Annotated in this window: 78 protein-coding genes and 8 pseudogenes (2 of these 86 only partly in view); 60 read left to right on the top strand and 26 right to left on the bottom strand. The window is 63.3% G+C overall.

What is annotated here, in order from left to right:
- From tssH (OKW30_RS34090) to tssK (OKW30_RS34070), 5 genes are all read right to left on the bottom strand, one after another.
- Positions 1–2352 carry the 5' portion of a type VI secretion system ATPase TssH gene (gene tssH, locus OKW30_RS34090; RefSeq protein ID WP_429348803.1) on the bottom strand. 360 nt of this gene lie to the left of the window's left edge, so 2352 of the gene's 2712 nt are visible here — the first part of the coding sequence; its start codon is at positions 2350–2352; its stop codon lies beyond the left edge, outside the window.
- Positions 2353–2497: 145 nt separating this feature from the next.
- Complete coding sequence (locus tag OKW30_RS34085) at positions 2498–2983, bottom strand: Hcp family type VI secretion system effector (protein WP_184062887.1); 486 nt, start codon at positions 2981–2983, stop codon at positions 2498–2500.
- Between the two features lie 111 nt (positions 2984–3094).
- Positions 3095–4861: an OmpA family protein gene (locus tag OKW30_RS34080; RefSeq protein WP_429348802.1), complete on the bottom strand. Its 1767-nt coding sequence runs from the start codon at positions 4859–4861 to the stop codon at positions 3095–3097.
- Positions 4858–5577 carry a DotU family type IV/VI secretion system protein gene (locus tag OKW30_RS34075; RefSeq protein ID WP_429348801.1) on the bottom strand — a complete coding sequence of 240 codons (720 nt, stop codon included), beginning with the start codon at positions 5575–5577 and terminating at the stop codon, positions 4858–4860. Before OKW30_RS34075 ends, OKW30_RS34080 begins: the two co-directional genes overlap by 4 nt.
- Positions 5574–6926: a type VI secretion system baseplate subunit TssK gene (gene tssK / locus OKW30_RS34070; protein ID WP_429291421.1), complete on the bottom strand. Its 1353-nt coding sequence runs from the start codon at positions 6924–6926 to the stop codon at positions 5574–5576. The genes OKW30_RS34075 and tssK (OKW30_RS34070) overlap by 4 nt, the downstream gene beginning before the upstream one ends.
- Positions 6927–7488: 562 nt before the next feature.
- Between tssK (OKW30_RS34070) and tssB (OKW30_RS34065) the strand changes: the two genes are divergently transcribed.
- The 16 genes and pseudogenes from tssB (OKW30_RS34065) to tssJ all read left to right on the top strand — a co-directional run bounded on the left by tssB (OKW30_RS34065) (position 7489) and on the right by tssJ (position 29102).
- Positions 7489–8001 (top strand): type VI secretion system contractile sheath small subunit, encoded by a 513-nt coding sequence (tssB, locus tag OKW30_RS34065; protein ID WP_429348800.1) that lies wholly within the window; start codon positions 7489–7491, stop codon positions 7999–8001.
- Between the two features lie 73 nt (positions 8002–8074).
- A pseudogene (tssC, locus tag OKW30_RS34060) lies at positions 8075–9633 on the top strand (type VI secretion system contractile sheath large subunit).
- 99 nt (positions 9634–9732) lie between these two features.
- Entirely contained in the window at positions 9733–12069 is a 2337-nt protein-coding gene (locus tag OKW30_RS34055) for a type VI secretion system Vgr family protein (protein WP_429348799.1), read from the top strand.
- Between the two features lie 50 nt (positions 12070–12119).
- Positions 12120–14798: a hypothetical protein gene (locus tag OKW30_RS34050; protein WP_429348798.1), complete on the top strand. Its 2679-nt coding sequence runs from the start codon at positions 12120–12122 to the stop codon at positions 14796–14798.
- An 11-nt stretch (positions 14799–14809) separates the two neighbouring features.
- Entirely contained in the window at positions 14810–15781 is a 972-nt protein-coding gene (locus tag OKW30_RS34045) for a hypothetical protein (RefSeq protein ID WP_429348797.1), read from the top strand.
- Positions 15782–15957: 176 nt separating this feature from the next.
- Entirely contained in the window at positions 15958–16278 is a 321-nt protein-coding gene (locus OKW30_RS34040) for a hypothetical protein (protein ID WP_429348796.1), read from the top strand.
- Complete coding sequence (locus OKW30_RS34035) at positions 16279–16536, top strand: PAAR domain-containing protein (RefSeq protein WP_429348795.1); 258 nt, start codon at positions 16279–16281, stop codon at positions 16534–16536.
- Positions 16505–17782, top strand: a complete 1278-nt coding sequence (locus tag OKW30_RS34030; protein ID WP_429348794.1) for a hypothetical protein — start codon at positions 16505–16507, stop codon at positions 17780–17782. The genes OKW30_RS34035 and OKW30_RS34030 overlap by 32 nt, the downstream gene beginning before the upstream one ends.
- Positions 17779–18201: a hypothetical protein gene (locus tag OKW30_RS34025; protein ID WP_429348793.1), complete on the top strand. Its 423-nt coding sequence runs from the start codon at positions 17779–17781 to the stop codon at positions 18199–18201. The genes OKW30_RS34030 and OKW30_RS34025 overlap by 4 nt, the downstream gene beginning before the upstream one ends.
- A gap of 79 nt (positions 18202–18280) precedes the next feature.
- Positions 18281–19382 (top strand): annotated as a pseudogene (locus OKW30_RS34020) (IS5 family transposase).
- Positions 19383–19571: 189 nt separating this feature from the next.
- A protein-coding gene (locus OKW30_RS34015) for an IS3 family transposase (RefSeq protein WP_429346194.1) occupies positions 19572–20749 on the top strand; the annotation gives its coding sequence in 2 pieces (ribosomal slippage) (positions 19572–19839 and positions 19839–20749; 1179 coding nt in all).
- 12 nt (positions 20750–20761) lie between these two features.
- Entirely contained in the window at positions 20762–23992 is a 3231-nt protein-coding gene (locus OKW30_RS34010) for an ImcF-related family protein (protein ID WP_429349218.1), read from the top strand.
- Positions 23993–25579 (top strand): type VI secretion system protein TssA, encoded by a 1587-nt coding sequence (gene tssA, locus OKW30_RS34005; protein WP_429348792.1) that lies wholly within the window; start codon positions 23993–23995, stop codon positions 25577–25579.
- Positions 25580–25594: 15 nt separating this feature from the next.
- Positions 25595–27409 carry a type VI secretion system baseplate subunit TssF gene (tssF, locus tag OKW30_RS34000; RefSeq protein ID WP_184062863.1) on the top strand — a complete coding sequence of 605 codons (1815 nt, stop codon included), beginning with the start codon at positions 25595–25597 and terminating at the stop codon, positions 27407–27409.
- Entirely contained in the window at positions 27406–28557 is a 1152-nt protein-coding gene (gene tssG / locus OKW30_RS33995; RefSeq protein WP_429348791.1) for a type VI secretion system baseplate subunit TssG, read from the top strand. The genes tssF (OKW30_RS34000) and tssG (OKW30_RS33995) overlap by 4 nt, the downstream gene beginning before the upstream one ends.
- Before the next feature lie 23 nt (positions 28558–28580).
- The gene (gene tssJ / locus OKW30_RS33990; protein WP_262421317.1) at positions 28581–29102 is read left to right on the top strand and encodes a type VI secretion system lipoprotein TssJ; all 522 of its coding nucleotides are present in this window, start codon (positions 28581–28583) and stop codon (positions 29100–29102) included.
- A 13-nt stretch (positions 29103–29115) separates the two neighbouring features.
- Here tssJ and OKW30_RS33985 read toward each other — a convergent pair whose 3' ends face one another.
- The 3 genes from OKW30_RS33985 to OKW30_RS33975 form a co-directional block, all read right to left on the bottom strand.
- Positions 29116–29709, bottom strand: coding sequence for a ParB-like protein (locus OKW30_RS33985; protein ID WP_429348790.1), 594 nt, complete (start codon positions 29707–29709; stop codon positions 29116–29118).
- Between the two features lie 86 nt (positions 29710–29795).
- Complete coding sequence (mltA, locus tag OKW30_RS33980) at positions 29796–31448, bottom strand: murein transglycosylase A (RefSeq protein ID WP_429348789.1); 1653 nt, start codon at positions 31446–31448, stop codon at positions 29796–29798.
- A 37-nt stretch (positions 31449–31485) separates the two neighbouring features.
- Positions 31486–33447 carry a protein kinase domain-containing protein gene (locus OKW30_RS33975; protein ID WP_429348788.1) on the bottom strand — a complete coding sequence of 654 codons (1962 nt, stop codon included), beginning with the start codon at positions 33445–33447 and terminating at the stop codon, positions 31486–31488.
- Between the two features lie 277 nt (positions 33448–33724).
- On the opposite strand from OKW30_RS33975, the gene OKW30_RS33970 reads away from it, so the two are divergent.
- From OKW30_RS33970 to OKW30_RS33960, 3 genes are all read left to right on the top strand, one after another.
- A complete protein-coding gene (locus OKW30_RS33970) occupies positions 33725–35989 on the top strand; it encodes a CHAT domain-containing protein (RefSeq protein ID WP_429348787.1) in 2265 nt (754 codons plus the stop codon).
- Between the two features lie 20 nt (positions 35990–36009).
- Positions 36010–37683, top strand: coding sequence for a ShlB/FhaC/HecB family hemolysin secretion/activation protein (locus OKW30_RS33965; protein ID WP_429348786.1), 1674 nt, complete (start codon positions 36010–36012; stop codon positions 37681–37683).
- A gap of 66 nt (positions 37684–37749) precedes the next feature.
- Positions 37750–42309: a beta strand repeat-containing protein gene (locus OKW30_RS33960; protein WP_429348785.1), complete on the top strand. Its 4560-nt coding sequence runs from the start codon at positions 37750–37752 to the stop codon at positions 42307–42309.
- On the opposite strand, the gene OKW30_RS33955 is transcribed toward OKW30_RS33960, so the two are convergent.
- The 3 genes from OKW30_RS33955 to OKW30_RS33945 are packed head-to-tail and all read right to left on the bottom strand — an operon-like array spanning position 42306 to position 44746.
- Positions 42306–43106, bottom strand: a complete 801-nt coding sequence (locus OKW30_RS33955; protein WP_429348784.1) for a glycosyltransferase family 2 protein — start codon at positions 43104–43106, stop codon at positions 42306–42308. The two genes, OKW30_RS33960 and OKW30_RS33955, sit on opposite strands and share 4 nt — an antisense overlap.
- Positions 43107–43140: 34 nt before the next feature.
- Positions 43141–43935, bottom strand: coding sequence for a PP2C family protein-serine/threonine phosphatase (locus tag OKW30_RS33950; protein ID WP_184062847.1), 795 nt, complete (start codon positions 43933–43935; stop codon positions 43141–43143).
- Positions 43936–43969: 34 nt separating this feature from the next.
- Positions 43970–44746, bottom strand: a complete 777-nt coding sequence (locus tag OKW30_RS33945; protein ID WP_184062845.1) for a hypothetical protein — start codon at positions 44744–44746, stop codon at positions 43970–43972.
- Positions 44747–45529: 783 nt separating this feature from the next.
- Between OKW30_RS33945 and tssA (OKW30_RS33940) the strand changes: the two genes are divergently transcribed.
- The 19 genes from tssA (OKW30_RS33940) (at position 45530) to OKW30_RS33850 (ending at position 69645) form a co-directional block, all read left to right on the top strand.
- Positions 45530–46561 carry a type VI secretion system protein TssA gene (tssA, locus tag OKW30_RS33940; RefSeq protein ID WP_429348783.1) on the top strand — a complete coding sequence of 344 codons (1032 nt, stop codon included), beginning with the start codon at positions 45530–45532 and terminating at the stop codon, positions 46559–46561.
- Between the two features lie 87 nt (positions 46562–46648).
- Entirely contained in the window at positions 46649–47155 is a 507-nt protein-coding gene (gene tssB / locus OKW30_RS33935; RefSeq protein WP_018422997.1) for a type VI secretion system contractile sheath small subunit, read from the top strand.
- A 25-nt stretch (positions 47156–47180) separates the two neighbouring features.
- Complete coding sequence (gene tssC / locus OKW30_RS33930) at positions 47181–48677, top strand: type VI secretion system contractile sheath large subunit (protein ID WP_184062841.1); 1497 nt, start codon at positions 47181–47183, stop codon at positions 48675–48677.
- 45 nt (positions 48678–48722) lie between these two features.
- Positions 48723–49211, top strand: coding sequence for an Hcp family type VI secretion system effector (locus tag OKW30_RS33925; protein WP_184031795.1), 489 nt, complete (start codon positions 48723–48725; stop codon positions 49209–49211).
- Positions 49212–49306: 95 nt separating this feature from the next.
- Positions 49307–50143 (top strand): type VI secretion system accessory protein TagJ, encoded by an 837-nt coding sequence (locus tag OKW30_RS33920; protein ID WP_184062840.1) that lies wholly within the window; start codon positions 49307–49309, stop codon positions 50141–50143.
- The gene (gene tssE / locus OKW30_RS33915) at positions 50136–50648 is read left to right on the top strand and encodes a type VI secretion system baseplate subunit TssE (RefSeq protein ID WP_018422993.1); all 513 of its coding nucleotides are present in this window, start codon (positions 50136–50138) and stop codon (positions 50646–50648) included. Before OKW30_RS33920 ends, tssE begins: the two co-directional genes overlap by 8 nt.
- A 4-nt stretch (positions 50649–50652) precedes the next feature.
- Positions 50653–52548 (top strand): type VI secretion system baseplate subunit TssF, encoded by a 1896-nt coding sequence (gene tssF / locus OKW30_RS33910; protein ID WP_429348782.1) that lies wholly within the window; start codon positions 50653–50655, stop codon positions 52546–52548.
- Positions 52533–53612, top strand: coding sequence for a type VI secretion system baseplate subunit TssG (tssG, locus tag OKW30_RS33905; RefSeq protein ID WP_429348781.1), 1080 nt, complete (start codon positions 52533–52535; stop codon positions 53610–53612). The genes tssF (OKW30_RS33910) and tssG (OKW30_RS33905) overlap by 16 nt, the downstream gene beginning before the upstream one ends.
- A gap of 4 nt (positions 53613–53616) precedes the next feature.
- A complete protein-coding gene (tssH, locus tag OKW30_RS33900) occupies positions 53617–56403 on the top strand; it encodes a type VI secretion system ATPase TssH (RefSeq protein ID WP_429348780.1) in 2787 nt (928 codons plus the stop codon).
- 23 nt (positions 56404–56426) lie between these two features.
- The gene (locus tag OKW30_RS33895; RefSeq protein WP_018422989.1) at positions 56427–56816 is read left to right on the top strand and encodes a DUF4280 domain-containing protein; all 390 of its coding nucleotides are present in this window, start codon (positions 56427–56429) and stop codon (positions 56814–56816) included.
- 1 nt (position 56817) lies between these two features.
- Positions 56818–58809, top strand: coding sequence for a type VI secretion system Vgr family protein (locus tag OKW30_RS33890; RefSeq protein ID WP_429348779.1), 1992 nt, complete (start codon positions 56818–56820; stop codon positions 58807–58809).
- Positions 58810–58840: 31 nt separating this feature from the next.
- A complete protein-coding gene (gene tagH / locus OKW30_RS33885; protein WP_429348778.1) occupies positions 58841–60586 on the top strand; it encodes a type VI secretion system-associated FHA domain protein TagH in 1746 nt (581 codons plus the stop codon).
- Between the two features lie 20 nt (positions 60587–60606).
- Positions 60607–61941: a type VI secretion system baseplate subunit TssK gene (gene tssK, locus OKW30_RS33880; RefSeq protein WP_429348777.1), complete on the top strand. Its 1335-nt coding sequence runs from the start codon at positions 60607–60609 to the stop codon at positions 61939–61941.
- 23 nt (positions 61942–61964) lie between these two features.
- Complete coding sequence (locus tag OKW30_RS33875) at positions 61965–63254, top strand: DotU family type VI secretion system protein (RefSeq protein WP_429348776.1); 1290 nt, start codon at positions 61965–61967, stop codon at positions 63252–63254.
- Positions 63255–63300: 46 nt separating this feature from the next.
- Entirely contained in the window at positions 63301–66846 is a 3546-nt protein-coding gene (tssM, locus tag OKW30_RS33870; protein ID WP_429348775.1) for a type VI secretion system membrane subunit TssM, read from the top strand.
- Positions 66843–67559, top strand: coding sequence for a type VI secretion system-associated protein TagF (gene tagF, locus OKW30_RS33865; protein ID WP_429348774.1), 717 nt, complete (start codon positions 66843–66845; stop codon positions 67557–67559). Before tssM ends, tagF begins: the two co-directional genes overlap by 4 nt.
- Before the next feature lie 161 nt (positions 67560–67720).
- On the top strand, positions 67721–68326 hold the full coding sequence (locus OKW30_RS33860) for an OmpA family protein (protein WP_429348773.1): 606 nt from the start codon (positions 67721–67723) through the stop codon (positions 68324–68326).
- Between the two features lie 21 nt (positions 68327–68347).
- Complete coding sequence (locus OKW30_RS33855) at positions 68348–69274, top strand: hypothetical protein (RefSeq protein ID WP_429348772.1); 927 nt, start codon at positions 68348–68350, stop codon at positions 69272–69274.
- Between the two features lie 53 nt (positions 69275–69327).
- Positions 69328–69645, top strand: coding sequence for a hypothetical protein (locus tag OKW30_RS33850; protein WP_429348771.1), 318 nt, complete (start codon positions 69328–69330; stop codon positions 69643–69645).
- 324 nt (positions 69646–69969) lie between these two features.
- Here OKW30_RS33850 and OKW30_RS33845 read toward each other — a convergent pair whose 3' ends face one another.
- The gene (locus OKW30_RS33845; RefSeq protein WP_184062820.1) at positions 69970–70881 is read right to left on the bottom strand and encodes a hypothetical protein; all 912 of its coding nucleotides are present in this window, start codon (positions 70879–70881) and stop codon (positions 69970–69972) included.
- Entirely contained in the window at positions 70882–72000 is a 1119-nt protein-coding gene (locus tag OKW30_RS33840) for a type IV toxin-antitoxin system AbiEi family antitoxin (RefSeq protein ID WP_221307586.1), read from the bottom strand. It abuts the gene before it with no gap.
- Positions 72001–72379: 379 nt separating this feature from the next.
- Between OKW30_RS33840 and OKW30_RS33835 the strand changes: the two genes are divergently transcribed.
- From OKW30_RS33835 to OKW30_RS33820, 4 genes are all read left to right on the top strand, one after another.
- A complete protein-coding gene (locus tag OKW30_RS33835) occupies positions 72380–72775 on the top strand; it encodes a hypothetical protein (RefSeq protein ID WP_429348770.1) in 396 nt (131 codons plus the stop codon).
- Positions 72776–72943: 168 nt separating this feature from the next.
- The gene (locus OKW30_RS33830) at positions 72944–73930 is read left to right on the top strand and encodes a hypothetical protein (protein ID WP_429348769.1); all 987 of its coding nucleotides are present in this window, start codon (positions 72944–72946) and stop codon (positions 73928–73930) included.
- A gap of 86 nt (positions 73931–74016) precedes the next feature.
- A complete protein-coding gene (locus OKW30_RS33825; RefSeq protein WP_184031725.1) occupies positions 74017–74895 on the top strand; it encodes a c-type heme family protein in 879 nt (292 codons plus the stop codon).
- Positions 74896–74935: 40 nt separating this feature from the next.
- Positions 74936–76393 (top strand): serine/threonine-protein kinase, encoded by a 1458-nt coding sequence (locus OKW30_RS33820; protein WP_429348768.1) that lies wholly within the window; start codon positions 74936–74938, stop codon positions 76391–76393.
- A gap of 33 nt (positions 76394–76426) precedes the next feature.
- Here OKW30_RS33820 and OKW30_RS33815 read toward each other — a convergent pair whose 3' ends face one another.
- Together OKW30_RS33815 and OKW30_RS33810 are read right to left on the bottom strand one after the other, a co-directional pair.
- A complete protein-coding gene (locus OKW30_RS33815; RefSeq protein ID WP_429348767.1) occupies positions 76427–78187 on the bottom strand; it encodes a tannase/feruloyl esterase family alpha/beta hydrolase in 1761 nt (586 codons plus the stop codon).
- Between the two features lie 59 nt (positions 78188–78246).
- Entirely contained in the window at positions 78247–78396 is a 150-nt protein-coding gene (locus OKW30_RS33810; protein ID WP_184062814.1) for a hypothetical protein, read from the bottom strand.
- Positions 78397–78720: 324 nt separating this feature from the next.
- Between OKW30_RS33810 and OKW30_RS33805 the strand changes: the two are divergent.
- Positions 78721–78858: pseudogene (locus OKW30_RS33805) on the top strand (DUF4148 domain-containing protein); the annotation flags it as partial.
- A gap of 129 nt (positions 78859–78987) precedes the next feature.
- On the opposite strand, the gene OKW30_RS33800 reads toward OKW30_RS33805, so the two are convergent.
- The 4 genes from OKW30_RS33800 to OKW30_RS33785 form a co-directional block, all read right to left on the bottom strand.
- A complete protein-coding gene (locus OKW30_RS33800) occupies positions 78988–81234 on the bottom strand; it encodes a sensor domain-containing protein (RefSeq protein ID WP_429348766.1) in 2247 nt (748 codons plus the stop codon).
- Between the two features lie 299 nt (positions 81235–81533).
- A complete protein-coding gene (locus OKW30_RS33795; protein ID WP_184062810.1) occupies positions 81534–82895 on the bottom strand; it encodes a metallophosphoesterase family protein in 1362 nt (453 codons plus the stop codon).
- 212 nt (positions 82896–83107) lie between these two features.
- Positions 83108–84400 (bottom strand): NRAMP family divalent metal transporter, encoded by a 1293-nt coding sequence (locus OKW30_RS33790; RefSeq protein WP_429348765.1) that lies wholly within the window; start codon positions 84398–84400, stop codon positions 83108–83110.
- 324 nt (positions 84401–84724) lie between these two features.
- Complete coding sequence (locus tag OKW30_RS33785; RefSeq protein WP_090806646.1) at positions 84725–85558, bottom strand: class II glutamine amidotransferase; 834 nt, start codon at positions 85556–85558, stop codon at positions 84725–84727.
- Positions 85559–85739: 181 nt separating this feature from the next.
- On the opposite strand from OKW30_RS33785, the pseudogene OKW30_RS33780 reads away from it, so the two are divergent.
- The 3 genes and pseudogenes from OKW30_RS33780 to OKW30_RS33770 form a co-directional block, all read left to right on the top strand.
- Positions 85740–85883: pseudogene (locus OKW30_RS33780) on the top strand (nitrate reductase); the annotation flags it as partial.
- A gap of 248 nt (positions 85884–86131) precedes the next feature.
- A complete protein-coding gene (locus OKW30_RS33775) occupies positions 86132–86803 on the top strand; it encodes a SagB/ThcOx family dehydrogenase (protein WP_429348764.1) in 672 nt (223 codons plus the stop codon).
- A gap of 273 nt (positions 86804–87076) precedes the next feature.
- Positions 87077–87970 (top strand): class I SAM-dependent methyltransferase, encoded by an 894-nt coding sequence (locus OKW30_RS33770; protein ID WP_429348763.1) that lies wholly within the window; start codon positions 87077–87079, stop codon positions 87968–87970.
- 166 nt (positions 87971–88136) lie between these two features.
- Here the strand turns inward: OKW30_RS33770 and OKW30_RS33765 are convergent, their stop codons facing one another.
- Entirely contained in the window at positions 88137–90284 is a 2148-nt protein-coding gene (locus OKW30_RS33765) for a molybdopterin-containing oxidoreductase family protein (protein ID WP_429348762.1), read from the bottom strand.
- 717 nt (positions 90285–91001) lie between these two features.
- Between OKW30_RS33765 and OKW30_RS33760 the strand changes: the two genes are divergently transcribed.
- The gene (locus OKW30_RS33760) at positions 91002–91970 is read left to right on the top strand and encodes a LysR family transcriptional regulator (protein WP_429349217.1); all 969 of its coding nucleotides are present in this window, start codon (positions 91002–91004) and stop codon (positions 91968–91970) included.
- Positions 91967–93277: a C4-dicarboxylate transporter DctA gene (gene dctA / locus OKW30_RS33755; protein WP_429348761.1), complete on the top strand. Its 1311-nt coding sequence runs from the start codon at positions 91967–91969 to the stop codon at positions 93275–93277. Before OKW30_RS33760 ends, dctA begins: the two co-directional genes overlap by 4 nt.
- Before the next feature lie 40 nt (positions 93278–93317).
- Here dctA and OKW30_RS33750 read toward each other — a convergent pair whose 3' ends face one another.
- The 5 genes and pseudogenes from OKW30_RS33750 to OKW30_RS33730 form a co-directional block, all read right to left on the bottom strand.
- Positions 93318–94100 (bottom strand): substrate-binding domain-containing protein, encoded by a 783-nt coding sequence (locus tag OKW30_RS33750; RefSeq protein WP_429348760.1) that lies wholly within the window; start codon positions 94098–94100, stop codon positions 93318–93320.
- A gap of 53 nt (positions 94101–94153) precedes the next feature.
- On the bottom strand, positions 94154–95452 hold the full coding sequence (locus OKW30_RS33745) for an MFS transporter (protein WP_187626519.1): 1299 nt from the start codon (positions 95450–95452) through the stop codon (positions 94154–94156).
- Positions 95453–95654: 202 nt separating this feature from the next.
- Positions 95655–98356: pseudogene (locus OKW30_RS33740) on the bottom strand (CoA-binding protein).
- Positions 98357–98366: 10 nt separating this feature from the next.
- Positions 98367–99672 (bottom strand): annotated as a pseudogene (locus OKW30_RS33735) (ATP-grasp domain-containing protein).
- Between the two features lie 451 nt (positions 99673–100123).
- Positions 100124–100864, bottom strand: a complete 741-nt coding sequence (locus tag OKW30_RS33730) for a FadR/GntR family transcriptional regulator (RefSeq protein ID WP_429348759.1) — start codon at positions 100862–100864, stop codon at positions 100124–100126.
- A 244-nt stretch (positions 100865–101108) separates the two neighbouring features.
- On the opposite strand from OKW30_RS33730, the gene OKW30_RS33725 reads away from it, so the two are divergent.
- From OKW30_RS33725 to OKW30_RS33690, 8 genes and pseudogenes are all read left to right on the top strand, one after another.
- A complete protein-coding gene (locus OKW30_RS33725) occupies positions 101109–102656 on the top strand; it encodes a sugar ABC transporter ATP-binding protein (RefSeq protein ID WP_429349216.1) in 1548 nt (515 codons plus the stop codon).
- Complete coding sequence (locus OKW30_RS33720; protein WP_184062789.1) at positions 102649–103677, top strand: ABC transporter permease; 1029 nt, start codon at positions 102649–102651, stop codon at positions 103675–103677. The genes OKW30_RS33725 and OKW30_RS33720 overlap by 8 nt, the downstream gene beginning before the upstream one ends.
- A gap of 68 nt (positions 103678–103745) precedes the next feature.
- Positions 103746–104690, top strand: a complete 945-nt coding sequence (locus OKW30_RS33715; protein WP_429348758.1) for an ABC transporter substrate-binding protein — start codon at positions 103746–103748, stop codon at positions 104688–104690.
- 114 nt (positions 104691–104804) lie between these two features.
- Positions 104805–105821 carry an aldo/keto reductase gene (locus OKW30_RS33710; protein ID WP_429348757.1) on the top strand — a complete coding sequence of 339 codons (1017 nt, stop codon included), beginning with the start codon at positions 104805–104807 and terminating at the stop codon, positions 105819–105821.
- Positions 105818–105991, top strand: a complete 174-nt coding sequence (locus OKW30_RS33705) for a hypothetical protein (protein WP_184062783.1) — start codon at positions 105818–105820, stop codon at positions 105989–105991. The genes OKW30_RS33710 and OKW30_RS33705 overlap by 4 nt, the downstream gene beginning before the upstream one ends.
- Positions 105992–106016: 25 nt before the next feature.
- On the top strand, positions 106017–106331 hold the full coding sequence (locus OKW30_RS33700) for an L-rhamnose mutarotase (RefSeq protein ID WP_090806617.1): 315 nt from the start codon (positions 106017–106019) through the stop codon (positions 106329–106331).
- 113 nt (positions 106332–106444) lie between these two features.
- Positions 106445–107457 (top strand): annotated as a pseudogene (locus OKW30_RS33695) (zinc-binding alcohol dehydrogenase family protein).
- A 25-nt stretch (positions 107458–107482) separates the two neighbouring features.
- Positions 107483–108616, top strand: a complete 1134-nt coding sequence (locus OKW30_RS33690; RefSeq protein ID WP_429348756.1) for a mannitol dehydrogenase family protein — start codon at positions 107483–107485, stop codon at positions 108614–108616.
- 44 nt (positions 108617–108660) lie between these two features.
- Here OKW30_RS33690 and OKW30_RS33685 read toward each other — a convergent pair.
- Positions 108661–109077, bottom strand: a pseudogene (locus tag OKW30_RS33685) (TonB-dependent receptor domain-containing protein); the annotation flags it as partial.
- 544 nt (positions 109078–109621) lie between these two features.
- On the opposite strand from OKW30_RS33685, the gene bcsR reads away from it, so the two are divergent.
- From bcsR to bcsB (OKW30_RS33665), 4 genes are all read left to right on the top strand, one after another.
- On the top strand, positions 109622–110044 hold the full coding sequence (bcsR, locus tag OKW30_RS33680) for a BcsR/BcsP family cellulose biosynthesis protein (protein ID WP_429348755.1): 423 nt from the start codon (positions 109622–109624) through the stop codon (positions 110042–110044).
- Between the two features lie 103 nt (positions 110045–110147).
- Positions 110148–112394, top strand: a complete 2247-nt coding sequence (gene bcsA / locus OKW30_RS33675; RefSeq protein WP_429348754.1) for a UDP-forming cellulose synthase catalytic subunit — start codon at positions 110148–110150, stop codon at positions 112392–112394.
- On the top strand, positions 112391–114715 hold the full coding sequence (gene bcsB / locus OKW30_RS33670; RefSeq protein WP_429348753.1) for a cellulose biosynthesis cyclic di-GMP-binding regulatory protein BcsB: 2325 nt from the start codon (positions 112391–112393) through the stop codon (positions 114713–114715). The genes bcsA and bcsB (OKW30_RS33670) overlap by 4 nt, the downstream gene beginning before the upstream one ends.
- 40 nt (positions 114716–114755) lie before the next feature.
- Positions 114756–115343: the start of a cellulose biosynthesis cyclic di-GMP-binding regulatory protein BcsB gene (gene bcsB / locus OKW30_RS33665; protein ID WP_429348752.1), read on the top strand. Its footprint extends 1821 nt past the window's final position; 588 of the gene's 2409 nt are visible here — the first part of the coding sequence; its start codon is at positions 114756–114758; the stop codon falls past the right edge of the window.

The following is a 115343-nucleotide window of genomic DNA, read 5'->3' as shown; positions in this document are numbered from 1 at the left end:
CGCGAGCAGCGCCGGTTGAAAGTGGCCGACGAGCTGCGGATGAATCGCGTCGAGCAGTTCGTCGTGCGAGATCTCGGGGCTTTCCGCGGTCGTGTCATCGATTTGCGCGCTGCCGAGATTGGACGTCATCAGGATCACGCAATTGCGAAAGTCGATCTCGCGCCCCTCGCCATCGCGCATCATGCCGCGATCGAACACCTGATAGAACATGTCGAGCACGTCGCGGTGCGCTTTTTCGACTTCGTCGAGCAGCACGACGCTGTACGGACGCTGCCGCACCGCCTCGGTCAGAATGCCGCCGCGTCCATAACCGATGTAGCCGGGCGGCGAGCCCTTCAGTTGCGAGACTGTGTGCGATTCCTGGTACTCGGACATATTGATCGTCGTGAGCGCGGCTTCACCGCCGAACAGCAGGTCGGCGAGCGCGAGCGCAGTTTCGGTCTTGCCGACGCCCGATGGTCCAGCAAGCAGAAACACGCCGAGCGGCGCGTGTTCATTCTTGAGCCCCGCCTTGGCGGTCCGCAGGCTTTCGGACAGGGCGGCGAGCGCGTCGTGCTGCGCGACGACGCGTGTCGCGAGCTGCGTTTCCAGCGTCAGCAGGCTTTGCAGTTCGTCTTCGACGAGACTGCCAACCGGCACGCCGGTCCACTCGGCGACGACGCGTGCGATCGCCCGGGCGTCGACGTCGGCGAAGATCAACGGGGCCTTGCCTTGTGCAGTCGTCAGTGCGCGACGTGCTTGCGCGAAAGCGCTGGCATCGCGCGAGACGGCATCGCTGTCGCGTTGGCGGTGCAGCGCCTGGACGAGTTCGAGCTCCTGTTCGTAACGTGTTTGCAGCGCCGCGAGTTCGGCCTTCGCGCTCGCGAGCGCGGCGTCCAGTGCGCCGCGGCGTGCTTCGCTATCGTCGATGCCGATGCGTTCGTCGTCTGCGAGCGCCGCGCGTTCGAGCTTCAGCGCGGCGACCGCGGCCCGCGCGCGTTGCAACTCGGCCGGCGGTGCTTCGAGGCCCATGCGTACGCGCGCGGCGGCCGTGTCGATCAGATCGACGGCCTTGTCCGGCAGTTGCCGCGCCGGGATGTAGCGACGCGCCAGCTTGACCGCGGCGAGCAGCGCTTCGTCGCGAATGTGTACATGGTGGTATCGGGCGTAGCGGCTTTTCAGGCCGCGTAGCATCAAGCAGGCCGCGTCGTCGTCGGGTTCTTCGACCTTGATCATCTGGAAGCGGCGTTCGAGTGCCGCATCGCGCTCGAAGAATTCCTTGTATTCGGACCACGTGGTCGCCGCGATCGTGCGCAATTCGCCGCGCGCGAGCGCAGGCTTCAGCAGGTTCGCGGCGTCGGCGCCGCCCGCCGCGTTGCCGGCGCCGATCAGCGTGTGTGCTTCGTCGATGAACAGCAGGATCGGCACGGGCGAAGCCTGCACCTCGTCGATCACGGTCTTCAGGCGTTGCTCGAATTCGCCTTTCACGCCGGCGCCCGCTTGCAGCATGCCGAGATCGAGCGTGAGGATGCGCACGTCGCTTATTACGTTCGGCACGCTGCCTTCGGCGACGCGCAACGCGAGCCCTTCGACGAGCGCGGTCTTGCCGACACCCGGTTCGCCGACGAGGATCGGATTGTTCTTGCGACGGCGCGCGAGCACGTCGACCATCTGCTGGATCTCGCGCTCGCGCCCGAACACAGGATCGATGTCGCCGCGGCGCGCCTTGTCGGTCAGGTCGATCGCAAAGCGGGCGAGGGCGTCGGCGCTGGCAGGTGTGGTCTCTTTTGCGCGAAAGACGCCGTTCGCCGCCGCGGCGCTTGCCGCAGGTTGCGGCTGTTCAGATCGTTGTTCCTCGTCTTCGCTTTCGATTTCACTTTCGCACGACCGATGCGCCATTCGCGGCAGCAACCGTTCGATCTGCGCACTGCTGACGGCAAGCAGTGGCCACGCATTCTGGGCGCGCAGCATATGCGGCGCATCGACGATCGCCTGCAGCAAATTCCCCGAGCGGATTCGCGCCTCGGGGCTCTCCGAAGATGCGTGAAGCCATGCATCCCTAAGCAGTGCCGCCAGCTGCGGCGACAGGGCGGGCTTGCCGCGCAGATTGCGCGGCAGACGGTCGATTGCACCGAGCAGCGCATCCCACAGCGCGTCGATATCGATCGTGCAACGCCGCAGGATAGCGGGGATGTCGCCGTCGCCGGCTTCGATCAGCTTCAGCAACCAGTGCTCGACCGTGATCTCGTCAGACAGCCGCGTCTGGCAAAGACTCGCGGCCGCTTCGAGCGCCTGCGCGCAGTGCGGGTTGAGTCGGCGCAGCAGATGAGTGGTGTCCCAAAGGGCGCTTCTTCGGTCGTCGCGCAAGGTCATGTCGGCAGTTCGGTCACGGAGGGAAGCGGCAAGTGCGCTGTGCACTCGCCGATGAAAAGGACCAGCCCGCCACGCGGACCGGTAAAGACGCGTCAACGCACGTCACGAGACCGGCGCTGTGCCGGTCCCACTTACCACGCTTACATCAGGAACGCTCGTTCCAGGTGTCCTTGTGGATGATGTTGCCGTCCTTGTACGACCACGTGATCGTCTCGTAGCGCAGCTCGACGTCTTCGATGTGGTTGTGCTTCTCGTAGTCGGGGTTCTTGATGTCGAACATTTTGGGCTTGACCGCGACGATCTTCACGTTGTCCAGCTTCGTGTTGAAGTACTCCTTTTCCTTGCCGGCGTCGTCGATCTTGTACCACTTGATCTCGACCGACTTCAGTGTCTGACCGCTCGTGACAGCCTTGTACAGATACGGCGTCGACGCATCGGTTTCCTTCGTCAGCGTGATCGGTTTGTGCACGCGGGTGCCGGTCAGCTTGCCGGTGTTGCCGTCGGTCGGAATATGCACGCCGTGATCGAACGCGACGAGCTCGACGCTGCCTTCGCGGCCTTGCACCGTCACCGAACCCTTGATGTCAGCGCCGCCGTCGTCCTTGAGCCACATGTAGGCCGGAATTGCCATACTTTCTACTCCTTGATTTTTCTACTGCTGCGACAACCGCCCGGAGCAGCCCCCGAGCGTCTGGATCCCGAAGCGCGATGCTTCAGGGGCGAAACACTGCGATTTTTTCGCCTATTGGTTTGAAGGAGCGTCCGGCACGAGCGTGATTTCAACTCGCCGGTTCTTCGCGCGTCCGTCGTCGGTAGCGTTGCTCGCGATCGGCCGCGTCTCGCCATAGCCCTGAATCGCAAACTGCGACGCCGTGAGGCCCGACACGTCGATCAGCCAGTCGCGCACGGCTTGCGCGCGAGCCGTGGACAACTTCAGATTGCTCTGCGGATTGCCGACGTTATCGGTGTGCCCGGCGACCAGAATCCGCTTGTCTGGATTCTTCCTGATCATTTCGAGTGCACCGACCATCGCGCGCGTCGAGCCGGGCTTCAGCTGAGCGCGGCCGCTGTCGAATAGCGACATGCTGTCGAGCGTGACGACCGCCGGCGGCGCAGCAGGCGGCACGTACGACGCGATCGCGGTGTCCAGCGCCGGCAGCAGTTGCGCACCGCGATACATGCCGAGCGACAGTCGCAGCGGCACTCCGATGCGCGCGTAACGGTCGAGCTGATCGCGATCGGCGACGAGCGCTTGCAGCGCGTCGCATTTGGCGTTGTCGTGCGCGGCCGGAATCATCGAATAGCGGCCGAGGTCGGTGCCGATGCGATCGAGCAGGGCTTCGTTGTTTCTCGCGGCGGACCACGACGCGACGGCGGCCGCGCAAGCGAGCAGCGCGAGCGCATGCGCGCAGGCAGTGCGGCGCGGCGACATCCAGTAGCGCCGCGGTGTTGCTTCGATCAGCGGTTGCGGTAGCGGCCACGGCAGCGGTGATGCGCCGACGGCGGCGCGGCTCACACAGGTTTTCATCTGCACGTCGCGTTCCCACGGATCGGCCGAACCGGTTGCCGAACTGCTTGCTGGACCGCAATCGATCCAACCCGCGCCGAACAACGCCCACGGCGTGGCGGGCTGCTGCGGGTCGGTCAACGTGCCGATCACGACCCGCTGCGTCCAGCCGACGAGCGACGCGAGCGCCGCCGCGCGCGCGGCACCCGTGGTAGGCGTGGTAGCCGTGGTACTGCCCGCGTCGCCAGGCACGCGCTGAGGCTCGGCTTCGGCCGCGCGGACCACGAGTTCGAAACGCTCGGCATCGACGATTCGCGTCGCCGACGACACCCCGTACCACGCAGGCGCCGACAGACCAGGCGGGCACGTCGTCATCCGCTGATAGACGGCGACATAGCCCGGCAGCCGCCTGCCGAGCGTGCGAGCCGCATCGGCGACGCAATGGCGCACGACGCGCAGCTTCTGCGTGAGCATGTCGGCCCCGACATGCAGCGCGGGCGCCACCGACAGCACGACGCCATCGGGCGCACGTCCGTCGCGCCACTGTCTGAGCGCAACCGCGAGACGCGGTAACTGCTGCGGATGATCGACGCGCAACCAGATCGCGCCGTCGCCGACATGCGCGAAGCGCTCCTCGTGGTTGCGATCGAACAGAGCCGGCAGACCGTCGCCGGTAACGAGCACGAGCGGCATGCGGGTGCGCAGCTTCGGCGGAATTCCGGCGGTCGAGGCGCCGAGCGCGGCCAGGACCTGCGCGCTCTGTTCGCCCGCGCGGGACAGCCAGAGCGTGCGCCATCCGACGAGTACGCCCACGAGCAAGCCGACGACCGCCGTCAGCGCCCATGCGATGCCGCGTCCGCCCGGCAGCACGAACCAGATCGCCGCGAGCGCCAGCACGGCCGTGAACACGAGCATCGCGCGCCACGGGTAACCGAGTCTCTCGTACGCGCGATCGGGCGCGCGCGTCGGCGTTGCGGACAGGACGCGCAGATCGGACTTCACGGCTGCGTGGGCTTCGCGTGCGCGAGTTGCGCTAGCTGGCTGTCGAGCAGGGCCGACCAGACCAGCCAGACGATGGCGGCGACCACGCATGCGAGCCCTGCAATCGCCCACGGCGAGAGCCGGTAGAACCAGTCCGACAAGCGGCGGCCGGGGCGATCGGCGATGAAGGTGCGTGCGGGCGCTGGGCGAAGTTTTTCCAGCTGCGCATGCAGCGCTGTCGTCAACGCCGTGCGTTTCGCTTCGCCATCGCGCGCGAAACGGCCGATCAAGCCGAGGCTCAGAATCGCCGCGTAGCATTCGAGCAGCTCGATGTGCGGCGACGCTTCACGCATGCGCGCTTCGAGCCGTTCGAACACGCGCTCACCCGCGTCGTGCAGGTTGAACAACTCGACTTGCAGCGGTTTCAGTTCCCACCCCGCGCGGCTTTCGGGCGGCAGATAGCGCAGCGCGACTTCATCGAGCAGCCCGCATTGCGCGAGTAGCGCTTCGCGCCGTACGTCGTCGGGATAGCCGCGCCGCTCGAGTGCAGTCGAGAAGTTGGCGATCAGCGCAGCGCAACGATTGCGGAAGTCGATTGCGTGACCCGCGTGACCGCCGGGCGTAAGCGTCGTGACGAGCAGCGCGGTGTCGCGCAGCAGGTCGCGAATGCCTTCGCGCGACGCGGGCGCGCTGTCGAGCAGCGCCGCTTCGTTGGGGCTTCGGGGCAGGGCGTTCATGAGCGCAGTACCGCGTAAAGTTCGAGCGATGCGTCGGGCACCGACGCCGGCAGATAGATCTGGCAGGCGCGCGCGGCGAGCATCTTCGCATGCGCGGCGTTCGCTGGATCGAGCGCGAAGTATTGGTTGTCGAGGCGCACCGGAATCGCGGCCGGCACGCGCGCTACCGCCTTGAGCGGGATGCCGAGCAGCGCCGAATTGATGATGTGCTCGACGTCGTCGGGCGCGCCGATCTTGCACAGGCGCGGGAACTGCTCTGCGAGCTCGAACGCCGGCATCGGCGCGTTGACCGACAGATACCAGTCGGCCGCGCCTTCGACGATGCGCTCGTCGAGGAACTGACCCGCCCACGTGGTCGCGCTCTTGCGCGTGAGGCCGATCGACACGACGCGCGACGGAATGATCGCGTCGAGCAATTCGCGGATCGTGGCCTCGAGCTTTGTGAACACCTCGTCGGCGCGCGCGTGGTCGTAGGCGGGAATGTCGGTGAGTTGCACGCGCGTCGAGAACGTGATCAACGCGCTGACCAGTTGCGCGAGCGTCGTGTAGAGCTGCTCCGGTGAGCGGCGCGGATGCGCCGCGTAGAGCCGCAACTGCGGCCACGCCGCGTGAATGCAGTGCAAAAGCCAGAACAGCTGCACGTCGGCGACGCCATATTCGGCGACCTGTTCGAGCCGTTCGCTACGACGCGCGCCGAGCGCAACGCTCTTCGCCTGCAGGATATCGGCGAGGCGATTGATGCGCTCGACATGCAGTGGGTGGCTGCCGAGCGTCAGGCACGGCGGCACGAAACGGTGATCGACCTGGAACTGGCCGCTCGTGCTGCGCGTGAGCCGCGCGATGGCGCAGACCGTGTCGTCGGCATGCGATTCGAAATCGAACAGCAGACGCAGCGCGTGACGCTCGGACGCGATCTCGGTTTCACTGCCGCCGTTCAGATCCACGACCTTGACGAATTCGCGATACGTGCGGCGTGGACGCGCAAGCGACGTTTCATCGAACCGGCAGTTGTCGCCGTTCGCATCGGGCAGCGCGAGCGCCGCGAACACGACGACGCTTTGCAGATCGGCGGGCACGCCTTGCGCCAGATCGCGCGCGGCGGGCAGAGCGTCGGTCAGCGTCGTGTCGACCGGCGTGCCGTCTGAAAAGCGCAGCTTGAGCCGTGCGAGCTTCAGACGGCCGGTGGCCAACGCCTCTTCGTCGATCTCGACGCCGAGCGTGCCCCACGGCTGCGCGAGCGCGGACGTGGCGAGCTGCTGCAGCGCGAAGCCGGCCCATCGTTCTTGCTGCTGGAAGTGCTGCTGCGTGAGGATGAGGCCCTCATGCCAGAGCGGTTTGTCGATCCGCATAGGTATTTTGGTCTGATGCTTGTTGCTGATTTAATCTGGATTATCCGAGATTTCGGATTCTATATGTCGTATTCGCTGTTCGTATACCCATATTTCGACTGACGTTGAAAATATGACAAAAATTGACTAATTCAGATTTGAGATACGGTTGAGATTTATCCTGAGAAAGCGAAATTCAATTTGAGATTGTGTCAAATAAATGCGCGGCGAATTGACGAAATTTAATAATTGTTAAATTGCGTTAATTCCTCGTTTCCGGCTCTGGGCGGTGCAGCGGCGAGAATATGTGAAAGCAGAATTTATTTAACCATTGTTCACACTGTTTGATTCCGCGTCTCGATCAATATGCTTTGACGTCATGCGGGAAAACCTGCTTTAATATCGTCTGAATTTAAATGAGGTGCACGATCCGAAGTCGTGCAATGCGGTATCGTCGTCGTAATTCCCATTGCGAGTCGCGCATATCTCTTTAAGCGCGCTCGCGGGCATGCGAATGGAATTACCGCATCGCCATGGGCGAGATCTGCGGGTTGTGTCGAATCTGATTACATGAGGAGTATGAATGGACAGCTTTCAGCGCGAAATTCCGAAGAGTCGCGTCTCGATCACGTTGGACCTGCACACGGGCGGCGCGCAGAAGAAGGTCGAGCTGCCTCTCAAGCTGCTGGTCGCCGGCGATTTCAGTGCGGGCCGCGAGCAGGCGGCACTGGCGGAGCGCAAGAAGGTCAACATCGACAAAAATAATTTCGACGCGGTGCTCGCCGACTACGCACCCGACCTGAAGATCGCGGCCGAGAACACGCTCGCCGACGATGGTTCGGAGCTACCGGTCAAGCTCGCGTTTCGCTCGATGAAAGACTTCGAGCCGGAGCAGGTGGCGCGTCAGATTCCCGAATTGCAGGCGCTGCTGGCGATGCGCAATCTGCTGCGCGATCTGAAGTCCAATCTGCTCGACAACAGTATGTTCCGTCGCGAGTTCGAAAAGGTCCTGAAGGACCGGCGCCTGTCGGACAAGCTGCGCGGCGAACTCGCGCAGATCGCCACTGCCGCGACCCAGCCGGAAGGCCATGCCTGAGCGGGAACGGGCGAAGCAAGCCGTCACCGCCTTGCGCAACCGCATTGCTGCAAAAACTCAGCCAGGAACACAAATGGAACAGAACGAATCCCGTCAGGGCGCGACCGAGACCGTTGTGCTCGATGCCGCGCAAGACATGTCCTTCGCCGGCGACAGCGTCTATGCGTCGCTGTGCAACAAGATCAACCTGAAGCCCGTATCCGAGGCGCGCCCGCTCGAGGCATTCCGCGATAGCGACATGCTGTCCGAGGCGTCGGCCGACGAGCGCATCGCGCGTGGTATCGGCGCGTTTCTCGAGCTGGTCGCGCAATCGAGCCAGCCTGTCGAGCGTCTCGACAAGTCGCTGCTCGATTTTCATATCGGCCAGCTCGACCGGCAGATCAGCCGACAGCTCGACGCGGTGCTGCATACCCCTGAGTTTCAGGCGCGCTGGAGGGCCGCTGGCGTGGCCTGAAGATGCTGGTGTCGCGCACGGATTTTCGCAAGAACGCGCGCATCGAAGTGCTGGACGTGTCGAAGGATGCGCTGCAACGCGACTTCGAAGACACGCCGGAGCTGATCCAGAGCGGCCTGTATCGCCTCACGTATATCGAGGAGTACGACACGCCGGGCGGCCAGCCGATCAGCGCGGTGATCAGCGACTTCGAGTTCGCCAATTCGCCGCAGGACGTAGCACTGCTGCGCAACATCTCGAAGGTCGCGGCGGCTGCGCATATGCCGTTCATCGGCTCGGTCGGCGCGGCATTCTTCGGCAAGAAGTCGATGGAGGAAGTCGCGGCGATCCAGGATATCGGCAACTACTTCGATCGCGCCGAGTACATCAAGTGGAAGAGCTTCCGCGATACGGACGACGCGCGTTACGTCGGTCTGACGATGCCGCGCGTGATCGGCCGCCTGCCGTATGGCAAGGACACGACGCCGGTGCGCGCGTTCAATTACGAGGAAGCGGTGAAGGGCCCGGACCATGACCGGTACCTGTGGGTCAACGCGTCGTTCGCGTTCGCGGCCAACATGACGCGCAGCTTCGTGAATAACGGCTGGTGCGTGCAGATCCGCGGCCCGCAGGCTGGTGGCAAGGTGGAAGACCTGCCGGTGCACCTGTACGACCTTGGCACCGGCGTGCAGCCGAAGATCCCGACCGAAGTGCTGATTCCGGAAACGCGCGAATTCGAGTTCGCGAATCTGGGCTTCATTCCGCTGTCGTTCTACAAGAACCACGACTTCGCGTGCTTCTTCTCGGCCAATTCTGCACAGAAGCCGGCACTGTACGAGACCAAGGAAGCGACGGCCAATAGCCGTATCAACGCACGGCTGCCGTACATCTTCCTGCTGTCGCGTATCGCGCACTACCTGAAGCTGATTCAGCGCGAAAACATCGGGACGACCAAGGATCGACGTCTGCTGGAGATCGAGCTCAACAACTGGATCAAGGGTCTCGTGACCGAGATGAAAGATCCGGGCGACGAGTTGCAGGCATCGCACCCGCTGCGTGAAGCGAAGGTGACCGTCGAAGACATCGAGGACAACCCGGGCTTCTTCCGCATCAAGCTTTTCATCATTCCGCACTTCCAGGTCGAGGGGATGGACATCGGGCTGTCGCTGGTGTCGCAAATGCCGAAGGCGAAGAGCTGATCAGGCGTTTTCTGATTGAGTCTTCGCACGAGCTGCCGGGGCAACCGTTAGCAGTTGCCTCGACAGCGCTGTGATATTGGCGTAATCGAGAGGAATTCAATGCTGATGGCATTGCCGTTGCAGGCTTATGAATTGAAGCTGGCGCCGCACCCGGCGCCGTTCTCGATCCTGAAGTTCACGGGCGTCGATCGCATCAGTGAGCTGTATGGCTATGAGATCGAATTCACAAGCCCGGTAGCGGGAATTCCGATGGATCAGGTGCTCGGGCGCCCGGGGCGGTTCACGATCGAGCCGGGCAATCCGGATATCGACTATCTGCGCAAGATGTTTGGCGAGAACGCCGAGAAGTTCAGCACGAGACCGCCCGCGCATACGATTCACGGCATCGTGACGAAGTTCGACGAGTTCGAGACATCGGCCGATCAAACGCGCTACAGGGTCGTGCTGGAGCCGAAACTCGCCGATCTCGATCGCGGCGTGACGAGCCGGTTGTTTCAGAAGCAATCGGTCGAGGAGATCATTACCGATACGTTGCGGCACTACGGGTATCGCAGCGGAGTCGACTTCGTGTTCCAGCTACGTGGGCAGTACAAGCGGCATGAGTACATCACGCAGTATCGCGAGACGACATTCAGGTTTATCCAGAGGCTCTGCGCGCAGGAAGGAATGTGGTTTCGGTGGGAACAGAAGAAGGATCGCGCGATGATCGTGTTCGGCGACGATCTCGATGCGTACGCGCGTAAGCAGCGTAGGGTGCCGTACCGGCGTAATGCGGGAATGGAGGGTGCCGGAGCGGAGGCAATCACGGCGCTCGAGAAAAGGACGCAGCGCGTTCCCGAGTCCGTGCGCCTGCACGACTATAACCATCGCCAGGCGGGAATATCGTTGCTCGTGGAGGAGAACACCGCGCGCGACGACAGCACCACGAACGCGGTCGATTACCGCTGGGGCGAGCATTACGAAACGCCCGACGAAGGTCAGCGTATTGCCCGGTTGCGGCATGAGGCGCATCTGGCCAGTCAGATTGCGTTTGTCGGCACGGGGAATCCGTTCTGGCTCGAGGCGGGCGAGGTCATGTCGATCGATCCGAATCCGGCCGATGCGAAGTATGGGATTTTCGTGACTTCAGTGAGGTCGCAGGGCGCGCGGGATCAGGCATATCAGGTGACGTTCGAGGGGATTCCGTCGGATCGTGTGTGGCGGACTTCGATGGAGTCGGTTCGGCGGCCTACCATCGATGGAATCTTGCCCGCGCGGGTCACGTCGCCGGGGAATTATAAGTACGCGTATCTGACCGAGCAGGGCTGGTATGTGATCGTGCTGCCGTTCGATCTCGATGAGTGGAGTCCGGGCGGAACCAGCCGGCCGGTGCGGTTTGCGAAGCCCTATAGCGGGGATGATTATGGTCATCACTTTCCGCTGATCGATGGGGCGGAAGTGGCGATCGTGTTCACGGCTGGGGACCCGGATCGGCCTGTGATCATCGGGGCGATGCATGACAGCTTGCACCCGGATCTGGTTAATAACCTCAACAATACGCGCAATATCGTTCGAACCGCCGCTCAGAATGAAATGCGGATGGAGGATAAGGAAGGGGTTGAGCATATCCATCTGACTACGCCGTTTCAGACCAGTGAGCTGAATCTGGGGCATATGGTTGATGGGGAGAGGAAGGAGCGGGGACAAGGCGCCGAGCTAAGGACGGATGGGTATCTGTCAGCCCGGGCGGCCAAAGGATTGTTGCTTAGTGCCGAGGCGCAGCCTGGTGCTGTGGGCGAGCAACTCGCGATGCCCAACGCCGACACAACACTTCAGCAAGCCGAGGAAATCCTGCGCTCGCTCAACGGTTCTGCGAGTGCCGCGCAGGCGTTGCTGGCCGAAGTCGATCAGCAACGTGTGCTCGTCGAGCAAAAGCTCGCGGAACTCCGGAAGCCGGTGATCGTGGCGAGCGCACCTGAAGGCATTGGTGTCGCTAGTGGCGCGCACATGCAGTTGGCCGCGGGTAAGCAGATGTTCGTTACTGCTGGCGAAGGAATCGACATCGGCGTGCTCAAGCGGATCACGGCAGCGGCCGGCGAGGCAATTTCACTGTTTGCCGCGAAGCTCGGAATCCGGATTTTCGCAGCCAAGGGCAAGGTGCAGGTTCAGGCCCAAGGGGACGCTCTGGAATTGATGGCGCTTACCAACGTCGCGGTTAGTTCGTCGACAGGCGAAGTAGTCATTACTGGGTCGAAAGGGATCACGCTGGGCGATGGAGCAGGTGCGTACGTAAAAATCGCAAACGGGAAGATCGTGATTGCGAGCTCAAGTGAGATACAGGTCAAGGGTGGGCTGGATGTCGATGGTCCGGCGAAGAACAATTTTACCTTTCCAAGCTGGCCGGGTGCTCCCCTTAAAGATGTCAAAGGGAATACGAACTTCGGCTTTTCAGAATAAGCATAGTCATGGCAACTACGACTCCTCCGTCAAATCCACCCATCACGCCCGTGAAGCTGCTTCAGTTTGCGTTTCCGTTCCGCAGGAAGGGCACCGGTGGGGCGCCGGCAGATTTCATTGACGAGCATGAATTCCACAAACTGTTGAGGCAGGAGCCATCGGGCGCCTATTCGATCAGCGGCAAAGGCATGTGGCACGGCGGAATACACGTGACCGAGGCGGGCGCCGGCGCATCGCTGGATCTGAAGGGCGGAGTGCGCTGTATTGCGGACGGCGAAGTGGTGGCGTGGCGCCTCGATCGTACTTACCCCATCAGCGAGATCCCCGCGCGGAATGGCCAACCTGCAATCAGTGTGCCGTACAGCACAGGGTTTGCGCTGGTGCGTCATTCAATGGAGTTTCCCAAAGACAGGAAACTGACTTTTTACAGCCTGTACGCACACCTGCAGGACTTCGCGGACTACGAGAGTGACGCACATCTACCCAGGCCGAAGTACTGGGCGACGCGATTCGAGGTGACCACCTGTGCGCAGGACCGTCCTACGGCCGGGTCGGGTGGCCAGCTGGCGCCCGCCGGGCAGCAGGGACTGCGGGTCCGGGTATCCAGGCCGCATGGCGCGGTACTCTGCATCCTCCCTCAGGGGGCTCAGGTTAGCCTTGGAAGACGCGAGGACGGCTGGGGGCAGATCAAGGACGCGAGCGGCGTGTCGCCCTATCCGGGAACCGCAGGCGGTGTCGCGCATCCCGCGACAAACGGATGGATCTTTCTTGGCGCAGAGCACGGTGGTCCAGTCGTCAGGGAAGTGATGCCTGACTCCTCGCTGGACCGGGTGATCGTGTTGTCGACGCCCTCCGAAGTCGTCCCGATCAAGGCGGGTGAACTGATTGGCCATCTTGGTCGCTACGACTCGTTGTCCCGGCAGACTTCCGGAAACCGGATGGTGCACATTGAGGTCTTCTGCGACGACAGCATCAAGTCGTTCATCGACGAGGGGCGCAGCTGGATCGGGCAGAACGGCGCAAAGGTCAACGCATGGAAGCAGTTGGCCCTTCCCGGTGAGCCAACGATCCAGCGGATCGACAGTGGGACCACGTTGTACACGAGACACAATGAGGAAGGAGCTGAAGCCGGACAGACCGGTGTAATCGAGGTCTTTCCGCTTGCGGCGCTTGCCAGGGGAAGCACAGATCGTCAGTACATCGAGACAGAGACAGGCGGCGATGGCGACAAGTGGCGTTGGTGGAAGATCGACAGCGCGGATGTTCGTCACCAGCCGATCGATGGCTGGGTACGGGAAGAGAATTTTGCGGGCGGGAGGGTGACGCGGGAATTCGCGCAGAAGTGGGTGGACTTCCAGACGCTGGACGACGAGCACGATCCGACGCATACGATGTTCGCAACGACGAACGGGTTTGTCGACTATGCGATGGGTGCGGACGTGCCGGATGCGGGTTCGCTGGGCAAGCTCAGTGCGCTCATGTCATCGATTTACCAGGCGCTGAATCTGGGCGGCGACCCTGCACAGGCTGCTGACGGATTACGCAATGCGGCGAACGACCCGTGGACGGCGCTGCGGATGTCGAGGCTGATCATCCAGCACGAGAGCGAGTGGGCGAATCCGGATAAGTGGAAGCAGTTGATTGCGGCGATCGAGCAGCGCACGGGGCCGAAGGCTGAGCACGTCGAGGAGCAGAAACGGATCGGGAAGCTGGTCTGGTGGGATGTCGTCAAGGCCGGGCTGACGGACTTTCCTGGGTCGAATGTGTTTCATATTCATCCGGTTGGGTTGGTGGGGAATTTTCTCCGTGCGCAGAGTCCTTGTGAGTGTGGATGTTGTCTGCAAAACGTCTTTAAGGTGACCCGTTACGGCCACGCACCGCACACGCACTATGGGCCAGTGTTCTGGGGTGAAGTCCCCTTAGAGAAATCGAAAGTGTTAGCGGAAATGCGGGCGAACGGTACAGTCTCGGAAAGTGAATACCGGATTATTGTTGCGATGTCAGAAAATGAAGGGAAAATCGATGCCGTCCAATCTTACGACAGCGAAATCGTAACTGCGGGAGCGATGCAGAAAACCGTCAACTCTCAAGGAAGGGGCGAGCTAGCAATGCAGGTTGCGGAATTCAAAGTAACAAACGAAGCTGACTATCACGACTTGTTTGAGACGTGTGGTTGGACCGTCGAAGGGACAGGTGAGTCAGCAACAATGTTCTATACGCATGCTGAATTAACGCAAGGGAAGAAACTCACCGGTTCGCCTTTAAAGGAGGTAATCCGGCAGGGATGCTCAGTTGATAATTTTGGAAAAACAGTAAAAAACATACCTCTGGCTGTCATTGCACATGCGATCACTTTCAAATCCTTTGAAGCTAAGCAGTTGATGGATTTCATTGACAGATTGAGAGCGACCGTTTTGCCGAAAATACCAAGAGGTTACCAATACACAATAGCTGATTATTTCCAATCCGATCTTGGCCGAGCAGCCGCGTTGGACCAGAGTGTCAACCGACCGGGGTATGTCGGTAGAGATTTGGGAAGATCTCTTGATGTTATTCGGGCGAGGCATCCTGGACTCTCTCGAAATCCAAAGGAATGGGGGGCGGATCGATCGCGGTACGAACGAGAAATTATCGATCATTATGGAAATAATCGTGAAATGTCCAGTGATAATAATGGATCAAGTTCGAATAATCGGCGATATAGCAATTTATTGACCAAACTCGGGTGATTGGAGCTGACATGCGCATTTACACTAAAGTGGCATTGCTCATAGGATTTTCGATGACCATTCTTTTTTCTGCAAAATCTGACGCCGATAAATCAAAAATAAATTTCCAGAGGGGCTCGTCGCTGGTTTTTTCCTTGCCGCTGAGCAAATCGGAAGAAAAGATTTTTGGCTCCGGCTGGAAAAAGGCTGTTTTTTCGGATTTATCTGGAAAGCAGGTAGCACTCTTTCACATGGGGAATTTTTCTTCTGCAGGCGGATTGATTTTTGACAAGGACTATTCTCCAGCAATCTCTCCTTCGGGAAAATACGCTGTTCTGAGTGTTTTGAGAACTGGAATTGTAGATCCCGGGCCCAGCGGGAACGCCGAAGTATCCAGCAGGCAATATTGTCCGGTATTGGATACAACGTCGGGATGTATTGTCAGCATGCAGACAGGAGAAATATGTGGAGGGGATTGGGCGGGTAATACTGATGAGTGGACGATGACTGGCAATAAGTACGACTCCACCTCGGCGATGCTTAAATATGAATTTAATCATGTGAATAACTTGTGGCGCCAATACATGCAATCCGTAGCAATAACCCCCTCTAGCAAGATCAAAGATTTCGTCGAAGATAATTTGGGGATCGCGAATATGATGACGTGCGAGCCTCCATCTGTCGAAAACCGAGGTGTATATTTATTGATGGCTGGTCAGTTAAGAAAAGAAGGAGACTTTGCTGATGCGAATTTTGTCGAAAAAAGGCTCGGTTCTGATAGTGGGAATAAATCCACTTATGTAGCGATTTCAGTTGATAGGTCCCGACTTTATGAAAATCCCGATCCAGCAAGCAGGACGAAAATGTATCTGATCAAGGGTGATCTTGTCCAGGTGATTGGCGGTCGGGGGGCAGATTGGGTTCAAATTGAATACAAACAGTCGAACGGAAAAATGTTGACGAAATGGATCGCTTGTTTTGATATCGCACTTTGCAAAAAATAAACATGTCTTTGAGTACGTGCGGCATATCGTGAAAAATATTCACCTCGAATTTTGATTAACAATTATTTTATTTTACTCGACGGCTGCACATGCGGAAGGTGTGTGCAATGATAATGAAATGATTGTGTTCAACTGTCAATCCAATCGATCGACTGCTCTATGTAAAGAGATAGGTGGTGACGGCGCTAACATATCGCCACGGAAAAATGAATAGAATTGATCTTGAAGTGTCATCCGTGGGCTTGCGGAAGAAAGAAAAGTTTTATTTTGGTAGTATTCCTTATTCGGGTGGTGGTGAGGCGCATATAAGATTTTTCAATGGTGGCTATACGTATTTTTTGTATGACAAGACAGTGCAAGTGGACGATGGTCTGGAATTTTATTCTGGAATAGTCGTATACCGTGATGGCAGGAAAATAAGTCAAGAAACTTGCAATAATGATACGTCAATTCAACAGGCTGCATATAGTGAAAATCTGATTAGACAGATGATTTGAATGAAAAAACTAGCATACGAAGGCGACAGCACGAGTCACGGCGGCAAGATCCTGACCGGCTCGAATCGGATCAAGGTCAACGGGCGCCGCGCGGCACGGGTCGGAGACCTCGTGTCCTGTCCGATTCACGGCGACAACGTAATCGTGGAAGGAAGTAGCAGTTTCAAGGATGCTGGCACGCCACTTTCATGCGATGGAGACAAGACCCAGTGCGGGAGTGTCCTCATTGCCCTATCTGATGGCGCGACGGTTAGATAAACGAATGCCGATCGACTTCGCTCGTGTTCCGCCGCGGGTAGCGGTGCCTCCGCCTCCGCAACTATCAAAACTGGTTTGGACTGCGCTTCTAGGCGTCCTACTGTGTTTTGGTGCAGCACTAACGATTCTTCTATGGTCGCGAGGCGGACCAACCAATCCGATCTGGTTTTGGTTCTGCGCCATCGGTTATCCGATCCTGGCGTGGGCGTTTTTGCTGTCCTGCCGTCTCGGATATCTATATGCGCGACGCAGCGAAGCGATAGCGATGAATCGAGTTAGCGACCGTGAGACCGAAAAATGTCACGCCCATGCCAGCGTGCCGCTCGCGTTGATAGGTCATGCATGGCGCTTTTCTGCCAATCGCGACGAGAACGATGTTCGAGGCATTGTCGATGGCAGCCTGAAGCTGGAGCCTCGGGCGAGCAGGGCCACGCCGAATACCGATGTTGATGCACGCTGGATAGAAATCCCGAACCAGAGGTTCAATGCTGGAAACGAACTCACGGAGTATCGTCGCCAACGCGTGGTCTGCAACTGGCTTCTGGCCCAGTTGATCGACGATCTGACGCCGCAACTCGCTGCTCTTCCTGCGCGGATGACGCTTTACGTTGAAGCAGTTTCGCATTGCGCCCTTGAGAGCATCGAAGTGTCGGCGAGACTGAAGAATCTAGTTGCCGGGAAGTTCCCGTCGGTGCATGTGATCTTGAAGCCTCCGGCCGGATCCTCCACGTTGTTTAGTACCGACGCATGGTTCGACAGCATGAGGCCAGAGGTGGCTCATCTGCTGGTCGCAGTGCAATTGCGCAACGCCGTCAGCGAACGTCTAGAGGATGGTGTTGCAGAGGCGGGCGTCGCGTTACTGCTGGGGCACCAAAATCTTGCCCAGACGAAGGCGAAAGCTCCTGCTGTGCTCCTGCATCGTCCGGCACGCGGTCTGGCCAATGCGGTAGGCGAAACGGTGGAAAACGTCACGCGTTGGGGAAAAGCAGAGCGGACGAACATTGGGGCGGTCTGGCGCCACGGAGTTTCGTCGGAAATGGAGGCCGCAATCAGGTCGTCGCCCGAATTCGATCGACAAAGCTCCAGGGTCGATCTGAGCACCACCGTTGGGGATTGCGGAGAGGCGGGCGGCTGGCTCGCCACCGCACTCGCGGCTGAATTCGCCGCGCGAACCGGGAAACCGCAACTCGTCCTTACGCAAGAAAACCGCGACTTGATCGCGCTCGTGTGCAGAAAACAAGCATGAATGAACACAAGTCTGAACCGGTAGCTCTTTTCATTGGCATCGGAATTTTCATCCTTTTCGTCGCGCTGGGTCTGGCCGTCTGGATAGAAGGGCGGGCGCGCGGATGGACGTATGAGACACGAATCATTATTGAATTGTGCCTTCTCTCGGGCATGCTCATTGCGCTGATGCTAGTAAAGCATTTTGAAGCCGTCCTGCTGTGGATCGCCTCGATGCGCGCAACGCGGTGGTTGGCTCTCTACGATTCGAAAAAAAAGCAAGCGCAAGGTGCCAGCGAAGGCGCACCAGTAACGCATGTTGCGGCCCCGCAGCAGCAGGTTGCATTGCGTAATGCGCTCCGCGACCTCCACGGCCGCCGCTGGCGCTACCTCGACCGCTGGATCCTGATAGTCGGCGACCTCCCTCTAGCAGGCTGTTGAAATACCTCGTTTCTCCGTCATCCGGGACGAAGGAGTAAACGTTGAAGGTAATGTCATGAATGTGAGCGGGATGAAACGGATGCGCGGTGCCGATGGTTTTACGGAGTCGATGTTCACGGTGTTGAAGCTGGATGATTTTGTGCCGAAAGACCATCCGTTGCGTCCGATTCGCACGTGGCTCAACGATGCGCTCAAACGCATGGACGACGTGTTTGCCCGGATGTACGAGGGCTGATGCGAAAGGTGGGCGGCCGAGCATTGCACCGGAGAAGCTGGTGCGAGCGTTACTGCTTCAGGTGCTGTACTCGATTCGCAGCGAGCGCATGTTGATGGAACAGATTTCCTACAACATGCTCTTTCGCTGGTTCGTCGGCTTGCCGATGGATGGGACGGTGTGGGACCACTCGACATTCAGCAAGAACCGCGACCGACTGCTTGAACACGATGTGCTGGTATTGCTCTTCAACGAGACGGTTGAGACTGCGCGCGAGCGTGGGCATCTGTCGGGTGAGCACTTTAGCGTTGACGGCACGCTGATTCAGGCATGGGCGGGACACAAGAGCTTTGTGCCGAAGGCAAGTCCGGACGAAGACGATACGCCGCCCGACGAACCGCCGGCGCCCCATGACAACTGGCACGGTCAGAAGCGCAGTAACGCGACGCATCAGTCCACGACCGACGAGCAGGCGCGCCTGTTTCGCAAGAGCAAAGGAACCGGTGCGATGCTTTGCTACATGGGCCATGTACTGACTGACAACCGGCACGGCCTGGTAGTCAACGCGCAGGTGACGCTGGCGACGGGCACCGCCGAGCGCGACTGCGCCGCGCAAATGCTTGCTGACGCCGCGAAGGTGGCCCAGGGCGGCATGACGGTCGGGGCAGACAGGAACTACGACACGGCCGGCTTTGTCGCCACCTGTCGAGCAAATCGCGTCACGCCTCATGTGGCGCAAAACGATGGGCGTCCAGGAGGTTCAGCGATTGACGAGCGAACCACGCGTTGGCCGGGTTACGCGGTCAGCCAGCAAAAACGTAAGCGGATTGAGCAGGTGTTCGGATGGGGCAAGACAGTCGGACGAATTCGACAGGCGATGTATCGAGGACTTGAACGCGTGGACCAGCTCTTCGTGCTGACGCAGGTCGGCTACAACCTGACGCGTATGCGCACACTTGCCCGTTGAGGGCCGGGATGCAATGGATAACATCGATATGGTGAAACCGTTAGCAGCCTCGAACGCCCGGAAACGTGTTCCGCGTATCAGAAGTGCGAACTCAGCATCCGTCGCAATGCACCTGAGTGTGTGATGGTCTAATTTCCTCGGACAGGTCGATAGGAGGACAATCCGGAATCGACGAGGAAAAAGAGCAAGATGACAAGAAGGCGCCGACAATTTGACGCCAGCTTCAAGCTGGAAGTGGTACGGATGGTACGGGACCAGGGGTTATCGGTCAGCGAAGTGTGCCGGTCGATGGACCTGGTTGAGACAGCCGTGCGGCGCTGGGTGGCTCAGTACGACGCGGAGCGTGCTGGCGGCCCTGGCGAGGGCAAACCGCTGACGGCGGAACAGCAGCGCATCCGGCAACTCGAGGCGGAGAACCGGCAATTGCGCGAGGACAATGCGCTGCTAAAAAAAGCGTCGGCCTTCTTTGCACGGGAACTGAAGTGAGTTACCGCGTGGTAACTCACTTGCAACAGGAGGCCGTATCGGTCAGTCACGCCTGCCGGGTTTTGCAGGTGAGCCGTTCTGGCTACTATGCGCACCGGCGCGCCAGACCGAGCGCAAAGAGCCTGCAGGAACAGACCCACGTCAAGGCGGCATTCACCGCCAGCGGCGCGAGCTACGGCAGCCGGCGTGTGATGCATGCGCTTCGGGAGCAAGGGCTACGTATCGGGCGCTACCGGGTGCGTACGCTGATGCGCGAAGTAGGTCTGCGCACGAGCTGGAAGCGCAAGTTCGTCTCAACGACCGACAGCAGGCATACGCTACCTGTGGCAGAGAACGTGCTCGACCGGCAGTTTGACGTGGCCGAGCCCAATCGCGCGTGGGTTTCGGACATCACGTATATCCGCACGGCGCAGGGCTGGCTGTATCTGGCGGTCGTGCTGGACCTGTACTCACGCAAGGTGGTCGGCTGGTCCATGGCGCCCATCATGCCGGCCGGACTGGTCATGTCGGCGTTGACCATGGCGCTGCAGCAGCGTCGGCCAGCGCCGGGACTGGTCCTGCATTCGGACCGGGGCAGCCAGTATGCGAGCGATGAATACCAGGCCTTGCTCAGGCAGCATCACGTGGTTTGCAGCATGAGCCGCAAGGGAAATTGTTGGGATAATTCGGTGATGGAGCGGTTCTTCCTGAACCTGAAGATGGAACGAGTGTGGCAGCGTCAGTACGCCAACCACGACGAGGCACGGCGCGACATCAACCAGTACATCATCGGTTTCTACAATGCAGTACGCCTGCACTCGACTTTGGGCTATCTGTCGCCCGCCGCCTATGAGGCGAAACCGACAGTGAAAGAACCTATCTGCCTGTCCGAAATAACTTGACCACTACAGTGCATCAACGACGGATATTTCAACAGCCTGCTAGTCAAACGCCTCGCCCCAACCCTCGCCGAAACCGGCTACGCCATCGTCGGCAGCACAGTCCTGCTCTACGCGACACAAACCGGCACGACCCTCGACACGGCCTGGCTCACCCAAATCCGCCGCCTGCGCCGCCGCCGCCCGATCGACGCGATCGTCGCGGTAACGCGCAACCGCAGTTCAGGCAACGCGCCATTCGACGCCGCCGCATTATCCCAACGCCTCGCCCGCCACGCCCGCGCGCTGCACTGGTCCGCGCCTGCCTATCTGCTGAACGTGACCGATTTCAGCACGGAACCAAAAGGCGAGGACGAAGCCTTCGGCTTCACATGGTCGAGCGCGCGGGTGCACGCCAACCACATCGACGACTCGCTGCAAAACCTCACCCGCAATCTCGCCGATGCCGGCGTGCTGCGTATAGCCGAGGACTCGAACGATCGCTATCCCGCGGAACTGTCGCAACACATCGAAAGGCTGTCCAGCGCATTGTCGGGACTGGTCGCGCAGACGGCGCATTCGCGCTACTGGCGTCAGGCCGTCCACGGTCTGCTGTTCGCGCCGCTTTTCAAGGAGCGCGAACTCGCTCTGCCCGCAGCCACGAACAAAGATACCAACACGGACAACGCGGACGAAAACGCGCGAGACGATCACCTCACCCCCCAACACCGAACGATCCCCCAAGGGGACTTCGTTCGGGGCGTCTGGCAAACCGTCGCCGACCACAGCCGCAAGCTCCACGGCCGCCGCGTCGGCTTCTCGCTATCCACTGCCGCCGCATGGACGAGCACCGCGGCCATCGCGCTATGGATCGCCGGCACGATGTTCTCCGGCTTCACGAACCGCGCAACGATCCACACCGCCGGCGACACCCTAACGAAACTCGCGAGCAGCCAGGACCCAACCCGATCGATGCAAACGCTCGACGCCCTCGACAAGCAGATCGACACACTCGAATCGCACCAGCGCGAGGGCGCCCCGCGTCTCACGCGCTTCGGTCTGAACCGCGACGCGGCACTGCTCGACGCGCTATGGCCAAGGTATGAAAACGCCGCCGGCAGCATCCTCGTCAGCCCGATCCGCGAGAAGCTCGAAGCCCGTCTGCATCAACTCGCGTCACTGACCGACGCCGAAATAGCGAGCGGCGGCAGCGGCCAGGTACAAGCCGCGTACGACACGCTGAAGACCTACCTGATACTCGCCAAGCCCGAGCGCGCGGTCGCCGCCTTCCTCGCTCCGCAGCTCGCCGCGACGTCCGCGCTCGCGCGTCCCGACAACTCGCCGCTATCGGCCGGCACATGGGAAGACCTGCGCCAGCACACAATCGACTTCTTCGCGCATCACCTCGGCCAGCACGTATCGACAAGCGGTTCGTCGCTCGCAATCGTCCTCGACAGCGGACTGATTTCAGCAACTCGTCAAACGATCATCGGCGTGCGCGGCATCCAGAACTCGACCGACACGGTCTATCAGCGGATCCTCGACGACGCGAAAGCCAAATACCCGCCGATTTCGCTCGCGACGCTGCTCGGCGATACGCAGAGCAGAGGCCTCTTCAACTCGACAGCGACGGTCCCCGGCGTCTTCACACGCGCCGCGTGGGATGAGCGCGTCGCGAAAGCGATCGACGACGCGAGCGAGCAGAGCAACGTCGCGGGCGACTGGGTGCTGTCGGACGTGAAGAGCAAAACCGAGCCGCCGTCGTCGCTAAAGGCCGCGCTGCGTCAACGCTATTTCGACGACTACGCGCGCGCGTGGGCGCTGTTCCTGAATAGCCTGCGCTGGCAATCGGCCCCGACGCTGTCCGCGACGGCCGATCAGCTGACGCTGCTCGGTGACCCGCAGCGCTCGCCCCTTCTGATGCTGATGAACGCGGTCGTCTATCAGGCGGGCACGGGCGCCAGCACGCAATCGCTGTCCGACACGCTGATCAGCAAGGCGCAGCAACTGGTCGGCGCCGACGAGAAAGATCCGTCGAAGCAAACCCAGTCGCAGCTTGCGCCGCTCGCGGTCGCGTTCGGGCCGATTCTGCGTTTGACCGGCAGCGATGTCGCGTCCAGCGTCACGCCGGCGAACGCGAAGGCCGTGGCGCGACTTACGTCGACTGGCGACCTGAGTCTCGCGCGCTATCTCGAACGCGTGAGCGCGATGCGTCTAAGAATCGAGCAGATGGTGTCGAGTGCGGACACCGATGCGATGTCGCGTGTGGCCGCGCAAGCGGTGCTGCAAGGCAAGACCTCGGACATCGCCGACAGCCGCGACTACGCGAGCCGCGTTGCCGCGAGTCTGGGCGAGCAGTGGGCCGGGTTCGGCGAGCTGTTGCGGGCGCCGCTCGATCAAACTTGGCAGGTGCTCGTGCAGCCGGCCGCGGCGAGCCTCAACGAGATCTGGCGCACGGCGATCGTCGCGGACTGGAACGGCGCGTTCGGCGGCCGCTATCCGTTCGCGGACTCCGACAACGACGCGTCGTTGCCCGAGATGGCGCGCTTCATGCGGCCCGACAACGGCGTAATCGCGCAGTTCGTGATCACGCAGTTGGCCGGTGTGGTCGAGCGGCAGGGCGATCGCTGGGTCGCCGCGCAGGGCGCAAGCCACGGCGCGTTGACGCTCGATCCCGCGTTCCTCGACGGACTAAACAGAATGACGCGCGCATCGACGGTGTTGTTCCCATCGGGCGACGCGCACGTGCGCTACGAGTTGCGCGCGGTGCCGACGCCCGGCGTCACCGACATGCGCTTCGTGCTGTCGGGCCGCGAACTGCATTACTTCAATCAGAAGGAGGAGTGGACGCCTTTCCTGTGGCCCGGCGACTCGCTCGACGACCTGTCGCATATCGAATGGCAGACCGAGCACGGCGGCCTGCGTTCTGCGCTCGACGCCCAGGGCCGCTTCGGCCTGATCCGGCTGCTCGAACGCGCGCAGGTGTCGCAGCAGGACGGCGCGCGTTACCTGTTGTCGTGGCAGCCCGATCAGAGCGAGGGCATTGCGCTGCGCGTGCAGCTGCGCGGTGAGGCGGGCTCAGGGCCGCTCGAAGTGCTCGCGTTACGTCATTTCAAGCTGCCCGCGCGCATCTTCGTGACTGGTGCGGCAAAAGGCACACCGAAGCTATCCGGGGCCAATCCGCCGCCGTTGCCGCCGGCGGCGCTTGCCGCGGCGAAACGTGCCGCAGTGTCGGTGCCCAAAGGTTCGCTGCCGGAGGTCGAATAAATGCTGTCGAGTTTGTTGAAGACGCTGTTCCCGTCGCGTGATGACGAACAACGCGTGCGCGCGCGTGTCGATGCGTGGAGCGCATGGCTCCAACCGCTGCCGGGCGAACAGGGCTGCGGTCGCGCCCCGGGCTACGAAGACCTGTTCTTCGAGTTGCGCGAGGAAACGCAGAAGCTCTCCGGTATCGACGATGGTCTGATCGTCCGCTCGTGCGAGCAGTTGCTCAAGGAGACCGGCAAGGATCTGCGTCTGGCCGGTTACTACGCGTTCGCACGTCTGCGCATGGACGGCCCTGTCGGCTTCGCGGATGGTCTCGAACTCGCGGCATCGCTTGTCGAGCGTTTCGGCGAGAACGTACTGCCTGCGCGCGCCGAAGCGAAGAAGGGCGCGCTCGACATGCTCGCCACCGCGCGCATCATCGAGCTGCTCGATAGTCGCGACGAGTTCGCGCCGGCCGATCTCGAACGCGCGATCGCCGCGCTCGATCTGCTCGTCACGGCCACGGCCGCGTGGGCCGACGCGGCGCGGCCGAGTCTCGGCGCGCTCGTCGCGCGCTTCGAGCGCAACGACGCGTCGGTGCCCAGTAGTGAGCCCGATACGACAACGTCATCCGCGTCGGCCGGCGCTGCCTTTAGCAGCAGTCCAAACGTATCGATCGCATCGACGCGTGATCTGCTCGATCAGACCCGCTCGATGGCGCTGTGGCTTCGCGATCAGGAGAGCGGCTATCTACCGTCGGTGCGGCTGGTGCGCACCGTTCGCTGGGACACGCTGCACGAAGTGCCGCCCGCCGATGCGGCGTCGCGCACGCGTCTGATGCCACCGCGTGGCGAGCTGCGTCAGCAGATGAAGCGGCTCGTGCTGCAAAAGCAGTGGCATGAGCTGCTCGAACGCGTCGAGGGTGCGTTCATGGAGGGTGTCAATCATCTGTGGTTCGATCTGCAGTATTTCCAGCACGTCGCGCTCGATCACATCGGCGCTCCCTATGGCGGATGGCGCGAACCGTTGCGCGCGGATTTCGCGCTGTTTCTCGAACGCTTGCCCGGGATCGAACGTCTCGCGTTCAACGACGGCACGCCGTTCGCCGACGACGCGACGCTCGAATGGATCGCGCGTCACGCGGTCGTGCGCAATCTCGACGCGGGCGAAAGCATCGCGCCGCTGCCGGTATCGGCCGGCAACGACGACGATGCGACCGGTGACTGGCCCGAGATCGAAGCGCAGGCGCGCGACCTCGCGGGGCAGCACGGTATCGAGGCCGCGTTCGCCTGGCTCGAAGCGTTGCCGGGTCTGCGCACCGATCGTCATCGCTACCTGCAACGTCTGGTGATGGCGCGCCTCGCCGATCACGCAGGTCGCGCGGACGCGGCGCTCGCGCTACTCGCCGAACTTGACGCGAGCGCGCGCTCGCTGCCGCTCACCCGCTGGGAGCCCGCGCTCGTCTTCGAGGTCAAGCAGCAACTGCTGCGCGCGCTGAAGGCGCTGAGCAGTCGTAAGGATGCCGATAAATCCGCGCTGGCACGCCGCATCGGCGAACTGCAAGCGGAGCTGACCGTGCTGGACCCGGCGCGGGCGCTGACCCTCTGATAACCATACCTAAGCATGGAACACGACGACCCCATCCTGCGCTACTACGAAGCCGAAATGCGCTACCTGCGCGAGGCCGGCAAGGAATTCGCGAAGGCGCATCCCGACCGCGCGCGCATGCTGAATCTCGATCGCGTTGGCGATCGCGATCCCTACGTCGAGCGGCTGCACGAAGGTTTTGCGTTTCTGACCGGACGCCTGCAGCAAAAGCTCGACGACGAATTGCCGGAGCTGACCGAAGGCCTCGTGAGTCTGCTGTGGCCGCACTATCTGCGGATGATTCCGTCGCTGTCGATCGTCGAACTGTTGCCGCTCGCGGAGAAACTGCAGCGAACCGAGGTCGTGCCGGCCGGCGTGCCGGTGCGCTCGGCGCCGATCGCCGTGCCGAACGCGGCGGGTGTCGAGAGCACGACGCCGAAGACCGTGCAATGTCTGTACCGGACCACGCAGCCGGTCACGCTGCAGCCGCTGTCGATCACGCACGCGGGCCCGGCCGTGCGCCACGATGGCCGCTCAATCATCCGGCTCGGCTTCGAGCTCGATCAGTCCGCGCGCCGCAAGGAAACCGATCTGTCGCGGCTGCGGGTGTATCTGAATGCCGATCTGCCGACCGCGTTCGCGATGCATGTCGCGCTCACGCGCGAGGTCGATGCAATCCACTGGCGCATTCCGGAAGTGCGCGACGGCGAAGCGCTGCCGCTCGCCAACGTGGCGATCGAGCCCGCTGGCTTCTCGGCCGACGAGAGGTTGTGGCCGAAGGCCGACGCGGCGTTTTCCGGGTATCAGTTGCTGCTCGAATACTTCACGTTCCGCGAGAAATTCCTGTTCGTCGATCTGTGTGGACTCGACGTGACGAAGCTACCGGAGAAGTCGACGCGCTTCGATCTGGAGATCTTGCTGAAGCACGCGTATCCGTCCGATCAGCGTTTCAGCGCGGAAAACCTGCGGCTTTTCTGCACCCCGGTCATCAACCTGTTCGAACTCGATGCCGAGCCGATCGAGATCGACCATCACGAAACGCAATACCGCGTGTTGCCGGCCGGCCATCAGGGCGAGCACGTCGAGACCTATTCGGTCGATGCAATCGACGCGTTCGATCACGACACCGCCGAGCGCTACGAGTACGTGCCGTTCGCGACGTTCCGGCATCGCGGCGGCATGCTGCGCCACGAGGCGCCGGAACGCTACTTCCATGCGCGCGTGCGGCCCGGTGTCGCGGGTCTGCATCAGACGTGGGTCGTGCTCGGCGGTCACGCGTGGGACACGATGGACACGCTGCCCGAGGAAAGCCTGTCGCTGCGCGTAACCGGCACGAACGGCATGCTGCCGCGCAAGGGCCTGCGCGAAGCCAGCATCGCCGAGCTGGCGGCCAGCACGCCGAACGTCGTGGGCGTGAACAATCTCGTCGCGCCGACCCTGCCGCTCTATCCGCCGACCGGCGACCGTTTCCAGTGGCGCGTGCTGTCGCATCTCGCGCCGAACTTCCTGTCGATGATGAACGCGGAAGTGCTGCGCGGCGCGCTCGCGCTCTACGACTGGACCAGCGACGAACTGAACCGCCGGCGCCTCGCGGGCATTCTGTGGGTGTCGCAGGAATTGCTCGAGGAGGTGTCGGGCGGCTCGGTCGAGCGTGGCGTGCACATCGAGGTGACACTCGATTCGCATGCGTTCGCGGGCGACGGCGACGTGATGCTGTTCGGCGAGTTGTTGCAACGCTTTTTCGCGCTGTACGCGGAGATCAATCTGTTCACGAAGCTGTCGATCGTCAGCCTACCGTCGCAGACCCGCACGGTCTGGCCACGCAGCAAGGCGCAGCGGGCTCCGCTATGAGCGCGTACGCTAACGCTTGCGAAGCGCGCAATGACCCGCCCAATCTCGACCCGCTCGTCGCATCGCTCCTCGCGCGCGCGCCGCGGATGAACTTCATGCAGTTGTGCCGACTGCTCGAATTGCGGATGCCGCGGCAGCCGGGCTTCGGCACGCTCGATACACCGGCGCATGAACCAGTGCGCTTCCGGCCACGCGCGCGCACAGGCTTTCCGGCGGGCGAGGTCGCCGCAGTCGAATTCGCTGCTGATCCGGATTCCCTGGTCAGTGCCGCGGCGCCGACCGTGCGCACGACGTTCATGGGTCTTTACGGCGTCGACGCGGCGATGCCGTCGCACATGATCGACGAGATCGTGATGCGCGAGGAAGGGCACGAAGCGGTCGAGGCCTTTCTCGATCAGTTCAATCATCGTTTCGTCACGCTGCTGTATCGGGCGTGGAAGAAGTACCGCTATCCGGAAAGCTTTCGCGCCGGCGGCAGCGATGCGCATTCGCGCAATCTGTTGTGCCTCGCCGGCTTTGGCTGGGGCGACAAGCCGCAACGCGCCGGCTTGTCCGATTCGCGGATGCTCGCGCTGCTCGGTCTGCTGATCCAGCGAACGCGCATACCTGAAGGGCTCGCGGGCGTGATCGCGCTCGCGGTGCCCGGCGCCGACGTGCGCGTCGATGAGTTCTTTCCCGCGCTCGCGCGCGCGGGCGAGCCGCAGCCGCTGACGTCGTCGGCCGCTCGTGCCGGTGCGGTGAACGAGGACGCGCGTCGCGGCCTCGGCGGCGGCTATGTGCTCGGCAAGCGGCTTGCGTATCGCAGTCGCGCGGTGCGCGTGACGTTGCGGCCGGCCCATGCCACGCAGGCGCACGATCTGTTGCCGGGTGCGTGGCTGCATCGCGAGTTGATGGCGTTCGTGCAGTTGTATGTCGGGCTGAAGGCCGACGTGCATCTGCGGATGGAATTGTCGTCGCGCCTCGCGCCGCAGCCGGCGATCAACTCGCCCGGCCCGGTCGCTGCCGGATCGGCCGGACCCGCGCCGCGCCTCGGCTGGACGACCGTGCTGCCTGCCGTGAACGAACGCCTGATCGACGTCGCACTCGGGGTCTATCGGGCGCTTCCGAAGCCCGCCGCCAATCCGTACCTGACTCATGCCGCGTCATGAACGACGCGCCGAAAGGACCATTGATGAACCTTCGTTTTACCGTTTCCACCGTTGCGTCCGTCGCGCTGCTGTCGGCGTGCGGCGCCTGGCAATCCGTATCGGACGCGTCGTCGAGCGCTTATCACGCGGTGTTTTTCAAGCAGATCAAGGTGCTCGACATCGATCTGTCCGCGCGCGAAGCGCTGAACCCCGACGATGCTGGTCGTGCGACATCGGTCGCGGTGCGCGTGTATCAGCTGAAGGACCGCAAGATGTTCGATGGGGCGTCGTACGAGGATCTGTTGAAGAACGACCGCACGGTGCTCGCGCAGGACTTGCAGGCGAGCATGGCATCGGTGCTGAATCCCGGTGCGTCGGCAAGCCTGTCGCAGCCGATGCGGGCCGACACGAACTATGTGGCGGTCGTCGCGTTCTATCGCAATCCGGGTAGCGGGGATGGTTGGAAGTATGTGATCGGGAAGAAGAAGCTCGATGCGGACAAGCCGTTGAAGATCTCGTTGATGGATCAGTTTCTAGTGCCGGCGGGCAGAGCGGCCCACGATTAAGTGGGCCGCCGACTCAATCCGTGCGACCGAGATAGCCCGGTAGCCCCAATGCAGAGTCGCTCCTGGCCAGCTGCAAGGCTTCCTCGAGCAAAGCTGTGAACTTCTCGTCGCTATCGGGCCGCGGCAACGTCGCGCGAAAGAAGTCGGCCCAGCGAAATTCTTCCAGCGGGACACTGGTTTTTTCATAGCCGCCGGCATCGCGGACCGCTGCCGCGAGGCTTCGGTATTCATCGTCCTTCATTTCCCACACGTGCTCCGCCAATTCGGCAAACGGCCGGCGCACGCCTTCTGCGTCATACGGAAAGGTCCATCGTTGGTTTTCCATGCTGAGCCAGAACGATGCCCACGTGTACGTCGAAAGATCCCGCACTAGCACGACCGGAACCGCGCGCACGCCCACCTGCCACAGCGCCGCCGCCACATGGTGATGATCGATCGCGAACGGTATGCCGTTGGGTCCGCAGACGACCGGTATCGGCTTTTCGGCGATGGCCATCTCCAGATCATGGCTGCTCAGGGACCGGTATTGGCGGGCTTTTTCGCGGACCTCCCGCGCGCCGTGGGTCATTTGTGTGGGACGGAGCTCTTCGATTTGCCGCGTGTCCATGTCGGTCTCCTTGTCTGGATGCGTTGACGCGGCTCCCGCAAATTTCATGCCCCCGGGCGAGGCGTCGCCCACTTTCCGCCAGACGTCTACGGCGCATCGTCCACACACAGCACCGGGTCGCTGACCAGACAATCCGCATCAGACGCGGCAGGTCCGCCGCCGCGCGTTTTCAACGACGTCTGCTGCGCGGCGATGCGCAATCCCTTGGGCAGCAGCACCCACATGCGCAGCCGCTCTTTGGTGTGGCTCGCCTGGGTCTGCGCGGTTTGACCGAAGCCGTAGAAGTAGTCGGCTCTGACGGCGCCCTGAATCGCACCGCCCGAATCCTGCGCGAGCATCAGGCGGTTGATCGCGCCGGGTGCCTGAGGGTCGTCACGTGTGGACACGAATACCGGCGCGCCGAGCGGCGTGGTGCGCGGATCGACGGCCACCGAGCGGCCCGCCGACAACGGCACGCCCAACGCGCCCAGCGGACCGTTCGGTGAATCGGGGATCACACGAAAGAACACATAGCTCGGATCCGAAACCGCATACACGGGATGAGGTTTCGGCGTGGTCGTCGCCAGGGTGAAACCGCGCAGCAACGGCGACGTGGGTTCGTCATTGTCACCGTCGGCGGGCGCCGCGTTGCCTTCGTTGCTCGTAGCGGGCGCGCCGTCGTCGCTGATGTCGACCTCGATCTCCATGCCGCGCACGACGAGCTTGCGCGCGCCGGCCGTCGCGTTGCCGCTGTGCGCGAGCGGCGGCAGGAACGGCCGGCCGTTCTGTTCCGCATAGGCGAAGCGGCGAATCGAGCCGTCGCTCATGCGGACCTTGCCCGCGCCTTGCAGCTGCATCGAGTACAACATCACGGGGTCGTCGACATAGGCGAGGATCGGCGCCTTCAGTGCGCGGCGCTCGATCTCGGCGCGCGTGTAGTACGGCACGATGCGCCCGCCATCGAGCCGCAGGCGAATCTTCTTGTCGCGGATATCCGGCACGCTATCGCGCAGGTCCAGCGCGTAGACGCCTTTGAGGTCGCCGCTCGTCGTATCGCTGAGCGGGATCACGTTACGTCCATCGATGCGAGCCGCGCTCACGCCACCTCGCGCGCGGTCCGGCAGGCGCCGCGCGTCGAGGTAGAGCATGTCGGCCGGCGTGCCATAGACCGGATAAAGGTAGGCGCCGCCGTACTGCTGGCTGCCATTGAGCAGCGGCTCGTAGTAGCCGGTCATCGTACCGTCGAGCGAGCGGTCGGGATTGCGGATCTGGTACGCGCTGAAATACGTTTCGAAGAATCGCCGGATCGCCGCGACGTCGCCAACGTCCACCGCTCGCGCGGCATTGCACGGTTCCGACCAGCCGCTGCGCGCGCCGAGCACGGTGCAACTGCGGCGAAACGCTTCCCATGACGCGGTGACGTCGTCCGTGTCCCACCCGGGCAGGTCGGCGACAGCGATCGGCTCGTAGTAAGCGTGGCGCGTGGCGAAGCCGCCGCTCAACGCAGCCTTGGGACGCGGGTTATTCGAGCCGGTGGACGTGCCCGAGACCGTCGCGTGTGCCGTTACGGGGGCCGGCGTCGGCCCAGGCATCGTCGGCGGCGCGGGTGGCGATGCTTGCGCCGTCGGCCTCGCCTGCTCGACCGGCGATGTCGCGGTATGGCTCGCGTCCCCCAGGATGACGCTGGTCGCGGGCGTGTTGCTCGCGCAAGCCGCGAGCGTGGCTGTCAGCGCAAGCAGGAGAAGCTGAGCCCGTTGCATGCGGCCTCCTTGCGGACCATCGCGAACGTCGCGCGTGCTAGCCTGGCGGCTTGACGGCATCGATGGTGAACGTGGCGGCGCCGAACGCGCCGGTGCAATCCGCCGTGCCTGCCGGGCAACGCGGCTTGCCCGCGAACGGCGAGTAGCGCGGGCCGCGACGCGCGGCCGCTTGCTGCTGGGCATCAGCGGGGAATGACTGGAACGGCGCCGCGGACTTCAATCCACCGTCGGAAAAATCGCGCGGCGTCGTCGATACCAGCGTCAGAAAATGGTTGGGACCAGGCGGGTTGCCCGCCAGCATCGGCCAGCTGGCGCGCGGCAACGACAGTGTCTGACCGGCGGCGATCCGGTTGTTGCGATCGAGTCCGTTCGGAAACAGCATCAGGTACTGACCGTCCGGATCGACCATGAACACATACACGTAGCCCGCGCGGTTGCTGTCGAGTTTGAATTGCAGATGATCCTTGCCGATCGTGGCGGACGTGCTGCGCGGTGTGGCGGTGATCTGAATCGATGGATCGGCCAGCGTCACGATTCGCTCGAGTTCGCTCGCGGGGGTGAAGGGCGCGAGGTTGTCGGCCTGCGCGGGTGGTGTGGCGGGCGCGGCAACCGTGGCGGGCGAGGCAGGAGCAACAGGGGCAACCGGGGCAACAGCAGCAGCGGCTGCCGGGCTTTGAGCGGCATTGCCAGGCGTCGGCGAAGCCGTGTCGCGCGCATCCGTGCTTGCCGTGACAGCCGGGCTCGCGGCCGGTGGCGAACGCATGGCAAACCACGTACCGACCGCCGCGAGCGCCACGACGCAAACGGCACCTGCTGCGATCAAGCCCGTGCGTCTCTTTTGACTACCGCCAGCCGCAGGAACGGCCGCTGTGCCTGGCTCATTGCGCTTCGCCTCGACTGTCGCGGCCGTCGTTGTTCGCGGCGCATTGGTACCCGCTGTCTCGACGGAAGCGCGAGTCGTGGGTTCGATCGCCGCAGCGGCGTCATCACGCGTATCGATGGCAATGCCCAGTTCGTCCGCCAGCGCCTGAACGCTTTGCGGGCGCTGTTCGGGGCGGACCGCGAGCGCATGGTCGATCGCGCGCAGGAACCGCTCGCTATAGCGGCCGGCCGCCGTCGTGGCGAGCGGCACATACGTGTCGCTCATCAGTCTGCCGACCGACGGCGGCGGTGTCGTGCCCTGAATCGCGAAATAGATGACCGCGGCGAGTGCGTACACATCGGTCCACGGCCCCTGTTTCAAGGCCGCCACTTCGGCATATTGCTCGACGGGCGCATAGCCGGGCTTCAGGATCACCGTCAAGGCCTGGGTCATGTCGCCGATCACGCGCCGCGCCGCGCCGAAGTCCAGCAGCACGGGGCGGCCGCTGCCCTTGAGCAGCATGATGTTGTCCGGCGCGATGTCGCGGTGATAGCACTGCGCCGCATGCAATACCGCCAGTGCTTCGAGCAGCGGCGCGAGCAGGGCGCGCAGCCATGCTTCATCGGGTGGGGCACTCATGCGGCGCAAGCCGTCGCGCAGCGTCGCGCCCTCGTAGTACGGCATCACCATGTACGCGGTGCCGTTGGCCTCCCAGAACCGGTACACCTTGACGAGCGAATGATGATCGAAGCGGGCGAGCAGCCGCGCCTCGTTGATGAAGCTTTTCAGGCCGGCGCGAAAGGTGTCTTCATGACGCTCCGAGCGGACCGACACTTCGGCCGCGCCGACGCGCGAGGCCAGCGCAGCGGGAATGTATTCCTTCAGCGCGACGTGACGTCCTAGCTGGGTGTCGTAGGCGAGATAGACGATACCGAAGCCGCCTTCGCCAATCAGATCGACGATCTCGAACTCGCCGAGCCGTGTGCCGGCGGGCAGCGCATGTTGCGCGTTCGAACCCTGCGCGGCGGGGCGGGTGACGACTGTGCGATCGGCGTCCGCCGCTTCGGTGGGGTTCTGCTGGCCGTCCGGTCCGGACGCCCGTTGCACCATCACGGTTTTGTCGTCGGGGCTGCTCATCGGCTGTGGCTCCCTGGAGGGTACGACGGCAGAGCCCGGCACACGCGAGCGCCACCCTCACGCGCAGGCGCGTCCGTCTTTAAGACGAACGAGCGGGTCATTTTTTGAAATCAGGCGGGCGCGCGTGCCTGAGCGGTGGTCCACGTGCGGCCGCCGGTTTCAAAATCGGCCGGCCGGATTCGTCTATACGGTGTTAGTCAACCGCTGCGTGCAGCTTGCGGGTCGTACGCGCATTCCATCCCAGCCGCTTCCTTTTGCCTTCTTGCAGGAAGTTAAAGTGAACGAGCGCCAAGGCTTATCGAGCGGGATGGGACACCGCGTCGTGCGACGCGACTCGCGGCGCGCGGTCGTCGCATGGGCGCACCGGATCGACGCCGCGTGGATCACGGGCGCGCTCGTCATGGGCTCGATGCTGCTGGGCGCGGCGGGCAATACGCTGGCCGCTGGCACGTCCGCCGCCGCGGCGCGGCCCGCGAGCGCCGTGGCCCTCGCGCCCGAGTCGTTCGGCTTTCGTCAGGCCGATGAACGCGAACGCGACGCCGAAACGATCAACACGTTGACGTCCGAGGGACGTCTGCTGCTGTCGCGAGACCGCGTCAAACTCCCTGCCTACGACTATTGCAGCATGTCCGTCGCGGCCGCCGAGCGAGGCGACTTCCGCGACAGCGTCGATGCCGCGGCGCGCGCCCTGGTGGTGGCCGGGCAGACCAACAATGCGGACCTGGCGGCCCTGTCCAAACGCGATCTCGCGATCGCCTACAGCTATGCCGGCGACCTCGACAACGCCGAACGCTACGCCCGCGATGCGCTCGCTTCGACGCCGAAGGCGCCCGAGCAGGTCTTTGCTCCGGCCAACAAGGTGCTCGGCGATGTCGCGTTGCGCCGGGGCAAGCCGCAGCAGGCGCTGGCCGCCTACGAAGACGCGCTCACGACCGCCTCGCCGCGTTACAAACCGCTGGTGCTGATGTCGATCATCAACGCGCAGCTCGCCGAGGGCGATACGCCTGGCGCGCGCCAAACCTTCGATGCCGTCGGCGCACCGGCTACCGCGGAACTCGCGCCCGCCTACCGGCGCATCGAAGGCAATCTGCTGCTGGCCGAAGGCAAGCCCGAGGATGCGAAACACGCGTTCGAAGCGCTGTTGAGCCAAAGCGGCAATTCCAGCGACGCCAACTACGACCGCCTGTGGGCCCACGAAGGAATCGGCCGCGCCGACCTCGCGCTCGGCGACAAGCCGCATGCGCGCGAAGCCTACCTGCTGGCCGTCGACGACTCCGAGAAAATCCGCGCGCGGTTTCGCAGCGACGAGTTCAAGACGGCGCTGTTCGGCGACACGCAAACGGTATTCGAAGAGGCCATCGCGCTGACGGTCGAAGCCGGCGACTACGAGAGCGCCTGGAGTCTGTCCGAACGCAGCCGGGCGCGTGCGCTGCTCGACGTCGTGCGCAACCGCGTCGACGCCGGCGTCGACGACCGTCAATTGAACGGGCAGGTGCCGAGTCTTGCCGCGACGCGCGGCGCGCTCCGGCCCAACGAGGCGATCGTCGAATTTCACAGCCTGCCCAACGAGCTGATCGTCTGGGTGGTGCGCAACGATGGCCTGACCGGCCACACCTTGCCGATCGCGCGCGCCGACATGGATGCCGCCGTGACCGACCTGCGCAATGCGATCGTGCGCCGGCGACCGGCCGCGCTGACCTATGGCGACAAGCTCGATGCGTTGCTGATCGCGCCGCTCGGCTTGCGCGCCAACGAGCGGCTCATCATCGTGCCGCACGGCGCGCTGCACTATCTGCCGTTTCAGGCGCTGCACGATGCCGACGGCTTTCTGATCGAACGCCATGCGATCGCGCTCGAACCATCGGCGAGCGTCGCGGTACAACTCGCGCAACGCCAGCAGAAGATCGCGAGCGATCTGGTCGCGTTCGGCAATCCGACCATCACACCTGCCTATGCGCTGCCAGGGGCCGAGGCGGAAGTGCAGGGCATCGCGCCGCTGTTCGCGCGCAACGAGGTGTTTCTGCATAGCGATGCCACGCGCCTGAGCTTTCGCGACAACGCGCCCGCCGGACGCGTGTTGCACGTGGCGACGCACGCCCAGGCCGACACGATCGATCCGTTGCACTCGAGCATCCTGCTCGCGCCCGCGACGCAGCCTGCCGACGGCCCGGACGCGCTGCTGGCCAAAGACATCTACAACCTGAAGCTCAACAACGTCTCGCTCGTCACGCTGTCGGCCTGCGAGACGGGGCTTGGCCGGATCGCGCGCGGCGACGAAATTCTCGGCTTCACGCGCGCGTTCTTCTATGCCGGCGCCACCAGCCTGATCGTGTCGATGTGGCCGGTCGCGGACGAATCGAGCGCGCTGACGATGCGCACCTTCTACGCGCAACTCGCGCAAGGCCATGACGCGATCGACGCTATGCGCACCGCGCAGCTGGCGGTTTTGCACACGCCGCGCTTCGCGCATCCGTTCTTCTGGGCGCCATTCGATCTGATGGGTGGCTGGCGTTTGACCATCGCGCGTCAGCAGCAGGGATGAACCAAACAAACCCTAGACCGATGAACAGACTCCGACTGATCGCCGCGGCGGTGTCCTGCAGTAGTGCGCTCGCGTGGGGCCAGACGCTGCCGAACGCGGGCAGCATCCTGAACCAGACGGCCCCGCGCGAGACCCGGCCGGCGCCGCCGGGCGGCACTCAGGCGTTACCCGCCGTGCCGCCGCCGGCGGCGCCCGTGACGGCGCCCGGCCCGACCTTCCTGCTGAAGAGCATCACGTTGAAGGGCAACGACACGATCGCCAGCGACGCGCTGCTTGCGCCCGTTCAGGACAAGCTCGGCAAGCAAACCAGCTTCGCCGGGCTCGAAGAGATTGCCGCGCGCATCACGCAGATTTATCGCGATCACGGCTATCTGCTCGCCCAGGTGGTGATCCCGCCGCAGGACGTCACGTCCGGCAACGTCGAAATGAGCGTGCTCGAAGGGCGCGTCGGCCATGTGCGGCTCGACATCGCGGCCGGCACGCCGATCCGAGAAGATCTGTTGCGCGCGCGGGTCGCGCAGATTCCGTTGGGCAAGCCGCTGCAGCAGCACGAACTCGAACGGACCATGCTGCTGCTGTCCGATCTGCCGGGTATTCAGGTCTCCTCGGCAATCGAAGCGGGCGAGGAGCCGGGCACGGTCGATCTGACCGTCAACGTCGCGCCGGCCAAACGCTGGACCTTTGCGCTCGACGTCGACAACTTCGGCGCGGAGTCCAGCGGTACCTGGCGGCTCGGTGCGCTCGCGCGCCTGAACTCGCCGTTCATGATCGGCGACAACCTGGACCTGCGGCTGCTCGGCAGCGAACGCGGCGACACCCTTTACGGGCGCGTCGGCTACGAAGCGCCGATCAATGCGCAAGGCACGCGCGTCGGGGTCGCGGTGTCGCGGCTCAACTATGCGCTCGGCCAGGAATTCGCGTCGCTCGACGCGCAGGGCGAGGCGACCGTGGTGGACTTCACGCTCACGCATCCGCTCGTGCGCACACGCAATCAGAGCCTGTTGGGGCGCGTCAATCTCGAGTATCGCGACCTGATCGACAACGTCGGCATCGTCGATCAACACAATCCCAGATCGCTGGTGGAGGGCAGTATCGGCCTGAGCTATGAAAGCCGCGACGCGTTGTTCGGCGGCGGCTTCAATAGCGCGGATGTCGAGCTGTTGATCGGCAGTCTGCATTTCCGCAACGCGCAAGCCGAGGCGCTCGATGCCTCGCCGCTCGGGCGCGACACGCAAGGCACCGAAGTGCGCGCCACTTTCTTCGCCAACCGCCTGAACGCGATCACCGAACGGCTCAGCGTATTCGCCGGCGTGTCCGGCCAGTGGGCCGGAACCACGCTCGACAGTTCGTCGCGCTTCCTGCTCGGCGGCCCGCACGCGGTGCGCGCTTATTCGCCGTCCGAGGCACTGGTCGACGAGGGGTTCGTCGCCACCCTCGAAGGGCGCTTTGCGATCGATGCGCGGGCGACCGTGTTCACGTTCTTCGACTTCGGTACCGGTTGGTACAACGCCACGCCGCGTCCGGGCCAAGGGTCGAACGTGATCACGCGCAGTGGCGCAGGTCTCGGCGCGTTCTGGGCCGCGCCGGGCGGCATTGCGCTACAGGGCACGGTCGCATGGCGCACGACCGGGCCCGATACGACCGGCAACGACAGGCTGCCGCGCTTTTATGTGCAACTGACCAAGACGTTCTAGCAGGCAGCGAAACGCAACGAAACGAAACGCAACGACAAGCAGCAGCAATCTGCACCGAGGTGTGCGATGAACAAGCCATGCAATGTGCGACCGGGGCATGTGAGCACGATCGCCGGCGCGGTCGCCGCGTTGTTCGCGGCGTCGTATATGCCGCTCGCGCTCGCGAATCCGACCGGCGCCCAGGTGGTGGCCGGCACGGTCAGCATCAACTCGCCGGGCGCGGGACAGATGCACATCACGCAGGGCTCGTCCAATGCGATCGTCAACTGGAACACGTTTTCGATCGGTAGCGGCGAAGCGGTCAGGATCTCGCAGCCGTCGGCTTCCGCCGCGCTGCTCAACCGCGTGACGGGCAACGACCCCAGCGTGATCGCCGGACGCCTGCAGGCCAACGGCAAGGTGTTTCTCGTCAATCCGGCGGGGGTGATCTTTGCGCCGGGATCGTCGGTGAACGTGGGGTCGATGATCGCCTCGACACTCAATATCTCCAATGCCGATTTCCTCGCCGGCAACTTCCATTTCGTCGGCGCGTCCGCGGCGGCGCTCAGCAATGCGGGGTCGCTGACGGCGGCCGCGGGCGGCACCATCGCGTTGCTCGGCGGCACGGTCAGCAATAGCGGCACGGTCAGCGCAAAACTGGGCAGCGTCGCGCTGGGCGCGGGCAACGACATCACCGTCGACTTTGCCGGCGACGGTTTGACCACCCTGAAGATCAACCAGGGCGCGGCGCACGCGCTGATCGGCAATACCGGCACGCTGGCCGCCGACGGCGGCACCGTGGTGATGAGCGCACAGACGGCCGACGCGCTGGCGGGCACCGTCATCAACCAGCAAGGCATCGTGCGCGCGCAGAGCCTGAGCGAACACGACGGCCGCATTCTGCTCGACGGCGGCACGAACGGCGTGACACAAGTGAGCGGGACGCTCGACGCCAGTGGCGGCGCGGGGCAAACCGGCGGCAGGATCGACGTGACCGGCTACGACGTGGCGCTGCTGGCCGGAGCGTACGTCGATGCGAGCGGCGCCGCGGGCGGCGGAACCGTCCACTTCGGCGGCGGCCCGGCGGGCGCGGACCCCTCCGTTCGCAATGCCAATGCGATCTGGATGTCGCCGAGCGCCAGCCTCCATGCGGATGCGCTCGTCGACGGCAATGGCGGCAACGTCGTGGCTTACAGCGAAACGGCCAGCCGCATTTACGGCACGTTGACCGCGAAGGGTGGGCCGCAGGGCGGCGACGGCGGCTTGATCGAAACGTCCGGCCACACGCTCGACACGACCGGCATGAGCGTCGACGCATCGGCGGCGAAGGGTCAGGGCGGCAGGTGGCTGCTCGATCCGTTCGAGGTCGACATCGTGACGCAGGTGCCGGATGTCACCGCGGCGCCGGTCCCGACGCAGACCGCAGCCGATTCGAACACGATGACGTTCGGGCCGATCACGGGCAGCACGTTCATCCTGAACACGGCGCTTACCGGTCCGCTGAGCCTCGGTACGTCGGTGACAGTACTGACAGGGACCGATCCCAACTTCGGCGCGGGCGACATCGCCGTCGACGCGCCGCTCAACCTCACGACCGGCACGCTTCCCGCCACGCTGAAGCTGAGCGCGACGGGATCGGTGCTGGTCAACAACACCATTACGTCGAGCGCGGGGCCGCTCAGCCTCGTATTCGATGCGAACGTGGGCGGCACGAGTGCGCTCAGTCTGGTCTCGTTCCAGGGCGTCACGGTGAAGACCAACGGCGGCAGCGTGACGTTGGGAAGCGGTGGCGCGAGCCCGGTCCTGATCCAGAACTCGAACATCGACACCGCGGGCGGCGATCTGACGGTCACCGGCACGTTCCCGATCAATGGCGTGGCGATTGGCTATCTGATCACGTCGTCGTCGGGCATTTTCATCGACTCGTCGACCATTTCCACGGAGGGCGGCGTGTTCTCGCTGACGGGCGTGGCGCTGGGTCCGAACGCCAACGGTGTGGCGATCAACGGCACCAGCTCGCTCTCGACGACGAGCGGCGCGCTTCGCATCACCGGCACGGCGACCGCCGGCGGCGGAGGCAACGACGGCGTGATCGCGCAAGGTGACGATACGATTCAAACCGGCAGCGGCGCGCTCACCATCAGCGGCGCCGGCAGTTCGAATATCGAGGATCAGGGCATCGGCGTGCTTCTATCCGGCACTTCAGCCAGCACGACGAGCGGGGCACTGAGCGTGAACGGCAGTTCTTCTGGCAGCAGCGCGATGGGCGTGTTCCTGAGCGGCGGCGCCACGGTGGGCGAGGGTCCCGCGCTGCAGCCCGGGCTCAGCAGTTCGGGCGGCGCGATCACGGTCAACGGTAGCGTGACGCAAAGCGCGCAAGGGGCCTTCGGCGTCGAGATTCAGAACACCACGATCTCCAACACGACCGGCGCGATCGGCGTGACGGGCAATGTCACCGGTACAGCCGCCGGCGGCACCTTCGCGAACGGCGTCTATTTCTATGGCACCACGTTGAGCACCGGCAGCGGCGACATTTCCGCCGCCGGCAGCGTGTCGTCGAACATGAACGTCAGCATCGGCCTCGACATGCATGGGTCGTCGGTCCAGTCGACGAGCGGCAACCTCGAGTTCACCGGACAAAGCGTGGGAGCCGCGGTCAACGGCGACTCGGTGATCGGGCTGATGTTCGAGAACACGCTATGCGTGGACTGCATCCAGACAGCCCCCGTATCGGTGACGACCGGCACGGGCACGGTGAGCCTGTTCGGCAGCGGCACCGGTCCGTTCGTGCAGGGTGTGCTGATCACCGACGGCACGACGATCACGTCGACCAACGGCGGGGCGATCGATATCCGCGGCGCGGTGAGCGGCCCGGCCGGCAGCAGTCCGAACCTGCAGAACGACTACGGCGTGCTGATCGCCAATGGCGCGATCAGCGCGACCGGGACGCGTACCACCACGATCGGCATTGCCGGTTCGACCACGACGTCCGATCCGGGCGTCGCGATCGGCCTTGCGGTGCCCGAGACCGAGCAGAGCGAGTTTGGGCTGATCAATCCGACCTCCGTCGTCACCGGCGGCGGCGTGACGAGCGCGGTCGCCAATGCCACCGCCGACAACGTGACGATCTCGACGACGAATCCCGCTTCGATCGTGTTGCGCGCATTCAACGACGGCACGGCGAGCAGCCTCGCCATCACGCAGGCGACGCTGTCGTCGCCGGGCGGCGTGCTGTCGATCATGCCGGCGTCGGTGGACCCGTCGAGCTTCGCGATCACCGCTCAGAACGCGACGCCGATCACGCTGCTCGGCACGGGCGGCGGTCTCAGCATCGACGCCCCGACTTTCTCGACCTTCGCGTCGATTCCCAGCATCGTGCTCGGGTCCAGCACGCAAACGGGGCGCATCACCGTCGACGGGCAGTGCGTATCGGCCGGCTCGCCTTGCGTGCCGACGCGTCCGGGCTTCGCGAACAATCTCACGCTGTCCAACCCGGGCGCGGGCAGTCAAGGAATCGCGCTGACCTACGGCATCTCGACTCCGGGCCAGACCTTGATGCTCCTGTCGGCCGGTCCCGTCACGGACCCTGGCGGCATCCAGGCCGCCGGGCTGATTCTCGCCGGCCCCGGTACCTTCACGCTGACCGATCCGCAAAACGACGTCGGCGTGCTGGCGCTGGCCAACGCGGGGAGCGTCGACTTCTCGAACTCGCATGGCTTCGTGATCGGCCCGCTGACGAGCCAGACGTTCGACTCCGCCGCGAGCCAGTTGAGCCCGATGAGCGTGACGAACTCCACGCTGACCGGCAGCCTCGTCGCGACCGCTGCGACCGGCAATATCGGGCTGGGCGCGGGCACGCCGTCCGCGACGGCTCCGAATACGAATCTGAGCGCGGTCGGCTCGATCGATCTGGTGATGGAGAACGGCGTGTTCGTCGATGCGAACTCCGGCACACTTGGCGCCGGCAACGCATGGCGAGTCTGGGCCAGCACCTGGAACGGCGAGACACGCGGCAGCGTGCAGCCGAACACCGCGCAGCCCAATTTCTACGGCTGCCTGTTTGGCTCGGGCTGTAGTTGGGGCGGCACGGTGCCCACCACCGGCAATCATTTCGTCTATGTCGCACGGCCGACGGTCACGGTCAGCGCGGACGGCGCGACGCGCTACGTCGGCGCACCGAACCCGGCGTTCACCTACACGACGAGCGGTCTGATCAACGGCGATACCGCCGCGGGCACGTTGAGCGGCTCGCAGACGACCACGGCCACTCTGACTTCACCGGCGGGCGGCTATCCGATCGACCCCAACTTCACGTCCAGCGTGGGCTATATCGTCAACGAAGTGCCGGGCACGCTGACGGTGATTCCGTTTCAGAGCACGATCCCGAACCCGCAGGGCCCGATCCCCAATCCGGTCGCGCAAAGCGGTCTGCAGACGTTTTTCAGCAGCCAGGAGCAGACGTTCGTCTACGAAAACAATCTGCAGGGCACCAACATCTGCATCGGCTCGAACCAGCCGCTCTTCAGCACGACGCCGCCTGGCGAGAAACAGGACATCCTCGCGGTCGAATGGAAGCGGGTGCGTTCGCAGCCGAACCTGAACAGCTGCCTGCTGACCAACACCCAGCACGGCTGCGGTGACTTCTAGCGGGAGCCGGGCGAAGCGGGCGGGACGGGTGGCGCGGCGCCTGCGGGCGAATGCAGCGCGCGCAGTTGCGCGATGGCGGCCTCGGCGCTCGCGACGAACCGTTGCGAGAGCCGCCATGCTTCGACGACCTCCTGATGGACGGGCTGCTCCATCCCGAGGTGAATCCGGAAGAATCGTTCAGCGTGGATGGCCGGGTGGTAATGCTGGCGCACCCGCTTCGCGTCGATCAGCCGCCGGTTGCCGAACAGCCTGCTCAATGCCCACGAAAACGCGCCGTCTTCTCCGCCGACGCGACGAAAGAACGCGTCGAGCGGAAACCCGCCCAGCGCGCGATACACCGCCCGCCGGATCACGAGACTGCTCGGCACGGTGTTGCTGAGGATTGCGGCATATTTATCGAAATCGGGATGCTCGACGATCGCGCGCGGAAAGCCCGCATAGTCGACGTCGAGCCGCACCGATGCCTCGCCCGGACAACTCTGCAGATAGCCACTCGCCGCGGCCAGCGCGCCGGGCAGATATTCGTCGTCGGCGTCGATGAATCCGAGCAGATCCTCGCTCGCGTGCATCGCGGCCCAGTTGCGCGCGGCGGCGACACCGCCGTTCACGTGCATGCGCAGCACCTGCACGCGCGCGTCGAGGCGGCCGTAATGTTGCGCGACTTCGATCGAAGCATCGGTCGAGCCATCGTCGACGACGATGATTTGTGCCGCCTCGGGCTGGATCAGGCAGCTTTCCAGTGCGCGGCCAAGCGTTGCCGCCATCTGCAGACAGGGAATGATGATCGAGATCGGCATGATGCGAGCCCCGTTCCGATGCTGATCCGCTGCGTTACGCCTGTGCCGGGCCGGGCATCAATTGCGTCGCCTCTGCGTCGTCGCCGACCCACACCGCGAACGCCGTGAAGTTGTCGTGATTCGTGCTGGCGCTCGCGCGCACCTGTTGCGCGAGCGCGTCGAGCCAGGCGCCGGGTGTCGCCGCATGGGCCAGCGCGTCGGCGATGCCGGCGTCGTCGGCGTACTCCCACAGGCCGTCCGTGCAGATCAGGAAAGCGTCGCCGTCATGCAGCGCGAAAGTACCGTCGACGCCCGCAATGTTGAGTGCGTCGCGCGTGCCCAGCGCCGCATACAGCACGTTGCGGCGCGGATGATGACGCATCTCCTCCTCGGCGAGCAGCCGCGCGTCGACCATCTGCTGAACCATGCTGTGGTCGCGCGTGCGCGCGCAGATCTCGCCGTGGCGGAAACAGTAGAGGCGGGTGTCGCCGCAATGGGCCCACGCGGCCGTCGCGCATTCGCGGTCGATGGCGAGCACCACGGCCGTCGAGCGCATGTCTTGTTCATTGCCTTTGCCGCGCAACTGTTCTTCGACGATGTTCTCATTGGCATGCGTGAGCGCGCTGATCAGCCGGTCGCCCGTCGGCGGCAATTCGGCAACGGTCAGGTAGCGCAAATCCGCCAGCACCGAAGCGACGACGAGGCGCGAGGCGGTGTCGCCGCCGCCGTGTCCGCCGGCGCCGTCGGCGACGACGCAATAGTAGAGCCGTTCGCTCGACCAATCGCCGAACGAATCTTCGTTGCGCGGGCGGTCGCCCCGGTCGGTCAGGCTTGCGGTGGCAAGTTGCACCGTTGACCTCTCATATGCTCGTGGTCTGTCGAGCTCATTCCTGCGCGTGCGACTGCGCGGACAGAATGCCCAGAACCAGCAGGATGACGATGCGATTGCCCGGCGAGATGTCGATGCCGAGGCTGTGCTCGATCCATTGGCCGATTTGCGTGCGGGCGAAGTCGGCGGGTATCGAGCCTTTTTTCAGCGTGACGCCAAGCTTGCGCGCCCGGTAGTGATACGACGCGATGCCGTAACGCGCGGCCACCTGCGACAGACCGCCTTTCTCGTTCGACAGCCAGCCGAGACTGCCGGCGAGCAGCATGCGGTCGGCGTCGTCGAGCGAAGCGATGAAATGCGACGCGGATTCGCGTACCTCGGCTTCGTGCAGACCGTATTGCAACAGGACCGAGCCGATCGGATCGGGATGAAAAGCCGTTTGCCGGTCGATTTCGAGCATCACGTCGCCTTCGTCGAGCGACACGTTGCGCTGATGGCTCGCGCTGCGCAGACAGTCGATCAGATAGCGGCGGAAATAGGCGCACACGGCATGGCTGGTCGAAGGCGCGCTGTGCAGCGGGAAGGTGGGCAATGCCGTCGGCGCGGTATCGAGGCGGAACACCTTGAGATAGAGGAACTGCGAGATCAGTTCTTCCTTGTCCTCGCCCAGCGCCTGCAATTCCGACGGATGGTAGCCGGTCAGCGCGCGGCGCACGATCGTATAGATCGACGCCATTTCGTCGTGGCTCAGGCAGGTGCGGCGTTGCCACAGGTCGGGCAGTGCGCTTTCTCCAGCGTGGTCGGCAATTGCAGCGCTTTGGATATCTGCCACTTTTCACCCCGAGGTGGTGAGCCCCGCTTCTTAAGGGCGGAGCCCGGCTGCTGACACTACCCATTTCGCCGCGTGTGTGGTGCGCCGGTTTTCTGTCCCCAATGAATCCGGCACTCGCTTTGCCGCCATATCGGGCAGATTGCGTATGCCAAACGCTTGCAATACCGGCAATTCCGCCGTGCAACCGGCGCGTGATTGGAAAACAGACTTAGTCTATTGGCACGTTTTATATATTACAAGGTAAAACTTAATATGTTATTCACCGCTGCGGCGACGGGTTCTATCGCTATCAGGACTAACCCTAAACGCAACGTAAGCGCTTACCGGCAACCCGGAAAGGTCAAATTTTTTAAAAAATCCGGGCACCTGATTCGTTTACCCAGATGTCGGGCGATCCCGCCAATCGACCGTCCTGAAAGGGCGCGCTGGTGAGGTCGTAAGACGACTGTCCGAGCTTGTGATTGTAATGGTGCCGGAACGAAAAGGTTAAAACTTCTTAAGTGTTTATGGAGTTGAATGGTATTACATATACTGTTTCGCTTAATTAAACAAAATCCGTTTCTATTGCTATCCGGCTTTGATTTTCCGGGCTGCGTGCTATTCTCATATCGGATTGCCGCCGAGAAAGGACAACGCTCGCTAAAAACATCGCAATAGCTGGCGAAGGCAATCTAATCAGAGTTAACACGTATTTCCGGGAACGCTGATTCCCGGCGGGCAAGGGCAACCCGTACCGGTCACTTACGGTGCGTCGAGACTACTCATCCGAGACCGATACCAGACATGGCCACGCTTCTCGCGGGCGAAATGCTTGCCGACATATCAGCTGCCAGTCCATGCGGGGACGACCTCGAGTACGACCCTGACTTCCTTGCGCTCGAGCAGGTCGTCCACGGCAAGCCGGACGTGCAGTTCGGCGAGACCATGGTCGCCGCCACGCCGCCTGACTGGAAAGTGGCCGAAGCGCTATCGCTCGATCTGCTCGCAAAAGGCCGCGACTTGCGCGTCGCGGTACACCTGGCGCGCGCGCTACTCAATCGCCGTCGTTTCGCCGGCTTCGCCGAGGGCCTCGCGCTCGTCGAAGGCCTGCTCGAACAGCGCTGGGACCATGTCTATCCACAGCTCGATCCCGACGACGACAACGATCCGACCGCCCGCGTCAACGCGCTCGCCGCCCTCGTCGAACCGTCCGGCATGCTGGTGGACGTGCGCGACGCACCGCTCGCGTCGTCGCGCGCGCACGGTGGCGTCAGCTTGCGCGACATCGAATATGCGACCGGCGAAGTACCGCTGCCCAAGGGCGTCGAGGCGGCGTCGCTGAGCTCGATCGACGCGGTGATCGCCGACGCCCACCAGGACGCCGCCGAAGCGCACACAGCCTTGCTCGCGGCCACGCATAGCGCGATGCGCATCGAGACGGTATTGACCGAGCGTGTCGGCGCGGCGCGCTCCATCGATCTGTCGCCGCTATCGAGGCTGCTGCGGCGTGCAGCCGACTTTCTCGGCGAGCGTCTCGACGTCCCGGGCGGAGCGCCGCAAGCACCGCCGAACGGCGACGTGACCCCGGGCGAAAGCGCCGGCGCGGCGCCGGCACCCGTGCCGCTGTCCGGCGACATCACGGACCGTCAGGACGTGATCCGCATGATCGACAAGATCTGCGCGTACTACGAGCGTCACGAACCCTCCAGCCCGTTGCCGCTGCTGCTGCGGCGCGCTCGCCGGCTGGTCGACAGGAACTTCATGGAAATTCTGCAGGACCTCGCGCCCGAAGGCGTGCGCCAGGCCAGGCAGGCCGGCGGTATCGAAAACGAGTAAGCAGTCAGGCGGGGATGGGCTTTTTCGCTTCTAGCAACGCCAGTCATGCGCCACGCTGCTCGCGGCCGTGCGGCGTCAACCAGGGGAATGGTCGTGGCCAAGGAAAGCAGCCAGAAATTCATCGCGCGCAATCGAGCGCCGCGAGTTCAGATCGAATATGACGTCGAAGTCTACGGGTCGGAGAAAAAGGTCAATCTGCCCTTCGTCATGGGCGTGCTGGCCGATCTCTCCGGTCAGCCGGCGGACCCGCTCGCGCCGGTGGCGGATCGAAAGTTTCTCGAGATCGACGTCGACAACTTCGACGAGCGTCTGAAGTCGATGAAACCGCGCGTCGCCGTGCAGGTGCCGAACGTGCTGACCGGTCAGGGCAACCTCGCGGTCGACATGACCTTCGAGAGCATGGACGACTTTTCGCCCGCGGCGGTCGCGCGCAAGGTGGACGCGTTGTCGAAGCTGCTGGAGGCGCGCGGCCAGTTGCAAAACCTGCTGACCTATATGGACGGCAAGACCGGCGCCGAGGAGCTGATCGCGAAACTGCTCAACGATCCTGCGTTGCTGCAGTCGTTGGCGTCCGCACCGAAGCCGCAGCAATGAGCGTGATCTACAGGGGAGTCTGACCATGGCTGAACCTAGCACCCAAGGGCAAGCGCAACCCGGCGAGGCGTCGCTTGAAACGAGCGATTTCGCGAATCTGCTGCAAAAGGAATTCAAGCCGAAGAGCGAGAAGGCGAAGGAAGCCGTCGAGACGGCGGTGCGCACGCTCGCCGAACAGGCGCTGCGCGATACGAACGTGATTTCGGGCGATGTGCTCGCGACGATCGAATCGCTGATCGCGCAGATCGACGAGAAGCTGACCGCCCAGATCAATCAGATCATCCACTCGGAAGAGTTTCAGAAAGTCGAGAGCGCGTGGCGCGGCTTGCACTATCTGGTCAACAACACCGAGACGGACGAGACGTTGAAGATCCGCGTGATGAACGTATCGAAGGGCGATCTGTACAAGACGCTCAAGAAGTACAAGGGCACCGCGTGGGATCAAAGCCCGATCTTCAAGAAGCTCTACGAAGAGGAATACGGCCAGTTCGGCGGCGAGCCGTATGGCGCGCTGGTGGCTGATTATTACTTCGACAACGGCGGGCCCGACGTCGATCTGCTGACGCAGATATCAAAGATCTCGGCCGCCGCGCATGCGCCGTTCATCGCCGGCGCCGATCCCGCGGTGATGCTGATGGATTCATGGCAGGAGCTGGCCAATCCGCGCGACCTGACGAAAATCTTCCAGACTCCTGAGCATGCCGCGTGGCGCTCGCTGCGCGAATCCGAGGATGCGCGCTACGTCGGTCTCGCGATGCCGCGTTTTCTCGCGCGCGCGCCGTATGGCGCCAAGACCAATCCGGTCGAGGAATTCGATTTCGAGGAAGACACGGCCGGCGCGGACAGCGGTAAATACGCATGGGCCAATGCCGCCTATGCGATGGCGACCAATATCAACCGCTCGTTCAAGATGTACGGCTGGTGTTCGCGGATTCGCGGCATCGAGTCGGGGGGCGCCGTCGAGAACCTGCCGGTGCACGCGTTCCCCACCGACGACGGCGGCATCGACATGAAGTGCCCGACCGAAATCGCCATTAGCGATCGCCGCGAAGCCGAACTCGCGAAGAACGGCTTCATGCCGCTCGTGCACAAGAAGAACTCCGATTTCGCCGCCTTCATCGGCGCGCAGTCGCTGCACAAGCCCGCCGAGTTCGAAGACCCCGATGCCACCGCGAACGCGAACCTGGCCGCGCGTCTGCCCTACCTGTTCGCCTGCAGCCGCTTCGCTCACTACCTGAAGTGCATCGTGCGCGACAAGATCGGCAGTTTCAAGGAGAGGGACGACATGCAGCGCTGGCTGCAGAACTGGATCCTTCAGTACGTCGACGGCGATCCGGCGCACTCGACGGAAGAGTCCAAGGCACGACGCCCGCTCGCGGCCGCCGAGGTGGTCGTCGAGGAAGTCGAAGGCAATCCCGGTTATTACACGTCGAAGTTTTTCCTGCGTCCGCACTACCAGTTGGAAGGCCTGACCGTATCGCTACGGTTGGTTTCGAAGCTTCCGTCCGCCAAGGCGGCATGACGGAAATCCCCATTCAGTGACGAATTGCTTTGAGCGGAGAAGAAGATGGCCATCGACATGTTCATGAAGCTGGGCGATATCAAGGGCGAGTCTCAGGACAAGACCCACAAGGAAGAAATCGAAGTGCTCGCGTGGAGCTGGGGCATGAGCCAGAGCGGCACGATGCACATGGGCACGGGCGGCGGCGCCGGCAAGGTGTCGGTGCAGGACCTGTCATTTACCAAATACAGCGACAAGGCGAGTCCGCCGATCATGGCAGCCTGCACCAAAGGCACGCACATCGACACGGCGTTGCTGACGGTGCGCAAGGCAGGTGGCGACAATCCGCTCGAGTACTACAAGATCACGTTGAACGGCGTACTGATCAGCTCGTATTCGACCGGCGGCTCGGGCGGCGAAGAACGCTTCACCGAGAACGTCACGCTCAACTTCGAAAAATTCCATGTCGAGTACCAGCCGCAAAACGCGAAGGGCGAGAAGGAAGGCGGGGTGGTCGAAGTGAAATGGAACATCCCCGCCAACGCCACTACCTGATCGGCTGAGCGCAAAGGGCGACTGTACTGCGGCGGTCCTGCCGTCGCAGTGCGGCGGCGGGTGGGACGACTCGAGCCAGACCGGAGCGAACCGGCATGAACGCAGAAGAATGCTTGCGCGAAGGCGATCTCGACGGATGTCTGCGCGAATTGCAAAAACAGGTTCGCAAGGATCCGTCGAAAGCCGCCTATCGCGTCTTTCTCTTCCAGTTGCTCGCGGTGACGGGCGCCTGGGATCGCGCATTGACGCAACTGAACGTCGTCGGCGAACTCGACGCGGCCGCGTTGCCGATGGTGCAAACCTATCGTGAAGCGTTGCAATGCGAGGCGCTGCGCGAAGCGGTTTTCAAAGGCGAGCGCGCGCCGCTGATCTTCGGCGAGCCGACCGGCTGGCTTGCGTTGCTCCTCGAGGCATTGCGGCTCGACACCGCGGGCGATAGCGGCGCGGCGGCCGCCGCGCGCGCGCGGGCGCTCGACGAGGCGCCCGCCAGCGCCGGCGCATTGAATGGCGAACCGTTCAGGTGGCTCGCCGACGCCGACAACCGGCTCGGCCCGACACTCGAAGCCGTGCTGAACGGCCGCTATTACTGGATTCCTTTTTCGCGCATCAAGCGGATCGAAATCGAGCCGCCGTCCGACCTGCGCGACCGCGTCTGGATGCCGGCCGTTTTCACGTGGGCCAACGACGGCCAGGGCGCCGGTCTGATTCCCGCCCGCTATCCGGGCACGCTCGCCGAGCCGAATCGAGCGTTGTGGCTCGCGCGCCTGACCGAATGGATCGGTGACGATCCCGTGCTCGCGCGGCCGGTGGGACAGCGTATGTTCGCCTCCGATGCGAACGACTACGCGCTCTTCGACGTGCGCACCATCGAACTGACGAGCGGCGACGCGCCTGCCGAACAGGACGGCGCGGCCGCTCCGGATCATGGCTGAACTGACCGCGCGTGATCGCCTGCAACCGTCGCTGCTCGACCGGCTGACCGATCTCGAACCGGAGGCGAAGCAGGAAGCGCGCGAGCGGCGCGTTCTGTCGATGCGCGCGCTGCGCGAGAGCGTGCAGCGCGACCTCGGTTGGCTGCTGAACGCGAATGGCCTCGCGTCGGTGCAGGATCTGAGCGGCTATCCGTATGTCGCGACATCCGTGATCAATTTCGGCCTGCCGGACATTGCCGGCAAGACCGCCTCAGGCATTGATCCGTCGCGGCTCGAGCGGCTCGTGCGCGATGCGATCTGGGCGTTCGAGCCGCGCATTCTGCGCGACACCGTGCGGGTCAGTTCGATGCAACTCGAAGAGACGACCGGGCGCCACAACACCGTGTCGTTTCTGGTGGAGGGCGATCTGTGGGCGCAGCCGTATCCGGAGCGGCTCTACTTCAGGACCGAACTCGACCTGGAAGTCGGCGAAATCCGCGTGATCGACCAGGGCGGGCCGCGCTGAAGCCATGAATCCAGACCTGATCAAATACTACAGCCAGGAACTGCAGCATCTTCGGGAGATGGGCGGCGAGTTCGCGCGCGAATTTCCGAAGATCGCCGGGCGTCTCGGACTGGAAAACCTCGAATGCGCGGACCCCTACGTGGAGCGTCTGCTCGAAGGCTTCAGTTTCCTCGCGGCGCGCGTGCAACTGAAGATCGACGACGAGTTTCCGCGCTTCACCCAGCATCTCGCGGAGCTGGTGTACCCGCATTACCTCGCGCCCACGCCGTCGATGGCCGTGGTGCAGATCCAGCCGGACCTGACCAGCTCCAATCTCGCGGACGGCGTGCGGGTTCCACGCGGCAGTACGCTGCGCAGCGTGCTCGACAAGAACGGCTCGACGCGCTGCGAATACCGCAGCGCGCACGAACTGAAGCTTTGGCCGCTCGAAATCACGGAAGCGCGGTTTTTTACGCACGCGGGCTCGCTCGGTGGCATCGACAGCGCGCTGCCGGCGAGCATGGCGGCGGGCGCCGCTATCAAGGCCGGCCTCAGGCTGCGCCTACGCGCCACCGCTGGTCTGAGAATCAACCAGCTGAAACTCGACCGGCTGACGCTGTATCTGCGCGGCGCGGACGGGATGGCCACGCGTATCCACGAGCGTCTGCTCGGTTCGGTGAGCGGCGTCGTCGTGATGCCGGCCAAACGTCCGGCGTCCTGGCATGTGCAGTTGCCGGCGAGCGCGCTGCGGCCGCTCGGGTTTGCCGACGATGAAGCACTGCTGCCGGTCAGCCGGCAGTCGTTCCAGGGCTACCGGCTGTTGCAGGAGTATTTCGCGTTTGCGCAGCGCTTCATGTTTCTCGCCATCGACGGTTTGCACGCGGCGTTGCGGCGTTGCGCGGACAGCGAAATCGAAGTCATCGTGTTGCTCAAACGCGCTGATCCGCTGCTCGAACAATCGCTCGATGCCAATAATTTCGCGCTGCATTGCACGCCCGCGATCAATCTCTTTTCGCGGCGTACCGATCGCATCGCGCTGTCGGACGAACAGTTCGAATATCACGTGGTGGCCGATCGCACCCGGCCGATGGACTTCGAGATCTATCAGATCGAGAGTGCGACCGGCTATAGCGCGGGCGCCGGCGGCGAGCAGCGCTTCGAGCCGTTCTATCACGCGCGCGATCTCGGCGCCACCTATCGCGCCGGCGCGTACTACCAGGTGCGCCGCGAAAAACGTCTGCCGTCGGCGCGTCAGCATGAGCGCGGCCCGCGCACGAGCTACCTCGGCAGCGAGATGTTCATCGCGCTGGTGGACGCGAGCAATGCGCCGTTTCGCGACGACCTGCGGCAACTCGGCTTGCAGGTGCTGTGCACGAATCGCGACCTGCCACTGACGATGCCGGTCGGCGTCGGCCCCGCCGATTTCACGCTCGATGTCGAAGCGCCGGTGCAGAGCGTGCGCTGCGTGAGCGGTCCGAGCCGGCCGCTGCCGTCGTATGCGCACGGGGCCGTGGCGTGGCGGCTGTTGAGTCACCTGTCGTTGAACTACTCGTCGCTGCTCGATAACGATGCCCAGGAGGGCGCCCGCGCGCTGCGCGATCTGCTGAGTCTCTACTGTCCCGCCGACGAGATCGCGAGTCAGCGGCTGATCGAAGGCGTGCGCTCGATCGATTCGCGCTCGGTGACGCGACGCTTGCCGGGCGCGGGACCGATCGTATTCGGCCGCGGTCTCGAAGTGACGCTGACGCTCGACGAAGCCGCGTTCGAAGGCGCCGGCGCGTTTCTGCTCGGTGCCGTGCTCGCGCAATATTTCGCGCAATACGTATCGATCAACTCGTTCACCGAGACCGTCGTGAAGACGCTGTCGCGCGGCGAGATCATGCGCTGGCCAGCGAGGGTCGGACAATGCCGGACGCTCTGACACTGTTGCGCCGGCTCGAAGACGATGCGCGCCGCTTCGACTTCTTCCAGGTCGTGCGGCTGCTGGAGAACGCGTATGCGGACAAGCCGCGCGTCGGCGAGTCGATGCAGCCGCGCGACGATGCGATCCGTTTCGTGCAGGAGCCCGAACTGGTTTTCCATCCGACCACGCTCGGTGACTTCACCCCGGCCGGTGAGCATCACGCCGCGCGCCTCGCGGTCAAGTTCTTCGGCCTGCTCGGGCCGCACGGTCCGTTGCCCACCCATCTGACCGAGTACGCCCGCGACCGCGCCCGCAACGCGAACGATCCGACCTTCGCGCGCTTTCTCGATGTCTTTCACCACCGGATGGTGTCGCTGTTCTATCGCGCGTGGGCCAATGCGCAACCGGCCGTGAGTCTCGACCGTCCGGGGCGCGATCGCTTTTCCTTTTATGTCGGCAGCGTGTTCGGGCTGGGCGAGCCGACGCTGCGCGAGCGCGACGCGGTGCCCGATTTCGCCAAACTGCACTTCGCCGGATTGCTGGGCGGGCCGACCCGTCCGGCCGCCGGTTTGAAACTCGTGCTGGCGCGTTTTTTCAACCTGCCGGTCGACATCGAACAGTGGGTCGGCCATTGGATGACGCTGCCCGCGAATTCGTTGTTGCGCCTGGGCGCACCGGACGGTTCGGCCGCGCTCGGCGTGTCGACGCTGCTCGGCGCGCGCGTCTGGGATTGCCAGCATAAATTCCGCATCGTCATCGGACCGTTGAGCCGCGCTGATTACGAGCGCTTCCTGCCGGGCGGCGAGAGTCTGAAGCGCCTCGTCGACTGGGTGCGCAATTACGCGCGCGACGGGCTCGATTGGGATCTCCGGCTGGTGCTGAAACAGGAGGATGTGCCACGCCTGAAGCTCGGGCGCCACACGCGGCTCGGCTACACCACCTGGACGCTCGGCCACCCGGCGCGCGGCGATCAGCGGCAGCTGGTGTTGCGGCCGACCGGCCCGGACGGCCGTTCACGGATTGCCGTGGCGGCCCGCGAGGCGTCCGCGGGGGCGCCGCCATCGACATCATCGAGGGAATAGAAAAATGGCCGAGATCAAACGGGCAGCGTTGTTCGGCAAGCTGAACAAGCTCGGATTCCGCGCAATCGAGAGCGCGAACGTGTTTTGCAAGTTGCGCGGCAATCCTTATATCGAGCTGTCGCACTGGTTCCACCAGATCCTGCAACTGCAGGACTCCGACCTGCACCGCATCGTCAAACACTACGGGCTCGAGCCTTCCGCGTTGGCGCGCGATCTGACCGAAGCGCTCGACCGTCTGCCGCGCGGTTCGGCTTCGGTGACCGACATCTCGTCGCAAGTCGAGGAGGCGGTCGAACGTGGCTGGGTGTTCGGCTCGCTGATGTTCGGCGAGTCGCAGGTGCGCACCGGCCATCTGGTGGTCGGCCTCCTGAAGACGCCTTCGCTGCGCAACGGGCTCTACGGCATCTCGCGTCAGTTCGAGCGCATCAAGCTCGATTCGCTCGTCGACGAATTTCACGGCCTGCTGCGCGAGTCGCCGGAAGCGGCGATGGGCGCGAGCGATGGTTTTCGGGCGGGCGGCGCGCAGCGCGAAGGCGGCGACGCGGACACCACGGGCGGCCCGGTGCCGGCCGCCGCGCTGGGCAAGCAGGAAGCGCTGCGGCGCTTCACCACCGATCTGACCGAACAGGCGCGCAACGGCAAGCTCGACCCGATCGTCGGGCGCGACGAGGAAATTCGCCAGGTGATCGACATCCTGATGCGCCGCCGCCAGAACAATCCGATCCTGACGGGCGAAGCGGGCGTCGGCAAAACCGCGGTGGTCGAAGGCTTCGCGCAGCGCATCGCGGCGGGCGACGTGCCGCCGTCGCTGCACGACGTGCAGTTGCGCACGCTCGACGTCGGTCTGTTGCAGGCGGGCGCGAGCATGAAGGGCGAGTTCGAGAACCGCTTGCGGCAGGTGATCGAGGAAGTGCAGGCCTCGGAAAAGCCGATCATCCTGTTCATCGACGAAGCGCACACGCTGGTCGGCGCGGGCGGGGCGGCCGGCACCGGCGACGCGGCGAATCTGCTGAAGCCGGCGCTCGCGCGCGGCACGCTGCGCACGGTGGCCGCGACCACGTGGGCCGAATACAAGAAGCACATCGAGAAGGACCCCGCACTGACGCGGCGCTTCCAGGTCGTGCAGGTCAGCGAGCCGGACGAGACCCGCGCGATCCTGATGATGCGGGGTGTCACCTCGACGATGGAGCAGCACCACAAGGTGCAGGTGCTCGACGAAGCGCTCGAAGCCGCGGTACGTCTGTCGCATCGCTACATCCCGGCGCGGCAGTTGCCCGACAAGGCGGTCAGCCTGCTCGACACCGCCTGCGCGCGCGTGGCGGTCAGCCAGCATGCGACGCCCGCAGCGGTCGACGATTCGCGCAAGCGGATCGTCGCGCTCGAAACCGAGCTGGCGATCATCGGCCGAGAAAGCGCGGTGGGCGTCGACACGCGGGAGCGTGAAGCCGCCGCGGCGGAAAAGCTCGCCGCTGAACAGGCGCGTCTCGCCACGCTCGACACCCGCTGGCAGGCGGAAAAACAACTGGTGACGCGGATTCTCGCGCTGCGCGCGCAACTGCGCGGCGAGACCGGCAAGGTGGAAGGCGCGGCGCAAGCCAGCCGCACGAACGAAGCGAACGAAGCGAACGAAGCTGCGAACGGAACGGTAAACGAAACAGCGGCCACCGGCGCGACTGACAACCTCGCCAGCGACACCGCGACGCGCGAAGCGCGGCTCGCCGAACTGCGCGACCTGCAGGCGCAGCTCGCGCAGCATCAAGGCGAAGACCCTTTGATCCTGCCGACCGTCGACCAGCAGGCGGTCGCCTCCGTCGTGCAGGACTGGACCGGCATACCGGTGGGCCGGATGGTCCGCAACGAAATCGAAAACGTCCTGAAGCTCGCGGAGAACCTGAACCGGCGCATCATCGGCCAGGCTCATGCGACGGAGATGATCGCGCGGCGCATTCAAACTTCGCGCGCGGGTCTCGACAATCCGAACAAGCCGATCGGCGTGTTCATGCTCGCCGGCACCTCCGGAGTCGGCAAGACCGAGACCGCGCTGGCGCTCGCCGAGGTGCTGTATGGCGGCGAGCAGAACGTCATCACGATCAACATGAGCGAGTATCAGGAAGCGCATACGGTGTCGTCCCTGAAGGGCGCGCCGCCCGGCTACGTCGGCTACGGCGAAGGCGGCGTGCTGACCGAGGCGGTGCGCCGCCGTCCATACAGCGTGGTGCTGCTCGACGAGGTCGAGAAGGCGCATCCCGACGTCCACGAGCTGTTCTTCCAGGTGTTCGACAAGGGTTGGATGGAAGACGGCGAGGGCCGCGTGATCGACTTCAAGAACACGCTGATCCTGTTGACCACCAATGTCGGCACGGATCTGATCACGAGCCTGTGCAAGGACCCGGAGCTGATGCCGGAGCCGGAGGGTATTGCGAAAGCGCTGCGCGAGCCGTTGCTGAAAGTGTTTCCGCCGGCGTTGCTCGGGCGCGTCGTGGTCATTCCGTACTTTCCGCTGTCCGACGAGATGCTCGGCGCGATCATCCGGCTGCAGCTCGGCCGGATCGAGAAACGCATCCGCGTGTCGCACAAGATTCCGTTCAGCTACGACGACGACGTCGTGAAGCTGATCGGCAGCCGCTGCACCGAACTCGAAAGCGGCGGACGCATGATCGACGCGATCCTGACCAACACGCTGTTGCCGCGCATCAGCACCGAGTTTCTGACGCGCATGATGAACGGCAGCGCGGTCACGAAAGTGCAGATCGGCGCGCGCGACGGTGAATTTCTCTATACGTTCGATTGATCGAAAGAGGAGGATGCCTTCTTATGCCGCAACAAGTCAGCATGGGCGCGACGCTGCAATGTTCGTTCGGCGCGGCGCCTTCGACGCTCGTGGTGTTGCCGGTCAACCGGGTGATGGGCGAAGGGCCGCCCGCGGCCAACATCATGGATCACATTCCGCTCGTCAATATCATGCCGTTCGGCGTGTGCAGCTCGCCCGCCAATCCGACCGTCGCCGCCGCGACGGCGGCGGCGTTGGGCGTGCTGACGCCGATGCCGTGCATTCCGGCCACCATGACGCCGTGGACGCCGGGCGCGCCGACCGTGCTGCTCGGCAACCAGCCGTCGCTCGACAACGTGTCGACCTGCATGTGCAACTGGGGTGGCGTGGTCACGATCGTCAATCCGGCGACAGTCAAGACCATGATTCCGTGACATGACCACGCAAAACCCGAACCGACACGTCACCGTCAGTTGCGCGCCTGCCGGCGAGGATCTGCTGTTTCTGCATCTGAGCGGCACCGAGGAGTTGGGGCGCCTGAGCGAATGGCGGCTCGATCTGCTTGGCAAGCGCAACGATCTGCAGGCCGGCGATCTGCTCGGGCATGACATCTCGATTGCGCTGTCGTTGCCAGAGGACGGCGAGCGGCAATTCAACGGGATCGTCACGGCGTTCCGGATCGTCGCACCGGGCGACAACACCCGCAACCGCATGGCGCGCTATGAAGCGGTGGTGCGTCCGCGGCTGTGGCTGCTCACGCGCGCGTCGCACAGCCGCTTTTTCCATGAGAAGAGCGTGCTCGATATCGTGACCGGCGTGCTGCAGGACTACAACATCGACGTCAGCAATAAATGCCAGGCGACCTATCCGCCGCTGCAGCACTGCGCGCAATACCGGGAGACCGATTTCGCCTTCGTGAGCCGCCTGATGGAGCACGAGGGCATGTACTACTACTTCGAGCACAAAGGGGGCAAGCACACGCTGGTGTTGACCGATTCGAGCGACGTTCACGGACCGATCGAACACTATGCGTCGATTTCGTACGACGCGTGGTACGAGCCTTCGAATGAGAAGGAATGCGTGTATGCGTGGAGTTCGGGCGCGGAATTGCAGACCGGCAAGTACGAAGTCAACGACTACGATTTCGAAAAGCCCACGTTGAGCAACCAGCAAGGCCTGCTGTCGCGCGCGACGCGGCCGAAAGTCTACGATCCGCCGGTGTACGCGATGCAGGAACATCTGAGCGGCCACGCGCAGTCGAGCGATGGCGACCGCTATGCGAAGGTCGGTATCGAGATCCGTCAGGCGCGCAACGACAGCATTTCGGGCCGATCGAGCGCGCGCGGCATCTGGCCGGGCGGTCAGTTCAAGCTCGAGAATCACGCCTGCGATGCGCAGAACCACGAGTATCTGGTGGTCAGCGCCGCGTACGAGATCAATTCGGATGTCTATGTGTCGACGGTGCGCCACGATCCTTCGCTGCCGCTCTTCGACTGCGCGTTCACCGTATTGCGCAAGGAAAACCACTTCCGCTCTGAGCGGCTGACGCCGCAGCCGGTCGTGGCGGGCCCGCAGACCGCCATGGTGGTCGGCCCGGACGGCGAAGAAATCCTCACCGATAAATATGGCCGCATCAAGGTGCAGTTTCATTGGGAGCAGTTCGCTCCGCCGGCCGATGCCGACGCGCGCATGAAGCGGTGCTGGGTGCGGGTGTCGCAAAGCTGGGCCGGCAAACGCTGGGGCACGTTCTTCTTGCCGCGGATCGGTCAGGAGGTGGTCGTCGAGTTCGTCGAGGGCGATCCGAACCGGCCGCTCGTGACCGGTTGCGTCTACAACGCGAACACGATGCCGCCGTACGAACTGCCGGCCAATCAGATGTTCTCGACGCTGAAGAGCAATTCGACCAAGGGCGGCAGCGGTTTCAACGAAATGCGTTTCGACGACGACAAGGGCAGCGAGCAACTGTTCTTCCACGCCGAGAAGGACCACGAGACCTGGGTCAAGAACGACATGCTGAGTAACGTCGGCAACGACCGGCATCTGAAAGTGACCGGCAACGAGTTCGTGGCGATCACCGGCGCGCGCCATGACGCCGTGACGGGCGACCAGAACGCCCAGGTCGATGGCAACGCGTCGCTGAAGGTCGGGCAAAAGTTGCAGGAAAAGGTCGGCATGGACTATGCGATCGACGCCGGCATGAATATCCACATCAAGGCCGGCATGAACATCGTGATCGAAGCGGGTGCGAGCATTACGCTGAAGGCGGGCGGCGCCTTCGTGGTGGTCGGGCCGGTCAGCGTGGCGGTGTCGGGCACGCCGATCCTGCTCAATTCGGGCGGCTCGGCGGGCTCCGGCAGCGGCTCGTCACCGACCGCGCCGAGCGCGCCCAAAGACGCCGACGACGGAACCAAAAAAATCAAATCGTGAGTGATGCACCTGACCGCTCGTGGGGAGCCAAGTGAACTATCCGATTCTTTCGCTGCGGGTTGCGCGATTCAACGACGAGACGCTGGCCGAGCCGATCGCGATCGCGTTCGGCCCCGCCGGAGGCACGATCGGCCGGGCCAACGACTGCACGCTGGTGCTGCCCGATCAACAACGCGCGATCTCGCGCGTTCACGCGCGCGTCGAGTTTCGCGGCGGCGACTATCTGCTGTGCGATCTGGGCAGCAATCCGAGCGTGCTGAATCAGCGCGCGTTGGGCGGCACGCGCGAGGCGCGGCTCGCGGACGGCGACCGTCTGCTGATCGGACCGTATCTGCTCGAGGTGTCGATCGGCGAGCAGGCGGCCGGCGTGCGCGGTCTGACGGGCGGGCGTGATCCGCTGAGTGCCGCGCAGGTGCTCAGTGGACCGTTGCCGGCCGATTCGCAAGGCGACGCGTTGCAGATGGGCGCGCTCGATCCACTCGGGCAGCCGGGCTTCGGCGAACCGCAGCGGATCTCGTCGGGTCCGGGCTTTGCGGGCTCGGAAAGCGATCATGTGTCGCCGGAGTTGCAGGCGTTTTCGGCGCCGCAAGCGTCCCGGCCCGATCCCGGCCGGCCTGCCACACCCACGGGGGGTATTCCGGCGGACTACGACCCGCTCGCGGAGGCGTTGGCGCAATGGGAAACGCCCGGGCAGCCGGGCAGCGGCTCGCCGGCCGCGCCGCATCCTTCGCACGAGTTGCCGGGGTGGCCCACTGCGCCCGCGCCGGCGGCCGCGCCTTTGGGCGGCCCGACCGGCTTGCCGCCGGGATTGCTCGATCCCGGCGCGGCAGGGTCGGCCGCGACACCGTTCGATGATCTGTTCGGGATACCGACAACGCCGTCGACGCAGTTTGCGCCACCGACCCCTTTGGCTCCCGTGGTGCCGGTGGTCGTGCCCGTGGTCGCGCCGCAGGCCGCCACCGCGCGGGTGGCTGTACCTGGCGCGGCGCCGGGGCCGTCGTCCGCTGCGCAGCCCGCGTTGGATCCTGTGGCGCAGCAGCTTCAGCAGCCGGCTCCGTCCGCGGGCCCGATCACGTCAGCGCCTGCCGTGCCGGCGCCGATCGCCCAGCCGGCCCCGGTTCGTCACACGGCCGCCGCCACTTCCGCGAGCCAGAACCCGGCCACCCTGCAGGCGCTGCTCGAGGGCCTCGGCCTCGATCCGTCGCGCGCGCCGAACCTGCCCGAAGCGGAGTTCGCGCGTCTGATCGGCACGATGCTGCGCGACGCGCTGCGCGGCACGATGGGCGTGCTGCGCGCGCGCTCGATGACCAAACGCGAAGCCCGTCTCGACACGACGATGATCGTCGCGCGCGACAACAATCCGCTCAAGTTTTTCCCGGACGTCGACAGCGCGCTGGCGCAGATGCTGACTGGCCGCTCGGCCGGTTATCTGCCGCCCGACGAGGCGCTCAGGAGCGCCTTCGACGATATCGAGGCGCACGAGCTCGCGGTGCTCGCCGGCATGCGCGCGGCGCTCGCGCACGTGCTCGGACGCTTCGATCCCGCTTCGATCGAAGCGCAGCTGAAAGACTCCGGTGCGCTCGAAAAAGTGCTGTCCAACCGCAAGGCGAAACTGTGGGATCTGTTCGTCGCATTGCAGGGCGCCGTCGCGCGCGAAGCCGACGACGATTTCCAGAAGCTCTTCGGTCAGGCGTTCAATGACGCATACGAGGCCCAGATCGACGAACTGCGCGCGGCCCGCGAGCGTCAGCCGAAGCATCCCGCCGATCCCACCTAGAAACGTTTGAACGAGACAACATGTCCTGGAACAGCAAAGTCATCTGGTCGGAGGGGATGTTTCTGCAGCCCCAGCACTTGCAGCAGCACGACCGCTATCTGCAGCGGCAACTGGAGACGCGCGCGGCCGGCCTGCGTCCGTACAGTTGGGGCTTTACCGCGCTGGAGATCGACGAGTCGCTGCTCAAGCTCGGCAAGCTCGCGCTGCTGTCGTGCTCCGGCGTGATGCCGGACGGCACACCGTTCGATCTGCCCGCCGACGATGACTTGCCCGAGCCGCTCGAGATTCCCGAAGGCACCCGCAACATGCTGGTCCAACTGGCATTGCCGGTGCGCAGGCCGGGTGTCGCCGAAACCGGCAACGAAGCCAGCGAGGAGAACTTCGCGCGACACCGTGTCACCGAATTCGACGTCAGCGACAGCAACGATCCGAATGCCGGCGCGGCGTTGCTGCAGATCGGCAAACTGCGCGTGCGTCTCGCGCTCGCCACCGAAGTGGCGAATGCCTACACCGCGCTCGGCGTCGCGCGCGTGCTCGAACGGCTGCCCGACAACCGCGTCGTGCTCGAAAACGACTACAGCCCGCCCTGTCTCGACTACCGGGTGGCGCGCCGTCTCGCGGCGTTCGTCGATGACCTCGTGGGCCTTCTGCATCAACGCGGTGAAGCGCTGGCCGGACGCCTTGCGCAGCCCGGCGTGACGGGTGTCGCGGAAGTGGCCGATTTCCTGTTGCTGCAGTTGATCAATCGCCACGCGCCGCTGGCCGCGCATCTCTCGACGATGACCGGTCTGCATCCCGAGGCGCTGTACCAGGCGGCGGTGCAGTTGGCCGGCGAGCTGGCGACCTTCAGCCAGGCGTCGAAGCGGCCGCCGGCGTATCCGGTGTATCGCCATGAGTGGTTGCGCGAAACCTTCGCACCGGTGATCGACGACATTCGCGCGTCGCTGAGCATGGTGATGGACCCGCACGCGGTGGCGATCCCGCTCGAAGAGCGCAAGTTCGGCTTGCGCGTGGCGATCGTGCCGGACAAGACGCTGTTTGCCGGCGCCACCTTCGTGCTCGCGGTGCGCGCGCAAATGCCGGCCGAGCACATCCTGACCGGCTTCGCGCCCCAGGTGAAGATCGGCCCGATCGAACGCATTCGCGATCTCGTCAATCTGCAATTGCCGGGCGTCGGCCTGCGCGCGTTGCCCGTGGCGCCCCGGCAACTGCCGTTCCATGCGGGCTTTACCTACTTCGAACTCGATCGCGGCAACGAACTGTGGAAACAGTTCGCGAATTCCGCGGGCATGGCGTTGCACGTCGCCGGCGACTTTCCCGGACTGACGATGGAGTTCTGGGCAATTCGCCGCTGATGCATTGATTGAGGAAGTTCATCGTGAGTCCAGACGAACCGCGTGGCCCCGCCGACGATCCCGGCGCGACGATTCTGATTCCGACACCGGGCGGCGCGCGGGCGGCGTTCATGGCGGCCGCGGCAACGCCCGCGCCGATGCTGCCCGGCGGCGGCGGTCTGAATCCGCTGTTGCGCGCGGCCAACCCGCTGATCGAACTGGCGCTGCCGTTGCGGCAGTTGCCGACCCATCCGAATGTGGAAGACCTGCGCAACCAGCTGATGCAAATGGTGCGCAACTTCGAGACGCAAGGCCGCGCCAACGGCATCGACGACGAGAAGCTCGGCGCCTCGCGCTATTGCCTGTGCACGTTCCTCGACGAAGCGATCGCCAGCACGCCATGGGGGGCGGGCTTGTGGGGCAGCCGCAGCTTGCTGGTGACGTTCCACAACGAGGCCTCGGGTGGCGAGCGCTTTTTCCTGATCCTGCAGCGTCTCGCGCAGAACCCCGCGGGCAATATCGACGTGCTCGAATTGATCTACGTGATTCTTGGCCTCGGTTTCGAAGGACGTTACCGTCTGATCGACGGTGGCCGCACGCAGCTCGACACGATCCGCGAACGCCTCGAACAGATGATTCGCGGCCAGCGCGGCGCGGCCGAACGCGATCTGTCGCCGCACTGGCTGCCGGTCAAGGTCGAACGCAAGCCGTTGCTGCAACTCGTGCCGCTGTGGGTGGCGGCGGCAATCGCCTGCCTCGTGCTGGTGATCGTCAATCTGGCGTTGAGCTTCAGGCTCAACGACATGTCCGACCGCGTGTTCGAAGCGCTGCACGGCATCCGCGTCGCGCCGGCTCCGGTGCTCGCGTCGAAGCTGGCGGCGGCGCCCAAACCTGCGCCGAAGCTAGCGCAGTTCCTCGCGCCTGAAATCGCCCAGGGCCTCGTGCGTGTCTCGGAGTTGCCCGACCGGACCGTCGTCACGATCAATGGCGACGGCCTGTTCGGCTCGGGCAGCGCCGATCTCGCCGCGGGCTTCGTCCCACTCATCCAGCGTATCGGCGACGCGTTGAAGGAAGTGCCGGGCAACGTGGTGGTCGCGGGTCACACGGACAGCCAGCGAGTCTTGTCCGCGCGCTTCCCGTCGAACTGGCATCTGTCGCAGGCGCGCGCCGAAGCGGTGCGCGACATGCTCGCGTCGCGGGCCGGCAACCCAGCCCGCTTCAGCGCCGAGGGGCGCGGCGACGCCGAGCCGATCGCACCGAACGACACGGCCGCGAATCGTGCGCGCAACCGCCGCGTCGATATCACGGTGCTGGCGCCGGGAGCGGCATCGTGAAGGCCTTCGGGATGAGTCCGTCGCGGGTGGCACAGGGGAGCCGGGTATGAAAATCTTTGGCTGGCTCAGACGAGCCATCGTGCTGTCGCTGCTCGGCGTGCTCGCACTGTCGCTGATCGTGTGGGTCGAGGGGCCGCTCGTCGCGTACGCGGGTCATGAGCCGCTCGAAAGCAACAGCAGCCGCTGGGCCGTGATCATCGTGTTGCTGCTGGTGTGGGCGGTGTACTGGAGCGTGCGCTGGATCGCGGTGCGTCTCGCCAACATCCAGTTCACTCGCGTGGTGGCAGAGGGACCGGCCGAGCCCGCGCCCGGCAAGAAAGAATCCGAGGCCGACATCGCCGCGTTGAAGCAGCGTTTCGAAGCCGCCATGGCGACCTTGCGCAAGGCGCGGGTCAAGGGGCGCTTCGGTAGTCAGTACGTGTACCAGTTGCCGTGGTACATGTTCGTCGGCGCGCCCGGCACGGGCAAAACCACCGCGCTGTTGAACTCCGGACTCAAGTTTCCGCTCGCCGAGCGGCTCGGCAAGCAGTCGATCGGCGGCGTGGGCGGTACGCGCAATTGCGACTGGTGGTTCACCGACGATGCGGTGCTGCTCGATACCGCGGGCCGCTTCACCACCCAGGATAGTTTCGCCGAAGCCGATCAGGCCGCGTGGGCTGGCTTCCTGCAACTGCTGCGCAAGTATCGGCCACGCCGGCCGCTGAATGGCGTGATCGTGGCCTTGTCGACGCGCGACCTGCTGCAACTGTCCGACCCGCAACGCGCGCAGCAGGCGCAAGCCGTGCGCGAGCGTCTCAGGGAACTGTACGGCAAGCTCGGCATGCGTTTTCCGGTCTACGTGATCGTGACCAAATGCGATCTGCTCGCGGGTTTCGCGGAATTCTTCGACGACCTCGGCCGCGACGAGCGCGAACAGGTCTGGGGCATGACGTTCCCGTTCACCGAGCAAGGCTCACCGGACGACGCACTGGCCGCATTTCCCGCCGAATTCGACGCGCTGGAAAAGCAACTGCAAGCCCGCGTGCTGAACCGTATGCAGCGCGAGACCGATGTGCGCCGGCGTGCGCTCGTCTATGGATTTCCGCAGCAGTTCGCGGGTCTGCAAGCCGTACTGAAAAGCTTTCTCGACGAAACCTTCAGTACCTCGCGCTTCGAGGAGTCCGCGTTGCTGCGCGGCGTGTATTTCACGAGCGGCACCCAGGAAGGCCGGCCGATCGATCGCGTGATGAGCGCGGTCGCCTCGGCGCTCGGCTTCCAGCAACAGGTCGTGTTGCCCGACCCGGCGAGCGGGCGCGCTTACTTCATCACGCGGCTGCTGCGCGGCGTGATCTTCGAGGAAGCCGGACTCGCGGGCGTGAACCAGAAGCTGGAGCGGCGCCGCGCCTGGTTTCAGCGCGCCGCGCTGGCGGCGATCGGCATCGTCACGGTGCTGGCGCTGGTTCTGTTCTTCGTCAGCTATCAACGCAATCGCGCTTACGTCGCCGATGTTCGACAGCACGTTGCCGGGTTGCAGAAGCTCGCGCAGACCACCCAGCCGGGCGACAACCCGCTTGCGCTGCTGCCGCTGCTCAATGCCGCGCGCGACCTTCCCGGCGGTTACGCGGACCGCGACAGGAGCGTGCCGTGGCTGTCGCGGCTCGGCCTTTATCAGGGCGACAAGCTCGGCCTCGAAGCGCAGACCAGTTATCGGCGGCTGTTGCGGCAGACGCTGTTGCCTCTGGTCGTGAGCCGCATGGAAGAAGAATTGCGCCGCGGTGACGCGAACAATCCCGACTTCCAGTACGAAGTCTTGCGCGCATATCTGATGCTGGGCGATTCGCTGCACTTCGACGCCGACTCGGTGCGCTTGTGGGCCGATGTCGATTGGCGCCGCGGGCCGTTGCGCGATGCCAGCGACGATCAGCGCAACGATCTCGACGGCCATCTCGCCGCGCTGTTCCAGCCGGCGCGCTTCGATGCGTCGCTGCCGCTCGACAAGGATCTGATCGCGCAGGCGCGCGCGACGCTCGCCAAAATGCCGCTGACGCAGCGTCTGTTCAACCGCGTCAAACGCGATCTCGAACAGAGCAGACTGCCGGAGTTCAGCGTCGCCGACGCGGCCGGGCGCAATGCCGCGCTGGTGCTCGTGCGCAAGAGCGGCGCGCCGTTGACGCGCGGTGTTTCAGGCGCGTACACGCGGGCCGGCTATCAGAAGTTCGGCCAGTTGCGCGACGCGGCGGTGATCGATATCGCGAAGGACGATTGGGTGCTCGGCCGTCAGGAATCGGTATTGACGCCGAACGGTATCGAGGATCTGAAGGCGGGCATCACCCGGCTTTACTACGACGAGTACATCCGCCAGTGGGACGCGTTGCTCAACGATATCGACGTGGTGCCGTTCGACGGTGTGCAGCAGGCGGCACGCGTGGCGAATGTGCTCGCGGCGCCGGACTCGCCGCTGCGCTCGCTGATGCTGGCCGCGGCGCAGGAAACCACGCTGGGCAGCACCAAAACGGGCGGTTCGCTGACGGAGCAGGGCGTTGCCGCATTGACCAACAAGCTCGATGCGGCCAAAAAACGCCTCGAGAGCGCGCTCGGCAACCAGCCGGAAGACGCGGCACCGCCCGCGCCGGCCGAACTCAATCCGGTCGACGCGCATTTCCAGGCGCTGCACGAACTGGCCGGCAAACCCGGTGCACCGGGCCCGGCTCCGCTGGACGCGCAACTCGCCGCGCTGAAGGACGCCGCGACCTATCTGGAGGCCGCGGACTCGGCGCGCCGTCAGGGCTTGCCGCCGCCACCCGGCGATGCGTTGAACAAGCTCAAGCTGGTGGCCCAGGGGGCGCCGCCGCCGCTCGCGACGGTGGCCACCAGCGTCGCGAGCGGGGCGGGGTCGCTGATGGTGGGCGGCGAGCGGGCGCGCCTGAATGCGTTGTGGCAGGCGAACGTGGCGCAGCTGTGCCGGCAGGCGCTCGACGGTCGCTATCCTCTCGTGCGCGGCTCGACGCGCGACGTCGCACCCGACGATTTCGGCAGGCTGCTGAGCCCAGGCGGCCTGATCGACGATTTCTTCCAGAAGAATCTGGCAACGATGGTCGACATGTCGGGACCGCAGTGGAAATGGCGCAGCGGCGTCGATACGCTCGGCATCCCGGTCGACGTGCTCGGCCAGTTCCAGCGCGCCGCGCAGATCCGCGACGCGTTCTTCCGGGCCGGCGGCCGGGACGTGTCGGTGCGCTTCACGGTGAAGCCGCTCACCATCGATCCATCGATTACCCAGTTCACGCTCGACATCGATGGGCAGCAAATGGTCGTCAAACCCGACACGCCGCAATCGATGGTGTTCCAGTGGCCGAGCGGCAAGGGCACCGGCCAGGCGCACGTCGAGTTCACGCCGGCGGGCAGCACACCGGCGGCGCGCGCCGACGGACCGTGGGCACTGCTGCATCTGATGGACGATGCGCGTCTGCAACCCACCGCGCAACCCGACCGCTTTCGCCTGAGCTTCGACTCGGATGGCCGGCGCGCGGAGTTCGAACTGGCAGCCAGCAGCATCGTGAATCCGTTTCGCCGTGCCATGCTCGAGCAGTTCCGCTGTCCGGATCGGCTATGAGCGGCGAGCTTGCGCAGGAGCCGACATCCGGGCCCGGCTTCTTCGGCAAGGTGCGCACGCATGGCGACTTCGTGGGACGGCGCTTGCCAGTCGAGTTCGTCACGCGTTGGGATGAGCGCTTGCAGGAAGGCATGTTGCTCGCGCGGCAGCGCTTTGGCGCGCAGTGGCTCGAACTGTATCTGAATGCCCCGGTGTGGTGTTTCGCGCTGGGCGCGGGTCTGTATGGCCCGAGCGCGTGGGCGGGCGTTCTGACGCCGGGCGTGGACCGTGTGGGACGCTATTTTCCGTTCACGATCGCAGAGGCGATCGACGGCGCCGAACTCGCACGGCGACTGGCCGATGCGCAAGGATGGTATGACCGCTTGGTGGCGCTCGCATTGTCGACACTGACGCAGGAATTCGCCCTCGATGCTTTCGACGCGGCGTTGCGAGCCGAGAGCCTGTTCAATCGGGATCGCGCATCGATGCCGTGGCGGCTCGCCATCCCTGATGCAGCCGACGGCGGATTCGCCGCCTTGCTCGAACAGACCGTCGCAATGGGACACGCGCTCTGGTGGAGCGACGGATCGCCGGCCGTGCCGGCTTCGGCGAGAGTTTCCGCGGGCGCGACGACCGGCTTGCAGTTCGCGAGTCTGCTCGACGTCGGCACGCAGGAGTGGGATTCGGTGATCGACGTGATTTCGAACCCGGGCGCACAGCAACGGCATCACTGACGTCGCCGCCGCGGGTAAGCGGTAAGCGTTTCAAATTGACTTCCCATCATTCGTCTTTAAAGGATGAGGCTGTCATACGCCGGTTCCCGCCGGTGTTCGCCGACGGTCCGTAAAGGGGCGCTGGCGGCCTCACCGCAACTCCATTCTGCGGAGATCGCCGTATGTCACGCCTGACCCATCCGTCTTCCGCACGACGCATTCCGGGCGGCGTTCTGTCCGCCACGCTGTGCTTGCTCGCATTGCTGTGCACGGCCTCGCGCGCAGCCGAACCGGTCCTGAACGAGCAGGACATCAACGAGCAGTCGGTGACGCGCGCGCTCGAGCCCGACCAGTCGAGCGAGTCGGGCGAGAACGTCCTGACGCGCGGCTTCGTGCTGTCGAACAAGCCGCCGTCCGCCGCGCCGCGCCCCGCGCCCGCGAGAAAACCCGCCGCGCAAATCCTGATCACGTTCGCCACCAATTCGGCCACGCTCACCGACAGCGCGAAGGCCGCGCTCGACAAGGTCGCCGGTGCATTGCAGTCGGAAAAACTCGCGGCGTACCGATTTCGCGTCGAAGGGCATGCCGACCCGCGCGGGTCGCCCGATGCCAACATGAAGCTCTCCGAAGACCGTGCGGCCGCGGTGGTCGAATATCTGACGCAGAAAGACGGTATCTCGGCGGAGCGGCTATCGTCGCTCGGCAAGGGTTCCTCCGATCCGTTGAACAAGCGCAATCCGACGGCGCCCGAGAACCGTCGGGTGACGATCGTCACGGTCACGGATTAGGCGCTGTCGAGGTTGCCGCCGATGACACGTTATCGCGTGTATTGCAACGTGGCGACGGGCGCGGCGCTGCTGTTCGCGTGCGTCACCACGATCGCGCTCGCCGCGGGTCCGCAGGACTCGAACAACGCCGCCGACAGACCCGCGGCCGTCGACGACGACACCGGAGCGGTGCGCTTGCCGCTTGCCCGGCTCGCCGCCGCGTTGGCCCCCGACGCGCGCCTGCAACTGTTCACCGTGACGGACCAACCCGGCCTCCATGTGATGCAGGCGGCCAGCCTCGAGCAACAGGGCGCGATGTTCACGCGCGTGGTGGCATTGCTCGAACGCCGCGATATGCCGCGCGACCGCGTGGTGTCGGCGGCGGCCATCGCGGCTCACGCGCGGCGCTTTGGCACCGACCCCGCCGGGCTGACGGCGGGCAACAACTTCAGCACGGAGGAGTTGACGCATTTTTTCGAACTCGCGCGCGAGCAGGGCGTGGTGCTGAACCAGGGCGAGCGCACGTTGCAGACGATTCTCGTGCGATGGCGTTTGATTCGCGAGGAGCAGGGGATCTGGAAAGCGACGAGCGCACACGATTTTCTGATCACTATTCCCGGGCTGGGTCGCGCGCCAGGCGGCGAGATGATCGACGCCACCGTCAGGGCCGCGATCCTCAGTCACGAATTGGGCCATTGGCGGTACTTTTCGGACGGCGCATACGCACATGCGTGCCGCGCGTTCTGGTGGCAGGTATTGAGCTTCGAGGAACGCGCGGAGTTGACCCGGCAACTGGAGAATCTCGGCTACGACCCGAGCGACCGGATCGTGATCGATGAGATGCAGGCCTATTTGCTGCATACGCCTGCGCGCTATATGCCGATCAGCGACACGCCGGGACCTGGCGGCGTCGATGTCGGCAAGGTGCGGCGGCGCTTGCAGGAGGCGGTCGCGAGAGCGGGCGGATAGCAAGGACGAAGCGAGCCGCGCGAATCGCGCGACACGCGCTGTCGAGGTGAGGCATGACGGATTACGCAGAACTCAACCGCATTTTGCCGCGCCTGTCGCACGCGCATGCGACCGCTGCGTTTAGCGACGAGGTGGCCCCGCTGCTGGTCGACCTGTGGGCTGATGATTATGTTCCGCGCGTGGCATCGTGCGAATTGCTCGAAACTTCGGGTATCCGTATTTCGTGGGTGATGAATTGTGCAATGCGGCAAAACAGCATATCGCGCCGGGTTTTCCTTGGTCACACGATCCTGATCGTTCCGCGCTTCACCATCTCATCGAAGTCGTCCGGGCCGAAGCCTCGGTTCGATTTCGTGAAATCCGAGATGTAAAAGCAAAGCTCGTTGCGCAGGCGATCGCGGAGCATCTTCTGGCTAGCACGATCGGCCGCGCGAACCTTTCGCAGCAGTTCCCGCACGCCGTCAGCTTCAGCAGGAGAAAAAGTACCTTTTCCTTTCATGCTGTGGATCCACCTGGATTTCCGAGTTTTAGTTAGCGTGGTCCGGCGCCGACTCGCGGTCGCAACGTTCGCAGGTAATCACGTTGCTTCCTTCCTCAAAGCGCTAAAGTCTCGATCAGGTTCGGCTCTTCGCGTTGGGGCAAATGTCAGGCGACGATCCGAAACCGCGACGCAACCAGCGTTGCCTGGGCGACTCTCATCCGGCCGGCACCAACTCAGCGAGACGCTCTTCGAAACGATCGAGGATCGCGTGGACGAGGCCCGATGCGAAGCGCTGGAGCGCCACCCTCGAATCTTCATCGGTGACGCCCTGAAAAGCGGCGTAGCGGACTGGGCCGACTTTTTCGTATCCTTCAGCGTCTTCGTCATCACAGAAACATCTACGGAGGGTCTTGAGCCCAACGTCCATCGCTTCGCTGTGTGTGTTTGACAGTTTCCGTTGGACGAAAAGCTCCGCCACCTCATCGATCGTTCCAGCGTAACGCAGCACGTGGACCAAGTCGCCCGCGTCCTTGTTTTCGTTGCGTTGCTCGATCGCCATCGCTTTCAGGATCACGAACGCTGGCACATCCGCAAAGCGAATGACGCGCGAGGTAACGCCTCCATCGCCAGGTAACCGGCCCGCTACCCTTTTCTCACCAAACCAGTCGTGCACGATTTCTGCGAACGTCACTGCCAGCGCAGAGACCCGTTCGCCATCGACATTCACCGGCCGCCCTGCGGTTTGGCCAACGGCATCACGCAGAAACTCGACGATGACATCCATCTGCTCGTGTACCTTGAGCTTCCATTGCCATGACGATGGCTTGCCATCCTTCAAAAAGCGCTCGAATCCACGTGCTGTGAGCTGGTCGGCCAGTGACGCGTACCCTTCCCCCGCATCGACAAGGGCGATGTTGAGGACGATATCGACGTCGGACGTGCCAGCGTGCGCGGGGACGTCCGGCGGCGCCGCGGGCGTTAGATAGCGCGGAACGAGGCCACCTACCAGCCGGAGGGTTTCCCCAAGGCTGCCGAATGCGCCGATCAGGGTGAGCAGAGTCCGCTCGCAAGCCTCGGTGACATCGGCGCTGTACCCTGCCGCAGTGGTGGGTTTGACTCCGGCCATTTATAACTCCAGTTTTTCAAGAAGGTGGTCGGCGAGCTCTTTGTTTCGGCCTCGCCCGTTCAGGAGGTCGAGATACATGATGAACGGGCTCGCGAAGTATGACGGGTACTCGGGTACCGCGTCACGGAACAGAAGGCTCGCACCGTCACGTTCGACGAAGACGACGTTGGCGCCTTTGTCGGCGGGTTTCAACCGCATGTCTCGAGCAAGACCCTCGGCTTCCCCGGGCGGGACGATGATCTCTGCAGTGTCTACGCTCGTTAGGAGCGGCGCATAGACATTTGCGGCGGCTGTACCTGTGAATGCCCAGTCGAAGGATGGGTTTGATGACTCGATCTTGTCCGTCAATTTTGTGAGCAGCAGATTTGGGCGCTCGGAGAAAAAGTACCAACTGGAACGTTGTTCCTTGCGCCTCGTCCATTGAGCAGCCCATGCTGCTAGCAATTCTCGTGGCTTGTGTAGTCGGCGTCGAAGCGTTCTGCCCGCGCCGCTCGATTCGCACCACTCACGGCGCTCCAACTCCTGCAAGACGACAGAGACCGTGTATGGCGAAGTTTGGGACATTGCGGCCAGATCTCCCCCGCTCAGCCATTTGTGCCGGTTGACCAGGAGCGCATGAACGACCGCCTCACGCGAATCCGTGAAGAGCGAGGTGGCCTCTTTTCTTACCGACGGTGGGTCGGGCCGCTCGATGTTGATCAGCCAGTTGCGCCACTTCAGGTTGAGGTTTCCGTTGCGTTCGAAATAGCCAATTCCGCGCTTGCGAAGCAGGTCCCGCGCCCCGGGACTCAGCGATTCAGCGGCTACGAGGAGGATAAGGTCGTCAAACCTATCGTGGTTGTAGGCGTGCTTGAATTCGTCAAGCTTCCATACTGCTCCCTGGACGTCGCGCGGATAGGCATAGCGGAGAGCTTCCACGGCAATGCGTACCGGACTGCCGTCTGCATCAAGATCCAGAGTGAAATCCACCCCGGGTAGATTCGCGAAATCTGATTCGATATGCCGGACCTTGATCCGACCGTCCGCGACCTCATCCAGACTTGAGCAAAGCTCCTTCGCGATTTCGGCCTCGAAAGCACTGCGCACGTCGGCGCTCGGGTTGTGGCTGAAGTTTCCCATGGCTCGTTAGCGAAAACCGGTGATATTGCTGTACCGCATAATGTACGCCGATGGCTTTACTTTAGCAATTAAAGCTTCTTTAGCTGTTCAGCTAACGCAAAGGCAAAAAAGTATCAATCTGCCCCCGTTTTTCTCAAAAGAGTGCTTACGCCCCGCGGGTGGGCGGGCTCGATGAATCGCCCAGCCACGATACCTGCCCGCAGTACGGGGGCGCCTGACGGGGCACCCATCGCCCGTCCCAGGCTGGCGGACACCGGCAACGGCCAGGCGGCGTTGGGCGGTTGGCCGGTTCATATAATGAAAAGCCGGAGCCCATTGTCCTTTGGTTTGCTGCGCCACAGCATTCATCAACCGCGAAATACGGATACCCGAAACTTCCATGGGCCAGTTTTCATATCTGTTCGATATGACGACCGAGCGCCTCATTGCAGCGTGGGGAATCAGTCAGGGAAAGAGTACGGTGCCGCGCAAGGAAATCGCGACGCGGATGCGCGGACATCCGCTCGCCAACGGCGGGCCCTATGACCGGGGGCACGCCATTCCGCACACGCTCGGCGGTTCGACCGATATCAACCTCGTGCCGCAGCTGGGCAAGATCAATTCGGGGCCGTTCCAGGCGTTGGAGCGACTGGCGTTCAGCCATGCGGGAGCGCTTTACTTCATCTATTGGCTGTACGGGCGGGGCAATAGTCAGGTGCCCGTTGGTGTGGAGCAGGGGCTTCTGATGCCGGGGGCGACTGCGTGCACGTTCAAGCTGGCGACGTTTGCGAATTGAGGCAAGCGCGGCGGTCCGCAATAAACGACGCTATGCGCGTCTTTTTGAAAGCCGCACGCCGCGATTGGGGAAATACGCCGTGTGTCGGCCTTCGTCGGTTAACCCCTCGACGAATCGGACCGTCTACGATAAACAGTACCGCAGACACCGACGTAACGGACCCCGATGATGCCATCCGCTCGCCGTTTCCTCGTCATGCTGGCGTCAGCCTTCCTGCGCGCACGCGCGGGCGGCGCGCTGGCGCTGTTTGCGTCGGCGGTGCCGCTCGTCCACGCGGACGTCGTCGTCTCTTTCGCCGAGAGTCCCGTGTCGGTGATTCGCGGCGCCTCGCTGTATCGGACGGGCGAGGGCGCCAGGCTGCGCGACGACGACATCATCGAAACCGACGCCGGCAAATCCGCGCAGCTCGAAGACGGTGCGGGGACGCTGATCGCGCTCGGGCCGCAAACGCAAATACTGCTCAAAACGCCGTCGACGTCGCAAAACGCCGCGGCGGGACCGCTGCGAATCACGATGCTGAGCGGCTGGCTCAAGGTTGGCTGCAAGGTGAACGCAGGCGCGCAACCGCCGCTGTCGATCGAGCTTCACGGCCTCGACATCAAACCTTCAGGCAATGGTCCGTGGTCGGTCGTCGCGATGACCACCGGCGAGCGCGCCGCAATCTTCGCGGAGTCCGGGGATGACGCGATCGTCGGCGTTCGCGCCCCAGCTCAGGCGCCCAGGCAGATCCTGCACGCGGGCCAGTACCTCGAGCGATATGCCGACGGGCCCCTGCGCGCGCAAGCCCGGCCATCCGCGGAGTTCATCGGCACGATGCCGCCAGGCTTTCGGGACGCGCTGGTCGGGGTGGCGGGACGGCTCGCGAGCAGGCACGAACTTGCCGCGCCACTGCGCGCCGTCGACTACGCCGACGTCTCCGACTGGCTCACGAGCAGCGTCAGCGAGCGCGGCACCTTCGTCAAACGCTTCGTGCCGCGCCTGAAAACAGCGGCCTTTCGCGCGCAGGTCGACGCCCATCTGGACGTTTTGCCGGAATGGCGGCCGATTTTGCATCCGCCGCCGCCACGCCCGGCGAGCGAGCCACACAAAAGGCCCGCGCAAGCGCCGCCGGCGGTGCGTCCCGAATCCTTCCCCAGCTGGCTATACCGGAACTAACCTGCGCCGGACGACGCCGACGCGCATTGACGTACCATGCACCACCAGGCGTTGACGCCCTTGCACACCATTCGCGTGGAGCAGCCATGAACCTGTCGTTGACTCTGAAATTCAATCTCGCCTTCCTCGTCGTGTTCGCCGCGGGATTCGCCGCGACGGGTTTCGTGGCCGACCGCGTGTTGCAGGAAAACGCGGTGCAGACAACCGTGCGCGACGCGAGCCTGATGATCGAAGCCGCTACCGCGGCGCAGAACTACACGTCCGATCAGGTGACGCCGCTGCTTTCCACGCAGATCAAGTACGCTTTCGTCCCGCAGTCGATTCCCGCATATTCCGCCGTCGAGAGCCTGCTCGCGATACAGAAGAAGTTTCCGGGCTTCTCGTACAAGAGCGCGATGCTCGATCCGACCAACCCGCGCGACCGCGCCACGGATTGGGAGACCGATGTGATCCGGCGCCTGCATGACCACCCCGAATTGCCCGAACTGATTGGCGAACGCGCGACGCCGTCGGGCCCCAGCCTGTACATCGCGCGGCCCACCCGCATCGACTCGGCCGCGTGCCTCGAATGCCACAGCACGCCCAGCGCGGCGCCGCGCACGATGATCGACAAATACGGGCCGGCGAACGGCTTCAACTGGCCCCTGCATGAAACGATCGGCGCGCAGGTCGTGTCCGTGCCGATGTCGCTGCCGCTGGGACAGGCGCACAGCGTCTGGCGCACGTTCATGCTGTCGTTCGCCGCGGTGTTCGGATGCGTGCTGATCGCGCTGAACCTGATGGTGCATTTCCTCGTGACGAAGCGGCTCAAGGCTTTGTCGCGCGCGGCCGACGAAGTCAGCCTCGGCAAGCTCGACACCGCATCGTTTTCGACGCGCGGCGGCGATGAAATCGCCTCGCTCGCGGTCTCGTTCAACCGCATGAAAACGAGTCTCGTCGAAGCGCTGCGGATGCTGGGGGCGTAAGCTGGCGTGATCGGCCAGGCGCCCCTCGACCGGAACCCGAATGAGCCACGAAGCAACGCCTACGCGCATTGGCAAGTACCGCATCGACCGCGTGCTGGGGACGGGCGCCATGGGCGTCGTCTATCTCGCGTTCGACCCGCACCTGGAAAGACCGGTGGCGCTGAAAACCGTGCGTCGCGAACTGCTCGCCGGCGAGGACACGAGTGGCGACATGCTGCTGCGTTTTCGCAACGAGGCACGCGCGGCCGGTCGGCTCGCGCATCCGAACATCGTCATGGTCCACGATTTCGGCGAAGACGGCGATACGGCTTATATCGTGATGGAGTACGTCGCCGGGCATGGTCTCGATACATTGCTGGTGCCGGGCCACGCGTTGCCGCTGTCGGACGCTTTCCACTGGCTCGCGCAACTGCTCGCTGCGCTCGCGTATGCGCATGAGGCCGGCGTCGTGCACCGCGATATCAAGCCCGCGAATCTGCTCGTCACGGCGGCAGGGCTTCTGAAGGTCGCCGATTTTGGCGTCGCGCGCATCGGCTCATCCGCAACCTCGTCCGGGTGGATGATCGGCACGCCGAGCTACATGTCGCCCGAGCAGTTCGAGGGCGAATCGGTCGATGCCCGCGCGGACCTGTTCTCGGCCGGCGTCGTGCTGTACCGCATGCTGACCGGCCGCCAGCCGTTCGTCGGCTCGCCGGCCACGATCAGGCAGAAGATCATCAAAGATGCGCCGGCCCGGCCATCGGAAATCGTCTCCGCGTTGCCGCCGGCGCTCGACGCGATGGTCGCGAAAGCACTCGCGAGGCGGCCGGACGACCGCTTCGGTTCGGCCGCGGAATGGCTCGCGAGCTTGAGGTCGTTGGCCGTCGCACCGGCGGCGGCCGACGATGACCGGACTATCGTGACGCCGTCCGCGTATTGGTCAGCGTCCGCTTCCTTGCCAGCGCATGCGACGGGCGTCGACCCCGCACCTGTGCCCGTGCCTTCGGCGCCGCCGAGTTGGCCGCCCGAGATGCTCGCGCGCATCGAACGCCAACTCGCGACCCAGATGGGCCCGCTCGCGAGCCTTCTGGTGCGACGGGCGGCCACCCAGACGAACGACCTGCCGACGCTCGGCGCGCAGCTGGCGGCGGCGTTGCCGGGCACGGCGCGGCCCGAATTCGAGCAGGCCTTCGCGCGGCTGACGGCTGGCTTGCCCGATATGTCGATGATGACCTCGTCATCGCCGGGCTCACGCGTCGCGACGGCTGCCGCAAAGGTATCGGCTGTATCGTCCGCGAGCGCCGCGGGCACGTCACCAGACAGTGCGATCGATCAGGCCAGCATCGATGCCGTCGCCGTTAAACTGGCCGTCTATCTGGGCCCGATCGCGAAGATGATCGCCAGTCGCGAGGCGCGGCATGCCGCGAATTTCGACGAGTTCGTCCAGCGGGTCGAGGACTGCATCACCGACCCCGCGCAACGCGGTCGATTCCGGCACGATGTCGATTCATCCAGTTAGCGCCGCGACCGGCAAGCCTCTCCCTGACCGGCTTCACTGCACGCAGGTAAACGAGCTCGCGCTGTTCACGTCGCCCGCGCCGTTATAGCTGGGCCACGCCGGATACTGGCATAGCGGCCGCGTGCGTCCCGGCACACCCGCCGTGTCGGTGACCACCTGATGCGCCGGCGGTGTGCCGTGCTCGACCCAGTTCTCCAGCGTCGTCAGCGAGTCCCACGACGCATTGAACTCGGTGCCGACCGCGTGCTGCAGCCCCGGAATCTCATAGAAGCGCGCGAACGAGCCGACCGCGCCAAAGCCCATCGTCACCAGCATGCGCTGATAGTAGATCTCGGTTGCCCGCGTGCTGACGGTCTGATCGACGGTGCCGTGCGCCATCAGCAACTTGCCGCCGTGCTGCATGAAGGGCGTCAGGTTCGCATCGGTCGCGTCAAGCCCCGACAGCATGCTGACGCGGCCGGACCATCGACCGGCAATCGCGGGGTTGTACTGCAGCGAGTCTGCGTCCGGGTCGTCCATCACCGTGTAGCGGACGAAGTCGTCGGCGATCTGGCCGTCGAACATCGCGGTGCTTTGCAGCGGATACGACGGCTGCGTCGTGCCGAGCGCGAGCGTCGTGACGGTGCCTTCGAGCGGTGAACTGCTGCCCACCCCGAGATCGGCGCCATACACGTTATAGCCGGGATACAGCGTTTCGCCGCTTTCGAGCGGGTACGCAAACACGAGCGGCGTGTTCATCGTGTTCAGCGCCGCGATCTGCCGGTCCGACAGGCACGTGTCGCCGCGCGCGATACCGCCGGCGCAACGCAAGGGCTTGCCGTCGACGCTGGCCGTCGCCGGGTTGAACGTCGCATTGCACGCCTGCACGTTGCTGATGAGACCGTCGACCACGCCGTCGAGTCCGTCGCAAGCCTGCATGACCGCGTTGAGCAGCAGCGCGCGCTGTGCTGTGTCGAGATACGCGCCGGGCGCTGCGAAGCCTTCAGTCACGCGCAATTGCTGAAGGCTCAGCGTCGTAAAGTCGTACGCGGGATAGAACGCGATGATGCCGTCCCAGTCGCGCGGCCAGCGCTGCCCGACGGTCAGCGCCTCGCGCCCGCCAGTTGAGCCGCCCGCGAAATACGCCCTGGACGGATGCGTGCCGTAATGCGCGTCGATGATCACGAGCGAGGCGTCATGCGTTTTCTTCAGCGCTTCTCCCATGAAGTTGTCGTAGGCCTCGGCGTTGACGGAGAACGCGCCGTTCACCGAACCGTTGGTCGCCTCGTGCCCGGAATCGCTCGCGAACACCGCGTAGCCGCGCGACAACGGTCCCGGCAGAGCCGCCGGCGCGCTCGGCACGTTACCTGTGATGGCGGGAATCGAGCCGTCGAAACCCCCGCCGCCGAGCATCAGGATCTTGCCGTTCCACTCGTCCGGCAACGCGACGTTGAACAGGATGTCTGGCGCGGATGGATCGACCGGATGAATCGCGCCGGCCACGAGGCAGTACGACCCGGTAGCCGTCGCACCGCTGCCGCTCGCGGCCATCTGGGTCGTCGAGGTGACGACGGCGCCTGTCGTCGGCAAACCGATCTCACGGGCGCGGATGGTCAATCCATTCAGATTCGGACAGCTGAGTTTCGATCGGGGTGGTGGCTCGTGCCTTTTGCATGCCTCGCCCTGGCATTGTCCTGCTGTCGAACCCGCGTACGCGCCGTGGCTCCACATCGCGCACAGCGCCAGCACACAGCAGGCCCCCACCCACGACGGCACGCGCCCACGCGCGCGCCACGACTCTCTGCTCAAGTTCATCGCCGTGTCTCCTTCCAATGAGGCCTGGAGACGGCACCGGACGTCGCGGCATCAGCCCCCTATGCCATGACGTACCCATGACCTTTGACCTTTGTTGTTTTTGCCAACGGCGCGGCCACCGCGTGCGCAACGCCACGCCGCGTCTTGCGCGCAATACCGCCCGACACCGCATATCCGCACTTGCATTCGATTTGGTAGAAGTCTTTCATCGGCCTGTCGATGTGGTTCCGGTCGGCCAGAATCAACCAATCAATCATAGTCGGCTAACTCACGCAACGCGCGCCGAATCGTCATCGCGGGCGCACCAGAGTGTCGTACTCGCTCGACACTGCGAAGCCACGTAAATCGAATCGGGAATAACCACCGCATCCCCGCGTTCTTGCAGGTAAGACTGACGGCAAATGGGTGATCAAATGAACATCGTCGATATGGCCCGCGCATCGGAACAGGTCGTGACGCACGAGACCAGCGGGACGTTCGCATGACGTTGCGGATACAAGCCGCGTTGCGCCGGATGCAACTCGGCTCCGGCACTCGAGGAGCTGGAAGCGGCCGGATATAACCCGTCGGTCGGCGACGATGGTTCGTATCCCGCCGACATTCAAGCTGCCGAAGCGAAGGTCGCGGCCCTGCATCGAGTGGAAAGAGGCGCGGCGATGAGTGCGGGATAGAGCGGGCAACCGGTGCGCACGCATTGAGGGCAAAGGCGAGAACCGGAACGGAACCTGGTTGGCTGCGTCATCGTATGTAGGTCGAGGCCGGCAATCGCTAATTGCGCCCGGTCGTCGCGGAGCTGTTCGTCAGTGGGAGCAGTAGCTGGTTGCTCCCGCTGCGGACAAAGGCACGAAGCTTTCGCACTGAACCAGATTCTCCGCATTCATCGGCTTCGTCAAAAAGAACCCTTGCACGTAGTCGCAGCCTGCGTCGCGCAGCGCATGCAGCTGTGGATTCGTTTCGACACCTTCGGCCGTCACTTTGATGCCGAGTTCGTGCGACATCTGAATGATGCCCCGAACGATCGACGCGGCCCCCGCGTCGCGTCCCAGCGTTGCCGTAAACGAGCGGTCGATCTTGACGATGTCCGGCGAAAAATCGGCCAGATAACGCAGGCTCGAGTATCCCGTTCCGAAGTCGTCGATGGCGATGCGCACGCCAAGTCGCTTGAGCGCCATCAGCGTTGCCTGCGCGAGCGAGGGGTTTTCCATCAACGCGCTTTCGGTCAGTTCGATCTGGAGGCAGCGCGGCGGCACCCGGTGTTTTCGCAGCGCCTGGTCGACTATGGCGACAAGCGAGTCATCCCTGAGCTGACGCGCGGACACGTTCACCGACATGGACAGCTCTTTTCTTCCGGCGGCCTGCCAGACGGCCAGTTGAGCGAGGGCCGCGTCCACGACCCATGCCCCGACTTCGACGATGAACCCGCTTTCTTCGAGGATCGGAATGAAGCTGCCCGGACCCACCAGGCCTCGTGCTGGATGATTCCATCGAACCAGTGCTTCGACGCCTTTCACCGCCAGAGAGGCTGGCTCATGAATACCCTGGAAATGCAGCACGAATTGGTTCGACGCCAGCGCCGTGGGCAGACTGCACTCGAGTTCGAAATCGCCGAGCACATCGCTGGATGCTTCGTCGGCGAACCGGAAGCCGTTGCGACCGCCTTTTTTCGCCGCATACATCGCGATATCCGCGCTCGTCAGCAGCGCCTCGTGATTGCGGCCGTGCTCGGGAAAGATCGATATGCCGATCGACGCCGTGACGAATGGCGCGGCGTGGTCTTTTCGAACGTTGCTTGAAAACAGGTTCAGCAGAGACTGCGCCAGGCTCGCCAACGTGGCCTTGTCGCTCTCGCCCCTGACGATCACCGCGAACTCGTCTCCGCCGAGGCGCGCTACACAGGCATCCGGCGCAAGCGCTCCCTGAATGACTTTGGCGATGTCCTGCAACAGACGGTCAGCGGCCGTATGGCCCAGCGTATCGTTCAGGACCTTGAATCGGTCGAGATCGACGAACATCAGACTGAAGGCGACGTTCTGCCTGCAAAGCGTCTTCATCTGGCGGATCAGCGCGCCCCGGTTAGCCAAACCTGTCAGGCCATCGGTGTAGGCCAGATGGTCGAGCGCCGCGAGGCGCTCCTGTTCCAGCGTGATGTCCTCGCTGACACCGACGATGCGCACCACGTTCGCGGAGCCGTCGCACACGGGATAGGCCGTGCTTCTGATCCAGCGCAGGCAACCATCCGGACGGCGGATGCGGTATTCGACGCGACCTTCCGCCACTTCGGACGCGACGCGGTTCATCTCGGCGAGCAATGGCTCCAGGTCCTCCGGCACCACGAGATCGAGCCACGCGGAAGGCCTGTTGCCAAGCTCTTGAGGCGTAATGCCGAACACGCTTTCGACACCTGCGCTGACATGATGACAGTGTTCAAAATGCGAGCTATACGAATAGAACACGAGCCGGACATGCAACTCCATCTCATGCATCAATTCATCGCGTTCGCGCAGTGTCTTCAACAGCTCGGATTGCTGGGTGACGTCCTCGGAAGCACAAAGCAGCGCGCTCACCGCACCGTCGTCGCCCGTCACTGGCGTGAGCGTGGAGTTCCACCACCTGGTACGCCCCCTCGTCGTCGCACAGCTTCCAGTGAACGATGTGCTCTTGCCGGAAACGGCGCCCGCCAAAGCCTTCTCGGCCGCCGTGCGGTCCTCGCCGGTCCAGAATGCGAGCCAGTCCGCGCCGGACAGTTGCTCCGGTGACTCCGCTTCCATCAACATCGCGCCATGCTCCGACACCCGCAGCATTTTTCCGTCGGTAGCGAGCACCTTCAGGCAGTCGCGATTCGCGTGCAGAAGCCCGCTCGCCAGTGCGGTGGCGGCGCTTTGCCGCGCGTAATCCAGGCCGAGTTTGCGACGAACGATCGCGAGACCGGCGACGCCCGACACCATCGACAATGCGACACGTAGGGTAATCGCTGCTTCACCGGCCGCTTGATGCACAAGAGCACCGATGCCAACGCCGGCAACGACGGCAATGCAGAGACTCGACAACGGTATGGTCCTGCGTTGACCGTACCGCGACAGGAAATAGGAAAGAAACTGCTGGTTGCGGGCTGACCAGCCATTGGCATGTGCGTCGCTATCGACCCGGGACTCAATCGGTTTGGTTTCTTTAGGGCACGAAGCCGCTTTGAATCTCACGCTGTTCTCCGGCTACCGGGTTGAGCGACGGCTCGAACGCTGCGAGCCGCCTCACTTTTATTATTACGGTAGGAAGTCACAAATCTTTAATGCGGGGAAACGCGCGGGAACCGCGGTTCGCATGAGATCGGGGGCGGATTGCGCGCCCATCAGCCTTGGTGGGGCTTGACCTGCGCGAACTGACGAATGCGCTCCGCAAGAGCGGGTATTCCCGAGTCGCGAGCCACGTAGTGAGCGACCTGCCGGGTGGCCAGATCGATGGTCACCTGATCGTCGGGGGTCTTCGTGTTGGGTCCGTCAACGGCGGGATGGTATTCGATACGCAGTTGCCTCGCGTTGGCGACGAGCCGTAAATAGCCGAAGTTGCGGTCGTCGTAGCTTTCGAGGACCACGGCATCCGTGTCTTTCGACGCGGCCTGGATCAGCTGCGGCGCGCGAAGGGGCGGCTGTCCGTTGGTGGTGAGTCGCTGTACGGCGTGACCGCCGTTCCCGCAAACGATGTAAGGGATGTGGGTGCCATCGGAACGGGTTCGCGTAAAGCGCTGATAGTTGTGCGCGTGTCCCGCGAGGTCGGCATGCGGCCAGATACCGACCTCATTGCAAACGGTATCGATCTGCTGTTGCATGTCGACGCTCCAGCCATGACGGCCACGCGCCACATAGGGCGGATGGTGATGCGCGAAAAGGAGGGCGCCTCGATAGTTCTCTTTCTTCACCCGCAATAACGCCGCTTTCAGGAACTTCAGCTGGCTGTTGCCGATGTGACGGTCCGCGATCACGCCTGGGTCCTCGAGCGTATTGCTGTACAACGCAATGATGCGCACGAACGGCGCCTCGAACGTGAAGAAAACGCCTGGCTGAATTTGCGCCGTCCGTGAAAGGTTGCCCGCATCGGGAGAGACCTGGAAGCAGTCGGAGCAGAAGTTCCTCAGAAACGCCTGCAGGCTCTTCTCATGCTGCAACGGCGAAACCATTCCGTCGTGATTGCCGGCAGCGGCGAGAATCGGCGCATGATAGTTGCGGTACGGCTCATAGAACTGATCGTAGTAGTACTGCGCTTCGCCAAAGCTGTAGACGATGTCGCCCAGCAGGAAGTTGAATTGCGGCACCTCGGCGGGATCGGCTTCGTCGAAGTCGCTGACCATCTTGTCCGAAACTTCATTCTGGGTGGACGGACCTTTCGTACTGCCGCAATCGCCGGTGGCGTGAAAGACGATCTGTCCGCTCGCGCTGATCGTATCGAGGAGCTTCTGGTTGTTGTCCACCACCTCCGCAAACGTCAGCCGGGGCTCGGTGCCGCCGCGCGGTGGCGGAAACGGCAGCGCCTTCAGCTTGTGCTCGCGGTTCAGTTCGTCGATGACCTTGTAGGCTGCGGCATCGGATGCGTGCCTGACCACGAAAGTTTGCGGGTCCGGCGTGGGTTGTGGCTGCGAGAAAACGGGCGCGGCGAGAATCCTGTCGCTGCGGTTGCCGCGTGCGGTTGGCGATTCATCTGAACGCTTTTTCGGCATTTGCAATCCTCCTTGATCGTCGAACGGGAGCGGCCTCGCTGTTGTCGGCAAACCGTCAGCATGTGACGGCGCTGTCGCCGGCCGGATGCACGGTTCAGACGAACCTGAAACGGGGAAGTTCAGATTCGCTTGCCGTTGCGCAACCCGTGCGGCCCGAATTGCGGCGCACCGCTGTTCCGTGCGCAAGCCGGGTTCACGGTGGCACGCGTCTGTTACGACGGTACGAACACGCCTACAGCCGCCAGCGCCATCGCGAGCGTTGCGAGCCATCCTCCCCAGGCCAGCACGCCCTTGACGGCGAACTGTCCCATGACCCGCCGGCTTCGCGCCATCAGCATCATGATGACCATGATCGGCACCGCGGTAACGCCATTGATCACCGCGCTCCAGTACAGCGCGCGGATCGGGTCGAAATGCATGAAGGTGATGGCCACACCGCCCAGGATGGCCAGTGCGATCACCGCATAGAATTCACGCGCGAGTGTCAGATGCAACGCGAGACTGCTGCGCCAGCGAAAGCTGCCCGCGGCGGCGTAGGCGGCCGAGCCGGCGAGGACCGGCAGCGCGAGCAGGCCGGTTCCGATGATGCCGAGCGCAAACAGGACGTAAGCGAAGCGCCCGGCAAACGGCTCGAGCGCGCGCGCGGCATCGGCCGAGGTTTTCACGTCGATGTGATGCAGATGCAGCGTAGCCGCCGCCGTCAACATGATGAAGAATGCGACGAAGTTGGACACCCCCATGCCAACCCACGTATCGAAACGGATCCTTCGCAACTGCGCGGGCGCCTGGTGCGGTACGCGGCGCAACGGCGCCTGTTCCGGTGCCGAGCGCATTTCTTCGACTTCCTGCGACGCCTGCCAGAAGAACAGGTACGGACTGATCGTCGTGCCCAGCACCGCGACGACCATGGTCAGATAGTCCGACGTCAGCGAGATGCGCGGCAACACAATGGCGCGCGCGACTTCACCCCAGGGGATCGGAACGATGAATGCGACCGCGACGTACGAAAGAAGCGAGAGGGCGGTCCACTTCAGAACGCGCGCATAACTGTCGTAGGGGACAAAAATCTGCAGAACGACGCAGAGCGTCCCGAGGCCGACGACATAAAGGTGCTGCGGACCTGGCAGCAGCAATTCGGCCGCGGCGCCCATCGCCGACAGATCGGCGGCGATGTTGATCACGTTCGCCACGACGAGCAGGGCGACCGCGCCGTACAGCAGCCATGCCGGATAATGCGCGCGTATGTTGGACGCGAGGCCCTTGCCGGTTACCCGGCCAATCTGCGCGCTCACCAGCTGTATTGCGGTCATCAATGGATACGTGATCAGGATCACCCACAGAAGGTTGAATCCGAACTGCGCGCCGGCCTGCGAATAGGTGCCGATTCCTGACGGATCGTCGTCCGCGGCGCCCGTGATCAGGCCAGGGCCCAGGCGTCTGATCCAGGATCGCTCCACGGAATCGCGTACGGCGGATTCCGGCTCTATCAATTCTTCGTCGTTCATATATGTGTCACCTCGCGGCAACGTTTAGCAAGTCGCGGGCCCGGGCGTTCGTGCCAGCGTCGCGCGGCTTCGGGAGGCGGGCATAGGAATCGGCTGCACATCATGGACGCGCTCGACGAGCGCACCGGCGAAGATGCGCAAGGCGCCTCCGCTGACAGTGCGCGGAAATGCGGGTTTCTAAACGGAGTAACGAACTTTGGGCCGTGCCGGCGGACACCGTCACGCATGGTGCGCAAGAGGCTTCGTCCGCAACTGGATCTCGTCGATCGCGTCAGGCAAGTCTTCGAGCACGATTGGCTTGGCGCGACTCAGTCCATGCGCGGCTCAGTCCAGTCGCGGCTTGAACGCATACTGCCCAATCTCGCCGCCGCGCGCGACCACCGCCGTGCTCTCGGGAATTTCCTCCCAAAAGCCCGCCAAGTCCGCAAGCGGCTCGGACAACACGAGGAACGCATTCTCGCCGGCCGTCTTGATGCGCTCGTCGTCGGGATACAACTCGCGCAGATGACGGAACGACGTGCTGTGAAACAGCGAGCGCGACTGTCCTTCGCTCGAGTAGCGGACCGCGATGATCTGCTCGCCGTCGGTCGCGCACACGGTCATGTTCAGCGGTTCATCCACGCCATGCCGGCGGCCGGTGGCTTCGACGAATCCGACCATCCGTTCGAGCGCGGTGACGGGCGCGAGCTCCAGCCCGAAGGTCAGCGCGAGAAAAAACAGCACCTCGGAATCGGTCGAGCCTTCGATGGACGGGAACAGATCGGGGTCGATCTTCACCATCAGGTCGCGGCGCACCGCCGGATAGTTGCGCACCAGGCCGTTGTGCGCGAACAGCCAGCGGCCGTGGCGGAACGGATGACAGTTGGTTTCCTGCGACGGCGTGTCGGTCGCCGCGCGCACGTGCGCGACGAACAGCGGCGAGTGGATTGCCCGCGCGGCCTCGCGTAGATTGCGGTCGCTCCACGCGGGCTGGATGCAGCGGTAGCGAAACGGAATGTCAGTGGGATGTCCATACCAGCCGATCCCGAATCCGTCGCCATTGGTGGTGGTGGCGCCGAGCCGGGAATGCATGCTCTGATCGATCAGCGAATGCCGGGCGTTGAACAGCACGGTTTCGAGCTGAAGCGGATTGCCGGTATAAGCGAGCCAGCGGCACATGATTGCTCTCCTGTCGGTTGCGCATGACAACCCTACACCACCCGCGGGCGGCGATTGTAGGACCAAAGTCCGATTGAGGCAGACACCGTACCTGTCACTATGCCAGATGGCGTTTAGGTGCTTGCGTGCCGGGCATCGCTTTGAGCTTGCACCGGCCTGATCTGATAGAGGCAGGACGCGCATGAGCCACTTTCTGGACAGGTTACGTTACTTCACGGCCCCCCGTCTTCAGTCCTCGGATGGTCATGGTGCTGTCACAGATGAAGACCGGCAATGGGAGGATGCTGACCGCCAGCGCTGGCGGCACGACAAGATAGTTCGCTCCATGGGCGTCGTCACCGGGATCGTCTGGGTTTCGCTGATCCTGATCTACCTGTCGGAAGTGCGGCGCACACCGGTCGTGGGTTCCGTCGCTTAGCCGTGTTCGTGTTTGCTCCGCGCGAATGGTCGACTGCGCCGTTGCCGCTCGACGGACCGCCCGGAAACAGACGAGGCGGCAAATCTGCAGCACTGAGATTCGCGCAGGCTGCAGGCTCTGCCAGCCAGCCTGCTTTTTTGCTGATGGAGGTGCCGATGAAACGCCGTGAACTGTTGGTTGCGCTGGCCGCAGGCGCGCTCGCCGAGGGTTCTACCGGTCTGGCGCAGGCAAGCCAGGCGAAATTCACCGGTCAGATCGATCTGCCCAAGCCCAACCTCAAAGGCACGCTGTCCCTCGAAGAAGCCATCGAGAAGCGCAGGTCCGTGCGCAGATTCGCGCCAAAGCCGCTGCCGGTCGAGGCCATTGGCCAACTGCTGTGGGCCGGGCAGGGCATCACCAGCTCGGACGGCAAGCGCGCGGCTCCGGCGGCCGGCGCTTTGTACGCGCTCGAACTTTACGTGGTGACCGCCACGGAGGTGATGCACTATCTGCCTGATGGCCACCGGGCCGAGACGCGGGCGACCCACGACCTGCGCCCCGAGCTGAGAGCACTGGCGGTCAACCAGGCGTCCGTCGAGGCGGCCCCGGCCTTGCTCGTGGTGGCCGCCGATCCCAGTCGGCTGACCGCGAGGTATGGCGGGAGAGCGAATCTGTATGCCGATCTCGAGGTCGGGCACGCGACCCAGAACATGCTGCTCCAGGTCGCCTCGCTTGGGCTCGTCGCGGTGCCCGTGGGCGCCGTCGACGGAGCTCCGGCGGCGCGCAAGCTCGGCCTGCCGCACGCCCAGACCGTCGTCTATTTGGTCCCGGTAGGTTTTCCGGTCTAAGTCATTGCGTGAGAATGAAATGAACGCGCCCCACCCGCGAACGAAAGGTGCTCGATACTTTCAAACAGGACCTGGACCTCACGTTCGATAAGCTGACGGCAATAGAAGACACCTACAAGGCACCGCCCGCTCCCTGACACGCGGGTTCGAGGACTGGGGTCCTTCCCGGCGCGAGGGCATGCGCGGACATCGATGCACCGGCCAGCAGTGCGGCAAACACGAACTTCGAAGGAGCGGGTATCGTGTGTGCCATGTCAACTCCGCGTGGTGCCTATGAAGCCGATTCTCGTGCGCTCGACCCTGGTGGAATATTCGAAGCGTCGTGCTGTCCGTTTCGCGATGACGGTGATCGCGACGATCATGGCCGGATGCGTTTCCTCCTCACAGCTGAGCGGTCATGTCACGCCTTCGCAAGCTTCCGAGGCGAAGGCGCTCGACCTGGCGGTCGCCAATCCGCAACGCAGTCAGACCGCCCGGGCGCGCGACGTCTATCGTCACCCGGCGCAGACGTTGCGCTTCTTCGATCTGAGTCCGACGCAAACCGTGCTGGAGATCGCGCCGGGCGGCGGGTGGTACACGGACATTCTGGCGCCCTATCTGCACGACGCCGGTCACCTGTACGAAGCGCAATATCTGAGCACGTCCGCGGACCTGGCCTCGGAAGACCGGTCAATCGATGCAGAGTATTTGCGCAAGCTCGCGGGTGCCCCCGCAATCTACGGGAACGTCGTGGTCGGCACATTGCACGCGGGCCAGTTTTTCGGCTTCGATGCACACGAGCGGTTCGATCGCGTGCTTACTTTTCGCAACATTCACAACTGGATCAAGGATGGGCAGCTCGATGCCAATCTGCATGCGTTCCATGACGCGCTGAAGCACGGGGGCGAACTTGGTGTGGAAGAACATCGCGCCCGGCCCGGCTCGACGGTACAGCAGATGATCGAAACCGGATATGTGACTGAAGCTTTCGTGATTGACCGGGCACAGGCGGCCGGCTTCGTGCTCGCGCAACGCAGCGAAATCAACGCGAACGCGCGAGATACGAAAGATTATCCGCATGGCGTATGGTCGCTGCCGCCGGGCTACGCGGGCGGTGACGTCGACCGCTCGCGCTACGCCGCAATCGGTGAATCGGATCGCATGACGCTGAGATTCGTCAAGCCTTAGCGTGTTCTACGGGCGCCAGCCGCGGGCGGTAATCGGCCGACGCGTTGGGCTGCGCTCAGTTTGTTGCACGACCCGCAGTAGCGTATCGACGGCAGGACGGCCGGGTAGCTGCATCGTCGCGCTCGGAAACAAATCGTTCGATTCGAACGGGGTTCTCTCTTGCGATTCAGACTACAGCTTCGATGCGTACCGGCATCGCGCTCATTACCGGCATGGCGTTGATCGGATCAAGACCAACTGTAGTGCTGAGCAACTGGTTTGGATTGGCGCCGGCGTAGGTCTCGGGCTCCTCGTCGGGCATCGGTCCCCAGCCGTGCGGGATGGACACGACGCCTCGGCGCAGCGCGGCGTCCCCTTTGACGATGGCTCGAATGCGGCCATGCGGCGAAACAATGGCCACGCACTGGCCTTCGGTCAGTCCTTGAGCAGCCAGGTCATCGGGATGCACAAAGGCCGGATTGAACGCCATGCGTCGGCGCACCGCGGGCAGGTGGTGGTACATGGTGTTCTGCACGTCGCGCACGCGCCGCACCGCCAGGCGATGCGTGAACCCCGGCGGAGCCCCCGCTTCGTTCAGTACGCCCGCCAGTTCGCACTCGACGTCGTCCGGCATCACGTCGAAGCGCGCGGCGTTCCCTGGCTCGCCGGGCTGCACGATCATCGGTTCGATCTCGTAGACTTTCCCTTGTGGGTACAGCTTCAGTTCGTCAAATGAGATCGAGCCGTGGCGAACCAGGATCGCCAGCAGCTCTTCGGTGGTCGGAGCTGCGCGCATATCGAGCGGAACGTCGTCGAATATGATGGTCTTGCCCAGGCGCCGCGCCAGATCCCAGAATACGAACCAGTCGTCCACGACTTCGGATCCCTCCGGCGGCGTCGCCACGGCGGCCGAGTATTGTGCGTAAGGCTGAAACATGATGTAGGACTCATAGTCGCGCGAATGCAGGTCGGCGCGCTCGAACATCAGCTTCGGTGGAATCACGTAGTGCGCGAGCCGCGCAGTGTTAGTCATGAAAGGCTCGATGCATACCAGCAGTTGCAGTTGGCGCAGCGCATCGGCGATGCGGCGCTGGTCGGGCACGGCATCGACTGGATTGCCGCCGTCGACCAACAGCGCGCGGATCTGGCCGGCGCCAGGCGTAGTGATTTCCTGGGCCAGCGTGCCGCTCATCTTCTGGCCGAACAGCATGCCATAGCCGCCGACACGGCTCTTCCAGCCGGATTCCCAGGAACGGCGTGGCGCAATCACTTCGGCGCGGCGCTGGTAGCGTGGGGCGACTACGCCGGGGTTCGGTACAGGGTCGCCGGGGCGAGCGAAGCGGCCACACACGACGTTGAGGCATTCGACCAGATGCTCGGCCAGATTGGAGTGCGGCGCCATGTTGGGCCCGGTTCCCGATGCGGCCGAGCCACGCTTGCGGCGCAGGCCGCCGGCCTCCCGGACCGGTTCCGCGAAGGCCGCAGCGGCGGCTTCGAGCCCTTCGACGCTTACGCCGGCGCGCTGGGCGACGTAGTCGGGCGTGAACGGCTCGACCGCGCGCGCCAGTCGTCGCAGGTCCTTGACGTAGCGCGCGCAGAATTCAGCATCGTGCCAGCCGCGACACAGAATGATGCGCAGCAGGCCAGCCAGGACGGTCGGGTCCTCGCCCGGCAGCACCTGCAGGAAGACATCGGCATGGCGGGCGGTCTCGGTCTCTCGTGGATCAATCACCACCAGCTTAAGGCCGCGCTCCTTCGCTTCGTGGAGCTGCTTGACCGGATTCTGCAATGCAAAGTTGAACGTGGATAGCGACACCAGCGGATTGGTGCCGACGAACAATAGCGCGTCGGCGAGCGCATACGGATCTTTGCCGGCGGCCCAGCCGCCCAGTCGCTCAAATGCCACCCATTTGGCCGACTGGTCGATGGTCATTGTAGAGAAAAACGAATTCGAACCCAGCGCCGCGAGGAAGGCGGGCAACATATGATTGGCGGCGAGGTTAGAGTAGTTCATGGTGCCGCGAAAGGCTGCGACCGCATCGGCGCCGTGGCGCTCGATCAGTGCCTGGAGTTGCGCCGCGATCTCGGCCAGCATCACGTCAAGCGGCATCTGCACGAAACTGCCATCGGGCTGCCGTTTCAGCGGGTGCAGGAGCCGCTCCGCGCTGTTATGCGCCTCATGCAGATACGCGCCCTTGATGCAGGCGTAGCCGCGCGTGAGCGGATTGTCGCGGTCGCCGCGCGCAGCAACGACGCGTCCGGCGTCGTCCAGGGTCAAGCGCAGTGAACAGTTGCCGGCGCAGATGCGGCAGGCGGTGACGGCTTCGCGTGGCACGGCGAGCTCCTCGTGTAGTGTGGCCCACACCTCGTAACCACCCACAACTTTCGGCGTAAAGGTTAAAGCCGAGCCGGATACCTGCGCGATGACAGAGCACCCGCATACGACTAGCGCTAGATCGCCGCCAGATTGCGGCCGTCCATTCGCTATTATAAACGACGTTCATATTTTGGCAAATAGCCCGGCGACCTGTTGCGAGCGCCGCTGCCCGCAAGTCCGGCACGCCGCGCCCCGGCAGGGACATCGGGCCTCGCGACGGCCCGTCGCACGAGAAGCACGAACTCAATCCTCACCGGCATCATGAGAGCCCAAGCTATCGCTCCTCCCGATCAACTTTCTCGCGATGGCCTCCGCGCGCGTCATGTCATCGTCAGGCGCTGGTGCCGCGTTCGCACCTGCCTGCGCGGTGGCGCTGGTGCTTAGCGCTCCGTCGCGTTGATGCGTATCGCCCCACACTGTCATCGAGAGGCCTCGCTGTTCTAGCGCCCTGCTGCTGTCTCACACGACTTTGGCGCGCCGTGCTTTCGCCCGTTGTCGGCCAGAGGGCGATGCCCGCGTCTCTCATGTGAATGACGGCTGAGTCCGTGAAACCGGCCCGTCGCGCCTCACGTCTGCAGTACCGCCGGAGGGCCGAGCGAACGGGCGTAGTTCGCAATGGGCGCTTTGAGCTGCTTCATGCAAAATAGCCACATCCAGGATGTGGAGGATGACTCCGTGGGTATCAACTTCGACTTGAACGACTTGCAGGCGTTTCGAGCAGTAGTGGAACTGGGAAGCTTCCGCAAGGCCGCCGAGGCGGTGAGCATTTCGCAGCCGGCCTTGAGCCGCCGGATCGACAAGCTCGAGGAAGCACTCGGCGTGCGTCTATTCGAGCGCACCACGCGCAGCGTCACGCTCACCACCGTCGGCCGGGTATTCGCGCCGAGCGCCGAGCAGCTGCTTGATGATCTCGACGTCGCGTTGCTCGGCATCCGCGACGTTTCTTCGAGCCGACTGGGACATGTCACCATCGCCTGCGTGCCTTCGGTGGCCTACTACTTCCTGCCGAGCGCCGTCGCGAGCTATCATCGCCGCTTCCCGCGCATCAGGGTCAAGATGCTGGATATGAGCGCGAATGAGGTGCTTGGCGCCGTCATCAGCGGAGAGGCGGATTTCGGCGTGAGCTTTCTGGGCAGCCAGGAGTCCGAGGTCGAGTTCAAGGTTCTGCTGCAGGAGCGCTTCGTGGCCGCCTGCCGCCGTGATCACCCGCTCGCGCGCAAAAAACGCGTGACCTGGAACGAGCTTTACGAGTACGAGTACGTCTCGGTGGACAAAACTTCCGGCAACCGACTGCTGCTCGATCAGGCGCTGTCGGCCGTGGCGCCGCGTGCGCCGAGCGTCTGCGAGACGCGTCACGTAACGACCATGCTCGGTTTAATCGAGGCGGGGCTCGGTGTCGCCGCAGTGCCGTCGATGGCCATGCCCGGGCGCGATCACCCCATCCTCACGAGCGTGCCGCTCGTCGAACCGGTGGTGAAGCGGCGCGTGGGAATCGTGAGACGCCGCGGACGTCCACTTACACCGGCTGCGCAGGAGTTTCACAGAACGATTGTCGAGATGAAGCGCGGCGGCGTCGCATGCAGCGATGCCGTGGGCAATAACACGTCTCCAAAAGAGCCGCCAGGCAGGAAAACCGCATCGTGAGGTTGGCAAGACCGCTTCGTTCGCTCTATCTGCAGGTTTTGCTGGGCATGATGCTCGGCATGGCGCTCGGTCACTTCTTGCCGCAAGCGGGCCCGCTGCTCAAGCCCTTGAGCGACGGGTTCATCGGCCTCGTGAGGATGATGATTGCGCCGATCGTTTTCTGCACGATCGTCTCGGGGATCACGTCGCTTGCGAGCGGGAAGGCCATCGGGCGCACAATTTTTCAGGCGCTGGGACTGTTCTATTTTTTGACAGCCGTGGCGCTTGCGCTCGGACTCGTCACGGCCTTCGTGCTGCGGCCCGGCGCGGGCATGCACATCGACGCTAACCATCTGGACGCGAGCATCCTCGCGCAATATGCGAAGCACGCGCAGCCGGGCGGCCTTGTCGCATTTGCGCTGAGCGTCATTCCCGAGACGATGCTTGGCGCCTTCGACAAGGGCGAGGTGCTGCCAGTGCTGCTGCTCTCGCTGCTCTTCGGCTTTGCGCTAAATTCCTGTCCGGAGGCGGGCAGGCCGGTGCTCGCGCTCATCGACGGCATTGCCGAGACCCTGTTCCGCATCCTCGCGATGATCATGCGACTCGCTCCGCTCGGGGCATTCGGCGCGATGGCTTTCACGGTGGGCCGCTTCGGCATCCGCTCGGTCGGATCGCTCGGGATGTTGATGGTGTCCTTCTACATGGCATGCCTGCTGTTCATTGCGCTGGTGCTCGCTCCGCTCGCGCGGCTGCACGGCTTCGCACTTTGGCGGCTCTTGCGCTACATGCGCGAGGAGTTGCTCATCGTTCTCGCGACATCGTCGACGGAGCCGGTACTGCCGCGCCTGATCGCGAAGCTTGAGGCGCTCGGCTGCGACAAGGGCGTTGTGGGGCTTGTGCTGCCCGCAGGCTACTCGTTCAATCTCGACGGCACCGCGATCTATCTGACGCTCGCCTCGATGTTCATCGCGCAGGCGTGCGACGTGCCGCTTTCCGCGCCGCAAATCGCGATGATGCTCGCCGTTATGTTGCTCACGTCCAAGGGGGCGGCGGGTGTGTCGGGCAGCGGATTAGTGGCGCTCGTCGCGACGCTGACGGTGATTCCCGATCTGCCCGTCGCCGGGGTGGCGCTACTGGTGGGCATCGACCGCTTCATGTCCGAGGCGCGCGCCCTGACGAGCGTGATCAGCAACGCCTGCGCGGTGATCTTCGTTTCGATGTGGGAGGGTGCTTGCGATCGTACGCGTCTTGCGCGAATGCTCGGGGCGGCAGCGCCAGGCGGCGCGGACGGTGCGGGGGATCCCGCGAGAGATACCTCGGGGATGTGACAGGAAGGCCGCCTGAGGCAAGCCTTCATTCAGGTTTGCGTCAATGAGCGGAGACGGTATCTAGCCCTGTCGATTTGACGTCTGCCTGTACGCCAGGTGAAGCGAGGTAGTCGAGCAGGGCTTTCGCTTCCTTCGGATGCTGTGCGTTGACGGGAATGCCGGCGGCGAAACGCGTGACCGACTGCAGGGACTCAGGAATCTTTCCGACGAAGGTCGCCCCCTTGACGGGCAGCAACTCGCTCACCTGCTGGAAGCCGATTTCGTAGTCGCCGTTCGCCACCACCGAGGCTACTGGAATCCGCGGGATCATCTTCGCCTTCGGCTTGACCTGATCCTCGATGCCGAGCTTCCTGAACAACTCCCGCTCAATGTAGACACCGCTTGCGCTGTCCGAGTACGCGATCGACTTCGCATGCAGCAGGGTCTGCCGGAGGCCTTCTGCCGAACTGATATCGGGTTTCACCGCTCCTTCGCGCACGACCATGCCGATGCGCGAATCGGCCAGCTCGACCCGCGATCCGGGGATGACCTTGCCTTTCTGGATCAATTCGTCAAGCGCATATCCGACCATGATAACGGCGTCGGCGGGCTCACCACGCTCGAGCCGGTTGGGGATCGCTTCGGGCGATTTGCCCATCGACGGACCAAGCGCGGTGTCGAGCGTGTTGCCCGTCCCGGATGCGAACTTCGGGCCGAGCACCTTGTACGCTGCGGTAAAGCCACCCGAGCTCATGACGTGCAGGTCGGCGGCTTGCACGTTCGCCGCAACAGCCGAGGTTGCGACCAGTGCTGCGGCGCATAGTTTCAGAAACAGATTTCTCATGATCGGAGCCGTGTCAGATTGTGTGTTTAGCCGCCTGCGGAGCGAGACGCGAATCAGTGCGCCGGAGTCAGCGTCGCTGCGCGGCGCCGATAGAGTGCAAACGTCGCCATCAGGGCGCACGCTGCCGCGAAGCTCATCCAGTAGCCGGGTGCGGCCTTGTCGCCAGTCATGTGAATGAGCGCCGTGGAGATCGCCGGTGTGAAACCGCCGAATACGGCGGTCGCGAGGCTATAGGCGAGCGAGAAGCCCGCGACGCGTACCTGCGCCGGCATCACTTCCGTCAGTGCGACGATCATCGCGCCGTTATAGATGCCGTACATGAACGAGAGCCAAAGGAGGGCGAGCAGCATGTTGAGGAAGCTGGGCGCGTGAGCGAGCAGCGACAGCGCCGGGTGCGCGGTCGCGATGGCGAGCACCGTCATGGCGATGAGGAGCGGCCGGCGGCCGATCCTGTCGGAGAGGGCTCCGCCGATCGGCAGCCACACGAAGTTCGACACGGCCACACACAGCGTCACAAGCAAACTATCGGCGGTGCTGAGGTGCAGGACCGTCTTGCCGAAAGTCGGCGCGTAGACCGTGATGAGATAGAAGCTCGCGGTGGTCATCGCCACCAGCATCATGCCTGCAATCACGACGGTCCAGTTCTGGACCAGCGTCGTGAATACCTCCTTCATGCTCGGGCGATGCTGGCGAGCCTTGAACTCCTCGGTTTCCTGCAGATTACGACGCAGCACGAAGACGAACGGCACGATCATGCAGCCGACGAAGAACGGCACGCGCCATCCCCACGCCGCGATGGTAGCGGCGTTCAGCGATTGGTTGAGCGCGAAGCCGAGGCCCGCGGCCACGACGATCGCCACCTGCTGGCTCGCGGACTGCCAACTCGTGAAGAAGCCCTTGCGGCCGGGCGTGGCCATCTCGGCGAGATACACCGACACGCCGCCCAGCTCCGCACCCGCGGAGAAGCCCTGCAACAGCCGCCCGAGCAGCACAAGCGCGGGTGCCACAAGGCCAATGGTCGCGTAGCCCGGCACGAACGCAATGAGGATGGTGCCGCTCGCCATGATGGAGAGCGTGACGATGAGCCCCTTGCGGCGGCCGACGTCGTCGATGTACGCGCCGAGCACGACCGCGCCGAGCGGGCGCATCAGAAAACCGGCACCGAAGACCGCGAACGTCATCATCAACGAGGCAAATTCGCTCCCGGCCGGAAAGAAGACGTTGGCGATCTGCGTCGCATAGAAGCCAAACAGAAAGAAGTCGAACTGCTCCAGAAAATTTCCGGCCGTCACGCGGAAAACCGCCGCAGCCTTTGAATGTCCCGGCGAAAGGGTAGAGGGTGAGGGGTGCATCAATGTGTCTCCTGAAATCCCGAGCTATGCGGTGGTCCCGCTCTTTGTCTTTTCGGGAATTTTGGCCCGTGGCCAATCAAACGATAAGTGCAATCTTCTGAACGATTGATGTCAAATGGTTATCAATCGGCGCCCCCTTTTTCGCCGCCGCCGCGCGTTAGCTGTGCGCCAGCGCGTGGCGGCGACCATCAGAGGCCAGCGGTCAGGCCACGAAACGACACTGGGAAGCGGCCGTACGCGTGTCCATATTGCGTCCGCGGTTCAAATGATCGTCAATTTCCGCAGCGCAGCCCAGCATGCGCGGATAGAGGAAGATCGTGAACGCGGCCGTTTCAAGGTCCGCCTCGCTGAACTCCCCGCGCTTGAGCGGCTGCCACAGCATCTTCAACAGCAACGCGGCAATCACGGCATCGACATTGACGCAATAGACATTGCGCGAGACGCCTGCGTCGAACAAAGCCTGCACCAGCACACGGTAAAACGCATGAAACGCGTTGTACTCGCCGCGGGCTTCATAAAGGTTGGCGATGAAGATTTCCCGCGGGTCGTGGTTCACCGGCTTGTCTTTGAAGACCGGATGATTAACACCCGGAAGTTTCGCAATATCGAGGCTCCCCAACTGCTTCTGGCGCGCCTTGTACTGCGCGTATCGCTCGACGGAGCGCCGGGCGAGCGCTTCGAGGTCCACGGCATGATGAGCATCGGTCGGATCTTCAAGGCCGCTGCTGCGGAACGCCTCGTTGAGGAACGCAATGCCTTCGTAGCCGTTGCCGCCATGCGTATATCCAGTGTGCGTGAGGAACCCCGCCAGAGCCTTGTTTAGCTGCACCCGCTCGGGACTTTCCGGGCCATCGGCAGATACTGCGCCCTTTGCGCCTTGCGCCGAAATGGCGCCGGGTCCGTTCGTGAGCAGCAAACCGACAAGGGTCTTGAACGCGAAAAGGTCGTCGACAGTCGGTTTCAGGTTTAGCAGCGCTGCGAAGGCGATTTCCGTCAGAGTGCGTTCGCCGAGTAATTCTTCGGTGGCGAAGCCGCAAAATCCGTCCGGGCCGTGCTGCGAGGCGTCCGCTGAGGCGCCGATCATGGTGCCGAAGAGCTTTGTCCACCACGGCAAGCTTTCTGCGGTCAGGCGGGAGATCCGCTTGCGCATGAGCGGGCCCCAGGCGAGTGTCGTCGTGATCGCCGCGAGTACTGCTTCCGGGCGCGGATGGCCCGGGCCACACGACAGCCATCGGATCATTGCGGAACTTACGCCGCGCGAGGCGAGCCCGCCCAGCATGGCTTGCGCCTCTGGATCGGGTTCATCGCAGAACAGCGCTGCAGTGTCCGCGGTGTGGACGGCATCGACATCGAAGGTCTCGTCGAACGCGTCTGTGAGCCTGGCTGTCGCGAAGCCGTCGATCATCAGTGCTGCCGCCTCGCGCGCAGCACGCTGGCGATTCGGCCCGACGATCGCCGCCGCGGCCGCGAGCACGGCATTGGGCGCATTGCCCGCCTCGCGCGAAGCCTGCGCGGCCGCCAGTTCCGGTGTCCCGTGCAGATTCACTGCAGCGCCAACAGCCACGTCGATGAGCTTTGTGTCGTTTGCCCCGCCGAACTCCCGCAACAGCGCGAGGCAGATGTTCTCCTCAAGCGAGTGCGTCGCTGCTTCGAGCATGGATACCCCGTGCAGGCTGCTCACCTGCGTTTTTGCGTCCATCTGCGAGGCGCCCGAAGCGTCCTTCAACGGTTGGCGCGGCGGGATTGTGCCGATCTGGCTGTTCGCCCGCGTAATCTGTTCGTTGTACGGCGCGACTGCTTCCACGACCGGCAGGGCGAGGTAGTCTGGCAGTTCGATCCCCTGATCCGAGCCAAACCACGGTTTGAGCGAGAGGCTGCCTTCCGGCTCAAAGTCGGGCATCGTCGCGTTCGCGCGCATCACTGCGGTGAGCGCGGCGGGAATGTGCGCGATGTTTGTCACAACGGCGCCCTTCACCGAGAGCAGCATGGATCGTCCGGCGTAAAAAGACGCTCGACGCCGAACTTCTCCATGAACCAACGCTCCTTCGCAAGAGCATCGTCGGCGCCGCCCGCCATTGCGCCCGCATGCCCCACCGCGCGCGTCAGACGACTCTTCCAGCGGCCTACCACGCAGGCAATGACGGGTTTCGTAAATGTGGCGTCGGCCTCGTAGTAGCCGCCCGGCTCACAGTACAGTACGGCAGCCTTGCTGCGCGCGTCGTTGGCGAGGGCAAAGGCGAACTCCGGCGCCGCATAGTGGATGTAGACGTCCTTGCCGCTGGATACGACGGTCGTTGTACCCCAGCCGCTCATGCGCAGATATTGCGCAATGGTGGTGCTAAACCCGCCCGAGTTGGAAAAGATCGCGATCGAGCCCCGCCGCAAAGTTGCGCCGGGATCATCGCCGCCGAGCGCACCCCCGATGCGCACCCGCTGCCAGGAGTCCGCGACGCCCAGCCCGTTCGCGCCAAAAATGTCGATGCCTGCTTGCTGGCCCATCGCGCGAATTTCCCGGGCGTCGTGCACGGAGATCTTCTCCGTAATGATAAAAATCTTGCGCAGATCGGGATTGACGCGGATCAGTTCGGCCACCCCATCGCGCGCGGCCGACGGCGGCAGATAGACGACGCCGCAATTGAAACGATGCCCGGCTTCGAGGCCTTCGCGCACGTTGTTATAGACGGGGATGTCGCCGGCAGGCGTCACGAGCACCTGCCCGCGCTTGCCAGGCGCAGTGCCGAATACGATATTCCCACCGGAAAACGCGTGGCTCACCGGCGTCACGTCCGACGACTCGCCTCCCAGAATGTTGAGCACACAAACGCGGTCCTCGCGCGTGACTAATTGTGCAAGCGACTGGATGCCGACGAAATACCTGAAATGATTATTGCCTTGCTTGATCATGTCGATCTCCTTACGCCTTTGCCGTATCCGTCTGCGGTTGCGTCTGACGCGCGCCGATGCGCGCTGCGACCTGCGCGCGTCCTCCCGATTGCATCCACGCATCGGCCTTCCGTGCGTACTGGATCACTTCGCTGATGTCGGAGTCAAAGCCGAACAGGCGATAGGGAAGGCCGAGCGAATCACAGGTGTCGCGCAGTGCCGACATGCCACGAACAAGGTTTGGACCGCCGCGCCCAAGGACGACATAAAGCGGGGTGGGACCGTGCTCGCTGAAGTGCTCGCGTAGCGCATCGGCCATCGCGCGCAGTGTTTCGTAGATATCGGTGTTGTTGGACTTGCCGCCAATGATGAACAGTACGTTGGACTGCTTCAGCCAATGCCGGAAGCAGATGCGCGCCACTTCCTTCATTTTTTCGTAGGGAGGATTGCCGCCGAAATCCGAAGAGATGATGGCTGCGTCGCCCAACATCTCCGTGACGAGCGAGTTGGCCCCGCCGCCGAACGTGGGCGCGAGGATCGTTCCCTTGTCATTGATCACATAGACATCGCTTTGACCCTGGTGCGTGCGAAGCTGGTTTGATCTCCTGCTCGAAGTCTGAGTAGTCGGCAGCGAACAGGTGAGCAGGCAGGCCGAGGCGCGAGAAGCGCGGGTCGTCACGGTCGAACCCGCACTTGAAGTCGCAGGCCACGGGTGTGAGCCGACCGTTCTTGTCCTCGCGCATGCGGATCGGATTCAGCTCGAGCGTCGTCATGCCGAAGTCGTGAAAGAGCTCCCAGAGCTTCGGCAATTGCTGCACGAGTGGGGAAATGATTTCGCGCGGCGCGCCGATCTCGCTCAACGCATTCGCGACGACGAACGCCTTCAGGCCGGTCAATGCATCAAAGGGCACCATTGCGACTTGCTTTGGATCGACCTCTTCGATGTCCATGCCACCCGCGTGCGACAGCGTCATGGTGGGAGCGCGAAAGCGGGTGGAATCGGTGATCGAGAAGTAGACTTCATGTTTGGCCGGTACGCCTGCTTCGAACGTGACGCCGTTCGCCTTGGCCCTTACATGACCCACGACGTGCTCGGCGAAGTACAGCCGCTCTTTCTCGGCGAGCGCCGTCTTGAGATCTGTCGCGCGCCCGAGCAACCCGGCCTTGCCCTTCTTGCCCACGCCGCCCTTGAATACCGGCTTGATAAAGACCTGCCCGTGGCGGTCGATCAGCGACTTTATCTCCTCCTCGCTGGCGCTCGGCCCCAGCACTTCGCTAGCCGGGAATCCGACGAATTGCAATAGGCGCGCGCCGTGCAACATTCCGGTGATCTGCATATGAGTGTCTCCTGAAATTCAAGGCAATGACGAATGAAGCAGGTACTGAGTGCGCTTAGCTCGCTGCGGAAGGCGCGAAATGCTCATCTGCCGTGGACTCGCTTGAAAGCGGCGGCAGGATTCACAACGCGAGGTGGGTCATGCGAGATGGGCATCGGCTACCGTTGGCGGCACCCGTGACCGGGTTGCACTGGAATGCGGCGAAACGCTGTTCTGCGTTTCGCGCCTGTCTCCGATGCGTTCTCTGTCGACGCGTTTATGAACTTCTTGAGCATCGATATTTGCTCAAGACGCCCCGAACGAGAAGTGCAATTTTTTGAAGCATTGATGTTCAACGGTTATCAATATCGTCGAACGCCGTTACGTTGTGGCGACAAGCGCTGCTTTCATGGTGGGCCTCACGGCGACGCTTGAAATTTCGGCGCAAGCTCTAACCGGTCGACTTCGCAACTCAACCCAGTCGCACGCGGCCAGCTTTACTGTCGGCATCGTTGGGTGCAACTTTCTTGATGTCACTTCCGACCCAACGCTCTTCAGAAGATTTCAGATGCGATCGCATCGCCGCTTCTGCAGCAATAGGGTCTCCTGCTTGCAGTGCATGCAGAACGTTTTCGTGCTCCTCAACCGCAGCCATCCATGTGGCCGTATTTTCGACGAGTTCGCTAATCCTCGCCCCGATCGGATCGCGCCTCGCGTCGAACAGATCGGCCACATATCGGCTCAACACCGTATTGCCGGCCGTTTCCGCGATGATCAGGTGGAATTGCCGGTCCGGTTCCACAGGAGATTTGCCGGCAGAGGCGAGGCGATGCATCGCATCCACGCTGCGCCGCAACCGGTCCAGAGAGCCGGCCGTAAGCCGCGTGCTGGCGAGCACGACGAGGCTGCCTTCGATTACGGCCCGGGCCTGCATGATTTCCGTCGGACTTTCGCCTAATACAGCCAGTGACTCTTCACGTTCGTTTGCGGTTTCGAGCACATAGACGCCCGAACCCATGCGGGTCTCGACGCTGCCGCCGATTTCCAGTGCGATCAACGCCTCGCGCAGAGACGGGCGCGAAACACCCAGTTGCTGCGACAACTCGCGCTCCGGCGGCAGTCTCGACCCCGGCGGGAAATCCCCTCCGTGGATGAGGCCGCGAATCTGGTCGGCGACTAATTGGTAAAGCCGCTTTGGCTCGGTCTGTTTCATTTTGCTGCCGGAAGGATAAATGGCCCGGGTCGTCTGTCGACCAGCGATCAAAGTCTACCACGCAAGCCTGACAAGGTTTTCAGCGCATTTTGCAGGAACAGTTCGGGTTTGCCCTTGGTAAGGCCAGAAGAAGTATCTTGCAAATTGGCTTGACCAAAATCGCCGTTTATTCTTTAATCTGCATCAGATTGGCCTGACCGACGGCAGCGCCTCTACACAAAAGAAGGAGACACGTGTGACAGATCTGAGCACTGACCTGGCCCCGCGCGTGGTGGACGGCTTCGCGTTAAAGGAACCCCCGGAGCTATTGAAACTGAGCGGGCTGGGCAAGCGGTTTCCCGGTGTCGTTGCACTGGAGGACGTGCACTTCCAATTGCGCCGCGGCGAAGTGCACGCGATTTGTGGCGAAAACGGCGCTGGCAAGTCGACCCTGATGAAAATCGTCAGCGGGCAATACCAGCCGGATGCCGGCACGATCGTTTTTCGCGGCATGGAAAGGCGGTTCGCGTCCTCACTCGAGGCACAGGAAGCAGGCATTGCGATCATTCACCAGGAACTGAATCTGGTGCCGCACCTGTCGATTGCGGAAAACATCTACCTGGCACGCGAGCCCAAACGCGGGCCGTTCATCGATCGCGCACGACTGAATGGGAACGCCCAGCGCGCGCTCGCCCGCATTGGATTGTCGTTGCCGCCCACGAGGCTGGTGGGGACGCTGTCGATCGCCCAGCAACAGATGGTCGAAATCGCCAAGGCGCTCTCGCTCGACGCCCAGGTGCTGATCATGGACGAACCCACTTCGTCGCTCACGGAATCCGAAACCATGCACCTGTTCCGGATCATCAAGGAGTTGCGCGAGAGCGGGGTCGGCATTGTCTACATCTCTCATCGTCTCGATGAACTGAAGCAGATCGTCGACCGCGTGACGGTGCTGCGCGACGGACATCACATTTCAACCGACGATTTCGCGGCGACCAGCATGGATGAGATCGTCGCGCGAATGGTCGGCCGGGCGCTGAACGATGCGTACCCGCCGCGCCGCTCGGTTCCGACGCAGGACGTGCTGCTGCGCGTCGACAATCTGTCGCGCGCACCGGCATTTGGGCCGGTTTCGTTCGAACTGAGGCGAGGCGAGATTCTCGGCTTCGCCGGTTTGATGGGCGCAGGCCGGACCGAAGTGGCACGGGCGATTTTCGGCGCTGACCAACCGGACGGCGGCGAGATTCATATGGGGAGCGAGCGCGTCTCGATCCGCTCGCCTATCGATGCGATTCGCCACGGTATCGCGTATCTGTCGGAAGACCGCAAGAGCGACGGCCTCGCGCTGAAGATGCCGGTCGCGACCAACATCACGCTGGCCAATATCGAGGCGGTGTCGGGTCGCGCCGGCTTCATTCGTTTCGCCGAAGAAGCGGCCATCGCACAGCGTTACGTCGAAACGCTCGGGATCCGCACGCCGACCGTCCATCAACTCACGCGCAACCTGTCCGGCGGCAATCAGCAGAAGGTTGTCGTCGGCAAATGGCTGTTTCGCGAATCGAAGATTCTGTTTTTCGACGAGCCCACGCGCGGGATCGATGTCGGCGCGAAATACGCGATCTACACGCTGATGGACCAGCTCGCCGCGCAGGGCATCGGCGTTGTGCTGATCAGTTCGGAATTGCCTGAAATTCTCGGCATGTCCGATCGCGTCGCGGTATTCCACGAAGGCCAGATCGCCACGATCCTGGAGACGCGCCACACCAATCAGGAAGAAATCATGCACTTCGCATCGGGACGAAATCATGCTTGAAATAACAACCGAACAGACCACTACTGTCGACACCAGCGCGAAGCTCCGGCGTCGCGACCTGATTCAGAAATTTGCCGCGCTCGGCAGTCTGATCATGCTGGTGGCCGTCTTTTCATTGACCAGTTCCGCTTTCTTCTCGGTCGACAATGGCATGACAGTGGCCTTGCAGGTGACGTCGATTGCCTATCTCGGCGTGGCGGCAACCTGCGTGATCATTACGGGCGGAATCGACCTGTCCGTGGGTTCCGTACTCGCGCTGTCTGGTGTGGTCGCCGCGTTGCTCGTCAAGGCTGGCGTGCCGATTCCTCTCGGCATGCTCGGCGGCGTCGTGGTGGGCGGCCTGTGCGGATTCGTTAATGGCCTGTGCGTCACGCGTATGGGGCTGCCGCCTTTTATCGCCACGCTCGGCATGATGCTGGTCGCGCGTGGTCTCGCGCTTCAGATCACCGGCGCGCGCCCGGTTTCGGGACTCGGCGACGCGTTCGGCGAACTCGGAAATGGCGCGTTGTTCCGCATCTCGCATATCGGTGCAGACGGGTTCCCCGATACGGTATTTCCGGGGATCCCGTATCCCGTGATCATCATGGTCGTGCTGGCGGTGGCCGTGTCGATCATGCTGACGCGCACCTCGCTTGGCCGCCACATCTACGCAGTCGGCTCGAATGCCGAAGCTGCGCGGCTCTCCGGCGTCAATGTCCGCCGCGTCACCTTGTTTACCTATGTGCTGTCCGGCGTGCTCGCCGGTCTGACGGGTTGTGTGCTGATGTCGCGCCTCGTCACGGCGCAACCGAACGAAGGCGTCATGTACGAGCTCGATGCGATCGCCAGCGCCGTGATTGGCGGGACGTCCCTGATGGGCGGTGTAGGCACGATCTCCGGTACGGCCATCGGTGCGTTTGTGATCGGCGTGCTGCGCAATGGTCTGAACATGAACGGCGTATCGAGTTTCATCCAGCAAATCATCATCGGACTGGTCATTCTCGGCACGGTCTGGATCGACCAGGTCAGAAACCGTCGATGAAGCACATCGAATGATGCTATTCGAGAAGTCCAACAAAGCAGTGCAATCACCAACCCAAGGAGTGAGACATGAGAAAGATGTATCTGGCATTGGCCGCCGCACTTTTGACCGCAGTGACGGCGCACGCGAATGCGGCGGGCGGAGAGATCGCCGTAATCGTCAAGACGGCCAACTCGAATTTTTGGCAGAACGTGCAAAAGGGTGCAACGGAGGGCATGAAAGGGCTGAACGGCTACACGATGACGTTTCAGGGACCGGCGACCGAGTCAGCCGTGGCGGACGAGGTCAATATGGTCGAGAACGCGGTGAACCGGCATGTCGCGGCGATCGTGCTCGCGCCGTCCGATCCCGACGCGCTGGTCCCGGCAATGAAGAAGGCCTGGGAGGCAAAAATTCCGGTCGTCCTGATCGATTCGCTCGTGTCCGATTCCGGCAAGCAGTATTACCAGTCGTTTCTCTCGACCGATAACGTCAAGGCCGGTGAGTTGTGCGCGAAAGCGATGATCGACCGTGTCGGACAGACGGGGAAAGTCGCTGTGATGTCGTACGTCGCCGGCGCGGGTTCCGAGATTGGCCGCGTGGGTGGGTTCCGGAAGTATCTCGAGCAGCACTCGAAGCTGCAGATTGTCGGACCGTTCTACTCGCAGTCGCAGATGGCGACCGCGCTCAATCAGACGACCGACGTGCTGTCTGCCAATCCGGATCTGAAGGGTATCTTCGGTGCAAATGAACCGACTGCTGTGGGGATGGGGCGCGCGTTGGCGCAGTCCGGGAAAGCCGGCAAGATCGTCGCGATCGGCTTTGACGGCAACCAGGACCTCCAGGGCTTCATCAAGGACGGAACCATCCAGGCCATCGCTGTCCAGGGCTCGTATCAGATGGGCTACAAGGGTGTCAAAACGGCGGTGGATGTGATCGAACACAAGCCGGTTACGAAGCAACTGGATACCGGTGTCGTGATGGTCGAGAAGGACAACATCGATCAGCCCGCCGCGAAGAATGTCCTGTATTGAAGCGCGATGCGGACGACGCCAGACGGCGTTGTCCGCCCTTGAGCCCAGCGCTATTCAAGACGCGCTGTGAAGCGTGGAACATCCAGCAATGAATCCCTGGGAACGGAATTCCTGATGAAAGCAAGTGATCTGCGTGAGGTGTCGCGTGCCAAGGTGCAACTGAGCGCACTGGGTATGGGTTGTTCGCAACTTGGCGGTTTGTATCGCACGATGCCGCCGGAACAGGCGCGCGCGCTGATGGACGAAGCATGGTCGCTCGGTCTGCGCTATTTCGACACTGCGCCGTTCTACGGGTACACGCTTTCGGAACGCCGCGTGGGCAACGCGTTGTCAGCGCGGCCACGCGACGAGTTCGTGCTGAGTACGAAAGTCGGCAGGCTTCTTCGGCCGGATCCGACTGTTCAATGCGGCGACGACGGCTGGGCTGAGCCGCTTCCTTTCCGGCCGCACTACGACTACAGCTTCGACGGCGTCATGCGGTCTTTCGAAGACAGCCAGCAGCGTCTCGGTATTGCGCAGATCGATCTGCTGTATGTGCATGACATCGGTCGAATGACACATGGGGATGCAAACGTCGAATTCTGGAAACAGCTGACAGAAGGGGGCGGTTTCCGCGCGCTCGACACGCTGCGCAACGCGGGGGTGGTCAAAGCCATCGGTCTCGGCGTGAACGAGTGGCAGGTCGCGCATGAAGCCATGCAGGAATTACAACTCGATGTGACGTTACTGGCGGGCCGCTATACCCTCCTCGAGCAGGATTGTCTCGCGCCGTTTCTCGACAATTGCGTACGGTATGGGAATTCGATCGTGGTCGGCGGTGTGTTCAATTCTGGCGTGCTGGCAGGTAACGGCAAGTTCAATTACGGGGACGCCCCCGCCGGTGTCGTGTCGCGCGTCAACCGGCTGGCTGAGGTTTGCCGCGAATTCGAGGTTCCGCTACCCGCCGCGGCACTGCAGTTTCCGCTTGCGCATCCTGCGGTTGTGTCGTGCGTGGTGGGCGCGCGCAGTGTCGAACAACTCCAGCAGAACGTCGCGTGGTTTGAGCAGGCGCTGCCAGCCGGATTGTGGCAGGAGCTGAAGTCGGACGGTCTGATCGCGGACACCGCACCTGTACCCGAGGTGGTCGAGTGAGCCTGCGTATCGACGCACATCACCATTTCTGGCACCTCGCGACACATTTCGGCGACTACGCCGGTTGGCTTGCCGCCTGTGAAGATTACTGTGAGCGGTATGCGGGCGATGAGGACAAAGACGCTGTATTCGGCGGCAACGCTTATCGATTCTACCGGCTCGAAGAATAGGGAGAGTGTAGTGCAACGAATGGGAATGGTCATCGGTATCGATCCGCAGCACATCGACGAATACAAACGCTTGCATGCGCAGGTGTGGCCGACGGTGCTCGATCGCCTGAAACGCTCGAATGTCACCCGCTACTCGATTTTCCTGCGGGAGCCCGAGAACCTGTTGTTTGGTTACTGGGAATACGTCGGAACTGACTATGAAAGCGATATGGCCGAGATTGCGAGCGACCCGGAAACACAACGTTGGTGGAGCCTGTGCAGCCCGTGCCAGAAACCGTTGGTGAGTCGTGCGCCGTCGGAACACTGGGCACAGATGGAAGAGGTCTTTTACCTCGAATAGCGTTGTCTCGACACGGCACTCGTTTGACCTCGCCATGAAGAAACAGATTAACCGGGCTCGCATCGAAACCGCACGATGGCTTCGCGGGTTCTGTAGCTGAAAAAGGAAACCTCATGCTCACTATTATTTGTGAAACTCCCGGCGTACTACGCGCTGAGACGCGCTCACGGCCACCGCGCGATCGCGGCGAAGTGTTGCTACGCGTTCGACGCGTCGGCGTATGCGGCACCGACCTGCACATCTTTACCGGCAATCAGCCATTTCTCGCCTACCCCCGCGTGATGGGACACGAACTGTCGGGCACGGTCGAAGAAGCCGACACGGATTCCGGCCTGGGCGCCGGCGACCCGGTCTACGTGATGCCCTACCTGTCATGCGGTCAGTGCATTGCCTGCAGGAACGGAAAGACGAACTGCTGCGTGAACATTCAGGTATTGGGCGTGCATCGTGATGGCGCATTGACGGAGTATCTAAGTTTGCCGCGTCAGTTCGTTCACAAGGCTGAAGGAATCACGCTCGATCAGGCGGCAATGATCGAGTTTCTCGCCATTGGCGCGCACGCGGTTCGTCGCGCGGACGTTCAGGCGGGACAGCGCGTGCTGGTAGTCGGTGCAGGTCCGATCGGTATGGCCGCAATGATCTTTTCACGTCTGCGCGGGGCCACGGTGACGGCGCTCGATACACGGCTCGATCGTCTCGACTTCTGCGCTGAGAAAATTGAAGTGGCGGCTACTGTGCAAATCGGTGATACCGACGTCGACGAGCTGGCGAAACTCACCGACGGCGAATTCTTCGATGTGGTCTTCGATGCGACGGGTAATCCGGCTGCCATGGAGCGTGGCTTTGAGTTTATTGCGCACGGCGGGAAATACGTGTTGATTTCCGTGGTGAGAGACAAGATCACTTTCTCCGATCCGGAGTTCCACAAGCGCGAAGCCACCTTGATCGGAAGCCGCAATGCGACTGCGGAAGATTTCGAAACTGTGCTCAGGGCCATGCGCGCCGGTCAGGTGCCCGATGCGGCACTCAACACGCACCGGATGAAGCTTGCCGATGTTCCTGCCGAATTTTCGAAACTGCTCGAACCGTCCGCAGGTGTAGTGTGAAAGCCATCATCGAATGCTGACTCTGACGCATATCGGATATTTGCCATGAGCCAGCCAATTCTCCAGTTCGGCACTAGCCGCTTTCTTCAGGCGCATGTCGACCTGTTTGTTTCGGAAGCCATGACGCGGGGTGTCGCGCTCGGTGGCATTACAGTCGTGCAGACCACCAGCAGCGAGTCCAGTCAGAAGCGTATTGCAGCGCTGGCAGAGGGCGGGCGATATCCGGTACGGGTTCGAGGCATGCGTCACGGAGTGCTGGTGGACGAGATGCTGAGCGGCAACGCGGTGCGCGCAGCATGGCACGCCGAGTCTCATTGGGCACAAGTGCGAGACGCCGTGGCAGAGCACGTCGAAGTGATTGTTTCCAATACGGGAGACAGGGGATTCCGGCTTGATGACCAAGATACCGCGACGCTCGTGAATCATCCGGAGCGCGTGCCACAGAGCTTTCCGGCCAAGCTGCTGGTGTTGCTTCATGCCCGTTGGGAACGAAACCCTGATGCGCCGCTCTCCCTTTTTCCATGCGAACTCGTGGTCAATAACGGCGATACGTTGCGCGAACTTGTCGTGACTCTCGCGGTAAAGTGGCGGCTGCCGGAGCCGTTCACTATCTACCTTCGAACGCGTTGCATATGGGCCAATTCGCTCGTCGACCGCATCGTTTCGCAGGCGATCGAACCGGTGGGCGCCGTTGCCGAACCGTATGCGCTCTGGGCGATTGAGCAGCAGCCGGGGCTGGTTCTACCCTGCACCCATGAAAACATCGTTTTGACTGACGATCTGCAGCACTTCGAGCGCCTGAAGTTGTTCCTGCTCAATCTCGGTCACAGCTATCTGGCGGAGCGGTGGCTAGAGGACCGCCGACCGGTTGACGAGACCGTATGTCAGGCAATGAACGACCCGATACTACGCGCCAGCCTGGAAACTGTCTGGGCGGAAGATGTGCTCCCGACATTTGCGGTCCTCGGTCAGCGCGAGCAGGCTCTCGCCTATCTCGTCGAGTTACGCGAGCGCCTGCTCAATCCGTTTCTCGAGCACCGGATAGCGGACATCGCGCAGAATCACACAGAAAAATTGCAGCGGCGTTTTCTGCCGCTCGTGCAACTTGCCGACAAACTCGGCGTGAAGCCTGGACCGCTGCGAATACGAGCGATGCTGGAGCGCGTCGCATCGGTTTAGCCAAGTCCCGAATACCCGCCATTGCGAAGCTTGGAAATGCCTTATCACCAATCACATTTCGCAGTAGCCAACACAGTCCGCTCGTTGCCGAATACACAAGCTGCGTACGATTGGCAACCGCTCACGTAGCGAGGATCGAACACGTTCGCCACATTCAGTGCGAGGTGCCAGTTGCGAGTGTCATAGCGCAGCGCGGCGTCTCACAACGTATAGCTTGTGATGGTGAGCGAGTTGTCGGCCGCTCCCGCCAGCGCGCTCTGATAGCGGATGCCCGCGCCGATGCCGAAGCCGGTGAGCGCGCCCGTATGCCATGTCCAGTTGGTCCACAGCGACGCCATCTGGCGCGGGCGCGCAACGTCGACCGGCCAGTTGTTCAGCGAAGCGTCGTTTGCCTTGACGTTCTTCACGTCCTGATAGACGTACGACGCAATTATCGACCGGTCCCGCGTTACATTTCCGACGTCGGCCCTCGTATGCCAGTGCTCGAACAGATCCGGGGCGATTTCATGACAATGACCTCAAGGGCAACACCACGGCGCGCTTTTCAAAACCGATTCCCAGCGCAAATTCGGGAATAATCGGACGCCCAATAAAAAGCAAACGTTTGACTGACCATATTTAACATTTAAAACGCTTAACTTTGCTCTGGAAATGCCGATATATAGATTGGAATTATTTGGGGGCCGCGCATTAAGTTCCGCTGTACAATGCGCCGCTCATCCTGAGCGCAAGGGTATCTCATGAGTTACACGCTCGTACCGCAGCGGCGGGGCCCTCGGTTGCCTTGGCTGAAAAACAAGACTTGGGCGCGGCTCTCCTGAAGAGGTCTCTAAAGGGCGAGTTATCAACGGTGCCGCCTCACGTTTTGGGAATTATTATGGCGGGCGCAATGATGGAACGAATAATGGTTTTACTTATTCGGTGAGTAAAAATTACAGCAGATTGCCCGGCCGGTACGCGGTGCAGTCTGCAACAAACAATATGGCCAGTTCGACGGGGTGGCGCATGAGCAGTGCATCAGACATTTCGAATCTCTTCCAGATGTTGGGCGTGAGCCCGTCGCATTATCAAGAAATAGAAAGAATAGAGCAGGTGCAAGGTTCGCGTGGGCGTTGGTCCATGCAGACCACCTCGTCGCCAGGGGACACGACCCGGGACGACTCGGCTCGCGAGGCTGAAGCCGTTCTTCCCACCGATGTGACTGAAGTGGCCCCCGCCGCGCCGCCGCAGCTGATTGCGCCAGCCGTCCCCGCTGCCGTGTCCGGATCTCTTCCGGTATTGCAAGCCGCCCCCGAACAGCCGGTCCTTCAGTTCAATCCCGAACCTGTCACCGCTCCTCAACAGCCGGATTCTCTGAGCGCCGTGTTTGCGCGCCTGCGGGAACGGAGCGAGCCTCAAGAAGGTGTTCCGCAACGCCAGACGTCATGAACTTCGTCACAGTCTTTTCCGTCAATGACGGCCTGGTTAAAACCACGGTGGCCGCGAACCTGCGCGTCGTGCCGAACCGGCGCACGCGCTAGAAGACCTTTTCATGGCACAGATCAAACGTAGGCTGAGCAAGACGGAGCCGCGGCGGCAAACGCGCAACACGGACCATGCCGGAAGTTGGGACGACAAACTTCTGGAAGCGGGGACACCGCTATGGGCGTCGAACTGGCTGCGGCTGGCAGTGACGCTATTGGCCGCGCTGTTGTTCACTTCTGCCATGACGGTCAATCTGGCCGTGTCGAAGCAATGGACGTTTGGCATCCTTTGCATGGTCGTCGCGGTTCTGCTGAACCGCATTCGCGGCAGGATCATCACGGTGTCCATGGTGGCATTGTCGGTGTTTATGTCCTTGCGCTACCTGTACTGGCGCCTGACGCAGACGCTGTCCTTTACCACCTCGCTCGACATGACCTTTGGCTGCCTTCTGCTGCTGGCCGAAGGGTACGCGGTGCTCATGCTGTTGTGCAGCTACTTTCAGACGCTCTGGCCTCTGCATCGCCGGCCTGCGCGATTGCCGGCCGATAGCTCGGCATGGCCGACGGTGGATGTGTACATTCCCACGTTCAATGAGCCGCTGCAGGTCGTGCGGCAGTCGGTGCTGGCCGCCACGCTGCTCGACTGGCCGGCCGACAAGCTGCGCGTGTATGTGCTGGACGACGGCCGTCGTGACGAATTCCGGCAATTCTGCGAGCAGGCTGGCGTGGATTATCTGACCCGGCCGGACAACGCGCATGCCAAAGCAGGCAATCTCAACGCGGCACTCTCCAGGACGAGCGGCGAGTACATCGCAGTGTTCGACTGCGATCACGTCACCACGCGCTCGTTCCTGCAGGTCTGCATGGGTTGGTTCCTGAAAGATCCGAAGATGGCCATGGTGCAGACGCCGCACGTCTTCTACTCGCCCGATCCGTTCGAGCGCAACCTCGAAACCTTCCGCAAGGTGCCCAACGAGGGTGACCTGTTTTACGGCGTGCTGCAAAACGGCAACGACTTGTGGAATGCCGCTTTTTTCTGCGGTTCCTGCGCGGTGCTGCGGCGTTCGGCGCTGGAGGATGTAGGCGGCGTGGCGACGGAAAGTGTCACGGAAGATGCGCTCACCGCGCTCAAGATGTGCACGAGGGGCTACAACACGGCCTATCTCGCCATCCCTCAGGCAGCGGGTCTCGCCACCGAGAGTCTGGGGCGTCACGTCGGTCAGCGCATACGCTGGGCACGAGGCATGGCGGAAATATTCCGTCGCTTCAACCCGCTGTTGATCGCAGGGCTAACACTGCCACAGCGTCTGTGTTACCTGAGCGCGATGATGCACTTTTTCTTCGGCTTGCCGCGCATCGTGTTTCTGATCACACCGATGGCGTATCTGTTCTTTGGCGCGCACGTCTTTCATGCTTCCGCGCTGATGGTGCTGGCCTATGTCGTGCCGCACCTCGTCATTTCGAGCCTCGGCGCCTCGCGCATTCAAGGGCGTTTCCGACATTCGTTCTGGAGCGAAGTCTACGAAACGGTACTGGCCTGGTACGTGATTCTGCCCGCGTTGCAAGCCGTACTCTTTCCAGGCAGCAAAGGCTTCAACGTGACGTCCAAGGGCGGGGTGATCCGTCAGTCCTTCCTCGACTGGGCGATGGCCCGGCCCTACATCGTTCTGCTGCTCATCAATCTGAGCGGATTCATGGTGGGTGTCGCAGGTCTGATCCGCAGTCCGGGTTGGCCCGAAGCGACGAGCATTCTGTTCAACCTGGTATGGGTAACCTACAACATCATGAACCTCAGCGCGGCCGCGGGCGTAGCGAGCGAATCGAGACAGTTGCGTCTCGCTCCGCGGGTCCAGATCGAACTGCCGGCCGCCGTGATTCACGCCGACGGAACTCGCATCGACTGTCAGACCAGCGACTATTCGCACGGTGGTCTGGGGCTGGTGCTGCCTGAGGGCGCACCGTTGCCGGAGCACGGCGATCGCATCACGGTGGCGGTGTTGCGCGACGACTACGAGGACGTTTTCCCGGCCGAAGTGCAGGTGTGCCGCGGACGCACCATCGGCGTGAGTTTTCCGACCCTGACGATCGCTCAGGAGCGCGCCTGGATAGGGGCGACGTTTTCGCGCGCCGACAGCTGGATCGCCTCATGGGGCAGCTATCGTCCCGACAGGCCGCTGCGAAGCCTGTTTGAGGTGCTCGGCATCGGCATGCGCGGCTTCGGGGAGTTGTTCCGGCATCTGTTCCTGGGTGGGCGTGAGCGCCTTGGCCGTTCGTCCGCAGACCCGGCAAGCGACTTGGGAACAAAGCAATCGTGAGTGTCGGCTACCTGTCGCTTTTGCGCTCCTTGACGAGCGCGCGCCGGTTGGGCGCGGTGTTGTGTTCGGTCCTGTTGCTCGGAGCGGGCGACGTGCTGGCCGCGTCGGCTGTCCCGGTCGATGCCGTGCGCCAAGGCCCGCACCCGGAACTCAGCGCGGCGGCGCCGGCCGACGCGTATACCTACCGGATCCCGCTGCTGCGGCAAAACGCGGAGCAGGGATTGACCTTGCTCGGCGAGGATGCCTATGCGGGCATGGACTTCGGTTTGCGCCGCGACGAGCGCGTGGTCAGCGCGCGGCTCGTGCTGGACTACAGTTACTCGTCCACATTGCTGCCTACGCTCTCGCATCTCAAGGTGTTGCTCAACAGCGTCGTGGGGGCGACCGTAGCGTTGCCCGAACCGGCACCGCGGACGCCGGCGCATATCAGTGTGGATCTGCCGGTGTCGCTGCTGTCCGGGTTCAACCAGCTCACCCTCGAGTTGATCGCGCATAGCAAGGCGAGCGATCAGGGCAACAATCCGCTGAGTTCCGACCTGTGGCTGAAGCCCGGGCCGGACAGTGCGCTGGAACTGACCGTGGTTCCGGCGACCCTGTCCAGTGACCTGTCGCAACTGCCCGCGCCGTTCCTCGACGTGCGCGATGTGCGCAGGGTGGACCTGCCCGTCGTGCTGCCGCAAGCGCCTCGCGCGCAGCGCCTCGAATCGGCCGGTATCGTGACCTCGTGGCTGGGTGCGCAGGCGGGCTATCGCGGTGCGCACTTCTCCGCGAGCCTGGGTGCGATACCCGCGCATGGACATGCGGTGGTGCTCGCGCTGCCGGGCGAGGTGCCGGGCTTGACCCTGCCTGCGGTGGAAGGGCCGATGCTGGCCATCGTGCCCAACCCCAATGACGCTAACGGCAAGCTGCTGCTGGTCATGGGCCGCAACGACGCGCAGATCCGCGAGGCCGCGACCGCGCTGGTGCTTGGCGCGAAGACGCTGTCGGGCTCTCGGGTCAAGATCGACACCCCGGTTTCCGTGGTGCCGCGCAAGCCTTATGACGCACCCAACTGGCTGCCGGGTGACCGCCCGGTGCAGTTGGGCGAGATGCTAGCGGCGGACCGCTTGACGGTGCAGGGCTTTCGCCCTGGGGCGATCAATGTGGACCTGCGTCTGCCGCCGGGTCTGTTCGGTTTTGACAATAGCGGCGCGGTGCTGAACCTGCATTACCGTTATACGGCCCGTCCGGAGTCAACGCGCTCGGAGCTCGGTGTGCTGGCCGGCAACACGCCCCTGCAGACCTTGCCGCTGACAGGCGGCGCGTCGGACGGTTATGCGGTGATACGCGTTCCGACCTATCTGCTGCCGCCGTTGACGACGCTGCAATTCGACTATCGCTACGAGTCCGTGGCGCCGCAAGACCACGTCGAGGATGTGCCCGGCGGCCCGCTCCTGAGCGCCATCGATCCGACTTCGACGATCGACATTTCCCAACTGCCGCGTTACGCAGCCATGCCGGATCTGCGCGCCTTCGCAGACGCAGGCTTTCCGTTCACGCGGATGGCCGATCTGTCCGGGACGGCGGTGATCCTGCCCGCACGGCCGGTCGCTGGCGACTATTCCGCTTACCTGACGCTGATGGGCAGCATGGGTCAAACCACGGGTTATCCGGTGCTGGGCGTGACGGTGGGCGATCCAGCGCAGCTTGACGCGCTGCGTCGCAAGGACCTGCTCGTGCTGGCGTCGGGCGATAACCAGCCCTTGCTCAAAGCATGGCGTGATGATCTGCCGCGCGGCTTCTTCGCTCCGGTTGCTTCATCGGACCGCTGGATCGCCGCGTGGTGGGAAAAGCTGACGGGTGGGCATGCGCAGGCTGAACGCGAGGCCGCCATCGCCGCACTGTATAGCAGCGACGACCATGACGGCATGTTGGCGGGACTCGAGTCGCCGCTGGCTCGCGGCCGCAGCGCGGTGGTCGTAGCGGGCAATACGCCGGACGGTCTCGACACTGTCGTGGACGTGCTGCAAGCCAACCGCTACCTCATCAGCAAGCGTCCGGACCACAAGATCAGCGGCAGCCTCGTGGCCGTGCATGACGGCACGCTCACCACGCTGAGCAACGATCAAAGCTATTTCATCGGGTCCTTGCCGCCTGGGCTCGCGCTCGAATGGTTCTTCGCGAGCCACATCCTGCTGCTGCTCGTGGCGACGCTCGCCAGCGTCGCGCTCATAGGTTTGCTCGGCGGCGTGTTTCTGCACCGGCGTGCCCTGAATCGATTAGACCTGGATATTCCCCAGACATCGCAACGTGAAGAAGGACGAAGAGGTTCTCATGTTTAGAAGACGGCCTGACATCTCCCGGGCACGCCTTGCGCGTTGCATGACTGCGCAACCAGTATGGCCGGCACTGTTGCTCGGTTGTGTGTTTGTCACATCGACGGTAACCCAGGCCGCGCAACCAGCGGCGGCTGCCGCCGCTGCGCGGCAGGACGCGCCGGCTTCGGCCGGCGGCGCGGCCAACCCGGTCGCGCCGCCGGCAACGGGAGATAGCAACGCGGCGCCGCTGCAGTCCGCGCCGGACGCCGGAGCCGCTACCGCGGCTTCTTCGACGGTGACCTATTCGCTGCAGCAACTCGGCGCGCAATACGCGCTCAACCTGCGCGGTGCCGACGGCAGCAATACGCTGCCGGTCGGCGTGCGCGACGATCGGGTCGTCACAGGTGCGCGACTGAACCTGCGCTATGCCTATTCGCCGGCGCTGCTGCCCGATCTGTCGCACATCAATGTGCTGGTCAACGATCAGGTGGCGGCATCGATCGACGTGCCCAAAAACACCTCCGGCACCAACCTGCAGCGCACTATCACGCTGCCGCCGTATCTGTTCACCGCGAACAGCAAGCTGCGTCTGCAACTGATCGGCCACTACACCAACCAGTGCGAAGACCCGCTGCATTCGAGCCTGTGGGCC

It is taken from the genome of Paraburkholderia sp. Clong3 (assembly GCF_050436485.1).
GTDB lineage: Bacteria > Pseudomonadota > Gammaproteobacteria > Burkholderiales > Burkholderiaceae > Paraburkholderia > Paraburkholderia tuberum.
The sequence above is the reverse complement of the archived record's forward strand: the minus strand, read 5'-3'. Positions and strand labels throughout refer to the sequence as shown.

Coding starts and splice junctions, on each gene's coding strand:
- OKW30_RS33715 (WP_429348758.1), top strand. CDS start 103,746: ATGAGAAAGATGTATCTGGCATTGGCCGCCGCACTTTTGACCGCAGTG.
- OKW30_RS33710 (WP_429348757.1), top strand. CDS start 104,805: ATGAAAGCAAGTGATCTGCGTGAGGTGTCGCGTGCCAAGGTGCAACTG.
- OKW30_RS33750 (WP_429348760.1), bottom strand. CDS start 94,100: ATGAGAAATCTGTTTCTGAAACTATGCGCCGCAGCACTGGTCGCAACC.
- OKW30_RS33860 (WP_429348773.1), top strand. CDS start 67,721: ATGTCACGCCTGACCCATCCGTCTTCCGCACGACGCATTCCGGGCGGC.
- tssK (WP_429291421.1), bottom strand. CDS start 6,926: ATGCGGATCGACAAACCGCTCTGGCATGAGGGCCTCATCCTCACGCAG.
- tssG (WP_429348791.1), top strand. CDS start 27,406: ATGAGCGCGTACGCTAACGCTTGCGAAGCGCGCAATGACCCGCCCAAT.
- OKW30_RS33890 (WP_429348779.1), top strand. CDS start 56,818: ATGACCACGCAAAACCCGAACCGACACGTCACCGTCAGTTGCGCGCCT.
- OKW30_RS33825 (WP_184031725.1), top strand. CDS start 74,017: ATGAACCTGTCGTTGACTCTGAAATTCAATCTCGCCTTCCTCGTCGTG.
- OKW30_RS34025 (WP_429348793.1), top strand. CDS start 17,779: ATGAATGAACACAAGTCTGAACCGGTAGCTCTTTTCATTGGCATCGGA.
- tssJ (WP_262421317.1), top strand. CDS start 28,581: ATGAACCTTCGTTTTACCGTTTCCACCGTTGCGTCCGTCGCGCTGCTG.
- OKW30_RS33700 (WP_090806617.1), top strand. CDS start 106,017: ATGGTCATCGGTATCGATCCGCAGCACATCGACGAATACAAACGCTTG.
- tssF (WP_429348782.1), top strand. CDS start 50,653: ATGAATCCAGACCTGATCAAATACTACAGCCAGGAACTGCAGCATCTT.
- OKW30_RS34035 (WP_429348795.1), top strand. CDS start 16,279: ATGAAAAAACTAGCATACGAAGGCGACAGCACGAGTCACGGCGGCAAG.
- OKW30_RS33795 (WP_184062810.1), bottom strand. CDS start 82,895: ATGCCGAAAAAGCGTTCAGATGAATCGCCAACCGCACGCGGCAACCGC.
- OKW30_RS33845 (WP_184062820.1), bottom strand. CDS start 70,881: ATGGCCGGAGTCAAACCCACCACTGCGGCAGGGTACAGCGCCGATGTC.
- OKW30_RS33820 (WP_429348768.1), top strand. CDS start 74,936: ATGAGCCACGAAGCAACGCCTACGCGCATTGGCAAGTACCGCATCGAC.
- OKW30_RS33775 (WP_429348764.1), top strand. CDS start 86,132: ATGAAACGCCGTGAACTGTTGGTTGCGCTGGCCGCAGGCGCGCTCGCC.
- OKW30_RS33785 (WP_090806646.1), bottom strand. CDS start 85,558: ATGTGCCGCTGGCTCGCTTATACCGGCAATCCGCTTCAGCTCGAAACC.
- tssG (WP_429348781.1), top strand. CDS start 52,533: ATGCCGGACGCTCTGACACTGTTGCGCCGGCTCGAAGACGATGCGCGC.
- OKW30_RS33835 (WP_429348770.1), top strand. CDS start 72,380: ATGGGCCAGTTTTCATATCTGTTCGATATGACGACCGAGCGCCTCATT.
- OKW30_RS33920 (WP_184062840.1), top strand. CDS start 49,307: ATGAACGCAGAAGAATGCTTGCGCGAAGGCGATCTCGACGGATGTCTG.
- OKW30_RS33770 (WP_429348763.1), top strand. CDS start 87,077: ATGAAGCCGATTCTCGTGCGCTCGACCCTGGTGGAATATTCGAAGCGT.
- tssH (WP_429348780.1), top strand. CDS start 53,617: ATGGCCGAGATCAAACGGGCAGCGTTGTTCGGCAAGCTGAACAAGCTC.
- OKW30_RS33730 (WP_429348759.1), bottom strand. CDS start 100,864: ATGAAACAGACCGAGCCAAAGCGGCTTTACCAATTAGTCGCCGACCAG.
- OKW30_RS33965 (WP_429348786.1), top strand. CDS start 36,010: ATGAACAGACTCCGACTGATCGCCGCGGCGGTGTCCTGCAGTAGTGCG.
- tssB (WP_429348800.1), top strand. CDS start 7,489: ATGGACAGCTTTCAGCGCGAAATTCCGAAGAGTCGCGTCTCGATCACG.
- OKW30_RS34075 (WP_429348801.1), bottom strand. CDS start 5,577: ATGAACGCCCTGCCCCGAAGCCCCAACGAAGCGGCGCTGCTCGACAGC.
- OKW30_RS33925 (WP_184031795.1), top strand. CDS start 48,723: ATGGCCATCGACATGTTCATGAAGCTGGGCGATATCAAGGGCGAGTCT.
- OKW30_RS33815 (WP_429348767.1), bottom strand. CDS start 78,187: ATGAACTTGAGCAGAGAGTCGTGGCGCGCGCGTGGGCGCGTGCCGTCG.
- OKW30_RS33720 (WP_184062789.1), top strand. CDS start 102,649: ATGCTTGAAATAACAACCGAACAGACCACTACTGTCGACACCAGCGCG.
- tagF (WP_429348774.1), top strand. CDS start 66,843: ATGAGCGGCGAGCTTGCGCAGGAGCCGACATCCGGGCCCGGCTTCTTC.
- OKW30_RS33855 (WP_429348772.1), top strand. CDS start 68,348: ATGACACGTTATCGCGTGTATTGCAACGTGGCGACGGGCGCGGCGCTG.
- OKW30_RS33960 (WP_429348785.1), top strand. CDS start 37,750: ATGAACAAGCCATGCAATGTGCGACCGGGGCATGTGAGCACGATCGCC.
- OKW30_RS33850 (WP_429348771.1), top strand. CDS start 69,328: ATGACGGATTACGCAGAACTCAACCGCATTTTGCCGCGCCTGTCGCAC.
- OKW30_RS34085 (WP_184062887.1), bottom strand. CDS start 2,983: ATGGCAATTCCGGCCTACATGTGGCTCAAGGACGACGGCGGCGCTGAC.
- bcsA (WP_429348754.1), top strand. CDS start 110,148: ATGGCACAGATCAAACGTAGGCTGAGCAAGACGGAGCCGCGGCGGCAA.
- mltA (WP_429348789.1), bottom strand. CDS start 31,448: ATGCAACGGGCTCAGCTTCTCCTGCTTGCGCTGACAGCCACGCTCGCG.
- OKW30_RS33830 (WP_429348769.1), top strand. CDS start 72,944: ATGCCATCCGCTCGCCGTTTCCTCGTCATGCTGGCGTCAGCCTTCCTG.
- tssF (WP_184062863.1), top strand. CDS start 25,595: ATGGAACACGACGACCCCATCCTGCGCTACTACGAAGCCGAAATGCGC.
- OKW30_RS33840 (WP_221307586.1), bottom strand. CDS start 72,000: ATGGGAAACTTCAGCCACAACCCGAGCGCCGACGTGCGCAGTGCTTTC.
- OKW30_RS33790 (WP_429348765.1), bottom strand. CDS start 84,400: ATGAACGACGAAGAATTGATAGAGCCGGAATCCGCCGTACGCGATTCC.
- OKW30_RS33895 (WP_018422989.1), top strand. CDS start 56,427: ATGCCGCAACAAGTCAGCATGGGCGCGACGCTGCAATGTTCGTTCGGC.
- tssA (WP_429348783.1), top strand. CDS start 45,530: ATGGCCACGCTTCTCGCGGGCGAAATGCTTGCCGACATATCAGCTGCC.
- OKW30_RS33810 (WP_184062814.1), bottom strand. CDS start 78,396: ATGAAAGACTTCTACCAAATCGAATGCAAGTGCGGATATGCGGTGTCG.
- OKW30_RS34055 (WP_429348799.1), top strand. CDS start 9,733: ATGCTGATGGCATTGCCGTTGCAGGCTTATGAATTGAAGCTGGCGCCG.
- tssA (WP_429348792.1), top strand. CDS start 23,993: ATGCTGTCGAGTTTGTTGAAGACGCTGTTCCCGTCGCGTGATGACGAA.
- OKW30_RS33985 (WP_429348790.1), bottom strand. CDS start 29,709: ATGGACACGCGGCAAATCGAAGAGCTCCGTCCCACACAAATGACCCAC.
- OKW30_RS33690 (WP_429348756.1), top strand. CDS start 107,483: ATGAGCCAGCCAATTCTCCAGTTCGGCACTAGCCGCTTTCTTCAGGCG.
- tssC (WP_184062841.1), top strand. CDS start 47,181: ATGGCTGAACCTAGCACCCAAGGGCAAGCGCAACCCGGCGAGGCGTCG.
- tssK (WP_429348777.1), top strand. CDS start 60,607: ATGTCCTGGAACAGCAAAGTCATCTGGTCGGAGGGGATGTTTCTGCAG.
- OKW30_RS33955 (WP_429348784.1), bottom strand. CDS start 43,106: ATGCCGATCTCGATCATCATTCCCTGTCTGCAGATGGCGGCAACGCTT.
- OKW30_RS34045 (WP_429348797.1), top strand. CDS start 14,810: ATGCGCATTTACACTAAAGTGGCATTGCTCATAGGATTTTCGATGACC.
- tssB (WP_018422997.1), top strand. CDS start 46,649: ATGGTCGTGGCCAAGGAAAGCAGCCAGAAATTCATCGCGCGCAATCGA.
- OKW30_RS33975 (WP_429348788.1), bottom strand. CDS start 33,447: ATGAGCAGCCCCGACGACAAAACCGTGATGGTGCAACGGGCGTCCGGA.
- tssE (WP_018422993.1), top strand. CDS start 50,136: ATGGCTGAACTGACCGCGCGTGATCGCCTGCAACCGTCGCTGCTCGAC.
- bcsR (WP_429348755.1), top strand. CDS start 109,622: ATGAGCAGTGCATCAGACATTTCGAATCTCTTCCAGATGTTGGGCGTG.
- OKW30_RS33745 (WP_187626519.1), bottom strand. CDS start 95,452: ATGCACCCCTCACCCTCTACCCTTTCGCCGGGACATTCAAAGGCTGCG.
- tssM (WP_429348775.1), top strand. CDS start 63,301: ATGAAAATCTTTGGCTGGCTCAGACGAGCCATCGTGCTGTCGCTGCTC.